Annotated in this window: 108 protein-coding genes and 2 tRNA genes (2 of these 110 only partly in view); 55 read left to right on the forward strand and 55 right to left on the reverse strand. The window is 64.9% G+C overall.

Annotated elements, in window-relative coordinates; translation table 11 throughout:
• The 4 genes from secB to FHS69_RS08035 all read left to right on the forward strand — a co-directional run.
• Nucleotides 1-83 carry the final stretch of a protein-export chaperone SecB gene (secB, locus tag FHS69_RS08020; RefSeq protein WP_067502776.1) on the forward strand. 448 nt of this gene lie to the left of the window's left edge, so only the last 83 of its 531 coding nucleotides appear in the window; its start codon lies off the left edge, out of view; its stop codon occupies nt 81-83.
• Nucleotides 84-113: 30 nt separating this feature from the next.
• The gene (gene murJ, locus FHS69_RS08025; RefSeq protein ID WP_166777288.1) at nt 114-1679 is read left to right on the forward strand and encodes a murein biosynthesis integral membrane protein MurJ; all 1566 of its coding nucleotides are present in this window, start codon (nt 114-116) and stop codon (nt 1677-1679) included.
• A 19-nt stretch (nt 1680-1698) separates the two neighbouring features.
• Nucleotides 1699-2715: a tryptophan--tRNA ligase gene (trpS, locus tag FHS69_RS08030; protein WP_166777289.1), complete on the forward strand. Its 1017-nt coding sequence runs from the start codon at nt 1699-1701 to the stop codon at nt 2713-2715.
• 162 nt (nt 2716-2877) lie between these two features.
• Nucleotides 2878-3564 carry a DUF4136 domain-containing protein gene (locus FHS69_RS08035; RefSeq protein ID WP_166777290.1) on the forward strand — a complete coding sequence of 229 codons (687 nt, stop codon included), beginning with the start codon at nt 2878-2880 and terminating at the stop codon, nt 3562-3564.
• Between the two features lie 69 nt (nt 3565-3633).
• Here the strand turns inward: FHS69_RS08035 and dut are convergent, their stop codons facing one another.
• Together dut and FHS69_RS08045 are read right to left on the reverse strand one after the other, a co-directional pair.
• Entirely contained in the window at nt 3634-4095 is a 462-nt protein-coding gene (dut, locus tag FHS69_RS08040) for a dUTP diphosphatase (protein WP_166777291.1), read from the reverse strand.
• Entirely contained in the window at nt 4088-5839 is a 1752-nt protein-coding gene (locus FHS69_RS08045; RefSeq protein ID WP_208380290.1) for a bifunctional phosphopantothenoylcysteine decarboxylase/phosphopantothenate synthase, read from the reverse strand. Before FHS69_RS08045 ends, dut begins: the two co-directional genes overlap by 8 nt.
• A gap of 125 nt (nt 5840-5964) precedes the next feature.
• Between FHS69_RS08045 and FHS69_RS08050 the strand changes: the two genes are divergently transcribed.
• Nucleotides 5965-6354 carry a hypothetical protein gene (locus tag FHS69_RS08050; protein WP_166777292.1) on the forward strand — a complete coding sequence of 130 codons (390 nt, stop codon included), beginning with the start codon at nt 5965-5967 and terminating at the stop codon, nt 6352-6354.
• On the opposite strand, the gene FHS69_RS08055 is transcribed toward FHS69_RS08050, so the two are convergent.
• The 4 genes from FHS69_RS08055 to FHS69_RS08070 are packed head-to-tail and all read right to left on the reverse strand — an operon-like array spanning nt 6311 to nt 10809.
• On the reverse strand, nt 6311-7402 hold the full coding sequence (locus FHS69_RS08055) for a hypothetical protein (protein ID WP_166777293.1): 1092 nt from the start codon (nt 7400-7402) through the stop codon (nt 6311-6313). The genes FHS69_RS08050 and FHS69_RS08055 overlap by 44 nt on opposite strands.
• Nucleotides 7399-8544 (reverse strand): hypothetical protein, encoded by a 1146-nt coding sequence (locus FHS69_RS08060; RefSeq protein ID WP_243844595.1) that lies wholly within the window; start codon nt 8542-8544, stop codon nt 7399-7401. The genes FHS69_RS08055 and FHS69_RS08060 overlap by 4 nt, the downstream gene beginning before the upstream one ends.
• Complete coding sequence (gene ubiB / locus FHS69_RS08065) at nt 8511-10073, reverse strand: 2-polyprenylphenol 6-hydroxylase (RefSeq protein WP_166777294.1); 1563 nt, start codon at nt 10071-10073, stop codon at nt 8511-8513. The genes FHS69_RS08060 and ubiB overlap by 34 nt, the downstream gene beginning before the upstream one ends.
• 4 nt (nt 10074-10077) lie before the next feature.
• Nucleotides 10078-10809 carry a class I SAM-dependent methyltransferase gene (locus FHS69_RS08070; RefSeq protein WP_166777295.1) on the reverse strand — a complete coding sequence of 244 codons (732 nt, stop codon included), beginning with the start codon at nt 10807-10809 and terminating at the stop codon, nt 10078-10080.
• Between the two features lie 221 nt (nt 10810-11030).
• On the opposite strand from FHS69_RS08070, the gene mutM reads away from it, so the two are divergent.
• Entirely contained in the window at nt 11031-11846 is an 816-nt protein-coding gene (gene mutM, locus FHS69_RS08075; RefSeq protein ID WP_166777296.1) for a bifunctional DNA-formamidopyrimidine glycosylase/DNA-(apurinic or apyrimidinic site) lyase, read from the forward strand.
• 4 nt (nt 11847-11850) lie between these two features.
• On the opposite strand, the gene FHS69_RS08080 is transcribed toward mutM, so the two are convergent.
• The 3 genes from FHS69_RS08080 to FHS69_RS08090 all read right to left on the reverse strand — a co-directional run bounded on the left by FHS69_RS08080 (nt 11851) and on the right by FHS69_RS08090 (nt 13447).
• Nucleotides 11851-12522 (reverse strand): glutathione S-transferase family protein, encoded by a 672-nt coding sequence (locus FHS69_RS08080; RefSeq protein ID WP_166777636.1) that lies wholly within the window; start codon nt 12520-12522, stop codon nt 11851-11853.
• A gap of 77 nt (nt 12523-12599) precedes the next feature.
• The gene (locus tag FHS69_RS08085) at nt 12600-12935 is read right to left on the reverse strand and encodes a hypothetical protein (protein ID WP_166777297.1); all 336 of its coding nucleotides are present in this window, start codon (nt 12933-12935) and stop codon (nt 12600-12602) included.
• Nucleotides 12936-13078: 143 nt separating this feature from the next.
• A complete protein-coding gene (locus FHS69_RS08090) occupies nt 13079-13447 on the reverse strand; it encodes a hypothetical protein (protein WP_224800641.1) in 369 nt (122 codons plus the stop codon).
• Between the two features lie 117 nt (nt 13448-13564).
• Between FHS69_RS08090 and FHS69_RS08095 the strand changes: the two genes are divergently transcribed.
• Complete coding sequence (locus FHS69_RS08095) at nt 13565-13957, forward strand: VOC family protein (RefSeq protein WP_166777298.1); 393 nt, start codon at nt 13565-13567, stop codon at nt 13955-13957.
• Between the two features lie 54 nt (nt 13958-14011).
• Here FHS69_RS08095 and metW read toward each other — a convergent pair whose 3' ends face one another.
• Both metW and metX read right to left on the reverse strand, forming a co-directional pair.
• Nucleotides 14012-14611 (reverse strand): methionine biosynthesis protein MetW, encoded by a 600-nt coding sequence (gene metW, locus FHS69_RS08100; RefSeq protein ID WP_166777299.1) that lies wholly within the window; start codon nt 14609-14611, stop codon nt 14012-14014.
• Nucleotides 14608-15696, reverse strand: coding sequence for a homoserine O-acetyltransferase MetX (gene metX / locus FHS69_RS08105; protein WP_166777300.1), 1089 nt, complete (start codon nt 15694-15696; stop codon nt 14608-14610). Before metX ends, metW begins: the two co-directional genes overlap by 4 nt.
• Before the next feature lie 94 nt (nt 15697-15790).
• On the opposite strand from metX, the gene hisC reads away from it, so the two are divergent.
• Nucleotides 15791-16909, forward strand: a complete 1119-nt coding sequence (gene hisC, locus FHS69_RS08110) for a histidinol-phosphate transaminase (protein ID WP_166777301.1) — start codon at nt 15791-15793, stop codon at nt 16907-16909.
• The gene (locus FHS69_RS08115) at nt 16906-17811 is read left to right on the forward strand and encodes a prephenate/arogenate dehydrogenase family protein (RefSeq protein WP_166777302.1); all 906 of its coding nucleotides are present in this window, start codon (nt 16906-16908) and stop codon (nt 17809-17811) included. Before hisC ends, FHS69_RS08115 begins: the two co-directional genes overlap by 4 nt.
• A 57-nt stretch (nt 17812-17868) precedes the next feature.
• On the opposite strand, the gene FHS69_RS08120 is transcribed toward FHS69_RS08115, so the two are convergent.
• From FHS69_RS08120 to ftsE, 5 genes are all read right to left on the reverse strand, one after another.
• Nucleotides 17869-18465: a hypothetical protein gene (locus FHS69_RS08120; RefSeq protein WP_243844597.1), complete on the reverse strand. Its 597-nt coding sequence runs from the start codon at nt 18463-18465 to the stop codon at nt 17869-17871.
• A gap of 124 nt (nt 18466-18589) precedes the next feature.
• Nucleotides 18590-19270: a lysophospholipid acyltransferase family protein gene (locus FHS69_RS08125; protein WP_067675629.1), complete on the reverse strand. Its 681-nt coding sequence runs from the start codon at nt 19268-19270 to the stop codon at nt 18590-18592.
• Between the two features lie 6 nt (nt 19271-19276).
• Entirely contained in the window at nt 19277-19807 is a 531-nt protein-coding gene (locus tag FHS69_RS08130) for an ElyC/SanA/YdcF family protein (RefSeq protein ID WP_166777304.1), read from the reverse strand.
• Nucleotides 19804-20736, reverse strand: a complete 933-nt coding sequence (locus FHS69_RS08135; RefSeq protein WP_166777305.1) for a cell division protein FtsX — start codon at nt 20734-20736, stop codon at nt 19804-19806. The genes FHS69_RS08130 and FHS69_RS08135 overlap by 4 nt, the downstream gene beginning before the upstream one ends.
• Entirely contained in the window at nt 20733-21458 is a 726-nt protein-coding gene (gene ftsE / locus FHS69_RS08140; protein ID WP_067506295.1) for a cell division ATP-binding protein FtsE, read from the reverse strand. Before ftsE ends, FHS69_RS08135 begins: the two co-directional genes overlap by 4 nt.
• Before the next feature lie 155 nt (nt 21459-21613).
• Between ftsE and FHS69_RS08145 the strand changes: the two genes are divergently transcribed.
• From FHS69_RS08145 to FHS69_RS08165, 5 genes are all read left to right on the forward strand, one after another.
• Nucleotides 21614-22459: an MJ0042-type zinc finger domain-containing protein gene (locus FHS69_RS08145; RefSeq protein ID WP_166777306.1), complete on the forward strand. Its 846-nt coding sequence runs from the start codon at nt 21614-21616 to the stop codon at nt 22457-22459.
• A 109-nt stretch (nt 22460-22568) separates the two neighbouring features.
• A tRNA-Leu gene (locus FHS69_RS08150) sits at nt 22569-22655 on the forward strand.
• A gap of 185 nt (nt 22656-22840) precedes the next feature.
• Entirely contained in the window at nt 22841-23227 is a 387-nt protein-coding gene (locus tag FHS69_RS08155; RefSeq protein ID WP_166777307.1) for a hypothetical protein, read from the forward strand.
• Between the two features lie 105 nt (nt 23228-23332).
• Entirely contained in the window at nt 23333-23659 is a 327-nt protein-coding gene (locus tag FHS69_RS08160) for a UrcA family protein (RefSeq protein WP_208380269.1), read from the forward strand.
• A 58-nt stretch (nt 23660-23717) separates the two neighbouring features.
• Complete coding sequence (locus FHS69_RS08165) at nt 23718-25283, forward strand: tetratricopeptide repeat-containing sulfotransferase family protein (RefSeq protein ID WP_166777309.1); 1566 nt, start codon at nt 23718-23720, stop codon at nt 25281-25283.
• A 79-nt stretch (nt 25284-25362) separates the two neighbouring features.
• Here the strand turns inward: FHS69_RS08165 and FHS69_RS08170 are convergent, their stop codons facing one another.
• The 5 genes from FHS69_RS08170 to FHS69_RS08190 form a co-directional block, all read right to left on the reverse strand.
• Entirely contained in the window at nt 25363-27768 is a 2406-nt protein-coding gene (locus tag FHS69_RS08170) for a TonB-dependent receptor (RefSeq protein WP_166777310.1), read from the reverse strand.
• 381 nt (nt 27769-28149) lie between these two features.
• Nucleotides 28150-28485, reverse strand: a complete 336-nt coding sequence (locus tag FHS69_RS08175) for a hypothetical protein (protein ID WP_166777311.1) — start codon at nt 28483-28485, stop codon at nt 28150-28152.
• Nucleotides 28486-28726: 241 nt separating this feature from the next.
• Complete coding sequence (locus tag FHS69_RS08180; RefSeq protein WP_166777312.1) at nt 28727-29650, reverse strand: Vgb family protein; 924 nt, start codon at nt 29648-29650, stop codon at nt 28727-28729.
• Nucleotides 29647-30711, reverse strand: coding sequence for an MBL fold metallo-hydrolase (locus tag FHS69_RS08185; RefSeq protein ID WP_243844598.1), 1065 nt, complete (start codon nt 30709-30711; stop codon nt 29647-29649). The genes FHS69_RS08180 and FHS69_RS08185 overlap by 4 nt, the downstream gene beginning before the upstream one ends.
• A 16-nt stretch (nt 30712-30727) precedes the next feature.
• Nucleotides 30728-31834 carry an MBL fold metallo-hydrolase gene (locus FHS69_RS08190; RefSeq protein ID WP_166777313.1) on the reverse strand — a complete coding sequence of 369 codons (1107 nt, stop codon included), beginning with the start codon at nt 31832-31834 and terminating at the stop codon, nt 30728-30730.
• 208 nt (nt 31835-32042) lie between these two features.
• On the opposite strand from FHS69_RS08190, the gene FHS69_RS08195 reads away from it, so the two are divergent.
• The 11 genes from FHS69_RS08195 (at nt 32043) to FHS69_RS08245 (ending at nt 44639) form a co-directional block, all read left to right on the forward strand.
• Nucleotides 32043-33128 carry a putative urea ABC transporter substrate-binding protein gene (locus FHS69_RS08195; RefSeq protein WP_094064182.1) on the forward strand — a complete coding sequence of 362 codons (1086 nt, stop codon included), beginning with the start codon at nt 32043-32045 and terminating at the stop codon, nt 33126-33128.
• 42 nt (nt 33129-33170) lie between these two features.
• Nucleotides 33171-33986 carry an ABC transporter permease gene (locus FHS69_RS08200; RefSeq protein WP_166777314.1) on the forward strand — a complete coding sequence of 272 codons (816 nt, stop codon included), beginning with the start codon at nt 33171-33173 and terminating at the stop codon, nt 33984-33986.
• On the forward strand, nt 33983-34801 hold the full coding sequence (locus tag FHS69_RS08205) for an ATP-binding cassette domain-containing protein (protein ID WP_166777315.1): 819 nt from the start codon (nt 33983-33985) through the stop codon (nt 34799-34801). Before FHS69_RS08200 ends, FHS69_RS08205 begins: the two co-directional genes overlap by 4 nt.
• Nucleotides 34802-34813: 12 nt before the next feature.
• Nucleotides 34814-35320, forward strand: a complete 507-nt coding sequence (locus FHS69_RS08210; protein ID WP_067465908.1) for a CopG family ribbon-helix-helix protein — start codon at nt 34814-34816, stop codon at nt 35318-35320.
• Complete coding sequence (locus tag FHS69_RS08215) at nt 35317-36144, forward strand: urea amidolyase associated protein UAAP1 (protein WP_166777316.1); 828 nt, start codon at nt 35317-35319, stop codon at nt 36142-36144. Before FHS69_RS08210 ends, FHS69_RS08215 begins: the two co-directional genes overlap by 4 nt.
• A 14-nt stretch (nt 36145-36158) precedes the next feature.
• Entirely contained in the window at nt 36159-36794 is a 636-nt protein-coding gene (locus tag FHS69_RS08220) for an urea amidolyase associated protein UAAP2 (RefSeq protein ID WP_067675598.1), read from the forward strand.
• Entirely contained in the window at nt 36791-40399 is a 3609-nt protein-coding gene (gene uca / locus FHS69_RS08225) for an urea carboxylase (protein WP_166777317.1), read from the forward strand. Before FHS69_RS08220 ends, uca begins: the two co-directional genes overlap by 4 nt.
• Nucleotides 40396-42168: an allophanate hydrolase gene (atzF, locus tag FHS69_RS08230; RefSeq protein ID WP_166777318.1), complete on the forward strand. Its 1773-nt coding sequence runs from the start codon at nt 40396-40398 to the stop codon at nt 42166-42168. The genes uca and atzF overlap by 4 nt, the downstream gene beginning before the upstream one ends.
• Before the next feature lie 251 nt (nt 42169-42419).
• Complete coding sequence (locus tag FHS69_RS08235) at nt 42420-43415, forward strand: sterol desaturase family protein (protein WP_067675589.1); 996 nt, start codon at nt 42420-42422, stop codon at nt 43413-43415.
• Between the two features lie 123 nt (nt 43416-43538).
• Nucleotides 43539-44210, forward strand: a complete 672-nt coding sequence (locus FHS69_RS08240; protein WP_166777319.1) for a hypothetical protein — start codon at nt 43539-43541, stop codon at nt 44208-44210.
• Between the two features lie 114 nt (nt 44211-44324).
• On the forward strand, nt 44325-44639 hold the full coding sequence (locus FHS69_RS08245) for a 2Fe-2S iron-sulfur cluster-binding protein (protein ID WP_166777320.1): 315 nt from the start codon (nt 44325-44327) through the stop codon (nt 44637-44639).
• A 7-nt stretch (nt 44640-44646) separates the two neighbouring features.
• Here FHS69_RS08245 and FHS69_RS08250 read toward each other — a convergent pair whose 3' ends face one another.
• Together FHS69_RS08250 and FHS69_RS08255 are read right to left on the reverse strand one after the other, a co-directional pair.
• On the reverse strand, nt 44647-45993 hold the full coding sequence (locus FHS69_RS08250; protein WP_166777321.1) for a patatin-like phospholipase family protein: 1347 nt from the start codon (nt 45991-45993) through the stop codon (nt 44647-44649).
• A 60-nt stretch (nt 45994-46053) separates the two neighbouring features.
• Nucleotides 46054-48834, reverse strand: a complete 2781-nt coding sequence (locus FHS69_RS08255; protein WP_166777322.1) for a phosphoenolpyruvate carboxylase — start codon at nt 48832-48834, stop codon at nt 46054-46056.
• A 254-nt stretch (nt 48835-49088) separates the two neighbouring features.
• Here FHS69_RS08255 and mtnP point away from each other — a divergent pair, with 254 nt between their 5' ends.
• The 6 genes from mtnP to FHS69_RS08285 all read left to right on the forward strand — a co-directional run bounded on the left by mtnP (nt 49089) and on the right by FHS69_RS08285 (nt 57316).
• A complete protein-coding gene (gene mtnP / locus FHS69_RS08260) occupies nt 49089-49961 on the forward strand; it encodes an S-methyl-5'-thioadenosine phosphorylase (protein WP_166777323.1) in 873 nt (290 codons plus the stop codon).
• Nucleotides 49958-51445, forward strand: coding sequence for a glycerol-3-phosphate dehydrogenase (gene glpD, locus FHS69_RS08265; protein WP_166777324.1), 1488 nt, complete (start codon nt 49958-49960; stop codon nt 51443-51445). Before mtnP ends, glpD begins: the two co-directional genes overlap by 4 nt.
• 96 nt (nt 51446-51541) lie before the next feature.
• The gene (putA, locus tag FHS69_RS08270) at nt 51542-54679 is read left to right on the forward strand and encodes a bifunctional proline dehydrogenase/L-glutamate gamma-semialdehyde dehydrogenase PutA (protein WP_166777325.1); all 3138 of its coding nucleotides are present in this window, start codon (nt 51542-51544) and stop codon (nt 54677-54679) included.
• A gap of 60 nt (nt 54680-54739) precedes the next feature.
• On the forward strand, nt 54740-55294 hold the full coding sequence (gene dcd, locus FHS69_RS08275; protein ID WP_067465872.1) for a dCTP deaminase: 555 nt from the start codon (nt 54740-54742) through the stop codon (nt 55292-55294).
• Nucleotides 55295-55304: 10 nt separating this feature from the next.
• Nucleotides 55305-56087, forward strand: a complete 783-nt coding sequence (locus FHS69_RS08280; RefSeq protein WP_166777326.1) for an acyl-CoA thioesterase domain-containing protein — start codon at nt 55305-55307, stop codon at nt 56085-56087.
• Nucleotides 56088-56140: 53 nt separating this feature from the next.
• Entirely contained in the window at nt 56141-57316 is a 1176-nt protein-coding gene (locus FHS69_RS08285) for a saccharopine dehydrogenase family protein (protein ID WP_166777327.1), read from the forward strand.
• A gap of 96 nt (nt 57317-57412) precedes the next feature.
• Here the strand turns inward: FHS69_RS08285 and FHS69_RS08290 are convergent, their stop codons facing one another.
• Together FHS69_RS08290 and FHS69_RS08295 are read right to left on the reverse strand one after the other, a co-directional pair.
• A complete protein-coding gene (locus tag FHS69_RS08290) occupies nt 57413-59644 on the reverse strand; it encodes a TonB-dependent receptor (RefSeq protein WP_243844599.1) in 2232 nt (743 codons plus the stop codon).
• 183 nt (nt 59645-59827) lie between these two features.
• Nucleotides 59828-59902, reverse strand: a tRNA-Gly gene (locus FHS69_RS08295).
• 196 nt (nt 59903-60098) lie between these two features.
• Here FHS69_RS08295 and FHS69_RS08300 point away from each other — a divergent pair.
• Both FHS69_RS08300 and FHS69_RS08305 read left to right on the forward strand, forming a co-directional pair.
• Nucleotides 60099-61016, forward strand: coding sequence for a tetratricopeptide repeat protein (locus tag FHS69_RS08300; RefSeq protein WP_166777638.1), 918 nt, complete (start codon nt 60099-60101; stop codon nt 61014-61016).
• An 8-nt stretch (nt 61017-61024) separates the two neighbouring features.
• Nucleotides 61025-61636, forward strand: a complete 612-nt coding sequence (locus FHS69_RS08305) for an LON peptidase substrate-binding domain-containing protein (protein WP_243844600.1) — start codon at nt 61025-61027, stop codon at nt 61634-61636.
• Nucleotides 61637-61684: 48 nt separating this feature from the next.
• Here the strand turns inward: FHS69_RS08305 and FHS69_RS08310 are convergent, their stop codons facing one another.
• The 5 genes from FHS69_RS08310 to argB form a co-directional block, all read right to left on the reverse strand.
• On the reverse strand, nt 61685-62308 hold the full coding sequence (locus FHS69_RS08310; protein WP_067499489.1) for a MarC family protein: 624 nt from the start codon (nt 62306-62308) through the stop codon (nt 61685-61687).
• Nucleotide 62309: 1 nt separating this feature from the next.
• The gene (locus FHS69_RS08315) at nt 62310-63011 is read right to left on the reverse strand and encodes a Cif family virulence factor (protein WP_166777330.1); all 702 of its coding nucleotides are present in this window, start codon (nt 63009-63011) and stop codon (nt 62310-62312) included.
• The gene (gene folD / locus FHS69_RS08320; protein WP_166777331.1) at nt 63008-63904 is read right to left on the reverse strand and encodes a bifunctional methylenetetrahydrofolate dehydrogenase/methenyltetrahydrofolate cyclohydrolase FolD; all 897 of its coding nucleotides are present in this window, start codon (nt 63902-63904) and stop codon (nt 63008-63010) included. Before folD ends, FHS69_RS08315 begins: the two co-directional genes overlap by 4 nt.
• Nucleotides 63904-64194, reverse strand: coding sequence for a YggT family protein (locus FHS69_RS08325; protein ID WP_094063946.1), 291 nt, complete (start codon nt 64192-64194; stop codon nt 63904-63906). The genes folD and FHS69_RS08325 overlap by 1 nt, the downstream gene beginning before the upstream one ends.
• Nucleotides 64195-64274: 80 nt before the next feature.
• On the reverse strand, nt 64275-65171 hold the full coding sequence (argB, locus tag FHS69_RS08330) for an acetylglutamate kinase (RefSeq protein WP_166777332.1): 897 nt from the start codon (nt 65169-65171) through the stop codon (nt 64275-64277).
• Nucleotides 65172-65384: 213 nt separating this feature from the next.
• Between argB and FHS69_RS08335 the strand changes: the two genes are divergently transcribed.
• Together FHS69_RS08335 and FHS69_RS13785 are read left to right on the forward strand one after the other, a co-directional pair.
• Nucleotides 65385-65756, forward strand: a complete 372-nt coding sequence (locus FHS69_RS08335; protein ID WP_166777333.1) for a prolipoprotein diacylglyceryl transferase — start codon at nt 65385-65387, stop codon at nt 65754-65756.
• Between the two features lie 385 nt (nt 65757-66141).
• Nucleotides 66142-66936, forward strand: a complete 795-nt coding sequence (locus FHS69_RS13785; protein WP_208380271.1) for a hypothetical protein — start codon at nt 66142-66144, stop codon at nt 66934-66936.
• A gap of 56 nt (nt 66937-66992) precedes the next feature.
• On the opposite strand, the gene FHS69_RS08345 is transcribed toward FHS69_RS13785, so the two are convergent.
• Nucleotides 66993-67304, reverse strand: coding sequence for a hypothetical protein (locus FHS69_RS08345; protein WP_166777334.1), 312 nt, complete (start codon nt 67302-67304; stop codon nt 66993-66995).
• A 135-nt stretch (nt 67305-67439) separates the two neighbouring features.
• Nucleotides 67440-67679: a hypothetical protein gene (locus tag FHS69_RS08350; protein WP_166777335.1), complete on the reverse strand. Its 240-nt coding sequence runs from the start codon at nt 67677-67679 to the stop codon at nt 67440-67442.
• A gap of 141 nt (nt 67680-67820) precedes the next feature.
• Between FHS69_RS08350 and FHS69_RS08355 the strand changes: the two genes are divergently transcribed.
• Complete coding sequence (locus FHS69_RS08355) at nt 67821-68405, forward strand: thermonuclease family protein (protein WP_166777336.1); 585 nt, start codon at nt 67821-67823, stop codon at nt 68403-68405.
• 131 nt (nt 68406-68536) lie between these two features.
• On the opposite strand, the gene FHS69_RS08360 is transcribed toward FHS69_RS08355, so the two are convergent.
• Nucleotides 68537-69688, reverse strand: coding sequence for an SIR2 family protein (locus FHS69_RS08360; protein ID WP_166777337.1), 1152 nt, complete (start codon nt 69686-69688; stop codon nt 68537-68539).
• A gap of 15 nt (nt 69689-69703) precedes the next feature.
• On the reverse strand, nt 69704-70765 hold the full coding sequence (locus FHS69_RS08365) for a ribonucleotide-diphosphate reductase subunit beta (protein ID WP_067505655.1): 1062 nt from the start codon (nt 70763-70765) through the stop codon (nt 69704-69706).
• A gap of 202 nt (nt 70766-70967) precedes the next feature.
• On the opposite strand from FHS69_RS08365, the gene FHS69_RS08370 reads away from it, so the two are divergent.
• On the forward strand, nt 70968-71246 hold the full coding sequence (locus FHS69_RS08370; protein ID WP_166777338.1) for a hypothetical protein: 279 nt from the start codon (nt 70968-70970) through the stop codon (nt 71244-71246).
• Nucleotides 71247-71428: 182 nt separating this feature from the next.
• On the forward strand, nt 71429-71776 hold the full coding sequence (locus FHS69_RS08375; protein WP_151885099.1) for a hypothetical protein: 348 nt from the start codon (nt 71429-71431) through the stop codon (nt 71774-71776).
• Between the two features lie 6 nt (nt 71777-71782).
• Here FHS69_RS08375 and FHS69_RS08380 read toward each other — a convergent pair whose 3' ends face one another.
• Nucleotides 71783-72148, reverse strand: a complete 366-nt coding sequence (locus FHS69_RS08380; RefSeq protein WP_166777339.1) for a response regulator transcription factor — start codon at nt 72146-72148, stop codon at nt 71783-71785.
• A 21-nt stretch (nt 72149-72169) separates the two neighbouring features.
• Between FHS69_RS08380 and FHS69_RS08385 the strand changes: the two genes are divergently transcribed.
• Nucleotides 72170-72430 (forward strand): hypothetical protein, encoded by a 261-nt coding sequence (locus FHS69_RS08385; protein WP_166777340.1) that lies wholly within the window; start codon nt 72170-72172, stop codon nt 72428-72430.
• 328 nt (nt 72431-72758) lie between these two features.
• Nucleotides 72759-73004 carry a DUF2171 domain-containing protein gene (locus tag FHS69_RS08390; RefSeq protein ID WP_166777341.1) on the forward strand — a complete coding sequence of 82 codons (246 nt, stop codon included), beginning with the start codon at nt 72759-72761 and terminating at the stop codon, nt 73002-73004.
• 87 nt (nt 73005-73091) lie between these two features.
• Here the strand turns inward: FHS69_RS08390 and FHS69_RS08395 are convergent, their stop codons facing one another.
• A complete protein-coding gene (locus tag FHS69_RS08395) occupies nt 73092-75116 on the reverse strand; it encodes a ribonucleoside-diphosphate reductase subunit alpha (RefSeq protein WP_166777342.1) in 2025 nt (674 codons plus the stop codon).
• 473 nt (nt 75117-75589) lie between these two features.
• Nucleotides 75590-76489 carry an alpha/beta fold hydrolase gene (locus tag FHS69_RS08400; RefSeq protein WP_166777343.1) on the reverse strand — a complete coding sequence of 300 codons (900 nt, stop codon included), beginning with the start codon at nt 76487-76489 and terminating at the stop codon, nt 75590-75592.
• 269 nt (nt 76490-76758) lie between these two features.
• Between FHS69_RS08400 and FHS69_RS08405 the strand changes: the two genes are divergently transcribed.
• A complete protein-coding gene (locus FHS69_RS08405) occupies nt 76759-77091 on the forward strand; it encodes a PilZ domain-containing protein (protein ID WP_067465784.1) in 333 nt (110 codons plus the stop codon).
• Between the two features lie 16 nt (nt 77092-77107).
• Here FHS69_RS08405 and FHS69_RS08410 read toward each other — a convergent pair whose 3' ends face one another.
• Together FHS69_RS08410 and nadB are read right to left on the reverse strand one after the other, a co-directional pair.
• A complete protein-coding gene (locus FHS69_RS08410; RefSeq protein WP_166777344.1) occupies nt 77108-77893 on the reverse strand; it encodes a GGDEF domain-containing protein in 786 nt (261 codons plus the stop codon).
• Between the two features lie 141 nt (nt 77894-78034).
• Entirely contained in the window at nt 78035-79621 is a 1587-nt protein-coding gene (gene nadB, locus FHS69_RS08415) for an L-aspartate oxidase (RefSeq protein ID WP_166777345.1), read from the reverse strand.
• Nucleotides 79622-79759: 138 nt separating this feature from the next.
• Between nadB and FHS69_RS08420 the strand changes: the two genes are divergently transcribed.
• Nucleotides 79760-79948 carry a hypothetical protein gene (locus FHS69_RS08420; protein ID WP_067465775.1) on the forward strand — a complete coding sequence of 63 codons (189 nt, stop codon included), beginning with the start codon at nt 79760-79762 and terminating at the stop codon, nt 79946-79948.
• A gap of 9 nt (nt 79949-79957) precedes the next feature.
• Here the strand turns inward: FHS69_RS08420 and FHS69_RS08425 are convergent, their stop codons facing one another.
• Nucleotides 79958-80896 (reverse strand): ABC transporter ATP-binding protein, encoded by a 939-nt coding sequence (locus tag FHS69_RS08425; RefSeq protein WP_166777346.1) that lies wholly within the window; start codon nt 80894-80896, stop codon nt 79958-79960.
• Between the two features lie 85 nt (nt 80897-80981).
• On the opposite strand from FHS69_RS08425, the gene FHS69_RS08430 reads away from it, so the two are divergent.
• The 4 genes from FHS69_RS08430 to FHS69_RS08445 all read left to right on the forward strand — a co-directional run bounded on the left by FHS69_RS08430 (nt 80982) and on the right by FHS69_RS08445 (nt 84288).
• On the forward strand, nt 80982-81242 hold the full coding sequence (locus FHS69_RS08430; protein ID WP_067466167.1) for a zinc-finger domain-containing protein: 261 nt from the start codon (nt 80982-80984) through the stop codon (nt 81240-81242).
• 98 nt (nt 81243-81340) lie between these two features.
• Entirely contained in the window at nt 81341-82762 is a 1422-nt protein-coding gene (gene tldD, locus FHS69_RS08435) for a metalloprotease TldD (RefSeq protein WP_166777347.1), read from the forward strand.
• 58 nt (nt 82763-82820) lie between these two features.
• Nucleotides 82821-83252, forward strand: a complete 432-nt coding sequence (locus tag FHS69_RS08440; RefSeq protein ID WP_166777348.1) for a hypothetical protein — start codon at nt 82821-82823, stop codon at nt 83250-83252.
• Between the two features lie 70 nt (nt 83253-83322).
• Entirely contained in the window at nt 83323-84288 is a 966-nt protein-coding gene (locus FHS69_RS08445; protein ID WP_166777349.1) for an oxidoreductase, read from the forward strand.
• Here the strand turns inward: FHS69_RS08445 and FHS69_RS08450 are convergent.
• From FHS69_RS08450 to guaA, 4 genes are read right to left on the reverse strand one after another with little or no spacing between them, the layout of a single operon-like run.
• Nucleotides 84285-85577 carry an NRAMP family divalent metal transporter gene (locus tag FHS69_RS08450; RefSeq protein ID WP_166777350.1) on the reverse strand — a complete coding sequence of 431 codons (1293 nt, stop codon included), beginning with the start codon at nt 85575-85577 and terminating at the stop codon, nt 84285-84287. The two genes, FHS69_RS08445 and FHS69_RS08450, sit on opposite strands and share 4 nt — an antisense overlap.
• A gap of 37 nt (nt 85578-85614) precedes the next feature.
• Complete coding sequence (locus FHS69_RS08455; protein WP_166777351.1) at nt 85615-86319, reverse strand: endonuclease III; 705 nt, start codon at nt 86317-86319, stop codon at nt 85615-85617.
• 2 nt (nt 86320-86321) lie between these two features.
• Nucleotides 86322-87194, reverse strand: a complete 873-nt coding sequence (locus FHS69_RS13950) for an EamA family transporter (RefSeq protein WP_208380272.1) — start codon at nt 87192-87194, stop codon at nt 86322-86324.
• On the reverse strand, nt 87185-88759 hold the full coding sequence (gene guaA, locus FHS69_RS08465; protein WP_067465753.1) for a glutamine-hydrolyzing GMP synthase: 1575 nt from the start codon (nt 88757-88759) through the stop codon (nt 87185-87187). Before guaA ends, FHS69_RS13950 begins: the two co-directional genes overlap by 10 nt.
• A gap of 213 nt (nt 88760-88972) precedes the next feature.
• On the opposite strand from guaA, the gene FHS69_RS08470 reads away from it, so the two are divergent.
• Entirely contained in the window at nt 88973-89284 is a 312-nt protein-coding gene (locus tag FHS69_RS08470) for a UrcA family protein (protein WP_067465751.1), read from the forward strand.
• A gap of 453 nt (nt 89285-89737) precedes the next feature.
• Here the strand turns inward: FHS69_RS08470 and FHS69_RS08475 are convergent, their stop codons facing one another.
• Genes FHS69_RS08475 through FHS69_RS08485 form a run of 3 tightly spaced genes read right to left on the reverse strand, consistent with a single transcriptional unit; the run spans nt 89738 to nt 93407 of the window.
• A complete protein-coding gene (locus tag FHS69_RS08475) occupies nt 89738-91291 on the reverse strand; it encodes a class I adenylate-forming enzyme family protein (RefSeq protein WP_166777352.1) in 1554 nt (517 codons plus the stop codon).
• A 32-nt stretch (nt 91292-91323) separates the two neighbouring features.
• The gene (locus tag FHS69_RS08480; protein WP_166777353.1) at nt 91324-92028 is read right to left on the reverse strand and encodes a ZIP family metal transporter; all 705 of its coding nucleotides are present in this window, start codon (nt 92026-92028) and stop codon (nt 91324-91326) included.
• Nucleotides 92022-93407, reverse strand: coding sequence for an L-serine ammonia-lyase (locus FHS69_RS08485; RefSeq protein ID WP_166777354.1), 1386 nt, complete (start codon nt 93405-93407; stop codon nt 92022-92024). Before FHS69_RS08485 ends, FHS69_RS08480 begins: the two co-directional genes overlap by 7 nt.
• Before the next feature lie 128 nt (nt 93408-93535).
• Here FHS69_RS08485 and gyrB point away from each other — a divergent pair, with 128 nt between their 5' ends.
• Nucleotides 93536-96061: a DNA topoisomerase (ATP-hydrolyzing) subunit B gene (gene gyrB / locus FHS69_RS08490; protein WP_425128218.1), complete on the forward strand. Its 2526-nt coding sequence runs from the start codon at nt 93536-93538 to the stop codon at nt 96059-96061.
• 4 nt (nt 96062-96065) lie between these two features.
• Nucleotides 96066-97133 carry an AI-2E family transporter gene (locus FHS69_RS08495; RefSeq protein ID WP_166777356.1) on the forward strand — a complete coding sequence of 356 codons (1068 nt, stop codon included), beginning with the start codon at nt 96066-96068 and terminating at the stop codon, nt 97131-97133.
• Nucleotides 97134-97136: 3 nt separating this feature from the next.
• Here FHS69_RS08495 and FHS69_RS08500 read toward each other — a convergent pair whose 3' ends face one another.
• From FHS69_RS08500 to FHS69_RS08520, 5 genes are all read right to left on the reverse strand, one after another.
• Nucleotides 97137-97763, reverse strand: a complete 627-nt coding sequence (locus tag FHS69_RS08500; protein WP_067466152.1) for a hypothetical protein — start codon at nt 97761-97763, stop codon at nt 97137-97139.
• A 72-nt stretch (nt 97764-97835) separates the two neighbouring features.
• Nucleotides 97836-98639, reverse strand: coding sequence for a DUF1295 domain-containing protein (locus FHS69_RS08505; RefSeq protein ID WP_166777357.1), 804 nt, complete (start codon nt 98637-98639; stop codon nt 97836-97838).
• Nucleotides 98636-99262 carry a 1-acyl-sn-glycerol-3-phosphate acyltransferase gene (locus FHS69_RS08510; protein WP_067500019.1) on the reverse strand — a complete coding sequence of 209 codons (627 nt, stop codon included), beginning with the start codon at nt 99260-99262 and terminating at the stop codon, nt 98636-98638. The genes FHS69_RS08505 and FHS69_RS08510 overlap by 4 nt, the downstream gene beginning before the upstream one ends.
• 68 nt (nt 99263-99330) lie before the next feature.
• The gene (locus FHS69_RS08515; protein WP_166777358.1) at nt 99331-100941 is read right to left on the reverse strand and encodes a carboxyl transferase domain-containing protein; all 1611 of its coding nucleotides are present in this window, start codon (nt 100939-100941) and stop codon (nt 99331-99333) included.
• A 1-nt stretch (nt 100942) separates the two neighbouring features.
• Entirely contained in the window at nt 100943-102124 is a 1182-nt protein-coding gene (locus FHS69_RS08520) for an acyl-CoA dehydrogenase family protein (RefSeq protein ID WP_067501801.1), read from the reverse strand.
• A gap of 154 nt (nt 102125-102278) precedes the next feature.
• On the opposite strand from FHS69_RS08520, the gene FHS69_RS08525 reads away from it, so the two are divergent.
• From FHS69_RS08525 to FHS69_RS08540, 4 genes are read left to right on the forward strand one after another with little or no spacing between them, the layout of a single operon-like run.
• A complete protein-coding gene (locus FHS69_RS08525; protein ID WP_166777359.1) occupies nt 102279-103811 on the forward strand; it encodes a sensor histidine kinase in 1533 nt (510 codons plus the stop codon).
• 50 nt (nt 103812-103861) lie between these two features.
• A complete protein-coding gene (locus FHS69_RS08530; protein ID WP_166777360.1) occupies nt 103862-104356 on the forward strand; it encodes a hypothetical protein in 495 nt (164 codons plus the stop codon).
• Nucleotides 104353-105120, forward strand: coding sequence for an ATP-binding cassette domain-containing protein (locus FHS69_RS08535; RefSeq protein WP_166777361.1), 768 nt, complete (start codon nt 104353-104355; stop codon nt 105118-105120). Before FHS69_RS08530 ends, FHS69_RS08535 begins: the two co-directional genes overlap by 4 nt.
• Nucleotides 105117-106652 carry a glycine betaine ABC transporter substrate-binding protein gene (locus FHS69_RS08540; RefSeq protein WP_166777362.1) on the forward strand — a complete coding sequence of 512 codons (1536 nt, stop codon included), beginning with the start codon at nt 105117-105119 and terminating at the stop codon, nt 106650-106652. The genes FHS69_RS08535 and FHS69_RS08540 overlap by 4 nt, the downstream gene beginning before the upstream one ends.
• An 18-nt stretch (nt 106653-106670) precedes the next feature.
• Here the strand turns inward: FHS69_RS08540 and FHS69_RS08545 are convergent, their stop codons facing one another.
• Both FHS69_RS08545 and lgt read right to left on the reverse strand, forming a co-directional pair.
• Nucleotides 106671-107759 carry a class I SAM-dependent methyltransferase gene (locus FHS69_RS08545; RefSeq protein WP_166777363.1) on the reverse strand — a complete coding sequence of 363 codons (1089 nt, stop codon included), beginning with the start codon at nt 107757-107759 and terminating at the stop codon, nt 106671-106673.
• On the reverse strand, nt 107756-108631 hold the full coding sequence (gene lgt, locus FHS69_RS08550) for a prolipoprotein diacylglyceryl transferase (RefSeq protein ID WP_094062167.1): 876 nt from the start codon (nt 108629-108631) through the stop codon (nt 107756-107758). The genes FHS69_RS08545 and lgt overlap by 4 nt, the downstream gene beginning before the upstream one ends.
• Before the next feature lie 163 nt (nt 108632-108794).
• Between lgt and FHS69_RS08555 the strand changes: the two genes are divergently transcribed.
• Both FHS69_RS08555 and FHS69_RS08560 read left to right on the forward strand, forming a co-directional pair.
• Nucleotides 108795-110489, forward strand: a complete 1695-nt coding sequence (locus FHS69_RS08555; protein WP_067465717.1) for a class I adenylate-forming enzyme family protein — start codon at nt 108795-108797, stop codon at nt 110487-110489.
• Nucleotides 110486-113245, forward strand: coding sequence for a [protein-PII] uridylyltransferase (locus FHS69_RS08560; protein WP_166777364.1), 2760 nt, complete (start codon nt 110486-110488; stop codon nt 113243-113245). Before FHS69_RS08555 ends, FHS69_RS08560 begins: the two co-directional genes overlap by 4 nt.
• Nucleotides 113246-113275: 30 nt before the next feature.
• On the opposite strand, the gene FHS69_RS08565 is transcribed toward FHS69_RS08560, so the two are convergent.
• Nucleotides 113276-113344, reverse strand: the end of a protein-coding gene (locus tag FHS69_RS08565) for a YggS family pyridoxal phosphate-dependent enzyme (protein WP_166777365.1). It continues 603 nt past the right edge of the window; the window shows 69 of its 672 coding nt (coding positions 604-672); its start codon lies beyond the right edge, outside the window; the stop codon is at nt 113276-113278.

Below are 113344 nucleotides of genomic sequence, written 5' to 3' on the forward strand. Positions count from 1 at the left end.
TCGGTGCACTCTACCAGCAGCAGCTTGCCGCGCGGGCACAGGAACAGCAGCAGGGCGCAGGCGCGCCTGCCGGCGAAGCCTGAGCCGCTGACGCGTACGGGAGGCTCTGAGCGATGAGCCTGCTCAAGAATGTCGGGACTATCGGCGGGCTGACCGCGGTCAGCCGCGTGTTCGGTTTCGTGCGCGACATCCTCGTTGCGCGCGTGCTTGGCGCAACGCCGATGGGCGATGCCTGGCAGCTGGCTTTCATGCTGCCGAACATTTTCCGTCGGCTGTTCGCCGAGGGCGCTTTCGCCAGCGCTTTCGTCCCGCTGTTCAATCGCCGCATGGTCGAAGGCCAGAGCGAAGCACAACGCTTCGCCGAAAGCGTGCTGTCGGTGCTGCTGCCCATCCTGATCGTCTTCGGCGGGCTGGCGATGGTGGCGATGCCGTGGGTGGTCGCCTATTTCGCGCCCGAGGGGCTCGAAAGCGATCCCGAGGCGCTACCGATCGCAGTGATGATGGCGCGCATCACCTTCCCCTACCTCCTGTTCATGAGTCTCGCGACATTGGTCGCCGCAGTGCTCAATTCGCTGTCGCGCTTCGCGGCGGCGGCGGCGGCACCGATCCTGCTCAACCTGTGCCTGATCGTCGCCCTCATTTACGGTGCCTCGCTCGGCGAAGGCGTGATGGCGCGGCGCGAAAGCGCCTTCTGGCAGTCGGTCGCGCTGAGCCTGTCTGGCCTGCTGCAACTGGTGTGGCTGGCCTTCTGGATGCACCGCGCGGGCTTTCGTATCCGCATGGTGCTGCCGCGCATCTCGCCCGGGGTGAAGGAACTGGGCATATTGATCGTGCCCGCCGTATTCGGCGCCGGCATTTACCAGATCAGCCGCTTCGTCGACCTGTTCTTCCTCTCCACGCTAGAGGTGGGCAGCTATACCTATCTCGCCATGGCGGACCGCTGGAACCAGCTTCCGCTGGGGATCATCGGGATCGCGCTGGGCACGGCCATCCTGCCCGCGCTGTCGCGCTATCTCTCGCGCGAGGAGAACGAAGAGGCGCAGCGCCTGCAGTCGAACGCGATCGAGCTGGCGATGCTGCTGACCGTTCCCGCCGCAGCAGCTCTCTTCGTATCGGGCAGCGCCTTCACGCGCGTGTTTTTTGCCGGGGGTGCCTTCAGCCTCGAGGACGCGATGATCACGGGGACGGTGGTGAGCGGGCTGGTGATCGGGCTGCCAGCCTATGTGCTGATCAAGGTGCTGACCCCCAATTTCTTCGCACGCAAGGATACGCGCACCCCGGTCTATACCGCAGCCTTTTCGCTGGTGGTCACCGTGGGACTGAACATCGCGCTGGTTCCGCGACTGGGCGTGCTCGCACTGGCTGTCGCAGGATCGATCGGCGCATGGTGCAATGTGGCGCTGCTCTACGTCATCCTCGCCAAACGCGGTTTCTTCCGTCTGCCCGCGCGGATCGCGGGACGCATTGCAAGGATTTTCGTCGCCGCGCTGGTAATGGGCGTGGCGCTGTGGTTCCTGATGCAACCGCTCGATCCGTGGTTCGGTGGCACCACGCTGCAACGCACTGGCGGGATCGCGGCGGTGACATTGACGGGCGCGGCGGTCTACGGCATCGCGGCCATCCTTCTCGGCGTGCTCGACCGGGCCACCATCGCCCGGTTGATGCGCCGCCAGACCTAGACCCGATCGAGAGAATAGCATGCGCGTCGTTTCCGGCATCCAGCCCACCGGCAAACCCCATCTGGGCAATTACCTGGGTGCCATCGTCAATTACGTGAAGCTGCAGGACGAGGCGCAGGCCGCGGGCGGCGAATGCCTGATTTTTCTTGCCGACCTGCACGCCATCTCGATGCCGCACAAACCCGCTGTGCTGCACGCAGCGACGCTGGAAATGGTCGCCACGCTGGTGGCCTGCGGGGTCGATCCGGCCAAGGCGATCCTGTTCAACCAGGCGCAGGTGCCCGCTCATGCCGAGATGCAATGGCTGCTCAACGGCACCGCCCGGATGGGCTGGCTCAACCGCATGACCCAGTGGAAGGACAAGGCAGGCAAGAACCGCGAAGGCGCGAGCGCCGCGCTGTTCACCTATCCGGTGCTGCAGGCCGCCGACGTGTTGCTGTACCAGGCCACGCATGTCCCCGTGGGCGAGGACCAGAAGCAGCATCTTGAACTGGCGCGCGACATCGCCCAGAAGTTCAACAATGACTTCGCCACCGAAGATGCGCCGGTCTTCACGCTGCCCGATCCCTATATTCCCGAAGACGCCGCACGGATCATGTCGCTGCGCGACGGCACGAAGAAGATGAGCAAGTCGGATCCGTCGGACATGAGCCGCATCAACCTGACCGACACCACCGACGAAATGGCGCAGAAGGTCAAGAAGGCGAAGACCGACCCCGAGCCGCTGCCGAGCGAACTGGCCGGGCTCGACGGGCGCGCTGAGGCGCTCAATCTGGTGACCATTTTTGCTGCGCTGGCAGGCTCCAATCCGCAAGCGGTTCTAGCCGAATACGGCGGGCAGGGTTTCGGACAGTTCAAGCCCGCGCTGGCCGAACTGCTGGTCAGCGTGCTCGAACCGATCCGCGACCGTTTCGTCGCATTGAAAGACGATCGCGAATCGCTCGATGCGATCCTTGCGCGTGGCGCCTCGCAAGCGCGCGAACTGGCTGGCCCGACGCTCGACCACGCCTATACAGCGCTCGGCCTAGTGCGCTAAGTCGCGGTAATTGCATCATATGTGAACCCGGCTATTCAATCCGCGTTCATCGCATTTCGTCTACGCCCATGCACATTCAATGGCAGTGTGCCCCCGGCAAGCGGTAGGCTGCGTGTACAGGCGGTTCATGATAGGATCGCATCGATACGAAAGGGATTGAGCATGACCGACCCGACGAAGGGTTGGGGGCGCAAAATCAAGCTCGCCTCCGTTCCCGTCCTCCTGCTGGGCCTCGCCGCCTGCGCCACTCCGTTCCGCGCGGATGTCTCGCGCTTCCAGTCGCAACTGCCCGCGCCGCAGGGCGAAAGCTATTTCGTGGTCGCCGACGATCCTGCGCTCGCCGGTGGGCTGGAGTTCGCGCAATATGCCGATCTGGTCGAAGCCCAGATGGCCAGCCTCGGCTATGCGCAGGCCGCTTCGGCGGAAGACGCTTCCTTGCTCGTGCGTTTCGACTATGACGTCGACAAAGGCCGTGAGCGCGTACGTTCGACCGGGTTCAGCGACCCCTTCTATTCGCCGTGGTACCGCTATCGTGCGCGCACCGGCTTCTATCGCCCGCGCTATTACAGCAGCCGCTGGGGCTATGGCTATTACGATCCGTGGTTCGGTGGCCCCGAAGTGCGCAGCTACACGGTCTACACCAGCGGTATCGACATGAAGATCGACCGCGCGGCGACCGGCGAGCGCCTGTTCGAAGGCAAAGCCGAAGCGATTTCGACTTCGAACCGACTGCAGTACCTCGTGCCCAATCTGGTCGAGGCGATGTTCACCGATTTCCCCGGCAATTCGGGCGAGACGCTGCGTATCTCGATCGCGCCGGAAAAGACGACGGTACGCAGGGTCGACTGACCCGCAAGCTGTCGCGGTAAACGAGCGAAGGGGCGGTCCGCACAAGCGGGCCGCCTTTTTCGTTAGCGATCAGCCGAGCTTGGCGTGGCCGCCGGTCGAACCGAAGCCGCCTGCGCCGCGTGCGGTATCATCGAGCTCGTCGACTTCGTCCCACGTCGCCTGCGTGACCGGCGCGAGCACCAATTGCGCTATGCGATCGCCGCGCGCGATAGCGAAGTCCTCCGCGCCGTGGTTGATCAGGATGACCTTGAGCTCGCCGCGATAGTCGCTGTCGATAGTGCCCGGTGTATTGGGCACGGTAATGCCATGCTTGAGAGCGAGACCCGAACGGGGGCGGACCTGTATCTCGTAGCCTGCGGGGATCGCGACGGACAGGCCGGTCGCGACCGCGTGTCGCTGTCCGGGGCGGATGGTCACATCCTCTGCGGCGAGCACATCCATCCCCGCGGCGCCATGGGTTGCATAGGCGGGCAGTGCCAACCCTTCACCATGCGGCAGACGCTTGAGCTGCACCGCAATGCGATCAGTCATCGCTTTCCTCCACCGGGGCCAGCGCTTCGGCGGCGCGCAACACCAGTTCGCGCGCGACATCTTCCTTCGCCATTTCGGGCAGACTTTCGACTCCACCTGCGGTGACAATATGCACCTGGTTGAGATCGCCCCCCATCACGCTTTCACCGACATCGCCTGCCACATTGTTGGCGACGATCCAGTCGGCGCCCTTGCGCTTGCGCTTCGACTTGGCGTTCTCGACCACATTTTCCGTTTCGGCGGCGAAGCCGATCAACAGCGTCGGGCGTTTGCGGCCCGCCGCCGTGCTGGCGAGGATGTCGGGGTTCTCGGCAAGAATCAGCGCCGGCGGGGCGCTGCCGCGCTTCTTCATCTTCTCGCCCGCAACGTGGCGGCTCTTCCAGTCGGCGACGGCAGCGACCATGAAGGCGATATCGACCGGCAAGGCGCGGCGCACTTCCTCTGCCATGTCCTCGGCGGTTTCGACATCGACGCGGTCGACACCCACCGGCGTGGGCAAATGGACCGGACCTGCGATCAGCGTGACCCGCGCGCCCGCGGCGGCGGCCATGGCGGCGATGGCGAAGCCCTGCTTCCCGCTCGACCGGTTGGCGATGTAGCGCACCGGGTCGATCGGTTCGCGTGTCGGTCCCGCGGTAATCAACACGTGCTTGCCGTAAAGCGGGCGATGTTCGGGATCGGGATCGAACGCCCCCTGTCCGGCGAGCGGAGAATTCTCGAAGGTAACGCTCTGCGTCTGGACCGACTGAAGCCCCGCGCCGTGGTCATAGGCCAGGGCGCTGGGATCGGTCGGCGGCGCAGCCGCCGCCTTGCCTTTGGTCGCCAGAATGGGCCCGGCTGCCGGGTCCGGCACGGGCAGATCAAGCGGTTCTTCGGCCGCGGCCTCCTCTTCCGCCTCGGGCAGAGCTTCGAGCTCCGCCTCGATCTCGTCATGCGTGCGCGTCTCGGTGGTGCGCGGGATGATCATCGACAGCAACCCGCCGAGCCCGCCGTTGGAAGGCGCCGCGTCCTCCGCTTCTCCGCCCGTTTCGGGCTCTTCCGCCCAGTCTTCGGACAAGGGCCCTTCATCCGGCGACATGTCCCCGGCCAGCGGCGCGGCCAGTTGCGCCGGTGCCGGCGCAGCCAGTTCGGGCAAGTCGAGATCGAGGTCGAGTTCCTGCGCGATCCTCGCCAGGATCGACGGCGGCTCTGGCATCCGCCCCGCGCCGAATTCGCCGCACGCCATCGGCCCCTCGTCGGGATCCATCACCGCAACGCCTGCCTGGCGCAGCCAATCGGCATTGCGCTGGGTCGCCGAATGCTCCCACATCCGAACATTCATTGCGGGCACGGTCAACACCGGCTTGTCGGTCGCAAGGATCAGCGTGGTCGCCAGATCGTCGGCGATGCCCGCGGCCATCTTCGCCAGCAGGTCGGCAGTGGCGGGGCACACCACGACGAGGTCCGCTTCGCGGCTGAGCTGGATATGCCCCATCTCGACCTCGTCCTTGAGATCGAACAGCGAGGTATAGACCTTGTTCTCGCTCAGAGCGGCAAGCGCCATCGGGGTAACGAACTGCTGGCCGCCATCGGTCAGCACACAGGTTACCTCCCCACCCGCCTTGCGGATCAGGCGCACGAGCTCGCACGATTTGTAGGCGGCGATGCCCCCGCCGATAACGAGCAGGATCTTCGGGCCGCTCACGCTGCGCTTTCGCCCCGCGGTTTCGGCCCCGCGCGCCCCGGCGCGGATCGGCAAGTGCATACCCATTGTCTCATCGCTGCGTTTGCTAGCGCCCCCAGTCCCGTATTGCCAGCGCGTAGCACTGGCAGTTTGTACCTATCCGCCTAACCTGACATGGTGAAGGAAAGGGTAACGGGGAGGCTTTCATGCATGTGATTCTGAGCGCGATACTGCTCGCACTGGCGATACTGGACCTGGTCCTTGGTACCAGCTTCCTCGTCGATCCGGCCAGCGCGGCCGCCGATTTCGGCCTCTCGATCGAGACCACGCATGGCGAATCGACCCTGCGCGGCGATATGACCGCATTCTTCTACGTGACCGCATTCTCGCTCGCATTCGGGGCGTGGAAACGTCGCGCCGAACTGTTGCTGCCCGCGTTGGGTCTGTTCGGGATCGCGCTGACCGGCCGCTTCATCAATTTGGTGGCGCAGGGCCCCTACGACGGCTGGCTGGTTCCTATGGGGGTGGAGGCGTTCCACTGCCTCGTCATCCTTATCGCGATGCGCAATTGGGGTCCACGCGCGAAGGCCGTCTGAGCGCGCACAGCAGGTCGCGCAGCGCCTGCGGGACAAACACCAGCCCAATGCCGAAGGCGGGCACGAACAAGCCCATCCAGTAGAAGTTCTCCTGCCGCGCGAACAGCGCCACAGCGGTGAGAAAGCCGGTGAACCACAAGGCTGCAAACAGGCCGCGAGGCTTGCCTGCGCCCAGCCACCCCAGCAGCGCGAGTACGGCGAGCGGTCCCGCAATCAGCGTCGGCAACAGGTGCAGCAGCGTGGTGACGTGAATTCCATAAAGCGGCAGCGCAGGGCCCATAAACCCGCTCCAACCGGGTGAAACGAGATCGCCTGGCAGCCGCACGGCCGCGACGGCCCAAGCGTGCCCGGCCAGAGCCAGTGCCACCACAAGCAGCGCTGCACCGATCGCGAGCGCCTTGTGCCGCTCTCGCGCCGCCAGCGCGATTGCCCCCCAGGCAAGCAGGAACGGAAGCGCCAGTTCACGCAGCAGGATTGCCAAAACCGCCAGCAGAAGCGCGAGCGGCCAAGCCCGACCCGCCGACAGCGCGAGCGCAAGCGAGAGCATCAGCCCGGCGAGGATGTCGTGGCTGAACGCGATATCGGGAATGAAGGCAACCATGCCAAACACTCCCGCCAACGCGCCGCCGGCCAGCGCGCGTCCCATTCCGTCAGCGCGCAACGCGTTGAACCACGCCAGCATATTGGCACCCCAAAGCAGGGCAGCGATGGTACGCCAGCCATCGGCGCCCCACCATGCGCTGGTCCATGCCAGCACGGGGGTCCGCACCGTCACGAAGGGACTCGTCGGCATAGCGAATTCGCGATGTTCTGCCGCGGCTGCGGCATGATAGGATTCCCCTGCAGCGACGCGCGCGTTGATGGCGCGATATAGGTCCATGTCGGGGCGCTCGCCACGCGCGGTACGTTCGGCGATGTCGCTACGTTGCGCCTGATCGCGCGTGTCGAGCGCGAGAACATTCCAGGCGCTGCCCAGCAATGTGAGTGCAAGCAGCGCCAGCGCTGCCCAGCGCGGCACGTGTGCAAGCGGGTGAGAGGGTAGTTTCATTTCGGCCCTCGTGCCGCGCGAAGCAACGAGATGCAGGCCCGCGGGGCAAATGCGAGACCGATGAAGAAGGCTGGCGCGATGACTGCGCCCCAATAGTAATTGTTCGAGCGCCCCACGAGCATGAAAGCCAGTGCATATCCGCCATACAGCAGAAAACCGGTGGTCCCGGCAGGCGTTCTCCAGCCACTCCATCCCAACAGGGCCAGCACCACCAGCGGGCCGGCCAGTTCATGTGGCAGCAGCCGCAGGTTCGAACTGAGGACCACGTTCGCGAGCCAGCCCGACAGTCCACGCAGCGCGAGCCAGCCCGGCCCCTGTGGGTCGCTTGGCAAGACCTGCGGGTGAATCTGCGCGATATGCCAGGCCAGTCCGGCGGCGAAGGCCAGCACGAGGGCCGCCCATGCAGCCGCCTCCTTCCAGTCGCGACGCCAGGCGGCCATCGTGCACAGCAGCAGTACGAAGGGCAGCGCGTGTTCGCGGATCGCCAATGCCAGTGCAGCAACCGCCAGCGAAGCGCCCCAGCGTCCCGGACGATGCAAGCCGAAGGCCAGAGCGAGCAACATTCCCGCCCACAATTCGTGCAATACGAAGAAATCGCGGTTGAGCCCCAGCGCCGCACCACCTGCGAGCAATGCCATTGCCAGCAGTCGGTGCTCCTGCCCGCCCGGCTCTTCCCCAAGCCTGCGCCACCACGCAAGCAGCACGGCGAGCGCGAGCACAAGCGCTGCCAGCGCCATTCCCGTGCCCCCCAAGGCGGCATGAAGATAGGCCAATGTGGGCAAGCGAACAGCGACGGCAGGTCGCACAGGGTAATCGCGCGCGCGCTGTTCCGCGACGATGAAAGCGTAGTAGCTCTCGCCTTTCGCGATGCGTTCGATCACGCGATCATAGAGGCGCAGATCGTCGTCACGCTGGGTTGCGGACACGGCGGCGGAACGTGCCGCTGAAGGGGGCTCGCTTCCGTTCGGTGCTGCGACTTTCTGTACTGTGAGCGACGCAAGCGCGGCCAGCACCAGAAGGGTAGCCAGCACTGCCAGCAGGAACCGTGCAGGCCACACCTCCCAATGCGCGAAACGATCCCAGCCCGGACTGTTGGCGGTCGGTTCGGCTAGCCGATCAGCCCCTGCATCATTGCTGCCCATGCGGCGAGCCCCCCTGCCCCTGCGGCGACGACATAGCCCAGCACGCCGCGACTGCGCGCCTTGCGTCGGCGCCTTTCCCACATCAATTCGACCTTGGGCAAGGGCGGCGGTTCGGGCGCGCCGCCCTTGGCGGGAAAGCGGTCCTCTATCCGGCGGACGAGTTCGGGAATGCGCAGCAGCGTCTCGGTGTCCTCGCGGATGCGGTCGGCGATTGCCGCCTCGGGGCCGAGTTCGTCGCGGATCCAGCTGCGCACGTACGGGGCCGAGGTATCCCACATGTTGATGCTCGGATTGAGCTGTGTCGCGATGCCTTCGACCATGACCATCGTCTTCTGCAGCAGCAGCAGGTGCGGTTGCGTCTGCATGTCGAAATCGCGGGTGATCGCGAACAGCCCGTCGAGCATCTGTCCGACACTGAGTTCGCTCACCGGCTTGCCCCGCATCGGCTCGCCGACGGCTCTCAGCGCGGTCGCGAACTCATCGACATTGTGGTAGCTCGGCACATATTGCGCCTCGAAATGGATTTCCGCGACGCGCCGGTAATTGCCCGTGGTCAGACCGTAGAGAATTTCCGCCAGCCACATGCGCGCGCGGCGGTCGATCCGGCCCATGATCCCGAAGTCGATCGCGGCGATCGTGCCGTCCGCTTTCACGAACAGATTGCCCTGGTGCATGTCGGCATGGAAAAAGCCCGAAGCGATCGCCTGCTTGAGGAAAGCCAGCACCAGCCGGTTGGCGAGCTCGGCTGTATCGTGCCCGGCCGCGCGGATCGCTTCTGTGTTGCTGATCTTGATCCCGTCGATCCAGTCGACGGTCATCACACGGCCATTGGTGCGGTCCCAGTCGATTCCGGGCACTTCGTAGCCCTCGGTGCCGACCATGTGCTCGGCCAGTTCCGACGCGCTCGCCGCCTCGCGGCGCAGGTCGAGCTCGCGATTGGTCCAGCGCTTGAAATTGGCAATCACCAGCCGCGGGCGCAGGCGCATGGCTTCGCCGCCCATCGCCTCGACATGCGCTGCAGCCCACTCGTAGGTTTCGATATCGCGCGCGAACTGTTCGCGCACACCGGGGCGCAGCACCTTGACCGCGACCTGCCGGCCATCGGTCGTGACGGCGCGGTGAACCTGCGCGATCGAGGCCGCGCCGACGGGCACCGGGTCGAATTCGCTATAGAGGTTTTCCAGCCGCTGCTCGAAGCTCGCTTCGATGCTGGCGCGGATCTTGTCGAAGCTTACCGGGGGCAGGTCGTCCTGCAAGGTCAGCAAATTGCGGACCGCATCCTCGCCGACGAGGTCGGGCCGCGTGGCCAGCGTCTGACCCAGCTTGATCGCGGCGGGACCGATGTCGCGAAAGGCGCCCGCGTAGTCGGGCTCCTTCGGTTGCACCGTGCCGAAGCGGGCAATCCGGGCAAGCCGTTTGACCGGCGCGGGCGTATTGGGGTCGCGCTCGATCCCGCGCAGCGCGCCGTGTCTCGCCAGTGTGCGGCCCCATTTGAGAAGCCGCCAGATATGCGTCGCCGGACGAGCCAAGTTGCTAGACCTTCCACCCCGAATGGATGTTGACCGCACCGCCGAGGATCGACTCCACCCTCGTGTTCTCGAAACCGGCATCGCGGATCATCGCCTCGAATTCGGGCGGTTTGGGAAAGCGGCGGATCGATTCGGCGAGGTAACGATAGCTGTCCTCGTCATTGGCGATCACCTTGCCGATCTGTGGCATGATCCTGTGCGAATAGAGGTCGTAGACCTCCTTGAAACCCGGCCAGTCGGTTGAGCTGAATTCCATGCAATAGAACCGCCCGCCGAATTTGAGCACGCGGTGCGCCTCGCGCAGCGTCTTGTCTATGAAGGTGACATTCCGGATGCCGAAGACGATGGTGTAGGCATCGAAAATGCGGCTCGAGAAGTCGAGCTCTTCCGCGTTCTGACGGCTCCACACCAGCCCGTCGATCCCGCGTTCCATCGCGCGCTCGATGCCGACATCGAGCATGTCCTGGTTGATGTCCGACACCGTCACGCTGGCGCCGCGGTCCGCCATGCGGAAAGCGATGTCGCCGGTGCCGCCAGCCATGTCGAGGATTGCCTCGCCCGGCTGTGGGCGGACGCGCTTGACGAAGCGGTCCTTCCACAGGCGGTGCATGCCGCCCGACATCGCATCGTTCATGATATCGTATTTGGCGGCGACGTTCGAGAAGACCTCGCCGACCCGGCCGGTTTTCTCGGTCGCGTCGATGTCTTCATAGCCGAAGGAAACGGTTTCGCTCATGGGAATGGGCGTTAGGGAATGTTTTCAGCGCAGTCCATGAGTCCTTGTGGCGTGCGTCAAGCGCATCCGCGTTTCTCCTGCCATGCCATCGCACGCCCCTCCCGACCCCCTAGATACAGCGTGCCGTGGCACGTCGCGAAGGGGCCCGCGACAGCCCGGACGCAGCGACAGAAGGGAGCGAATAGACGCCAGCACGACTCCCTGTTACCCGCCCCGTGATCATGCCCGAGCTTCCCGAAGTCGAAACCACCGTTCGCGGCCTCGCCCGGTTCCTCGAGGGCGAGCGGATCGTCAGCGTACGGGTCAACCGACCCGACATGCGCCGCCCATTCCCGCCCGATCTGGTGCAAGCAATGACCGGCGCGACGGTTTCGAGCCTGTCGCGCCGCGCAAAATACGGACTGATCCATACCGACCGCGACCACGCGCTGGTGTTCCACCTGGGCATGAGCGGACGCTGGCGGATCGATCCCGAGGATGCCGACAAGCATGACCATCTGGTACTCGCGACCCGGGAACACGTCTTCGCGTTGAACGACCCGCGGCGCTTCGGTTCGGTCGACCTGCTGCTGGCACCCGAACTCGATGCGTGGCCGCCTTTCGCCGCGCTTGGTCCCGAGCCGCTGGGCGATGCGCTGACGGCAGAGCATTTGCGCGAAGCCACGCAGGGACGGAAGCAGGCGATCAAGCTGTTGCTGCTCGACCAGCGGATCGTCGCCGGGCTCGGCAACATCTATGTCTGCGAGGCGCTGTGGCAGGCGGGGATCAACCCGCGCAAGGCGGGTGGCAGAGTGACGATGCCCCAATTGCGCCGCCTCGTCCCCGCGATCAAGGATGTGCTCACCCGTTCAATCCGCGATGGCGGTTCGACGCTGCGCGATTTCGCACAACCCGATGGCAATCTCGGCTATTTCGCCACCCGCTTCCACGTTTACGGCCGCGAAGGCGAAGCCTGCCATCACGAGGATGGCGGGACTGTCAGGCGGATCGTGCAAAGCGGGCGCAGCACATGGTTCTGCCCGGTCTGTCAGAAGTGAAAGGTCAGGCGTCGACCAGCGCGTAATGCGGCGGCGGGAACAGGCCTTCCATTTTTTCGCTCAGCAACGGACGGAAGCTCGGGCGGCTCTTCATCACCGAGTACCAGTGCCGCGTCTGGTCGTGGCCCTTCCAGTCGATCCCGCCGAGGTAGTCGGCCACCGATAGCTGCGCTGCGCAGGCGAGATCGGCGAGGCTCAGCGTCGGACCGGCGATCCACTGGCGCGTGTCTATCAGCCAGTCGATGTAATCGAGATGCGCATGCGCGTTCTTCATCGCTTCGCGCAGCATGCGCGAATCGGGTGGCTGGCGCAGCACGAGCCGCTTCTTCATCCGTTCATGCAGCAACGGACCGGTCACGTCGGCATAGAGATTTTCGTCGAACAGCGCGACCAGCCGGCGAATTTCTGCGCGTTGCAGCGCGGCACCGTTGATCATCGGATTGCGGTCGACCGTTTCCTCGAGGAATTCGCAGATCGCCTGGCTGTCGGACAGGCTTGTATTGCGCGCCCGATCATGGAGGACAGGGGTGCGGCCTGCGGGGTTGAGATGCCAGAATTCATCGCGCCCCTCCCACGGATGCTCACGCACCAGTTCATAGGCGATGTTCTTCTCGCCCATCAGCAGGCGCAGCTTGCGGCTGAAGGGGCACAGGGGGAATTGGTAGAGCTGCCACATGGATTCTCTCGCCTTGCCACAGACGGTAGCCATGCGTCCACTGCAGCGCGCCAGTCCGCGCAGCAATTAGCGGTGGATCAGTCGGCTTGCGGAGCGATGGCCCGCATCCGGGTGGCCATGTCGCGCAACAGCGGGGTCATTGCGGCCAGACCTTCTGCCATGCTGCCTGCGGCTTGCATGGCGCGCGGGACGACGCGGGCGACCTCTTCCCCTGCGCGGTCCGATTGCGGAACCATGCGGCGCAGCGTCAGGTCGGGATCGATGTCGCGCGTCTCTTTGTCCGCCATCTCGGCAGCCGCTTGCGCCAGCGGCGCAACCGGCATGTCGAGCAGCACCTCGGTCATTGCTTGCAGCATCAGTGCCATGTCGCGCTGGTAGGCGGGATCGCGCATCTGCTCGCCCAGATCGCTCAAGCCTTCCCTATCGGTGGCTTGAGCAGACACCGCGGCCGGAAGGGCAAGCGAAAGGAAGAAAGCGGGCAGGACAAAGCGAAGCATGACGGAACCCCGGCAATTTGCGGAGGCGCGACGATGCCCGTTCGCGACTGAACGCAGGCTTACAGCCCCGACGCGTCGAGCATCAGCAGGCAGGCGGGCATCACGTCATCCACCCGGCCGGGGGTCTCGCCCAGCGCTGCATGCTCGCGCATGACGAGCGCCATGACCGTTTCGCGGTCGGCGCCGGTTTCGTCCATCAGCCGCGCAGTGGTGCGGACAAAGAATTCCTGCCCCCGCTGCGCCATCACCGGATAGTCGCTGGCGGATCCATCACCTGCACGCTGCGCCTGATGGACCAGCCCGAATGCGACCGAACAGCGCAGCGCGCTGGCCTGTTCGAGAGTGAGGTCGGGCAGGGGCGAAGCCGCAGGGGCGGGGGCCGCTGCCTGTGCAAGGGCCAGTACGAGCGGAGTGAAAAGCATGGTCATGGGTCGCTTCTACGCCCGCCCCGATGAACCGCAAGCGACCAGACCGCTTTCGCCGCTTGCCAGCCCGACACGCGCCCTTAAGGTAGCGAATCGAAACTCAAAGGAGAGAGATCGCCCATGTTCAATCACATCATGATCGGCACCAACGACATCGAGAAATCCAAGGCATTCTACGAAAAGGTGCTCAAGGTAATCGGCGTCCAGGGGGCGGTCGACAACACGCTAGACAGCGGGATCAAGCGCGCCTTCTTCATCCATGACGGCAACGTTCTGGCGCTGTCGCAACCGATCGACGGTGAAGCCGCGACCTGCGCCAATGGGATGACGATCGGCTTCAAGTGCGATTCGCCCGAACAGGTCAGGGAATTGCACGACGCCGCGATCGCGGCGGGTGGGACCAGCATCGAAGACCCGCCGGGCCTGCGCGAAAGCGCGATGGGGTCGATGCACCTGTGCTATTTCCGCGATCTCGATGGCCACAAGATCTGCGGCCTGCATCGGGTGAGCTGAATTCGGTAGGGGGGTGTGCGACAGGCCTCGCCATCCCCTGCCCCCCAAGGCGCTTCAGCGCGACAGCTCGAACACCGCGAATTCGGCGCGCGCATTGGCCCCCAACCGCGCAATCGGCCGCTCGTTGGCGAAATACCAGTCGCGCTCGATCCGGGCGGCTTTCTCGCGCGCAAGATCGCGGAAATCGGCGATGGTTACGTGGTGGATGTTCTGCGTCGCGTACCAGCTTACCGGGATGCTGCGCGTGACCGGCATGCGCCCCCCGAACATCAGCGCCGCGCGCGTACGCCAGTGCGCGAAGTTGGGGAAGCTGACGAATGCGCGCGAACCCACGCGCAGCAATTCGTCGAGCATGCGATCGGGGCGCACCGCGGTTTGCAGCGTCTGGCTGAGCACCGCGTAGTCGAATCCCTTGTCGGGATATTCCGAAAGATCGCGATCGGCATCGCCCTGCACCACTGAAAGCCCCTGCGCGACGCACCGTTCGACACTGGCGCCATCGATCTCGACCCCGCGTACGTCGCATTGCTTGTCGCGCAGCGCGCGCATCAGCGCGCCGTCACCGCAACCGATGTCGAGCACGCGGCTACCTGGCGTCACCTGTTCGGCAATGACCGCGAGATCGGGCCGCAATTGGGAGGGGGCTGGGTTCATTTCAGGAACCCCTCGACCACCCGGTCGAGCGCGGGCACATCGAGCAGGAAGCTGTCGTGCCCGTGCGGAGCCGAAAGTTCGACGAAGCTTACCGGCGCACCCGCGGCATTGAGCGCATGGACCACGTGGCGGCTCTCTGCGGTGGGATACAGCCAGTCGCTGTCGAAACTGACGAGGCAGAAGCGGGCGGCGCTGTTGGCGAAAGCATCGGCCAGCCGTCCGCCATGTTCTTCCGCAAGATCGAAATAATCCATCGCGCGCGTGATATAGAGATAGCTGTTCGCATCGAAGCGCTGGGTGAACCCGCTGCCTTGATAGCGCAGATAGCTCTCGACCTGGAAATCGGCCTCGAAACCGAAGGTCTTGGCCTCGCGATCCTGCAGGTTGCGCCCGAATTTCGCGGTCAGCGCTTCTTCCGAAAGATAGGTGATATGCGCCGCCATGCGCGCCACGGCGAGGCCACTGTCAGGCGCCTCGCCCGCATAATAATCGCCCCCCTGCCAGCGCGGGTCGGCCATGATTGCCTGCCGTCCCAGCTCGTGAAAGCCGATATTCTGCGCCGAGTGGCGGCTGGTCGAAGCGATGACGAGCACCCGCTCGGCGCGTTCGGGCCAGTTCGCCGCCAGGCTCAGCGCCTGCATCCCGCCCATCGATCCCCCGACCACCGCGTGCAGCCGGTCGACGCCGAGCGCATCGAGCAGTCCCACATGCGCGCGCACCATGTCGCGAATGGTGATGACCGGGAAACGCATGGCATAAGGTTGCCCGTCGTCGGCGAGGCTGGCGGGCCCGGTCGACCCCATGCAGCTGCCGATCACATTGGCGCAGATTACGTGGAAACGGTCGGTGTCGATCGGCTTGCCCGGGCCCACCATACGTTCCCACCAGCCGGGCTTGCCGGTCAGTGGATGCGCGCTGGCGACATATTGGTCGCCGGTCAGCGCATGGCACAGCAGGATCGCGTTCGACCCGTCTTCGGCCAGCGTCCCGTAGGTCTCATAGGCGATCTCGACACGCGGCAATACGCCCCCGCCATCGAGCGGCAGCGCAGCGGGCAGGACCAGCGATGGCGAGCTTGTATTCAAATCGGACCTTGCAGCGAAACAATCAAACCCTGTCTCTATCCGCTCGCCTGCCGCTTGTCGAAGGGCGGGTTTTCTTTCATGCGACGAAGCTGAAATGGCTCAGAACGACACCCGCCCCGGCGCCCCAACCATGAAACCCTGGATTGCAGGCATCCATGCCTATGTTCCGGGCAAGTCCACCGGTGCCGACGGCCGCAAGCTGGTAAAGCTGTCGGCGAACGAAAACCCGCTGGGATGCAGCGCACAGGCGCTCGCGGCGCTGGCGTGCGATCATGCCCCGGCCGCCTATCCCGATCCCGACGCCACGGCGTTGCGCGCCGCGCTGGGGCGCGAACACCGGATCGATCCCGCGCGGATTGTCTGCGGAACCGGTTCGGACGAACTGCTGAACCTTGCTGCGCAGGGCTTCGCCGGGCCTGGCGATGAAGTGCTGTTCAGCCGCTACAGCTTCGCAGTGTACGATATTGCGGCGCGGCGCTGCGGCGCGACCCCGGTCGAGGCGCCCGATACGAATTACGGTGCCGATGTCGACGCGCTGCTGGCTGCCGTGACCGAGCGCACGCGAGTGGTGTTCCTCGCCAATCCGAACAATCCCACCGGGACCTATCTCCCGCGCACCGAGATCGCGCGGTTGCACGCTGGCCTGCCCGGCGATGTGCTGCTGGTGCTCGACCATGCCTATGCCGAATATCTCGAGCCCGAAGAGGTCGATGGGGGCTTCGAACTCGCCGCGCGCGCCGAGAACGTGCTGGTGACGCGGACATTTTCGAAGATTTTCGGGCTTGCGGGCGAGCGGATCGGCTGGGCGACGGGTGCGCCGGGGCTGATCGACGTTCTCAACCGCATCCGCGGGCCGTTCAACGTGACCGCCAGCGGGCAGCGGGCGGCACAGGCCGCGCTGGGCGACCATGCCTTCCTGACACGCTCGCGCGAAGCCAATCGGATCGAACGCGCGCGTTTCGTTCAGGCGATCGAGGCGCTGGGCAATCACGGAATGCATGCAGTCCCCAGCAAGGCGAACTTCGTGCTCGTCCTGTTCGAAGGTGCGGTACAGGCCGAGACGGCCCTGCAGGCGATCGGCGCGGCGGGATATGCGGTGCGCCACCTGCCCGGGCAGGGCCTGCCGCAGGCGCTGCGCATTACCATCGGCACGCCGCAGCAGATGGACGATATCGCCGCGGTCCTGCGGCGCCTGTGCGGGGAAGCGTCGTGAAGATTTCACGCGTCGCCATCATCGGTCTCGGACTGATCGGCGGTTCGGTCGGGCTTTCGGTGCGCGAAATGCTGCCCGATGTCGCGACCACTGGCTGGGATGCCGATGCCGATGTGCGCGCCCGGGCCGCCGAGCGCGGCCTTGCGGGGACGGTCTGCGACACAGTGGCCGAAGCGGTGCGCGAGGCGGATCTGGTGATCCTGTGCGTACCGGTCGGCGCGATGGGCTATGCCGCCGAGGCGATTGCCCCGCATATTCGCCCCGGCACCATCGTCAGCGACGTCGGCTCGTCGAAGCGCAGCGTCGGCGAGGCATTGGCAGCCGCATTGCCTGAGGCAGTGGTGATCCCCGCGCATCCCGTGGCAGGGACCGAGAACAGCGGCCCCGAGGCGGGCTTCGCCACGCTCTTCCGCCACCGCTGGTGTATCGTCACGCCAAGGGACGACACGCCGCCCGACGCACTCGCTGCGCTCACCGGTTTTTGGGAGGGGCTTGGCGCGACGGTCGAGATCATGGACCCGCGCCATCACGATCTCGTGCTGGCGGTGACCAGCCACATACCGCATTTGATCGCCTATACGATCGTCGGGACCGCCAGCGATCTCGAGGAAGTCACGCGCGGCGAAGTAATCAAGTATTCGGCCGGCGGTTTCCGCGACTTTACGCGCATCGCCGCAAGCAACCCGACGATGTGGCGCGACGTTTTCCTTTCCAACCGCGACGCAGTGCTCGAGGTATTGGGGCGCTTCACCGAAGATCTCAGCCTGCTGCAACGCGCAATCCGCAATGGCGATGGCGACACGCTTTACGACCTGTTCGACCGCACCCGGACGATCCGCCGATCGATCATCGAACAGGGCCAGGACGACGCGCGCCCGGATTTCGGTCGCAAGGACCACTGAAGGCGGATCGGTGGCGTAGAGATCCCAGCGTGGATAAGCGCATTGCCAGCGCCGATGTCACAGAACCGCGAAGTCGAGGACGGTAAGGCGCGCGGGGCCGGTGGCAAACACGCCATGGCCGCGGCCACCCGCGCTGCCGAGAGTGAAGCCCATGCGCGCCGCATTCGTCAGCGTATCGGCAAAGGCGCGCGGGCTGCGCTCGCGGTCCGAGCCCATCACGCTGATCCAGTTCTCCTCGAACCAGATCGTTATGTCGTGCGTGCCCGGTTCGAGTGGAACGACCCGATCGGCGGGCGAATACCAGCGATGGAACTGTGTGCCGTTGCGTGCCAGCCAGTCGTCCCCCGCGCGCTGGATGAAGAGCGACAGCGTCGCCTCTCGGTCGGGAAATTCCTGCGGGACGAAGCGCGTATGGGGCGCCGCATCGATCCGGTAGCGCAGTCGCAGGCCACATGCCGTGTCGAGCGGTGCCGTACGGCGCGTCAGATAGTGGACATGCCCGTCAGCCCGGCGTGGCCACGGAAAATCGAAGAACCACCCTTCGTCCGCGGCCTTGGGATGGGAGGGCATGCCCAGCGAATAATTGCGCCCGCGGATCCGTGGGCCGATTTCCCATTCGCGCACTGGTCCACGCGCGGCCTGCAGCGGGGACATCCCAGCCAGACAAGCGACTGCGGCAGTGGAAACGAGAAACCGGCGGCGATCCATGCACGACATCTGGCATATGACGTTTGGCCACAGGCTGAACGGTCGGTTCGGGCAGCGGCAAGCCCTGCAGTCAGTCGTTGAGTGCGTTGATGGCCTCGCGCACACGCGCCTCGACCTCGTCGCGCGGCAGGCCCGGCGGGATCGGTTCGGCGAAGCGATAGGTAATCCGGCCCGGACGCTTGTACAGCCGGTGATAGACCTCGCCGCTGTCGACAGCCACCGGCACGACGGGCAGGCCGAGCATCTTGTAGAGGCCCGCGAAACCCGATTGCAGCGCGCGGTTCTCGCCATGCGGTACCCGCGTCCCCTCGGGGAATATCACCAGCGGCCGCCCGTCGGCCACCAGCGCCTTGGCCGAGCGGATCATCTTCATCAGGGCCTTGGCCCCGGCCTCGCGTTCGACCGGCACCAGCCCGAAGGCCGCCGCGGCGCGCCCCCACAGGGGAATGGCGAACAATTCCTGCTTGGCAAAGACGCTGGGCGTATCGAACAGCGCTGGCGCATCGATAGCCTCGAAGAAGCTCTCGTGCTTGATCGCGTAGAGCACGGGTTCGGCCAGCGGTGCACCCTCCAGCACGATCTCGCAGCCGAGCAAATGCGTGAGGCACCAGCGCTGCCACTGGGCCCAGTTGCGCACGAGCCCGCGAAAGGCCTCTACGCTGAATGGCAGCGCAACCAGCGAGGCCGCCGTGATCAGCAGGCTGCCGCTGTAGAACGCCACATAGAAGGCTATGTTGCGCAACAACCGCATGACGGATCAGCCCGGCAGGCCCTGCGAGATCGCAGCGGCCAGCAGTTTGTTGTATTCGAGGAACAGCGTGGCGAGCCTGGGATGCGAGGCCACCGCGTCTTCCACCACCGTGGTGCTCGCGGGGAGCGTTTCGGCGAATTCCGACGACGCGCGTGCCATGTGCCAGTCGGTGGTCACCAGTCGCACGCTGGAAAATTCGTTCTCCTGCAGCCATTGCGCGGCTTCGCCCGCATTGCTGCGCGTATCGACCGCGAGATAGCCGAGCTTGACGCAGCACTCCATGGTCCGGCGCGAAACGTCGAACTCCGCGGCGAATTCGGCGGGCCGAACTTCGGGATCGACACCCGAGACGAACATCTCCTTCGCCAACCCTTCTTCGACCACTTCAAGCCCGCGCGCGATCCGGCCGGGCCCGCCCGTTAGCACGATCACCGCATCTGTCTGCTGGCCCGACAGGGGCTTGGGCAGCGACACGGCAAAGCCGAGAAACCCGAACGCATAGATGAGCAAGGCTGCAGCGAAGAGGCGGAGTATCACAGCATTTTCCTGAGCGAGGCGAGCACGGTGAAGCGCGCCGTCAGCACAGCTAGAGCAACCGCCCCTAGCGGGACAAGGGCCAAGGCCAGCCAGTCTCCGGTTTCGAGTCCTCCCCCCGCGACCAACCCCGAATCCAGCGCAGCGAACTGCATACCCAGCAACCAGACTGCCAGCAGACCGAGCACCAGCCCGAGCGCCCCGCCAATCGCGGCATCGGCAAGGATCGAACGCTGGAAGATGCGCGCGATCTGTGCGTCGTTTCCGCCAAGCAGATGGACGATCTCGATCGTGTCGCGATTGCTGCCCAAGGCATTGCGCGCGGCGAGCCAGACCGCCGCTGCACCCGTGAAAGCGAGCAGGCCGATCAGTGCGAGCGCCATCCAGCCCAACGCGGATAGCGCCGACAGCACCGGCGAGAGCCATTGTGCCTGTGCATCGATCCGCGCGGCGGGCGCTTCGTCGGCAACGAGTGTTTGCAGGCGCGCAAGGGTCGCCTCATCGGCGTCCTCGCGCAGCCGCAGGTCGATCAACGCGGGAATCGGGACCGCGTCCTCTGCATTGCCCGCACCAAGCCACGGTTCGAGCAAGCGTGCGACATTCTCGGGCGGCACGATCGCCAGCCCGGCAACCGCAGGATCGCCGACCAGCAGGGCGGCGGCGGCTTCCGCCTGTGCAGTGCGCAATTCGGGATCCGCCTCGACAATCTGCACCGTCGCGCTACCCGCCAGCTCGCCGCGAGCGCGATCGGCGAGATTGGCGAGCGCCAGCCCGCCCCCCGCGGCAAGCACGGTCAGCGCGACCATGATTGCAATTACCCAGGGCATCGGCCCGCCCAGCCGCGCCTGCGGCAGCAGATGTGCCGCGCGGCGACCCTTGAGTGGCGCCAGCCCGCGTTCGGCCGCACGATCGAGAACGGGAGGCCGCTTCATTCGCCCGCCCCCACGCGCCGCGGCGGATAACGCAGCGCCCCGGTGGGATCGGACAGGAGGCCCTTGTCGAGCCGCATTATCAGTGAATCGGGCACCTTGCGCAGCAGGTGGACGTCATGCGTCGCCACCACCACGGTGGTGCCCAGCCGGTTGAGCGCTTCGAACAGGCGGATCAGCTTGAGCGCCATTTCCGGATCGACATTGCCCGTCGGTTCGTCCGCTACGAGCATGTCGGGGCGGCCGATGACCGCGCGCGCAATGGCCACGCGTTGCTGTTCGCCGCCCGATAGCGTTGCGGGCCGTGCATCGGCGCGATGCGCCAAGCCGACCCAGTCGAGCATGTCCGTCACCGGCCCGCGGAGATCGGCTTCGCGTACACCCGAAACGCGCAGCGGCAGGGCGATGTTGTCGAAGGCCGACAGGTGATCGACCAGACGGAAATCCTGGAACACCACGCCCATCCGGCGGCGATAGGCGGGCAGCCGCTCGCGCGGCAGCGTGATCACATCGGTGCCGAACATGCGGATCGCGCCCCGCGACGGGCGCTGCGCGAGATATAGCAATCGCAGCAAGGAGGTCTTGCCCGCGCCGCTTGCACCCGTGAGAAAGTAAAAGCGGCCCGGAAACAGCGCGAAGGACACGTTGGACAGGATTTCGCGATCGGTGCCGTAGCGCAGCCCGACATTGTCGAAGCGGACGATTTCGTCCTCGGCCGCGCTCATCGCACCGCTCTGTCGGTGGTATGGAAATGGACACCCGTCATAGTCGCGGACAGCCTATAACCGCGCTTGCATGTGGAAAAAAGCGTCTCCGGGGGTTTGCGAACAGGGCTGTCGCTTGTCGTGATTCGCCCGGCAGCCTAAGGCCTCGGGTCACCATGATTATCGCCTGCCCAGCTTGCGCCACGCGCTATGTCGTCCCCGACAGCGCCATCGGGATCGACGGCCGCACCGTGCGCTGCGCGAAATGCAAGCACAGCTGGTTCCAGGACGGCCCCGATGTCGAGCGCCTCGTCTCGGCCGAGAACGTGACAACCGCACCCCCTCCGCCGGTGCCCCCTGCCGCGCCTGCACTCTCCGAAACGCCAAGAGTTCCCGCCAGCGAACCCGATCCGCAGGCCCGACCTGGCTTCACTTACGACGACACGGCCGCCGAACCGGCGAAAAGCGATGGCCCTGACTTCGACGAGGCTGCACCGCCCTATGGCGAGGTGCAGGACGAACTTGCCCCGCCCCCGGTAACAGCAGAGCCCGAAGGCCCCTCGCGTTTCGATCACGCTCCGCCATTCCGTCCACGCCGCAACCTCAATCGGCTGTGGACCTGGGCGGCGGCGATTTTCGCAGCGATTGCCCTGGCGACGATTGCCGCGGTCAACACCGTCGGCCTGCCCGATTGGGTCCCGGTCAGCCGTCCGCTGTTCGGCGTGGGGCAACCCGATCTGGAACTGGCCTTCCCGGTGGAAGAGCAGGAGCGCCGGACGCTGCCCAACGGCACCGAGTTCTTCGGCGCGCGGATCGTGGTAACCAACACCGCGCGGGAGACGCGGCCCATTCCGCCGATCCTGATCGTCCTGCGCGATCAGCGCGAACGGCAGGTCTACAGCTGGGTGGTCCAACCACCGCAGTCGAGCCTGGCGCCGGGGGAAGTTCTGACCATCAACGAGGCAGTCACCGACGTGCCCAAATCGGCCGTCTTCGCGGATATTGGCTGGGCTCCACGCTAGCTTTCACAGACGCGCAATAAAGGTGCTTGCGGGGAACCACACCCGCTGCTAGTGGCGCGCTCCTACCGGCGGGAGCCCCTAGCGGATTCGCTCCCGATCCTGACTGTGTGCGGTCGTGGCGGAACTGGTAGACGCGCAACGTTGAGGTCGTTGTGGCCGCAAGGCCGTGGAAGTTCGAGTCTTCTCGACCGCACCATTCGCTTGCCCCGGGGCGAGCGCCGATTCCGACATTTGCCGGCCACCGGGCCTGCCTCGTTTCCTGTGTGGACGGGATGCTTGACCTGTCACGCGTTTTGCGGAAACCTGCGTAACCAGAGAGCACTTTCGAGGAGAGTTTCACGCACTCGCATCGGCTGACGATGCGCTGCAAGGAGACTCTTCATGCGGACAATAGCGACGGCCGCGACTGCGATATTCCTGATGGCCGGCGGTTCCGCGCCACTGGGGGCCGAACCCTCCTCCGCGCCCCGCGCCAAACTCGTGCATTGCGGCGCGCAGGACTGCCTCAAGATTTCGGGCCGGCGCGACAGCACGTCCGTGATCGTCCGCGTGAATGGCGAGCCGGTCCTTGTCGAAGGCGGCACGCGATGGCGCACTAAGCTGCCCGTGGTCCGGTTGCAACGAATGTCCCCCCGTTTCGCGCGCACCGCGTCGGTTACTCTCGACAACCCGCTTTCCCGCTCGGAGATCACGCACGAGATCGACCTCCCGATCGGATTGCTCGGCGGAACGACACCGCTTGCTGCCCTTGAGGTGACCGCGTGGTAGCCGCAAACTCGCCTAATCGCATGCCTTGCAAGCGTTCGCTTGCTGACATACTTCTCCCTGCAACCGCCGCAGAGCGGTATTCGAGTAATGCAGGAGACGATGATGATGAAAGCAGGATTTGCGGCGATTGCCGCAGCCGCATTGGCGACCCCGGCCATGGCCACGACCCCGACCGATCCCTTCGTGCAGCCTTCCGCCACGCTGAGCCTCGAGGGGCTCGATCTCGCCAGCGTCGAAGGCCAACGCCGCCTCGCCATCCGGATGGACAACGCAGCCCGCGCGGTCTGCGGGGATGGCCTCGATACGGTGCATCTACACGCCCACGCACGGGTGCAGGAATGCCGTGTCGCAGTGCTGGACCAGATCCGCGACCAGATCGAAACGCGCATGGCAGCGAAGACCGCGCCTGTCAGGCTCGCGGCGAACCGCTAGGCACCATCGCCGCAGTCGGGGGCTTATCACCGTTCGCGTCCGGCAGGGACCGCGCGGCATGAGCCTCGCCCTGCGCGCACGGGCCGCGATCGACAACGGCGATCTGCTGACCGCCACACAGGCGGCGAAGGCGCTGGTGCTCGAACGGCGCGACGCTCCGGAAGGTTATTTCCTGCTTGCTCTCGCCGCAGAACAGGCGGGGCAGGTCGACAATGCCTTGCGGCTGTTTCAAGCCGCGGTGGAGCGTGGCCGGGATCCAGAGCATCTGGCGCAATGGGCACGGCTGCTCAGCCTGGTGCGCCGCGATGGCGATGCGGCACGCGCGGCGCGCGAGGCCTTGGCCCAGGCACCGCGCAATGCCCAAACGCTCGACACGATTGGTTGCGTGCTGACGAGGCTGGGCGACCACGAGAGTGCGATCGCCCCGTTCTCGCAAGCGGTGGCGCGCGATCCCGGCAATCCGGACTTTCGCTACAATCTGGCGGCGGCGAGCAGTTTTACCGGACGCATAGACGCCGCGCGCACGCAATACGAAGCCATTCTGGAGGCTGATCCTGGGCATGCGCGCGCGCATTACGCGCTGGCGATCCTGTCGCGCCAGACCCCGCAGGCAAACCATGTCGCGCGGCTCGAGACTGCCCTGGCGAATGCCAGCACCGACGACGCCAGGCTGCGGATCCGCTATGCTCTCGCGAAGGAGCTCGAGGACCTCGGAGACAGAGCGGCCTTCGGCCATCTGGCGGTCGCCAATGCCCACCAGAAGCGGGTGTCGGGGTACGACTTCGCACAGGACGAAGAGATCTTCGACGCGCTCGAGTTGCTGTTTCGCCAGCCCTCGGGCGAATCCTACGATGGTCCCGACCATTCCGATGCTGCACCGATCTTCGTCGTGGGCATGCCGCGAACCGGCACCACGCTGATCGATCGCATCCTGTCATCGCATCGCGACGTTGCATCTGCTGGAGAACTCCAGGCCATGCCGGTAGCGCTCAAGCGCCTTGCCGGTACGCCGTCGAGAACCGTCATCGATGCTGCAACGATCGCCGCCAGCGGCGTCATCGAACCGGCGCAGTTGGGCCTCGCCTATCTCGAGCAGGCGGGCCCTCACTTGCCCGAGACAGCGCCGCGCTTCATCGACAAGCTGCCCGCAAATTTCCTTTATATCGGTCATATCGCGCGTGCGCTGCCGAAGGCGCGGATCGTGTGCCTGCGCCGCAATCCGATGGATACGGTATGGAGCAACTACAAGAACCTGTTCGCCAGCCAGTCGGCCTACTACGCCTATTCCTACGACTTGCTCGACACGGCGCGCTATTATGCGCGGTTCGACCGGCTGATGCGCCGATGGAGCACGTTGTTCCCCGACCGGGTCCTGCAGTTGAGCTATGAAGGCCTTGTCGCCGACCAGGAGACGCAGACCCGACGGCTGATCGAGTTTTGCGGGCTGGAATGGGACGACAACTGCCTCGACTTCCACGTAAACAGTTCTGCCGTGGCCACGCCCAGCGCTGCGCAGGTGCGCCGTCCGATCAACGCCGACGCAGTCGGCCGCTGGCGCAGACATGCGGAAGCGCTCGAACCGGCCCGCGCCTGGTTCGAAGCGCAAGGTATCGACACAGCCTGACTCCGGTATCGACTTGCCAAAAGGAGTAGGGGCCCCCGCCGATGCCGGCGGGAGCCCCGACTTTCTAATCCCGCTCGGGTCAGAAAGAGAAGCGCGCTTCCAGTCCGACGGTCCGCGGATTGACCACCGCCTGGCGATAGTATCGCACGGCGATGCCGTCGTTGACGCCGATCCGAGACCTGTCATTGGCTACCGAAACCACTGCGTACTTGTCGAAGATGTTATTCGCGAACAGGCTCACGCTGTAGCTGTCCATTTCATAGGTCAGCGATGCGCGGTGCAGCGTGTATCCGGGGATCAGATCCCCGAAAGCGCGATCCCAGCCGATCCGGGAAACCACATTGCCGCGGTAGGTTGCCGTCCAGTTGGCGACGAGGTCGGCATCGCCCATCGGCGCGACATAGGTCACACCCAGACTGCCCGAGTTCTTCGCCGAACCCGGCAGACGATCGCCATCGAGCGCGTCGAGCTGGACGAAGCGGTTCGAATAATCGCCCGGTGTCTCGCGGATCGTGATGATCCCGGGCACGTCGTCGGTCAGGTAGGCATCGGTATAGGAGTAGGTCCCCTGGATCGTAAGCGCCGGCGTCGGCCGAAGCTGGAACGAAGTTTCGAAGCCGCGCGATTTGGCCGAGCCGCCATTCACGGTGATCCCGGTCGCGCCATAAAGAGTGGCCGAGTTCACCTGGATGCCCTGCCATTTCACGTCGAACACGTTGAAGTTGAACGACAGCACATCGTTGAACAGCTGGGTGCGGATGCCCAGCTCGATGTTCTTGGTGGTATCGGGGCCGTATTGCAGTTCGTCGGGCAGGGCACAGATGATCTGCTGACCCGGTTGGATGTCGGCCGGGCACGGCGCAACCCGGTTCGGTCCACCGAGACGATAGCCCTTGCTGTAGGTCGCATAGACCATCACATCGGGGCTGAATTCGTAGGAGGTGTTGAACTTCCACACCCAGCCATCGTCGCCCGCATTACCGCCGTTGACGGGAAGATCGTAAGGGCTCAGCGGATCGCCGAGCACCGGCAGTGCAGCGGCGCCGGCGATGCTCGAAGTGTAATCGAAATAGCGTGCGCCCGCGGTGATCTGCCATTCGGGCACGATCTCCCAGGTAACTTCGCCGAACACCGCTTTCTCCTTCACTTCGGAAGTGATGTAGCTGACGTATTCGAGCGCCTCGGGATTGGTCGTCGGATCGACCCACGGGTGGTTGGGGATGCGTTCGGCGTAGTCGCTCTGGTAGTCGTTCTCGTTGTAGAACCCGCCGAGAACCCAGCTGAACGGGCCCCCGTGGCTGGATACCAGCCGCAGTTCGAAATTCTTCTGCTTGCGCTTGCGATCGGACGCGTAATTGCCCGCGAAGGAGGGGAAGAGTTCGTAGCCGTAATCGAGGTCGAGCAGCAGGTCGGTAACATCGCCCGCATCGCTGTAGCTCATTTCGGTATAGGCGCCCGTCGCCACGATATCGACGATATCGGCGATATTGGCGTTGACCTCGGCGCTGACGAGATGCGCGTGGCGATCGACGGGTTCCTTGAACCTGCTGGCGTTCTCGTAGCGCCCGGTACCGAGCACGCCCGCGCTGTTCGACTGCGCGCCCTCGGTCTCCGTGCGCTGATAGGCATAGGTCAGCAGCAGCTTGAGATCATCGTCGGCCTGGAACAGCAGCTGGTTGCGCGACGTGAAGGTGCGCTCGAAATTGAGGTCCTCTTCCTCGTAGAGATTGGCATCGTACCCGGCCTGCGAGATGCTGTCCGGACCATCGGGCTGCGGCAGCGAGACACCGGGCTCCTGCACCAGCAGCGAATAGTCGATGAAGCCGGGATCGAAATAGTATCCCGTCGCGCTGCGGAAGGCGATATGATCCCGCAGGATCGGCAAATTGATCACGCCCGAAATCTGGTAGCCGAGATCGTCGCTATGTGCCTTGGCATAGCCGCGCACATGCAGGCCGCCTTCGACCACGCCGGGATCGGGCCGGTTGGGAATATACCGGATCGCGCCGGCCAGCGTGCCGAGGCCGTAGAGCGTCCCTTGCGGGCCGAGAAGCGTTTCGACCCGCTCGATGTCGTTCAGTTTGAAATCGTAATAGAGCGGCACTTCGCCCAGGTAGATGCCCAGAGCATCGTCGTATATTGCGCCGCCATCTCCCACGCCCGAAGCGTTGAGGCCACGCAGGACGATCGAGCCGGTCGATCCCGGGCCGGTATCGGATATGGTCATGCCCGGCGTGAAATCGGCGATATCGCGAATGTCGTCGATCCGCTGCCGCGCAAGTTCCTCGGCGCCTACCGCGGTGATGTTGATCGGCGTATCCATAAGCGTGGTGGCACGGCGCGTGGCGGTAACCACGATCGTATCGGGCGTGACGGTGTCCTCGTCGCTGCCGGCGTCCTGCGCGAAGCCCGGCGTGGCCAGTGTCGCACCGGAGATGATCGTTGCCGACAGCAGGCCAAACTTGATTCTTGCGCTGTTTCTCATGGTCTTTCTTCCCGTCTCTATTGGTTGAGCTCGTCCGCACCGCGACACGCGTGTCGCAGCAGACCAGCTTCCTGAGGACCTGAGGCGGCGCCTGATTCCGCTATTCGGATTTCAGGACTTCACCCTTGCGATTCGACGAAACCATCCCGTCTTTTCATACGATCCCGTGTACTTGCGTTGTTTTCGAGGCATCGGCGCTGCCGATGGTCCCGCCTGCGTAAAGCGAAATGCACCGCCGAGACTGCCTGACCGGCGTCGGCGATGGCTGGAACCAGTGCGAGGAGAGGGGGCCTGGGACCGGGAGAATCTGCGCACCGGGATCGGCAAACGGCGGTGAACCCTCCGGACCGTCGGTGACAGGGAAACAGATGGTTGCGCACGTCATGCGCAGCCCCGCGCCGCGTTCGCGTTGGAATTCGCGGGAAGGGCGATCTGGCCCACCGCAAGGCGGAACGGTGCGTCCGGACCGAGTGCCCCTGCCAGTTCGTTGCCACGCGTTTCAGCAACGCGCATCAGCGAGAGCGTGAACCAGGCCGCAGTCAGCATACCGAACAGGGCAAGCGTGTTCGCGCGGAGAGCGAGCACAACCAGCCCGAGAACTGCCGCTGCGAGAACAGGCAGGAAAAACGGTGGGAGAATCGCAGGGCTGAGAGCGGGGAAACCGGCAGCAGCGCGATTGTCCCTCGAGAAGGTCCGGGCAGCCGATATTCGGTCCATAGACAATCTCCCTTCCGGGTCGCCAATCGACCCAAACCCGCAGATTCCCTTCCCAGTCATGACCGTTCTTAACGACGGTATGTCATACGCTACCGATATTACGGAATGCGTCAAGAGTATTATTGTGCAGTGCCGCACGGGATCTAAACATCAATAATTCAGGGTCTTACAGAGCCGCCCGAACCCGTCGCGCGCGAGTTCGGGAGCCGGCGTACTGCACTGCAACGACGATTCGCGTGAGCTATTCCCCTGACGGCGCCCACCAGTTGATCGAGTCCACATCGTGCGCACTCGTCCAGATCCCTTCGGGCGTATAGCGGATCGCCCCGCTCCCCTCGGGTCGCCCGACCCGGGCGAGGATTTCTCCGTTCGCCGCTTCGATGACGACGAAAGTCTGCTCGTCGGTCGTGCGCAGCCAGATCTTGCCCTCGCCCGTGTCGATATCGCCCCATTTGAGATTGTCGCCGACCTTCGTCCTGCCGGTTACCGCGAGGGTTTCCGGATCGATCCGCGCCACCGTGCCGTCACCCTGCTCTTGCACCCACACCGCCCCCTCGCCCGCAGCTAGGAAGCCGGGCGTATCGCCGAGCTCGACCGTTCCGGTGACCGTATTGCTCGCCGGGTCGATCCGTTGCAGCGTTCCGCCCGCGCTGCTCACCGCCCATAGCGCGTCGAAGCCATAGGCGAGGAAAGTCGTCCCCGGGGCGACCGCAATCTCCGCAGTTACGGAGTTGGTGGCGGGATCGATGCGCGTGATCGTACCCGCGGCCTGGTTCGGCGCCCAGACCGCCCCTGCCCCGCCGACCACATTCTGCTCTCCACTGGGGCCGATGCCCGCGGGGATGCGCGCCAGGACCTGCCCGGTATCGGGACCGATGCGGTAGATTTCACCGCCTTCGCAATTGCCCACCCACAGCGAACCCGCCTCCATCGCCATCGTACCGCAGGGGCGGGGCATTTCGACGGTGGCAATTTTGCCTTCGCGCGACCATTGTTCGACCCGGCCTTCGTTCGTCGACCAGACAGTATCACCATCGACCTGCAGGAAGTCGACGAAGCCCGGCACCTCGACGACCGTTTCGGCGAAAGCGAGCGAGGCCTCTTCATCGACTGCGGTGGTGCAGGAAGCGGCCAGGAGGGGAAGAAAAAGCAGGGATCGGTTCATCGGGATGCTCCTTTTCGCATGCGCACGCCGCCCGATATCCGGGCGACGAAGGCATCAGTCGTATCGGTAGGGATTGGCGTCGATCGTGGTGAAGCTGCGGGTCTGATTGCAGAGGAACACGGTGCCGGTGAAATAGATGCCCGGTTCGGTGATCGTCTTCGCGAATTCGAGGTCTGCCTCAGGTCCTCGACGGTCATTTGCACCGGCGCCTCGTCCGGTTGCCAGGTCGTGCCGTAGGGATAGTCGGTCCCGTCTCGGCTGATCTCGATATGACAACCCATCACATGCGAGACCGGAAATTCGTCACAGAACGCGATCAACCGCGCCATGCTGTCAAACCATGGCTGCCAATAGGTGATATAGCAGCGTCCGCGGTAGAACATGTCGCCGGTGTAGAGAATCTGCGTGTAGCTGTCGTAATAGGCGAATTCGGACACGACGTGCCCGGGCGAACCCCAGATCAGGATATCGCGCCCGCCAAGATCGAGCGTGATGCGTTGCTCGGGGAAATCGGTCATGCCCCAGAAGCCGAGCATCTCTTCGTGCGTCAGCCCCATATAGCGCGTGTTCGGTCGGTCGGCGAACTGGTTGACCGCGGCATAATGGTCGGCATGCAGATGGCTGAAGGCGACCAGCAGCTCGAGGCTGGCCGGATCGCGGACGTGGCGCTTGCACCAATCGGCGATGCACTCGTCGACGACGCCACGCAGGTCCCAGTTCGTGCGCAACTGGGTGAATCCTTCGTCGAGCAGCAGGACCCGGTCGTTGCCGAAATACAGCGGGGCGAAGGGCGCTTCGAAACTGTAGGCCTTGTTCTGCCTGAGAATGGCGGTGTGCGAATTGTACCAATGCACGTGAACCGGAGGGTCGGTGTTGTCCATCAGCGATTCCGACCCGCAAATCCAGCGGTCGGGAAAGCTGCCCGGGGCCGGTCCGTCGCCGCTGAAATCGATCGGCGCCGGGCGAAGCCCGCTGGCAGCGGCGGCTTCGGCATAGGTGGTCAGCGCCGCCGGGACGGCAAGAGCGGCGGCATTGTAGGACAGGAAAGTGCGGCGATCCATGATGACTCTCCTGCCGTCAGAAGGGATAGGGAGGGGTGATTTGCGGGACGCCTTCGGGCCAGACCGAGGTGCGTTGGTCGGGGCTGACCCCGTTGAACAGAACGAAGTCCGGCCGGATCAGCATCATGTCCCGGCCCTGCACTTCGCGCGCGTGACGGAGCGCGTCGTCAATCACCTCGGGCAAGAGCTGGAGGATCCGTTCGTAGGGCTTGTTCGTGGCGAAGCGCGGATAGAAGCGTCCGGGCGCGAACATCATGTCGATGTGCCCGCCAAGCACGAACAGAATCGGATTTCGCGCGGCGAAGTCGCGCAGGCGGATCAGCGAAGCGACGTAGTCGCGGTCGTTGCCGATATTTATGCGCCCGGGGAACAGCAGATCGCCCGTGAACAGCAAGTCGCAATAGGGATCGTAGAAGCTTACCCCGTCGCGATGCGTCCCCGGCGTCGGGATGACTTCTATTATCCGATCGCCGAGATCGATCATGCCCGTCGCGCCGGGCCATGCTCCAGCAAAACCGTAATGCGCTTTCATCGCCGCGATCGGCGGCGGCACGATAGTGGTGCGGGGGCGACCGATGAATTGCTTCAATCCTTGGTTCTGCGCGATATCCTCACCTGAAGTCAGCGCGATTGTGAGCGGGGTGGAAGGGCGCCCACGCATCTGGCACCACCGCGCAACGATCGCATCGACGGTCTCGCGCAAGGGGAAATGCTGGGGGTTGGCCGTGGCGCCGCTATCGATCAGCAGCGCGCCCTCATTGCCGAACAGGAGATAGACGAATGGCGCTTCCCAATGAACGCAGACATTCTGCCGCAGCACGAATGTGTCCTCATTATATTGCACCACCTGGACGCGCGGATCGGTATTCGTCGCAGCCACTATCGAACCGTTGATCCAGCGAAAGCCCAACCGCCCTGGAGCCGGTCCCGTGGCCGCATAATCGTGGCGCACCGGGCCGCCCGGAGCCGTCGGAACCGCGGAATCCGTATGGCGCACTCCATCGGGATTGTAGCCGGTCGCAAGATTGCCATTGCCCGCGAAGGTGGGCGGAAGCGACGGCGTGGGCGTCGGGCTGGGGGCAGGCTCCTGCGTGGAACCGGGGGCGGATCTGGTATGCGGCATCGAGCGCTCCGGACAGGCCGCCAGATAGCGGCGAATGACTGCCTTGAACGCATGCCTCTCCAGGCCTTGTGCGCGCGTGAGTGGCATTCAGCCCCTGCGCTTGGTCGGCGAGCCTATCGATATTACCAATAATCGCAATAGTAATAAATTAGTGATGGACAACGCCCCGGTTTGGCGCAATGCTGCACCTGCGAAAGGAGTCACCTTTATGTTGAACGGGATCCGCAAAGCAGGCGCTGCAGTTTTGTTCGCCTGCGCCTTCGTCATTGCCTCATGCTCGCCATCGGGCGAAGAACCGGCAGCGCCCAAGACACAGTTCTCCATCGGCTGGTCGATCTACGCCGGATGGATGCCCTGGCCCTACGCCGAACAGGCGGGGATCGTGAAGAAGTGGGCGGACAAATACGGCATCGAAATCGATATCGTTCAGGTCAACGACTACGTCGAATCGGTTAACCAGTACACTGCTGGGCAGTTCGACGGGGTGACTGTCGCGAACATGGACGCCCTGACGATCCCCGCCGCGAGCGGCAAGGACACCACCGCGCTGATCATCGGCGATTATTCGAACGGCAATGATGGCGTGCTGCTCAAGAATGCCGGCGGGCTAGCCGATATTGCCGGGCGGCAGGTCAATCTGGTCGAGCTTTCGGTGTCGCATTATTTGCTCGCCCGCGCACTGGAATCGGGCGATCTCGCGATGACCGACGTTCGCACGGTCAACACGGCCGATGCCGATATCGCCGCGGCCTATACCTCGCCCGACGTGACCGCTGCGGTAGCCTGGAACCCGCAGTTGCTGACTATGAAGCAAGAGCCGGGTACGCTTCAGGTGTTCAGCTCAGCAGATATTCCGGGGGAGATTCTCGACCTGCTGGTGGTCGATACAGCAACGCTCGAGGCCAATCCCGACCTCGGCAAGGCTCTGGTCGGGATCTGGTACGAAACGCTGGCGCTGATGCAGCAGGACGACGAAGCGGGCGCAGCCGCCCGCGCCGCCATGGCACAGCTTGCCGGAACGACACCCGAAATGTTCGAAGCGCAGCTCGCAACGACGCATCTCTATGTCGAGCCCGGACAGGCGGTCGCTGCGGCCACCGCCGACGCCTTGGTCGAAACGATGACCCGGGTACGCGATTTCAGCTTTGCCCAAGGTCTGTTCGGGCAGGGTGCGAGTTCGGCCGATGTGATCGGCATGGCCTTTCCCGGCGGCAAGACGCTGGGCAATCCCGACAACATCACCCTGCGTTTCGACGATAGCTACATGCGGATGGCCGCCGAGGGTGGGGTTTAGCGCGGTGGCCGGCGGGGGATGCAGGATCGGGGGCGCAGCGTAGTGCGTTGGGTCGATCGCCGGATCGGCAGGACCAACGGGTTGCTCATGGGCGCGGTGCCGATCCTGCTGCTCGTGCTGCTTTACCTGTTCTTCGCTGCCGAGCGGCACGCGATCAATCCGGCCGACAAGATCCTTCCGCTGCCCGGCGCCATGGTCGATGCCATGCGCGCGCTGGTGCTCGAGCGCGATCCGCTCTCGGGGCGCTATCTCTTCTGGGCCGATACGCTTGCCAGCCTGCAACGGCTGGGGCTTGGTTTGGCAATTTCGACGGCCAGCGCGCTGCTTGTGGGATTGGTGCTGGGATTGCTCCCACCCGTACGCGCGACCTTCGGCATGCTGGTGACCGGGATAGCGGTCATTCCGCCGATCGCGTTGCTGCCAATCCTGTTCATCGCCTTCGGCCTCGGCGAAACCGCCAAGGTCGCTCTGATCGTTATCGGCATTGCCCCCTTCATGATCCGCGACATCGCTGCGCACACCGCCGAGCTCCCGCGCGAGCAGATCGTCAAGGCGCAGACGCTGGGCGCGAGCACCTGGCAGTTGATGCTTCGTGTCGTGCTTCCACAGGCCATGCCGCGGCTGTTCCAGGCTGTCCGGCTGGCACTCGGCCCGGCGTGGGTTTTCCTGATCTCGGCCGAAGCGATCGCCGCCGACATCGGGCTGGGCTACCGGATTTTCCTCGTGCGGCGCTATCTCGCGATGGATGTGATCCTGCCCTATGTCGCGTGGATCGCGATCCTTGCCGCGCTCACCGATATCCTGCTTGCCTGGTCCAGCCGCCGGCTGTTCGGCTGGGCGCACCGGTCCGCAGCATGAGCAGCTTTCTTTCCCTGCGCGACGTCTGGGTCGAATATGGCGACAAGATCGTGCTCGAACGCGTCAATCTCGAGATCGATGAAGGTGCGTTCGTCTCGATCATCGGGCCTTCGGGCGCAGGCAAGAGCAGCCTGTTGCGCGTGGTGCTGGGTCAGGATGCCCCGTCACGCGGCAGGATTGAGTTGGACGGCATGCCGCTGGAACCGCAATGCGACAGCAACCGCGGGGTGGTATTCCAGCGCTATTCCGTGTTCCCGCACATGACCGTGCTCGAAAATACGCTGTTCGGCCTCGAATGCGCGCAAGCCCCCTTCACCGCACGGTTGTTCGGCGCCGCGCGCAGGGCTGCCGTGGCGGAGGCGAAGGACATGCTTCACGCGGTTGGGCTCGGCGACAATGGCTCGCTCTACCCCGCACAGATGTCGGGCGGCATGCAGCAGCGCCTCGCGCTGGCGCAGGCGCTGGTCAAGCGGCCCCGCATCCTGCTGCTCGACGAACCGTTCGGTGCGCTCGATCCGGGCATCCGCTCCGACATGCACCGGCTGATCACCGATCTGTGGAACGCCTATTCGCTTACCGTGATCATGGTGACGCACGACATCGGCGAAGCCTTCTCGTTGGGCAATCGTGTGCTCACGCTGGATAAACTGCGGCATGACCCGCACGCCCCGAACCGGTATGGTGCCTCGGTCGTTTACGATCTTCCCCTGACGCGGAAGGACCCGCCGCGCGGCGCAGCCGAGCTACCCGCTGCGAGGTCGACGCGAAAGGGCAAGAATAACAGTATTACGATTGACAAAATAGATAATACTTGAGAGGAATCACCCATGGCATCCGAACCAACCAGCCTTGCCCGCCTCAGTATGAGCCTCCCGGCGGATCTGTTCCGCCAGCTCGACATGATGGTCGAGGAACGCGGGCTGCCCTCGCGCTCGCAGCTTATCGCCGAGCTGATTCGCCATGCGCTGGCCGAACATGAAGCGATGACCCGGCCGGAGGAGATGCTCGCGGGCACCATAACGCTGGTCTATCGCGGCGATCGTGGCAGCATCCGGCAACAATTGGCCACCACGCAGGTCGATTATCTGAAGGAGGTCATCTCCTCGCAGCATGTCTTCCTCGAGGACGACCAGTCGCTCGAAGTCCTGCTCGTCCAGGGTCCGGCCGTCCGGCTCGAGGCGCTCTGCGATGCGCTGCGTTCGATCCGCGGCGTCAACCAGCTTCAGCTCGTCACCACCACCGCCCTGCTGCCGCCGTTGCACAAGGGCGAGCCCGGTGCCGGAGGCGATGCCGCGCGCGGCAAGCCCAAACCCACCGATACGGAGGCCGCGTGACCGCAGACCTGGCAAATCCACTCGCCGCACGCGACCACGCCCGGGCCATGACCGGCACAGTGGTCGACAGCATGCCGGTGCTTCCGCCGGTCGCCGACGACTTGCCGGGTGACGTCGATCCTGCGGACCTTCTGTGGGAAGAAACCGTCGCGCCGGGCGGATACACGATCCGGCGGCTCAACCGCGGTGCCCGGCTGCGCCTGATCGACCTGCAAGGGGATGCCTGCGCATCCTTCCAGATCTTCAACGCCGAAATGCCGACCGAGCGGCTCAATGTCGCCGATACGGTCAAGGTGCAGTGGAACGCCTATCTGGGCGCCGGCAAGCTGTTGTTGTCCGACATGGGCCGCGTGCTGATGAGCTTCCTCGAAGACGAAGCCGGAACGCATGACTGCTTCTGCGGCACATCGAACGAGGAATTGAGTGCAGCGAAATACGGCAAGGGTGAACAGCCCCCGCGCTACTTCCTCAATGGCCGCGATCGGTTCCTCCTCGGCGTCGGCAAGCACGGGCTCGCGCGCAAGGATGTCCACCCCTGCGTCAATCTGTTCAAGGGGGCCACGGTCGGCGACGATGGCGCGATCACGCCCGATATCGGGCCGTTCGAACCGGGACGGACCGTGGTGCTGCGCGCCGAGATGGATCTGATGCTGGTCATCGCCAATTGCCCGCATGTGCTGGATCCGCGGCCCGACTGGACCGTCGCCCCGCTGCGCGTGACCGCCTGGCGCGGTCCGGTGACCCCCGAGGACGATCCGATCCGCAACAGCGCCCCCGAAGCGCTGCGCGCCTACCTCAATGTCGAAGACTATTATCGCCGCTGAAAGGGCTGCCTACCGTGTCCACCGATCCGCATGTGGCCGACCTTCCCGGCGCCATAGTCCATGACGAAGTGGTCGCCGCGCGGCACTTCTGGGTGCACCCCGTCGATGCCGGCCAGACGCTGCGCATCGTCGATCTCAAGGGCAATCAGGCGGTCGACCTGTTGATCTATTCGGCCGCCGACGATGCCGAACGCTACAGCGCGCAGGACACGGTGGCGGCGCAGGGCAACCTTTTCCTGCGCGAGGGGTCGGTGTTGCGCTCGAACGAAGGCCGCCCGCTGATGACCATCACCGGGACTTCGGTGGCCTATCACGACACGATCGGGGGCGCGTGCTCCGTGGAATCGAACACGCTGCGCTACGGTCACCACACCAAGTCGCAGCATGCCTGCGTCGAGAATTATCTCAAGGCCAGCCTGCCCGAAGGGCGCAGCAAGCGCGACCTCGTTTCCAACATCAACTTCTTCATGAACGTCCCGGTGGAAGATGATGGGGCTCTGGGTATCGTCGACGGCATCTCGGCCCCCGGCCTGTCGGTCGACGTGCGGGCCGAAATGGATGTCGTGGTGCTGGTCTCGAACTGTCCGCAGATCAACAACCCCTGCAACGGGTTCGACCCGACCCCCGTCCGGATGATCGTCGCGGCATGAGCGATGCCACGGTACTGATCGCCAATCGCGGGGCGATCGCGACCAGGATCATCCGCACGTTGCGCCGTATGGGTCTGCGCTCGGTCGCGGTCTATTCAGAAGCCGACGCGGATTCGCTGCATGTCGCCCAGGCCGACGAGGCCGTCTGCATCGGCCCGGCGCCCGCAGCGGAAAGCTATCTCGACGGTGCTGCCATTATCGCCGCGGCGAAAGCGACCGGCGCAGGCTATATCCACCCGGGCTACGGGTTCCTTGCCGAGAATGCCGAGTTCGCCGAAGCCTGCGAGGCCGCCGGGATCGTCTTCATCGGCCCGCGCCCGGAACACATTCGGACATTCGGACTCAAGCACAGCGCGCGTGCGCTGGCCGAAGCGCAGGGCGTTCCGCTCGCGCCGGGCACCGGACTGCTGACCGATGAAGAGGAGGCGGCCACAGCCGCCGAAGCTATCGGCTATCCGGTAATGCTCAAGGCCACCGCGGGCGGTGGCGGTATCGGCATGCGCATCTGCTCGAGCGAATCGGAATTGCGCGATGGGTTTGCCGGCGTGGTTCGGCAGGGGGCCAGCAGTTTCGGCGACTCGGGCGTCTTCCTCGAGCGCTACATCGCGCGTGCGCGGCATATCGAGGTACAGGTCTTCGGCGATGGCGAAGGCCATGTCATGCCGCTGGGCGAACGCGACTGTTCGCTCCAGCGTCGCAACCAGAAGGTGGTCGAGGAAGCCCCTGCCCCCTGCCTTTCGGAGGTGTTGCGCCGCGACCTCATCGCTGCCGCAGTCGACCTCGCGCAGGCGGCGCGATACCGCTCGGCGGGAACGGTGGAATTTCTCTTCGACGCCGAACGGGAGGAATTCTTCTTCCTCGAAATGAACACGCGCCTGCAGGTCGAACACGGCGTCACCGAGGAAGTGATGGGCGTTGATCTGGTCGAGTGGATGGTGCGCGGCGGGATGGGCGATTTCGCCTTCATGGATCGCACGCCGCCGGTCGCGAATGGCCACGCGATCCAGGTGCGGCTCTATGCCGAGGATCCTGCGCTCGACTACCGGCCGACGACGGGCACGCTCTCGGCACTGTCCTTTCCCGACGACATCCGCGCCGAAACCTGGTGCGAGGCGGGCAGCACGGTCAGCCCGTGGTACGACCCGATGATCGCCAAGCTGATCACGCATGCCGATAGCCGCGATGGCGCCATCGCATCGATGCAGGCAGCGTTGCGCGAGAGTCGGATCGAAGGGCTCGAGACGAATCTTCGCTGGCTGCGCGACGTCCTGCGCGACGACAATTTTGCTGCGGGCACGGTCTCGACCCGTCTGCTCGATACGGTCCCCTATGCCCCACGCAGCCTGCAGATCGTTTCGGGCGGAACGGCGACCACGGTGCAAGACTGGCCCGGTCGTGAAGGGCTTTGGTCGATCGGCGTGCCGCCTTCGGGCCCGATGGACGACCGTTCGTTCCGGCTCGGCAATCTGCGGCTCGGCAACCCGGAAGGCACCGCCGGTCTCGAGATCACCTTTACCGGCCCGACGATCCGGTTCAATACCTCCGCGCGGCTGTGCCTGACCGGTGCCGATTTCGGCGCGAAGCTCGATGGCGAACCCGTTACGCTGCATACGCCTTTCGACGTCGCTGCCGGGCAGATGCTGGCCATGGGCCGCGTCGCGGGCGGAGGCATGCGTGGTTACCTGCTCTTCGCCGGCGGGCTCGATATCCCACCCTATCTCGACAGTCAGAGCACCTTCGAATTGGGCCAGTTCGGTGGACATGCCGCACGGAGACTGGTCGCGGGCGACACATTGCATCTCGCCGCGGCAGCGACCGACCCCGTGACTGCGCCCGCCGGAGGCGAGCAGGCATTGGGCAATTGCTGGACCCTGCGCGTGCTGTACGGTCCGCACGGTGCGCCCGACTTCTTCACTCCGGAGGATGTCGAAACCATCGCGGCGGCCGAATGGAAGGTCCACTACAACAGCAACCGCACCGGTGTGCGGCTGGTGGGCCCCAAGCCCGAATGGGCCCGCACGGATGGCGGCGAAGCCGGGCTGCATCCCTCGAACATCCATGACAATCCCTATGCGATCGGGGCAGTCGATTTCACCGGCGATATGCCGATCATTCTCGGGCCGGACGGCCCTTCGCTGGGTGGCTTCGTCTGTCCCTTCGTGGTCATCGCTGCCGATCGCTGGAAGATCGGCCAGCTCGCTCCGGGAAACCGCGTGCGGTTCCAGCCGGTGAATATCGACGAGGCGGAGCAGGCGAACCGCGCCGCTCCGCTGGCGGGGGCAAGCGCCGGCGTGGCCGATGCGACGCCCCGCTCCGAACTGGCCGAGCTGTCGCCCCTCCTCGCCGAGATCCCTGCCGAGGGGAACCGGCCGCGGACGGTCTATCGCCAGCAGGGCGATCGCAACATCCTCGTCGAGTACGGCCCGATCGTGCTCGATCTCGAATTGCGGATCCGCGTCCATGCCCTAATGACCGTGCTCGAAGCCAAGGGCCTCGCCGGAGTGATCGATATCACCCCGGGAATCCGCTCGCTGCAGCTGCATTTCGATGGTCGGCAACTCGATCAGGCCCGGGCGCTGGCCGCGCTGATCCAGTGCGAGGACGAATTGGGCGACCTCGAAGATTTCGTCATTCCGTCGCGGATCGTGCATCTCCCGCTCAGTTGGCGGGATCCGGCGATCAACGCGACGGTCGAGAAATACATGGCAACGGTGCGCGAGGATGCCCCGTGGTGTCCCGACAACATCGAGTTCATCCGGCGCATCAATGGACTGAGCGATGCCGATGCGGTCGAGCGCGTGGTCTTCGATGCCAGCTATCTGGTGATGGGTCTGGGCGATGTCTATCTCGGCGCGCCGGTGGCGACGCCGGTCGATCCGCGCCACCGCCTCGTTACCACGAAATACAATCCCGCGCGCACCTGGACCCCGCCCAATGTGGTAGGCATCGGCGGCGCCTACATGTGCATCTACGGGATGGAGGGGCCGGGCGGCTACCAGCTGTTCGGTCGCACTATCCAGGTCTGGAACACGCATCGCCAGACCGATGCCTTCGTCGACGGCAAGCCGTGGCTGCTGCGCTTCTTCGATCAGATCCGCTTCTTCGAGGTCAGCGCAGCAGAACTCGAAGAATGGCGCCGCGACTTTCCCGCCGGGCGCCGCACCATCGAGGTCGAGCATTCGGAATTCCGGCTGGCCGACTACCGCGCCTTCCTGGCTGACAATGCCGATTCGATCGCCGAATTCGAGACCCGGCGCCAGGCCGCTTTCGACGCCGAGCGGGCCGAATGGGAGCGTACCGGGGAATTCGACCGCGTGTCCGAATTGATCGAGGACGGCGGGTCGGGCGGGCCCGACGTTCCCGCGATCGAGGTTCCGGACGGTGCAGACGTGATCGAATCGCCCTTCGGCGGATACATCTGGAAATTGCTCGTCGCCGAAGGCGATGAAGTGGAGGCCGGGGCAACCGTGGCCGTGATCGAGGCGATGAAAATGGAAACCCCGCTCGAAAGCCCGGCTGCGGGCACAATCAGCGCGCTTTACATCGAGGAACGCCAGCCAATCGAGCCGGGCGCTCCGCTCATGGCGCTATCGAGGCGCGCATGAGCCAGCCCGAAAGCAAGGGTGCCGCGCAAATCTCGGCGGCAGTGAACGGCGGCGAAACCACCGCGCTTGCCGTGCTGGACGAAACGCTTGCGCGGATCGAGGCTTACGACGCGGTCCAGCCGCAAATCTGGATCACTCGCGCACCGGCAGAACGGCTTCGCGCGCAGGCCAAGGGCATCGACGCGCGGATCGCCGCCGGTGACACACTCCCGCTGGCGGGCGTTCCCTTCGCGGTGAAGGACAATATCGACGTCGACGGGTTCGAAACCACCGCCGGCTGCTCCGCCTTTGCCTATACTCCGGCTCATTCGGCACATGTCGTGGCGCAACTCGAAGCCGCCGGGGCCCTGTGCGTGGGCAAGACCAATCTCGACCAGTTTGCCACCGGCCTCGTCGGCACGCGCAGCCCCTTCGGCATTCCCGGCAACGCCTATAACCGCGCCTATGTCAGCGGTGGCTCGAGTTCGGGATCGGCGATCGCGGTTGCAGCGGGACTTGTTCCCTTCGCGCTGGGCACAGACACGGCGGGGTCGGGGCGGGTCCCGGCGGCGTTCAACCATTTGATCGGCTACAAACCGAGCAAGGGCCGCTGGAGCACGCGCGGACTGGTGCCTGCCTGTCGCACGCTCGATTGCATCAGCGTGTTTACGCACGACACGACCGATGCCCGGCTGGTCGATGGCGTCGTCGCGGGTTTCGATCCCAATGATCCCTACTCGCGCGCGCTGCCCGTGAGGCTGTTGGAGCCGCATCGTATCGGCGTGCCCATGCCCGCGCAGCGCAACTGGTTCGGCGATGCAGCATCGCAACGGCTCTACGAAAAGGCGCTCGCAGTGCTGGCCGAACGGGCCACGCTCATCGAACTCGACATCGGCTATCTGCAGGAAGCCGCGGCGCTGCTCTACAATGGTCCCTGGGTTGCCGAACGGACGGCTGCCCTGCGGGACCTGCTGGAACGTGACCCCGACGCGATCGATCCGACCGTCCGCAAGGTGGTCGAACCAGGCGCGGAAATTTCCGCGGTCGCAGCATTCGAAGGCCATTACCAGCTGGCCGCGTTGCAGCGGGAAGCGGAGGCGATGTGGGAGGGGGTCGATATGCTCGCCTTCCCGACCACCGGCACCATCTATCGCATTGCCGAACTGCTTGCCGAACCCGTCGCGCTTAACAGCAACCTCGGGTTCTACACCAACTTCGTGAACCTGCTCGACATGGCCGCCGTCGCGGTGCCGGCGGGCCAGCGCGACAACGGTACGGGCTTCGGGATCACGTTGATCGGGCCGGCCGGAAGCGATTCTGGTTTGCTCGAAGCGGCCGAAGATTATTGCACGGCGGCAGGATTGCCCGCGACACCCGCGCTCGATCAGGAGGGAAAGATGGAAACGGTCAAACTCGCGGTCGTCGGTGCGCATCTGAAGGACATGCCACTGCACTGGCAACTGACCTCGCGTCACGCGACCTTCGTGGGCAGCTTCCAAACCGCTGCCACCTACCGGCTCTACGCGATGGCCGACAGCATACCACCCAAGCCCGCGCTCGTTCACAGCGATGACGGCGGTGCAATTGCAGTCGAGGTCTACGAACTCGACGTGGGCGCATTCGGCAGTTTCGTGTCCGAGGTCCCGGCCCCATTGGCGATCGGAACGGTCACCCTCGAAGACGGCAGCACGGTCAAGGGTTTCGTCGCCGAGCCTCGGGCGACGCTGTGCGCGGAAGATATCACAGCGCTGGGCGGCTGGCGGGCCTATATTGCCCGCGAGGCGGAATGACCTTCGCAAAAATATCAAACCGGGCCCGTTATTACTCTTGACCAATTATTTAATATCGATAGCGTGATCGCATAGCCAAAAGATAGCACGTTCGCTGGGAGAAATTCTGAAACTAACCGGGCCGATCGGTCCGGGTGAGGGAGTCCGCCGGTGTATCGCATACGCAACCGCACGAGCCCGAAGGCAGGTCGCCGAGCGATCCTGCAAGAGGCCTGGCCCGTCTCCCACAGCTCGAAAGCGAGGTAGCAGACATGGCCGGAACGCGCGTAGGCAACAGGATCATAGGGGCCGATTCACCCATCATCGTCGGCTGGGACAATATTCCCAAGGTGGAAGGCGGCCCGGTGAAGCGCTTCATCTTCACCTATTTCCAGCCATTCTTCCTCTTCGCGTTGATCGCCTTCTGGTATTACGCGCCCAACTCGATAGCCACCGCCACCACGGCGATCGCCATCGCGATTTCCTTCAAGGTGCTGCTGATTGCGATCGAGCTGATCAATCCGCGACACAAGAGCTGGCAGCTCACATGGAAGGAACTGTGCACCGACCTGTTCTATGTCGCACTCGGCTATACGGTCCTGCGCATGGTCGACGTCTATATCGGAGACGGTGTCATCATCGAGGCGATCCAGGGCGCATACGACTGGGACAAGCTCAACTGGTTCACAGGCCTGCCCCTGCTGGTCCAGGCGCTGATGATCTCGCTCATCTTCGATTTCGGCCAGTACTGGATGCATCGCGGGATGCACAATTGGTACCCGCTGTGGCTGACCCACGCGCCGCATCACTACATTACCCAGTTGAACATCAACAAGGGCGCGGTCGGCAATCCGATCGAGCTGTTCCTGATCGGTCTGGGCATCGGAGGCTTCTTCGACTTCCTGCCCCGCGCGGCACTGCTGGCCGGTACCTTCGGCCTCGCCATCGGGACCTACCAGCACATCAACGTGCGCTTTAACACGCCGCGCTGGTGGCGCTTCCTGTTCAACACCACCGAACACCACAGCGTCCATCATTCGCAGGACTACGAGGCCAGCCGCAGCAATTACGGCGCGACCTGGATCATTTTCGACCGGATCTTCGGCACCTGCATCGATGGCGAAGCGGAAAAGCTCGGCATGGAAGGCGGCCGCCGGATGCAGATCAAGGAAACGATGGTCTATCCCTTCACCGAAGGGTTCAAGACGTCGCGCGATTGGCTGCAGGCGAAATTCCGTCGCTCACCCGACAGCGTACCCGCCGAATAGCCAATATCGCCCGGGCCGGGTCCTGTCCCGGCCCGCAGTCCCCCGCAAGCGCATCCCGCCATCGGTCTTTCGGGGACCGGGTGAGATCGTGCGCGCGCTTGCGACCTGCCGGAGAGCCACTACGTGCCGAAGCTGCCCTATATCGATCTAATTTGGCGCGCCCGCGGGTCCATCGAACTGATCCCGCCGCGCACTTCACAAAGTGCCTTTGCAAGGCTGGACGGATTGCTCGACGATGGCGGCACGAGCCACGAGGTGCACGGCGATACGCTGCATTATGTCAAGGACAATCCGGCAGCTCAGGACAAGCTCGCGACCTTCAGTCGCGGCACCTTGCGCGTCGAGGACAGCGCAGGCCGTGCGCGGCTCCATTACGAACTGACCAGCCCGGCACTCCTGCTGTGTTTCCTCGCTCCCCTGCTGTTCCTCGCCATCGCCCAAGCGACCATCTTTATCAGCGAACTTGAAGGCCCCACCACCGAGGAAACTTCCGAGACGGAGAAGGACGAGGAAGAAGAGGAAGAGGCACGCCCGCTGAACGTCATCGACCAGATGCTCGGCGCGCCGCAGCCGGAAACCCTTGAAGAGAAAAAACAGCGGATGGAGGAGGAAGGCGAAGAGGAGAAAGGACGGCATTCGCCCACGCCCGCCTATGTCTTCGCCGGCCTGTTCTTTGCGCTTTACCTTGTCGGCCGCGTTCTCGAACCCTGGCTGGTACGGCGGACCTTCCGGCAAACGCTGAACGAGCCGCGGGACCGGTCCCACCTCGAAAGCGCCGCACAGGCAGACAGCTGATCCCCATGGCAAAACCTGTCCTGCCGGCGGGCTTCATCCACGACCTCATCTCCTTCCCCACGGCCAGACCTCGGCTGCGCCTGTCGCAGCGCGGAATTGCACGGAGTATTTCGCTTGATCCAATTGCATATCACCGACCTTTCCGGGACCGAACGCACCATCACCGTCGCACCTACCGGCACCCTGATGGAAGCAATTCGCGACAACGGATTTTCCGATCTTCTGGCGGCCTGCGGCGGGTGCTGCTCCTGCGCCACCTGCCATGTCGCCCTCGCGCCATCCGACATCGTCCTGGCGCCCGCATCGGATGAGGAAGATGAACTTCTCGACGCGTCGGACGAACGCTCCTCGGGCTCGCGCCTGGCTTGTCAGCTGCCGCTAATGCCTGCGATGGACGGATTGAAAGTGCGGATCGTAGAGGCCGCGTGACGCGCGGCTAGCCCGGTTCGATCCTGCTCAGCGGCCACCATGCGCCACCGTCCCGCTCGGCCTTGTGCCGCCCGAGGTCGCGCAGCCGCGCCATGAAGGCCGGCTTGAACATTTCGCCCTTCTTGAAGTTCTCGCCCACGTCGCTCGGGAAAGTGTCGTACTGGTCCGCGCTGGTCAGCAGGATACGGCCATAAGGGTTGTTCAACCGCAGGCCGGCGATCGCACCGATCTCGCTCTCATTGACCAGCAGGTCGTAGCCGCGCTGCCCGTTCTTGAGCGGACCCGAGCTCGTGTTGAGTGCCTCTTCGCGCTTGCGTACGGTCGGGCCGTTGCGCACGACATAGACGGTTGGCGCGGTCTCTTCATAGTCCTGCGCGATGGCCGCCTGCGTTGCGCCGCCCGCCATCCTGGCGACCGGATGGCCCTGCATCTGCTTGCGCACCTCGCGGTCGACCGCCGCCATCGCGCGATCGAAGAACACCGACCGGCGTACGCCGCCATCGTAGAGCGTGAGCGCGCGCTCGTCCGACCCGGCGACGCGCAACTGCTGGTGGAACACGGGCATGGCGGAAGAGGCCATGGTCGCGGCTGCGAGCGCTTCGGCCGCCGCTTTTGCGCTGGGCGCCGATTGGACCAGTTCCTTGATATCGGCATAGCGGAACACCCCGCGTTCAGCCTCGACGAAGCCGACGAAGCCCTCGATGCTCGATGTGCCAATTGCGGCGATCAACCTTTCGTCGCCCCCGGGCATGAGCGCTTCGATCACCCGGCGACGAAGGCGGCTGGTACCCGCAGCAGAGCCGAACAGCGGGACGCCGATCAATCCCGTATGGGTCACGACATCGCTCTCGCGCTGCGGAGAATAGCCCCAGACCAGCCGGTCGAGCGCATATCGGCGCATGTCGGGCGTCTGCTTCGGATCGAGTGCCACCATCAGCATCAGCGCCTGCAACGAACCGGTGGAAATGCCGGTGATCACGCCGATACCCGGCAGGGCGAGTTCGTTGCCGCTGTTGCGACTGAGCGTATCGAACAGTCCCGCGCCAAACGCGCCCCATTGTCCCCCGCCCGAGAGCAGCAGCACGTCGCAGTCGGGCCGGTCCACCGCGTTGTGGCACTGCACCGCGTCGCGGATCGAACAGGACATGCGATCGTCGAGAGCGCAGGTCGGCGCATCAGGTACATCGGCCTGCACGTCGCGGATGAACGGACCGACATCGCCGTCGACGACATGGCTGTAGAAGCCATCGATCTTGAAGGTCAGCGCTCCCCGTTTGAACAGGGTGACAGCGAAGAAAACGAGCGCAGCGGTGCCGAAAACGCCGGCGACCACACCCCACAGGAAATTGTCCATCGACTCGTCCCCCTCCGGTCGAACCGGCGCGAGGATGCGCGCAAAATCGAACGAATTCAATCAGCCGTGTGCGCCGAACTCGTTCGCGATCGCGGTCGATATCCGCAGGCACAGCGCATAGGCCTGCTCGATCGGGTCGATATGGTCACGCCGGATTGCGGCATAGCCCTCGCCCGCGCCGCGCGGATAATCCCCCGCCTCCTCCAGTGCGAAGTCTTCCTTGCGCGGGAAGCTGGTGGGAAATGCGCGGCGCAATTGCGCCAGCGCATCGTCGATCCGCAGCGTGAAGACCATTTCCAGCACGTCGGTCCGGCTGATGTCGTTGGCTCGGCTGAAAGCCGGGACCGATACCACCTTGAGGAACATGTGCTGCAACAGCGCCAGGCGGACGGCCTGCAGCACGCCGATTGCGCGGCGGACGCTTTCGCGCTCGGGATGCGGATCATCGTCGGGCACCAGTTCGAACAGGCGATGCAGCTTGAGCGCATCGACGCGCAGGCGCGAAGCCAGCCGCCGGAAGACGCCGTTGCGATCATCCTTGATAAGGTACTCCGCCAATGCCTCGCAGGCGGGCGCAAGATGCTGCTCGGTGCCGCGGTAGGGACGGCTGGCCCAGTAGGCCGAATTGAACAATTCGCCGAAAGCAGCGACCGTCTTGATGCTCGCCAGCGCGTTAGAAGCGCGCACGAGGCGCATGATCTGCCGCCCGCGCGGGCTCTCGGCGAGCAGTGCGCCGATCTCCTCTATCTGGCTTTCCGCCGCGCTCCCGATCCCGGCGATGATGTTCACCGGATAGCCCAGTTGCTGGAGGATCGCATTGTGCGGAATCGCGCGAATCTGCCGCAGGCTCATTTCGCGATCGGCGGAGAGATCGCTCTGCCTTCGCGATTTCCGGCTGCCGGTCTCGTTGAGCAATCCCAATCCGAAAGCCGTGATCGCACGGCTGTAAGTGCGGCTCTCGAGGTGGTCGCGCTGGTGCTCCTTGATCGCGCGGTAGAAATCCAGGCTCAGGTCGGTCCGGCGATAGAAGGGGTCGGTTGGCACATCGGGATCGGTATGCGCCGGGCTATGGGCGACGATCTGCGTCAGCGTGGCCAGTGCGATATCGGGGGTGGCGAACAGCAGATAGCCATCGCCGCCCTGGAAACTGGCCTCGGGTTCGAGCGTGATCCCGGCGCGCGCAAACCGACGCTGCGCCCAAGCGCTGAGCGCCCATTCGATGCGATCCTCGAAGCTCGACGGATGCGCTCCGCGGCCCATGCCTTCACCGTGCGTGTCGAAGATGAGCGCGGCGACATCGTTGAGACCGTTGGCATCCATCGCCTCGGCCAGTCGGCCCTGAAGGCGTTCGATCGCGAGGCTGGCCGGGATTTGCCCGACGAACCGCCCCGCATCGGAAAAGCCCGTCTGGATCGCGATGCGGCCCCGTTTGCGCGCATAATCGCGATAATCGGGCTCGGCGAGCAAGAGGTCGAGGAAACGCCCGCCATGCTCGAGCGCGGTTTCGGTCTCGAACAAGGGCGATACGTCGACCTTGTCGGCGATCCCGAACAGCCTCGCAAAGTAAAGGGCGGCGAGCACCGTCGACGGCTGTTCGCATTCGGCAACCAGCATGCGGATCGGCGCGTCGGCGTCGATATGCTTGAGGATTTGCGCCATCGCGAGGAATTGACGCACCGCGGTCGAGCTTTCCACTGCGAGGCTGGCAAAGTTCGCGCTTTGCGGTTCCACCCCGGCCAGCAATTCGCGCAGGGCGGCGATGGCCCCGCGGCTCGACAGGTCGATATCCGCCGCTTCGCCGAGGCGTGTGCGAATTGCATTGTGCAGTTGCTTGGCGTTCACGCGGAAATGGATCCAGCCCATGCCGAGACCGTCGGCGCGCATCGCGGCCGCGAGCGTCCTCAGCGCGACTGCGCGTTCACCCTCTGCACTCCGCGCCTCGCTCTCGAGCTGGTCGATCAGTGGTTGCAGCGACAGCAGCTTGTCGTCGTGGTCCGCGGTCAGCCGGTTGGCGGCTGCCGAGAGATCCGCCGGATCGGACAGGTCCCCTGCGAACTCCGCCGCGCTGGCATGCGCCCGTGCCGCGGCACCACGCAATTGCTCGAGCATGGCATGTCTCGGGTCGACCGCTTCGAGGGAGGCCGCATAGCGGTCGAGCCGCTGCGCCTTCTCTGCCAGACGGAAGGCGATCGAAGTGTACCATTTGATGTCGGTCCGACCATCCATGTCGTAGCCGACCCAACTGGCGAAGCGGAATGGCAGCGGGCGCGCCTCGTGCCACCGGTCGGGAAAGGCCTGCTGCGCGCTCGCAAGCACGGTTTCGACGATGCGGTCGCGCGCATCCTGCGCATTGGCCATCGCGGCCATTGCCCGATCATGTTCGTAGCCGAGCGTGATCTCGGGGCGCTCGTGCGAATCGCTCACGCTGGCCGCTTCGCCGTTGCCGACCGCCGCCGCAACGGCATCGGACTGCTGGGGCGAAAGCAGGAAGGTCGGATGCGCAGTAAACACCGCATGCATGTGCGGCTGCTCCCAGAACGCGCGGAATGCGTCGAAATCGTCCGTCGGGCCCGTCATCCCTGCGAGCCGTTCGGCCGCGTTCTGCGGCGCCAGCAGATCGCGCAGCCGATCCGCACGCGCATCGAGCGACTGCGCTTCCAGTTCGTCGACCAGTCCCGCCAGCGCGTCGATGCTCAACTCGCCGCTCTCGAGCTTGCGCGAAATGTCCAGCGAGAGTTGAAACACCGGATTGAACAGCGGAGTTTCCTGCGTCTGGCGGTGGAGCACGCGCAAGCGTTCGCTCAAACTCGCGAGGGTCGGTTCGATTGTCGTATCAGCCATCATATTCCCTATGCCCCGAATGGTCGTGGGTTCCGCGGCAATCCGGCGCGCAAGTCAAGCTGCACCCGCACTGCAGCCGCGATGAATACGGTTGCGAATGCCCGTAACCGGCCTTGCACCTGTTCGACCGGGGAATTCCGGGCTGGACTTGCAACGTGGCAGCCGCCACCCCTCGCATTCGCGTTAACCGCTTGCGGAAACGCTATCTTGAAACGCTGCGCCCGACACCGGCAAAGGGGGCGCAAGAGGGGTTTATGAGCGACTGGACGATCGGGATTATCGGCGGATCGGGTCTTTACGCCATCGATGCGCTGGAAGACGCGCAATGGATTCCCGTCCAATCCCCCTGGGGTGTCCCGTCCGACGAGATACTCTGCGGCACGATCGGCCATGTCCGAGTACGGTTCCTGCCACGGCATGGGCGCGGTCACCGGCTCGCTCCCTCGACGCTCGATGCGCGCGCCAATATCGACGCGCTCAAGCGCGCCGGCTGCACCGATATCCTCGCGATCAGCGCAGTCGGGTCGCTGTCGGAAGATCTGGCACCGGGGCGTTTCGTGACCGTCGATCAATTTATCGACAATACGAAAGGTCGGCCGGCCAGCTTCTTCGGTGACGGTTTCGTCGCGCATGTCTCGATGGCCGATCCGGTGTGCGAACGCCTGTCCAAACATGCCGCCAAAGCTGTGCTCGCCTCGGGCGGCGATTGCACCGAAGGCGCGACTTATCTGGCGATGGAAGGCCCGCAATTTTCCACCCGCGCCGAAAGCCGGCTGTACCGCCACTGGGGAGCAGAGGTGATCGGCATGACGGCCATGCCCGAAGCGCGGCTCGCGCGAGAGGCCGAACTGCCCTATGCATTGTTGGCGATGGTCACCGACTACGATTGCTGGCGCGAAGACGGCGACGCGGTCGATGTTGCGCAGGTCGTCGCGCAAATGCAGGACAATGCCGAACTCGCGCGCAAGGCGGTCGAGCTGTTCTGCCGCAGCCTGCCGCGCCAGCGCACGCCATCGCCGATCGACCGCGCGCTCGACAATGCCGTCATCACCGCCCCCGACAGCCGCGACAGGGGAGCGATGGCCAGGCTCGATGCCATCGCCGGACGGGTGATCTCACAAGGATGAGCGATACTTACGATCTGCTCGTCATCGGCGGCGGTATCAATGGCGCGGGCATTGCGCGCGATGCCGCCGGGCGGGGCTTGCGGGTCCTGCTGGTCGAGAAGGACGATCTCGCCTCGCACACCTCCTCGGCGAGCACCAAGCTGGTGCACGGGGGGTTGCGCTATCTCGAACATTACGAGTTCCGCCTGGTCGCGGAGAGCCTGCGCGAACGCGAAGTCCTGTTGCGCAACGCGCCACACATCATCTGGCCGCTGCGTTTCGTGATGCCGCACGAGCCGAGCATGCGTCCAAAGTGGATGCTGCGGCTCGGTCTCGCGCTGTACGACCACATCGGCGGCCGAATGAGCCTGCCCAAGAGCAAATCGGTCGACCTGCGTATCGCGCCGCATCGCACCATCCTGCAGGATCGGCTCAAGGCTGGGTTCGAATATTCGGATTGCTGGGTCGAAGATGCCCGACTGGTAGTGCTGAGCGCCCGAGATGCCGAGGAGCGGGGTGCGGAAATCCGCGTGGGCACAGAGTGCATCGCGCTCGAACGCGGAAGCGAGCGGTGGACCGCGAGCTTGCGCGACGAGACCGGCGAACGGGAGGTGAGCGCGCGCGCGGTCGTCAATGCCGCGGGTCCGTTCGTCGATCGGGTGGCGCAGATCGCACTCGGGGCAGGCACGCCCGCCCACCTGAGGCTGGTCAAGGGCAGTCATATCATAGCATCGCGGCGCTTTCCGGGCGAGCATGCCTATATCTTCCAGCAGCCCGACGGACGCATCGTCTTCGCCATTCCCTACGAACGCGACTATACGCTGATCGGTACCACCGACCTTCTTTACGGGGGCGATCTGGACGCGGTCGACATCGCACCCGAAGAGGTGACCTATCTGTGCGAGGCGGCGTCGCGCTTTTTCGCCAGCCCGGTCACCGAAGACGAAATCGTATCGAGCTATGCCGGCGTCCGACCGCTTTACGAAGACAATGCCGCGAGCAATTCGACCGTGACGCGCGATTACGTCTTCGAACTCGAGGCCGATGGCGGTGCGCCGATATTGTCGGTCTATGGTGGGAAAATCACCACCTATCGCAAGCTCGCCGAACATGCGCTTGAAAAGCTTGGCGACGTCATGCCGGTCGAAGGCAAGCCATGGACCGCCAATGCATCGCTGCCCGGTGGCGACATAAAGGATGCCGATTTCGCCGCCTTCCTGTGGCAGGCTAGCGAAACCTATCCCTGGCTTCCGCCCGAAATGCTGATGCGGCTCGGGCGCGCCTATGGCACGCGCCTCGCCAAGCTGCTTGGCGAGGCCGCATCACTGGCGGATCTGGGCGAACATTTCGGCGGGACGCTTTACGCTGCCGAGCTGCGTTACCTTGTCGATCACGAATATGCGCGCAGCGCGCATGACGTGCTGTGGCGGCGCAGCAAGCTGGGCCTGCACTTGCCTGAGGACGCGCAACAGGCAGTGGCCGAATGGTTCGCGGCGCAGAAGTGAACAGACGCTACGGAACAAGCGCGTTCCACAAAGCTTGAAAGGGATACACCGCAGGTCCAAGGGGCCTGCTTCATCCCTTTTTCTGTTCGGAGTCGTATGGCCCTGCACGATCCTGCCCGCCTGTCCCCCATCTCCCGCCAAGCCCTCCGCGAAGCCTATCGCGCGGAAGAGAACGCCTGCGTCGCCGAACGCATGACACAAGCCGGTGGGGCAAGCGCCAAACATGAAGAAGCCAAGGCGATCGCGGTCCACCTGATCGAGGAAGCTCGCAAGCGCAAGGCGAGCGGGATCGACGCCTTCCTGCACCAATACGGCCTCGCTACCGAGGAGGGTGTGGCGCTGATGTGCCTTGCCGAGGCACTGCTTCGCGTACCCGATGCGGCGACTGCCGATGCGCTTATCCGCGACAAGATCGGCGATATCGACTGGGCCGAGCACATGGGCGAGAGTTCCTCGACCTTCGTCAATGCGGCGACCTTCTCGCTGATGCTGACCGGCGAAGTGCTAGAGCGGCCCGAGGAAGCGCAGAAGGGCATGGGCAAGACGCTCAAGCGCGCGGTGAACCGGCTGGGCGAGCCTGTCATTCGCCGCGCCACGCTGCAGGCCATGCGTATTCTGGGCGGGCAGTTCGTTTACGGCCGCACGATCAACGAATCGCTCAAGCGGGCAGCCCCCGAACGCGCGCGGGGCCTGACGCACAGCTTCGACATGCTTGGCGAAGCAGCAATGACCTTCGACGATGCCGAACGCTATCGCGTCAATTATCACGAAGCCATCGCACGGCTGGTGCGCGAGTCCACCGGTGATGTGCGCACCGCGCCGGGCATCTCCGTAAAGCTGTCCGCGCTGCACCCGAAATACACCTTTATGCATGCCGACATCGCGATTGCGGACCTGCTGCCGATCGTACGCGACCTCGCCACCGCGGCGCGCGATGCGAACATCCATTTCACCATCGACGCCGAAGAAGCCGACCGGCTCGAGCTGTCGATGGATCTGATCGAGGCGCTGGCGCGCGACGACAGCCTGTTTACCCGCCCCGACGGGAGCCGCTGGGAGGGTTTCGGCCTCGCCATCCAGGCCTATCAGAAGCGCGGCGTCCCGATGGTCGACTGGGTCGCGCGTCTCGCGCGTAAATACGATCGCAAGTTCTTCGTCCGGCTGGTCAAGGGCGCCTATTGGGATACCGAGATCAAGCTCAGCCATGTCGGCGGGTTCAAGGACTTTCCCGTCTTCACGCGCAAGCTGGCCACCGATGTGAGCTATCTCGCCTGTGCGGAAAAGATGCTTGCCGCCGACGATGCGATCTATCCCGCCTTCGCCACGCACAACGCCTATACGATCGGCGCAATCAAGGCGATGGCAGGCGCCAAGCCGCTCGAGTTCCAGCGGCTGCACGGCATGGGCGAGGACATCTACGGTGCGCTGGCCCAGATGGAGGGCAACAACCGCACCAACGTGCGCATCTACGCCCCAACGGGCACGCACAAGGACTTGCTGGCCTATCTGGTACGACGCCTGCTCGAGAACGGCGCCAACAGTTCGTTCGTCAATCGCATGGCCGATGCCGAGGTGCCTGCTTCCGCGCTGGCAACCGACCCGGTTGCCGACATGGCGCAGGTAGAGCCCTATCGCAATCCGACCATACCGCTGCCTGCGGACATCTTCCCCGGGCGCAAGAATTCTGCCGGGATCGACCTCTCGGATCCGCTGGTGCTCGAACCGTTGCAGGAGCGCCTCGCAGCGCTCGATGATCGCCACTGGACCGCCGAGCCGACCTTCATGTCCGGCGCCGAGGCCGAGATCGCGCCGATCAACAAGCCGCACGATCTATCGGCCGAAGTCGGCACGCGCCGCGATACGCTCGATTTCGAGGTCGAGGAGGCGATCACCCGCGCCGAAGCCATCCAACCCGGCTGGGATAGGCTGGGCGGCGAAAAGCGCGCGATGCTGCTCGAAGCGGCGGCCGATCTGTTCGAGGAACACACCGACGAATTCCTGAGCCTGTGCCAGCGTGAAGCGGGCAAGACGCTTCTGGACGCGGTGCTCGAACTGCGCGAAGCGGTCGACTTCCTGCGCTTCTACGCCAATGAAGCGCGTCGCCAGTTCACCCGTCCGATCCCGCTTCCGGGCCCGACGGGCGAGGAAAATCGCCTGAGCCTGCATGGCCGTGGGGTGTTCGCCTGTATCAGCCCATGGAATTTCCCGCTGGCGATCTTCATCGGAACACCTGCCGCGGCGCTTGCCGCGGGCAATACAGTGGTCGCCAAGCCTGCCGAACAGACCCCCCTGATCGCCGCGCTGGCGGTGCGCCTGTGCCACCAGGCGGGAATCCCCGAAGAAGCGTTCCAGCTCCTGCCCGGCGCGGGCGAGGTCGGCGAAATGATCACCTCCGATCCGCGCATCGCTGGGGTTGCTTTCACCGGTTCGACGCAGACCGCACAGGCCATCAACCGCGGTCTGGCCGCACGCGAGGGGCCGATCGCCACGCTGATCGCAGAGACCGGCGGCCAGAACGCAATGATCGTCGATTCCACCGCGTTGCCCGAACAGGTCACGCGCGACGTCGTTTCCAGCGCCTTCCAGAGCGCGGGACAGCGCTGCTCGGCGCTCCGCGTCCTCTATATCCAAGACGACGTCTACGACGAGATGCTGCAAATGATTCGCGGCGGGTTCGAGGCGCTGTCCATCGGCAATCCCGAACATCTGGCGACCGATGTCGGCCCGGTGATCGACCCCGACGCCAAGTCCTCGCTCGAACGTCACGTCGCGCGCCGGAAGAAAGGCGGTCTGCCCGTATGGCGGCGGCGGCTCCATCGCGGTGCCAATGTGGGCTGCTTCGTCGCGCCGACTATTATCGAGATGGATTCGATACTCGACCTGAAGCGCGAGAACTTCGGCCCGATCCTGCACGTGGTGCGCTACAAGGCCGCCGATCTCGAACGCGTGATCGAAGACATCAACGCCACCGGCTTCGGCCTGACGATGGGCCTGCACAGCCGCAATGACGACACGCGTGCCTTCGTGGAATCGCGGATCAAGGTCGGCAATTTCTACGTCAATCGCAACCAGATCGGAGCGGTGGTGGAAAGCCAGCCGTTCGGCGGCGAGGGCCTATCGGGTACCGGCCCCAAGGCAGGCGGACCACATTACGTCCAGCGATTTGCCACCGAACGCGTAGTGAGTATCGACACGACCGCGGCAGGCGGCAACGCGACGCTGCTGGCGAGCTAAAGAGCGGATAAGATTCCCGGGCCGCTTGCTCCCGTGGCGCGGCTCGGGAATCGTTGCCGCATGGCGATTCTTTCCGACAAGTGGATCCGCGACAAGGCGCAGAACGAAGGCATGATCGAGCCTTTCGTCGAGGCGCAGCGTCGCGAAGGGGTAATCAGCTACGGGCTGTCGAGCTACGGCTACGACGCGCGGGTGGCACCCGAGTTCAAGATCTTCACCAATGTGAACAGCGCGGTGGTCGATCCGAAGGATTTCGACGGGGACAGCCTCGTCGACCGCGAGACCGATGTCTGCGTGATCCCGCCCAACAGCTTTGCACTTGCCCGCACGGTCGAATATTTCCGCGTCCCCGAAGACGTACTTGTGATCTGCCTTGGCAAGAGCACTTACGCACGCTGTGGGATCATTGTGAACGTCACCCCGCTCGAGCCGGGCTGGGAAGGGCATGTCACGCTGGAGTTCTCCAACACCACGCCACTTCCGGCCAAGATTTATGCCAATGAGGGCGCGTGCCAGTTCCTGTTCCTGCAGGGCAACGAACGTTGCGAGACGAGCTACAAGGACCGCGCGGGTAAATACATGGGGCAGCGGGGCGTGACCCTGCCGCGCTTGTGAGCGTAGCGAAGTGAGCGTCTCGCGCTTTCCCTTCTGGCGCGTCGCGCCGGGTGAGCGCGAGGGTGAATTCATCCTGCCGGTCATGCCGCCGGCCACGGTCGGTCCCGAAGGCGCACCGCATGTCATGGGCGGGGTTGCGCTGGCCGCAGCGGTCGACGCGCTCGAACTGGCCAGTGGTCAAACGCTGCTGTGGTCGAACATCCAGTTCCTTGCGCCGACGACGCATGCGGAGGAGTTGCTCGTTTCCTGCGAACAATGCGGAGGCGGGCAGTCGGTCGGCCAATGGCTGGCCGAAATCCGGAGCAACGGCAGGGTGACGCATCGGGTCAGTGCCGCGCTGGGCGCGCGCGAACCGAGCGAGCAGCGGGTCTTCAGCGCCATGCCGGACGTCCCGGCGCCCGACGATTGTGCCCCCGGCGATCGCGGCTGGGGTGTGCCCGGTACACTGGGCGACCAGTTCGACATTCGGATTGCGATGGAGGACGAGGAGCGCGGCATGCAAGCCTTGTGGTCGCGCTCGCAGGCGGGGTTCAAGGCGGATTCGGGGTGGCTGGCGATCGTTTCGGACTTTTTTCTCGGGGCGCATCCCGCCACGCGCGGCGGATCGAGCCTCGATGATACCTTCCGCTTCATCCAGGGCTGCGATGACTGCTGGGTGTTGTCGGTGACCGAGTTCGCTGCCTTCGATCGCGGGGTGGTGCACGGCAGCGCGAAACACTTCTCGCAGGACGGCCGTCTGCTGGCGATTTCGAGCCAGTGCGGGGTCCTGCCGCGCATCCCCCGCACGCCGTAACGTCTTTGACTCTCCTGCCCGCCACGCGCATTCAGGCGGCAAAGGAGAGACACATGGCCGATACCGAATTCGACATCATCGTCTACGGCGCCACCGGGTACACCGGGCGCCTCGTCGCGGAACATTTCGTGCGCGAGTATGGCAATGCCGCCGACGCCCCCAAATGGGCGATGGCCGGCCGCAGCATGGACAAGCTCGAGGCGGTCCGCGACGAAATCGACGCGCCCGCCGACACCCCGCTGGTGGTGGCCGATGCGGACGATGCCGCCAGCCTCGAAGCGATGTGCGCGCGCACCAGGGTCGTGCTCACGACGGTCGGACCGTACCAGCTTTATGGGGATGCACTGGTCGCAGCCTGTGTGAAGACCGGGACCGACTATGCCGATCTGTGCGGCGAACCCGCGTGGATGCGCGAGCAGATTGACGTGCACCACGACAAGGCCAAGGCGAGCGGCGCGCGCATCTGCTTCTCCAGCGGATTCGATTCGATCCCCTTCGATCTCGGTGTCCTGATGCTGCAGGAAGAGGCGATCACCCGCCACGGCAGCCCCGCCCCGCGCGTCAAGGGCCGGGTCCGCGCGATGCAGGGCACCTTCTCGGGCGGCACCGCAGCCAGCCTAACCGCTACGATGAAGAACGCCGCGAAGAATCCCGGCATCATCAAGGTGCTGAACAACCCGTTCGGCCTGACCCCGGGTTTCGAAGGGCCCGATCAGCCTGCCGGCCTCGTGCCGCATTACGAGGAGAAGCTGGGCAAGTGGGCCGCCCCCTTCATCATGGCGACGATCAACACCAAGAACGTCCACCGCACCAATTTTCTGCGCGGCCATCCCTATGGCGAGAACTTCCGGTACGACGAGATGATGCTCACCAGCCCCGGCGAGGCAGGCAAGGCGGCGGCCAACGCCGTGGCGGAAATGCTCAAGAACCCCTTCGGAGCCAAGCCGCCCAAACCGGGCGAGGGCCCGAGCGCAGACGAACGCGAGAACGGCTTTTACGATGTGCTTTTCGTCGGCGAGTGGGAAGACGGCAAGCGGCTGCATTACGGCGTCAAGGGCCGGTACGATCCGGGTTACGGTTCGACCAGCCGGATGCTTGCCGAAACCGGCATGGCACTGCTCGCAAGCGATAGCGAGGGCGGCGTCGGCACCCCCGGCTCGTTCCTCGGCAAGGCGCTGGTTGAACGCTTGCGCGACCATGCCGAACTGACCTTCGCGGTCGAAGAATAAGCTCGGCTGAAGCGGGTCGGAACGGCCCGCCGGCTGGTAACGAGAAAGGGGCGCCACAACCGAACGTGGCGCCCCTTTTCGTGACTACCCGAAAGTCTAGAAGCTTGCGCGCAGGCTGGCGCTGATGTTGCGGCCTGCCAGCGGGACGTAGTCCTTGGTAAAGCTGGTGTGACGGCGGCCGGTGACATCGAAGATGTTGTCCGCCTTGAGCAGCAGCGTGATCGAATTGTCGCCGCGCTCCGGTCGCCACGCGATCGAGGCGTTGACGAAAGTGTAGCCGTCGGTCGCGGTTTCGAACGGCGCGATGTCGTTCTGCTCATCATACCATTCGACTTCGCCGCGCAGGTCGAAAGCGCCCGTCGACGCGGTCAACGCTCCGGCGAGATGCAAGGGCGGGATGCGCGGGACGAAGGTATCGTCGTCGAGTTCGGCATGGACGTATTCACCCAGCAGTTCGGTACCGAGGGTGAAGCTGCCGGTGTCGATAAGGTCGAAGGCCAGCTCGCCCTCGATCCCGGTATAGGTCGCATCCTGCTGCAGGAAGACATAGACCGGAAGCTCGTCCTCTTCCTCGCCATTCTGCGCGAGATAGATGAAATTGTCGAACCAGTTGCGATAGGCCGCGATGCTGAAGCTGGCACCGGCAAAGCTGCCGCGCGCGAAGATTTCCGCCCCCCAGGCCTTTTCTTCCTCAAGGTCGGGATCGCCGATCTCGAACGCCTGCGTGGCGATGTGCGGGCCGTTGGAGAACAGCTCTTCCGCCGCCGGCGCACGCGCCACGCGCGACAGGTTGATCCCGGTGCGAACCGCGGGGCTGACATCGTAGGCGAAGCCGAGCGCACCCGAGAAGGTATCGAAATCGCGTTCGATGCCGAGCGTGTTCGATTCCACATTGGTGTTTTCGTAACGCACCGAACCTTCGACCTGGAACGGACCGGTCGCATATTCCTGCAACGCGAAGAAGGCGATCTGGTCGGTCCGGTTGGGGGCTACGAACGCCTCGGCGCCGACCGCTTCGAAATCGCGATAGTAATATTGCGTCCCGATCGACCCGCGCCACGGGCCCGAGGAATTCTGCACCAGTTCGGCGCGCGCTTCGATGCCCTGCACGTCGAAGACCGTGCCGACCTCGTCGCCTTCGAATTCGGTGTGGGTGTAGTCCGAATAGCCCGCGCGGAAGCGCAGCCGTTCGAAGAAGCCTTCGCCCAGGAAGATGTCGCCGCGCAGGTCGGCACGATACTGGCGCAGGCCGATGCTGACCGGCACGTCGCCATGTTCGTGCCCTTCTTCCTCGTCGTGATGGTCCTCGTCGTGATCTTCGTCGTCGTGATCCTCGTCGTGATCCTCGTGCTCTTCCTCGTCATGGTGATGGCCGCCCCCCGGCCGCCCCGGAATGCCATATTCGGAATCGTATACGCCAAAGGAGACACCAAGACTGCTTTCGCCCGCAAAGAAAGCGAGGCCGGCATTCGCGGTCCAGGTTTCGGTGCCGGTGTTGGGTACGAAGCCGCGCTGGTCAGCCGCCTCGCGCAGTTCCTCGGCCTCCTCGAGATGGCCTTCCTCTTCTTCTTCGGCTGCATCGGCCAACAGGTCGGCGCGCAGTTCGGGCGCCACGGTGAAGCCGGGGACCTCGAGGTCGTCGGTCTCGCGCCACGAACCGTCGGCGTGGAAAACGAAGCCACTGTTGCCCAGACGCGCATCGAGCGAGCCGCCGAATTCACGCAGGTCGGTAGCGGTATCCGAACGGGCCAGGACATCCACGTGGACCGATTCGTTCGGCAGACGCAGCGGAATTCGCTTGTCGATGACATTGACCGCGCCGCCGATCGCCTGGCTGCCGAACAGCAGCACGGCGGGGCCGCGCAGAACCTCGATGCGCTCGGCGGTGAGAGCATCGATCGAAACGGCGTGGTCATCCGAAGTGTTCGATGCGTCGATCGCACCGATGCCGTCGATCAGCACTTTGACGCGTTCGCCCGAGAACCCGCGCAGGATCGGGCGCGAGGCGCCGGGCGCGAAGCCGCTTGCCGAGACGCCGGGCTGGCTGTCGAGGACTTCGCCGATCTGGCCATCGAGATTGCGCTGCAATTCCTCGCCTTCGACCACGTCGGTCCCTGCGAGCAGATCGAAGTCGCGGATCCCCTGCGCGCTGACGACGATCCGCCCCTGATAGTCGACGCGGCGATCGTGAAGATCGTCAGTCAGCGTGGGGTCGGTCGTGGCTTCGGCAGTGTCTTCCTGCGCAGCATCCTGTGCATGAACATGATTGCCGGCAGCGAGTGCGGCGAGCGACACGGTGGAACCGATCAGGCGGAGCGAAGTTCTCATACGATACAACATATCGTGGCCCATTAACGCCGCAGCATGCTGGCGCAAGCAATTTCTGCGTATGACCCGGGCTGGTTCGATGAACATGCGCGCTATGCGGACGAGCGTCATGCGTGCGGCATAGCTACAGCGCGCGCTGTCGGCAGGGCCGTTCGGCCGCAGGAATAACGAAGATCGGGAAAATGGAGCGGGCGAGGCGATTCGAACGCCCGACCCCAACCTTGGCAAGGTTGTGCTCTACCCCTGAGCTACGCCCGCTCACTGGCGCTACCGGAACTGGGTGGTCCCGGTGGGGAGGCGGCCAACTAGCAGCGGGTTCTGAGTCCCGCAAGCCGAAAATTGCAGTTTTTTTGCTGGCCTTGCGAGCGTGCCTGCGCTCCTTCACATTGGCGCAGGAATGCCCACATGAGGCAGACGCGATTACACGAAGGAAAGGTACGTTTACGTGGCGAGCATGGGCCTGAACATGGACGAGCAGAAGGCGGTCGAACGCTTCAAGAGCGAGGTCGTCGAACCGTCGATGTCGAAGCTCGTCATCCTCGATTTCTATGCCGACTGGTGCGGCCCCTGCAAGGCGCTCGCTCCGATGCTGGAAAAGGTCGCAGCCGAATATGCCGACAAGGGCGTGGTGCTGAAGAAGGTCGATGTCGATGCGGAGAAATTCATCGCCGCGCAATTCCAGGTGCAATCGATCCCGACCGTCTATGCCATGTTTCAGGGGCAGCCCGTCGCCGACCTGACCAATGCGCGCAGCGAATCGCAGCTGAAGCAGACGCTCGACCAGATCCTTGCGCAGCTTCCGATCCAGCCCGGGGCCGAAGGCGATGCCGCTGCCCAGCAGCAGCAGGACGTGACACAATTCGTTGCCATGGCCGAACAGGTGCTTGCCGAAGGCGATCCCGAACGTGCTGCAGGCGTTTTCGGCCAGGTGGTCCAGATGGCGCCCGACAATGCCGCGGCACATGCCGGACTGGTGCGCGCGCTGGTGCAGGCCGGCCATGTCGAACAGGCGCAGGCCGCCCTCGCCGCTGCCGAAACCAATCCCGCGCTGGCGGGCGACGCACAGATCGAGCAGGCCAAGAGCGCGCTCGAACTGGCGGGCAACAAGGTCGATGATGGCGAACTAGCTGCGTTGAGGGACAGGGCCGCAAGCGGAGACATGCAGGCCCGCTACGACTATGCCGAGGCGGCCTTTGCCGCAGGCGATCGCGATGCGGCAGCCGACGAACTGCTGGCGATGTTCGAGAGCGATCGCGAATGGAACGAAGGCGCGGCCAAGACCAAGTTGCTGCAGATTTTCGAAGCGGTCGGACTGGAAGACCCGTGGGTCGTATCCACCCGGCGCCGCCTCTCGCGGCTCCTGTTCGGATAGGCCCCGCCTTGAGCAAACGCCTTTCCATTTTTCCGCTTCCCGGCGCGATCCTGTTTCCCGGCCTGCAATTGCCGCTGCACATCTTCGAGCGGCGCTATCGCGATCTGGTCGGCAGTGCGCTGGCAAAGGACCGGCTGATCGGGATGATCCAGCCGCAGAAGACGAAGGACGGCGCGCCGCTCTACTCGATCGGTTGTGTCGGGCGGATCGGTGATGTCGAAGCGCTCGAAGATGGTCGCTACAACATCGTGCTCGATGGCGAGGCGCGCTTCCGCGTGCTCCGCGAAATCGACAGCACCACCAGCTTCCGCCAGGTCGAGGCCGAGATGATCGAGGACCCGGCTGGCCAGTTCCTCTCAAGCGTAGAGCGCGCTGGCTTCGAGTTCGAAGCACGACGCTTCGCCGACATGCAAGGCTATTCGGTCGATTGGGATTCGGTCGCCCAGCTCGACGACGAGACGCTAATCAACGGCGTCGCGCAGATCGCACCCTTCGACCCGGCTTCCAAGCAGGCCCTGCTCGAAGCACCCGACCTCAAGCAGCGCTGCGAGCTGATGATCCAGCTGATGCAGTTCTTCGCGCTGCGCGACGACGGCGACGAGATCGTCACTCTCCAGTAGCGCCAGGGTGCGAGGCCGGTGAAACCGGCGATGTGCCGGGCACGCGGGTCAGCCGAGGAAGGCGCCGCGCAGGCCGTCGATCACATATTGCGCGGCCAGCGCGGCCAGCAGCACCCCCAGCACGCGCGTTATCGCGGCCTCGACCTTGTCGCCGAACAGCCGCATGATCGGGCCCGCAGCGATCAGCGCCACCATGGTGATCGCCAGCGCCGCCGCCAGCGCGCCGAGCACCACGAGGCTTTCCTCGATACTGTTGGCTTCGTTCATCAGCAGCATGATGGCCGCGATCGCTCCGGGACCGGCCAGCATGGGGATCGCCATGGGGAAGACCGAAACGTCCTCGACCTCGGGTGTGGCGGCGACTTTCTCCGCTCGCTCCTCGCGCCGCTGCGTGCGTTTCTCGAACACCATTTCGAAGGCGATCCAGAACAGCATCAAACCGCCCGCAATGCGGAAACTGTCGAGTTCGATATGCAGCGCACCGAGCAAGTCCTCGCCGAACAGCGCAAATACCAGCAGGATGACCAGCGCGATGCCGCAGGCACGGATCGCCATATTGCGTCGCTGTGCGGCGGTGGCACCCTTGGTCAGCCCGGCATAAATCGGAGCACAGCCGGGCGGATCGATGACCACGAACAGCGTGATGAAGGCGGAGAGGAACAGCGCGGTCATGTTAATCCTCCTGCGGCACGGCAGCGCTGCCTGCCATCGCATCGACGATATGCCCATCGCGATACAGCATCAGCTTCCAGTGGCGCGACAGATCGGGTGAGACGACGAAGGTCAGGAACAGGCTGCTGTCGCTGCTGACCTGGTCGAAATAGGTCCCGCCGGTGACCGGGCGCGATTGCTCGGCCTGCGTACGCAATTGACCGGCAAGTCCGCGCGCGGGGCACTCGGCGACATCGGTGCGGACGAATTCGGGAGCCTCGACCGGCGTGTCGAGCGCTTCACCCTGATTAAGCGTCCAGCGATAATCGCCATCCCGGTCGCGTTGCCAGACATTGGTGTAATAACCCTGCGAACCATCGGCACTTTGCCAGGCGCCGCGCGTCACCGCCAGCGATCCGTCGCAGCTCGACCAGACATGATGCGGCTGCCAGCGTACCGCTTCGGACGGATCCGCGCGGTTCGCCAGCCAGTCGCGCGCGGCAACCGGCTCGGGCACGAACATGACGGCCTCGTCGCGTGCCAGTTCGCGAAAGGCAGTCCACTGCCCGTCTTCCCGTGCGGCGCGGGCGAAACCCAGTTCAGCCGCCACCACCTTGGAGGGGTTGGCAGTCGGGGTAAGCATGCGCGCATAGCGATCGCGCGGGCCGGGCCCCGCTGCGCAGGCGGACAGTGCCAGCGCGGCCAGGACGACCGCGAGCCTCACAGCGCTCCTTCGGGAAGTTCCAGACCCTCGTTGCGATAGGCCGCAACCAGAGTGTTGCGCAGCAGCACCGCGATGGTCATCGGGCCGACGCCGCCGGGGACGGGCGTGATGGCACCCGCAACGCCCTGCGCGGCGCCGTAGTCGACATCGCCGACCAACCGGCCTTTTTCCGCCCCCGGTTCGGGGGGCAGGCGATTGATGCCGACGTCGATCACCGTCGCTTGCGGCTTGAGCCATTCGGCCTTGACCATTTCGGCCCGCCCCACTGCGGCGACCACGATATCGGCGCGCTTCACCACGCCGGGCAGGTCCTTGGTGCGGCTGTGCGCGATGGTCACCGTCGCATTGGCGTTGAGCAGCAGTTGCGCCATCGGCTTGCCGACGATGTTCGACCGGCCGATCACCACCGCCTCGAGCCCCGACAGATCGCCCAAGCGATCGGTCAGCAGCATCATGCAGCCCAGCGGCGTGCAAGGGACGAAGCCGCTCTGCCCGACCGCAAGACGCCCCGCATTGGTCACGTGAAAGCCGTCGACGTCCTTGTCGGGGCTGATCGCGGCGATCACCGCCTGTTCGTCGAGATGGTCGGGCAGCGGCAGCTGGACGAGGATGCCGTCCACCGCAGGATCGGCATTCAGCCGCTCGACCAGCGCGAGCAGTTCGGCCTCGCCCGTATCGGCGGGCAGGCGATGCTCGAAACTTTCCATGTTCGCCGCGACAGTCGCCTTGTGCTTGCTGCGCACATAGACCTGGCTCGCGGGGTCTTCGCCCACCAGCACCACCGCGAGCCCGGCCTTGCGCCCGGCCGCCTGCGCGAACTTCTCCGCCTGCGCGCCGACGCGTTCGCGCAGCGTGGCGGCGAAACCCTTCCCGTCGATGACCTGCGCACCCATCAACCGTAGATCACATTGCCGAGAACGATCAGCACGATGTTGAGCAGGATGATCAGCACCAGCGGCGAGAAGTCGATCTGGCCCGTATTGGGCAGCACGTTGCGGATCGGCCTCAGGACGGGTTCGAGGAAGCGGTTGATCGCCATGTAGAAGCTGGCGAGAAAGTCGTTCGAGCGGTTCACCACGTTGAAGGCGAACAGCAGCCCGATGATGAACTGGATGATGATCAGCATCACCAGCACGTTGGTCAGCATTTCGATGATCTGGTAGATGGTGCCGAGCGCTTGCATGTCTACGTGCGTTCCCTTCGAACTTATCCGACGCGCGTCCTACAAGCGCGCCGCGCTGTGCGCCACCCCCATACGACCGCTTACCCGCGCTGGCTGACGAGCGTACCCGCGCCGCGGGCGGTGAAGAATTCGAGCAGCATCGCGTGCGGGACGCGTCCATCGAGCACCACCGCCGCCTCGCAACCAGACTCCACCGCCTGCACACAGGTTTCGAGCTTGGGGATCATCCCGCCCGAGATGGTGCCGTCGTCGCGCAGCCGGCGGATGTCCGCGGGGGTCAGGTCGGTCAGCAGCCCGCCCTGCTTGTCGAGCACGCCCGCGACATCGGTCAACAGCAGCAGCCGCGCCGCGCCCAGCGCCGCGGCCAGCGCGCCCGCCATGGTGTCGGCGTTGATGTTGTAGGTGTGGCCGTCCTCGCCCACCCCGATCGGTGCGACCACGGGGATCATTCCCGCGCCGGTGACCGTCTCGATGATGGTCGTGTCGACGCGCGAGGGTTCGCCGACGAAGCCCAGGTCGAGCGCCTTCTCGATATGGCTGTCGGGGTCTTTCTGCGTGCGCTGCAGCTTGGCCGCAGTGACCAGTCCGCCATCCTTGCCCGAGATGCCGATCGCCTTGCCCCCGGCGCGCGCGATCGAGCCGACGATCGCCTTGTTGATCGCACCCGACAGCACCATTTCGGCGACATCGGCCGTCTGCTTGTCGGTCACGCGCAGGCCGTCGACGAAGGTCGTCTCCACGCCGAGCTTCTCGAGCATCGCGCCGATCTGCGGACCGCCGCCATGCACAACCACCGGGTTGATCCCCACCGCCTTCAGCAGCACCACGTCTTCGGCGAATTCGCGCGCGGCGCGTTCGTCGCCCATGGCGTTGCCGCCGTATTTCACGACGAAGCTGCGGCCCGCATAGCGCTGGAAGTAGGGCAGCGCCTCGATCAGCGTTTCGGCCTTGGCGTGGATATCGGGTGTCTGGCTCATCGGCGGCGGAGTAGCGCCCCCCTGCGGCGGAGGCAAAGGTTTGTGCATGGCACCCGCCCGTCCGCTTTGCTGAACGCCAGCTAAACCCCTGATAAACCGTCGATGAACGGCATCGCTTGGCCAATCGCAGCGCACGGCTGGGCGCATTTGCGGGAGCCGGCTGCGCGGCTGCGGCGTATCCACGGTCCCGATAGAGACAATGGGACACGCAACATGACCAAGTTCACTGCAATCGCCGCCACCCTCCTTGCCACCGCCGGCGCGAGCGTCGCCAGCGCGCAGGTCGCCGATCCGGTGACCGGCACGGTCGATGCCACCGCCGAAACGCGGGTCGACACCGGCCCCGTGATCGACGGCACCACCGACACCGCCGACCGCGCACTGATGACCGCCGAAGAGCGCGCGCAGGCGGTCGAGGACCGGCTCGACAGCACCACCGACACCACGATGGAGCGCGCCGACGAGGCGAGCGACGTCGACGCCGACCTCGAGACCGATACCGGCGCCGAGTTCGACACGCCCGCCGCCGATGCGGAAGTGGATGTCGAGACCGACGCCGAGCTCGACACGCAGCCCGAGCGGTAAGCCACGAGCGACACCGGCCGCGCCGGGGGATTTCCCTCCCTGCCCCGCGCGACGGCCCCGAGGGCGGCAGGCGATCCTGCCGCCCTCTTTCGATTCGCAGCTTGCCCGCACCGGCCTCCGCATCCGCCGCGCTGTTGGACCGGTGTAGGATCGCCCCGCGGCGAGTCTGATGACATGGACCGCATGGACCACGGTCCAGACGCAAAACCCGCGCCGAGCCGCAGCTGGCCATCGCGCGGCGGGATCGGGCGAGGCGAAGGGGCGGGATTCATCGCGCCACGGTAGCCGCAGCGCGCCCGCGTAGGAAAGCGCCGCCCCTGCCCGCGCCGCGCACGCACAAGCCAGCGGTGCTTCCCTTTCGCCGCGCGCGCTCTAGGGTCGTGCGATGACCCGCAGCCACACCATGCCCGCCCCGATCGCACTCGCCCTGTTGGCGGGGTGCACCACGCCCGCCCCGCCAGGCGATACGCCCGCCGCCGCCAGCCCGCAGCAAGCCTTCTGGCAGGCGCTGTCGAGCCATTGCGGCAAGGCCTATGCGGGTGCGCTGGCGAGCGAGGATGCGCGCGATGCGAACTGGGCGGGCAAGGCGATGGTGGCGCATTGGGCCGCGTGCGAGGAAAACCGCGTGGCGATCGCCTTCCATGTCGAGGAAGCGCCCCCGTCCTCAGGCAGCGAAGCGGTAGGACGGACAGAAACGTCCTCAAGCAGTGAAGCGGTAGGAGAGACAGAAACGTCCTCAAGCAGCGGAGCGGTAGGACGGACAGAAACCTCCTCGAGCAGCGAAGCGGTAGGACGAGAAAACCCCTGGAACCGCAGCCGGACCTGGATCGTGACGCGCCACGGCGCGGGCGCGGAGACGCGCTTCACGCTCAAGCATGACCACCGCCATGCCGACGGCGAAGCCGATGCGGTGACCTTCTATGGCGGGACCAGCGCGGAGGCGGGCAGCGCACGGGCGCAGGATTTCCCGGTCGACGCGGAAAGCGTGGCGCTGTTCACGCGCGAGGGGCTCGACGCCTCGCTGACCAATGTCTGGCATGTCGCGGTCGATCCGGCGGGCAGCAAGGATGCGCGTTTCGCCTATCAGCTTACACGGCGCAACGACCCCACCCGGCGTTTCCGCGTGGAGTTCGACACGACGAAGGCCGTGGCGCCCCCGCCCCCGGCCTGGGGATGGTGAGCGCCACGGCCTTGCGCCCGCGCCGCGGCTGACCGCGCGCGATCGTGCGGGCCGGATTACTCGGCGGGCGGAGTGGCCGCTTCGCCGGGTTCGAAGCCGACATCGTCTTCCACGATGATCGGGCCGGTGCCGTCGGGATTGGTGTCGAGCAGCACGTCGGTGTCGGTTTCACCGGGTTCGTTGATGTCGATCGGCTGGTTGATCCGCTCTTCCTGCGTGGTGATCGCTTGGTCGGGGATCGTCTCGAGGCTCTCATCGCCATCGGGGTTGATGAACATGATCACCGCGACCACGGCGAGCAGGGCGATCACCCCCACCCACATCCAGCGGGTGCGCGGCGTCTTGGTATCGGGAACGGGGTCGGTCATGGCGTTTCCTCCTTGGAGTACGCCCGACCAATGGACGGGCCGGGGCAGGTGTTCCGACATGCGGCAACGCGGCCGCCCCGGCGAACCGACCGGTTTGCGGCGCCCCCGCCACCGCAGCGGCGGGGGCGTGACCGCTTATTCGGCGCCGGTGTCGGCGGCGTCAGCGGTGTCGGCGCGTTCTTCGGGGACATTGGTCATCGGCGTGTCGGGCGTATCGACTTCGACCGCGTCGGCCTGGTCCTCGGCCACGATCAGCTCGCCGCCGCCTTCGTCGGTGGCATCGACTTCATAGGCGGGCTCCTCGGCCTCGCCGCAGGCGGACAACGCCAGCGCGGCGGCCAGCGGCAGGGCGAGATGTGCGAAACGATTGGTCATCGGCAGGTCTCCTGTGATGCGCCTTGATGCGCGCGGGCGATGCTTGCACCCGACAGCGTGCGAGGCAAGGCCCGTGCCCGGTGCCGCGACGGGCGGTGCGGACGATTGCAGTTGCGCGGGACGGAGCTATCCTCTTGAGCGATGGGCAAAAAGCTTCGTTTCAACCCCAGGCGGCGCCGGCGCGGCAAGACGCGCAGTGTCCCGCCCGCGCGCTTCAAGCCGCGTCCGCCGGGCTGGCGCGACGCCTTCGTCTCGCTGCGCCCGTGGCTGCTGCTGATCGGCTTCGTGACGATGGCTTATATCTTCACGCTGCCCGGGGCCTTTTCCGCGCCCGGCTGGCTGTCGAGCGAGCCGCAGGTGATCGAGGGGCGCTTCACCCGCTGCGGGCGGGGACGCGGCTATTACTGCGTGGTGGATGGCGACACGTTCAAGCTGGGCGATACCAGCGTGCGCGTGGTCGGGATCGACACGGCGGAGCGCGAGGCCGAATGCCCGGCGGAGGCGGTACAGGCCGAAGCCTCGACCAAGGCACTGCAAGGCTGGCTCAACCGCGGCCCCTTCCGCATGACACACCGGCTGGACGAGCCAATCGACCGCTACGGCCGGTTCTTGCGAACCGTCTATCGCCTGCGCCCCGACGGCAGCGAGGACCGGCTGGCGGACTTCATGCGCCGCGAAGGCGGCGCGCGGGGCTATTGGGGTGGGGGAAGAGGGGAGTGGTGTTGACGGAAAAAGGCCAGGCTGCCCCCACATAATTCAGACTAGACTGCTGAGTTCCTCGAGTTCCCCCCCCCCGTCCACCACCCTCCGTCGACTACGAATCGCAGGAAGGCGCACGCCTTATTGCGATGCAGTCTCTAATTTGAGAGGAACCTGCCAATCTCGGGCAAGGCATCTGAGAGAGGCTTGGCCACAACTTCCAAGGACACAGAAGGATTCGTTGCGACAGGGCTCCTCCGGTCTTTGGAATACGCCATCACAGGGTGATTAGGATCAAAGCCCGATGGATTTACAACCATCATGTGAGATTTGTGACGGGTGGCTACCCACGACCGAATGATTGCATTCAAGTGTGCGTCACCGAAAGAGTACCCGACTACCAAGAGCTTGTTTTCCTGTCGAAGGAAGCGCTGGAACTCATGTCTCAAGTGCAGAAATGGCCCATGGGGCACCAGTTTCGAATCTTGGCCACCGAAGATCATCGCTCTAGGTAGCCAAAGACCAGTGCTCCCATCATTGATGACTATCTCATCTTGGTTCGAGATATGCCAATCAACCGATCCGTGAAGCTTGATGAGACGCTGAGATTTGCCATGGAATCGGACGAAGCGTTTCTCATTCCATTGCGATAGCCCGAGGTCGAACTTCGACCCAATAGCTTCCAGAGACTGCTCGACCACACGGTCATAATTGAGAGTGGCAATACATGAAATTTGGTGAGCGTGGCTCTCCAAAAGGCGCTTCATGTAGCCAATCCGGCCTTCGTCGACTTCAAGGAGTGACGTCAATGTCGCTAGAAATGGTTCGAGCGACGCTCCGCGAAACCGGTAAAATTCGCCGCCGAAGGCTCGCTGTAGCGCTTCTGTTGCTTCAACAAGCTGGCGCTTATTTACCTGAAAACTAGCTCCTCTATCGAGTCCTCGATCATTTCTTAGAACGAACGCGTTCGCTAAGTTGTCGAAAAACTTCTTTGCATCGAATTCAGAACTGCCAGATAAGTTCAGGTCATCCCAACTTTGAACAAACTCCGCCAGAATATCGTGGTCTCTCCCGATGAATTTTTTCAGTGCATCGTACACTTCTTCAACATTGACGTCGTCGAATGGCGCCCCGCCCCGCCTGACATTTCGAAGCTGAAGCTTAGCGATGATAATCCCAAATAGGCGCGCATCGTCGCTTTTTACATCTACTAGCTTTTGATAGACAGCATTAGTGAGTCTGTACGCACTCGGAAGACCTGCATCGATAGAAGCTCCCGCACCAAACAAGACCACAGCTTGTTTGGGCATCGCCTTCTACCTAACCTACTCCGCCGCCTGCGCTCCCGCCTCGTCGCCGAACAGTCCCGGACCATTGTCCTCGGCTTCGGCGCCTTCGTTCGCGGCCTTGGCCTTGTTGCGCTTGTCGAAGCTCGACCACACGTCGTTCCATTCGCCGCGGGTGGCGCCCTTCGAATATTCGGTCGCGCGCTGTTCGAAGAAGTTGGCGTGCTCCACGCCGTTGAGCAGCGGGGCGAGCCAGGGCAGCGGGTGTTCCTCGATCATGTAGATCGGCTGCAGGCCGAGCTGGCCCAGCCGCCAGTCGGCGATGTAGCGGATGTACTTCTTGATTTCCTTGGGCGTCATGCCGCTGACCGGGCCCATTTCGAAGGCGAGGTCGATGAAATTGTCTTCCAGCCGCACCGACTTCTGGCAGATGTCGATGATGTCTTCCTTGACCGCCTTGGTCAGGCAATCGCGTTCGCGCACGAATTCGTGGAACATGCGGATGATGCCTTCGCAGTGCAGCGATTCGTCGCGCACCGACCACGACACGATCTGGCCCATGCCCTTCATCTTGTTGAAGCGCGGGAAGTTCATCAGCATGGCGAAGCTGGCGAACAGCTGCATGCCTTCGGTGAAAGCGCCGAACATCGCCAGCGTGCGCGCGATGTCCTCGTCATTGTCGACGCCGAACTGCTGCATGTAATTGTGCTTGTCGGCCATTTCCTCATATTCGAGGAAAGCGGAATATTCGCTCTCGGGCATGCCGATCGTGTCGAGCAGGTGCGAATAGGCGGCGATGTGCACCGTCTCCATGTTGGAGAAGGCGGTCAGCATCATCTTGACCTCGGTCGGCTTGAACACGCGGCCGTATTTGTCGTGGTAGCAATCCTGCACCTCGACATCGGCCTGCGTGAAGAAGCGGAAGATCTGCGTGAGCAGATTGCGCTCGTGCTCGGTGAGCTTCTGCGCCCAGTCGCGGCAGTCCTCGCCCAGCGGCACTTCCTCGGGCATCCAGTGGATCTGCTGCTGGCGCTTCCAGAAGTCGTAGGCCCAGGGGTACTCGAAGGGCTTGTAGGTCTTGCGGGCTTCGAGCAACGACATCTGGTGGTTCTCCGGTTTCTGCGTGAGCGACTCATATAGTGAATCAGAGCCCGGATTCGAAGGCAAGCGGGAATGATTCGGCGGGGATAAGATGCGCTTGACCGCATCACCGCGGGCTGGCGCGGCTCGGCGCGCCGCGCTTGCGGCGAATTGCGGAACGTGCGCCGCGTGCCGCCCGTTGATCGAGTGAAGGAGAACGACCATGGGTGAATATGCCCCCGACGACCAGCGCGACGTCCACAGCAGCGAAACCGCCGAGTGGCGCGAGACCGAACAGCAGCAGCAACAGCGCCAGCCGCAGGACGGCGATACGCCCGCCAACATGGGCTATAGCAATGCGCATGATGCGGCGGGCGTGAGCGAACAGCAAAAGGCGCAGGCCGAAGGTTCCACCGGCGAAGCTGCAACGGATCGCGCGGACGATGCGCGCCCCGACATCCGCGCCCGCGCCGATGCCGCGAGGCCGCTCGGCAGCGACTGACACGACACTTCGAATACGGGGATAGCGACATCGTTCGGTTTCCCCTTTTGCGGGCGATGTCCGCAACCCCCCGGCGCCCCGCTCCTCCTCGTGAGGGGTGGGGCGTCATCTTTCGGCCCGGCGCGGTCAAGCTCAAGCTTCCGTGGGATTGCACGTGAATATACCTAGGCGCACACTGCCCCATGGCGGGGGTGGCGATGGGTTTCGAACTGACCGGGCTGGAAGATCGCGAGCTGCTGGCGCTGACCGGCGCCTATCTGCTGGCGAGTTTCGTGCTGGCGGCGCTGCTCGTCAGGCTGGCGGCACGGGCCTGGCCCGCACGGGTGGCGCGGCACAATCCCTGGCTCTTCCCGCTGATCCCGCCGCTCGCCACGCTGGCCTTGGCACGCATGGTGCTGCTGGGATGCGCCACCGTGTCGGACCGGGTGCTGCGCACCGCCTTCCGCGTGATTTCGGGCAAGCACAGCTACCGCCGCGTGCCGATCGACCGTTACGGCCGTTATCGCGAGCGGCGGCATATCCGCCGCTGAGCGCGTTCAGCGCGGGGTGAGCAGCCCCGCGAGATAGGCGGCGGCGACGATCTCGTTCGAATGGCTGCATTCGAGCCGGCGGCGCAATTGCGCGACGTGATAGGCGACGGTGTTCTCGCTGATCTGCAGATTGTAGGCGATCTGCTTCTGCCGCTGGCCCTGCGCCAGCCCTTCGAGCACGTCGCGCTGGCGCTCGCTCAGCTCGGGGCGCTGGCGCGGGATCGCGGCGGGGCCGGACTGCGCCAGATGCGCCTGCGTGCAATGCATGATCGCGGAAAGGTAGATCCAGCGCCCCTCGTCGACCGTCGCCCCCGCCGCCTCGCGCTGCGCCCTCTGCCGCGCCGCATCGTTGCCGGTTTGCATCAACGCCATGCCCTCCACCGGCGCGCGGGCATGCGGGGGTACCTGGTTTTCGAAGGGGTGCGCAGGGTTGCTGGCGGGCGTGAGCGGCAGGATCGCGTCCTCGACCGCCGCATCGCGATAGAACACGCGGATCGCGCCGGCGAGCGGGACCTTGCCCGCCGCATCGAGAGCCGCGGCCCAGATCTCCTCGTCGCTGCGCGCATGATCGAGCGCGACGAGGAAGTCCTCGAAGTGACTGCGCAGTCCTGCGGCACCCCCGTGCTGCGCGCCCCATCCGCGATTGCCCGCTGAAATGATCCCGTCTCCTGTCTGCGTGGGAATGGTAAATATACGTGGGCCTGCTGAACAAGCCCCGCGCAGAACTGCTTAAGGATGCGCCACTCCGGATGGTAAATTTCGTCCTAGAGCCCGTGCGCCGGCATCCGGGTGCCGCGCAGGCACCGCATGCCGTAGCGTCAACGCACTCGGCCCGGAAGCTTGCCGGGTGAACGCCAGATCGGGCTCCACCCCAAGAATCCTTGGCCCCCGCCCTGCCGTGCCTCAGCTTCGACGAAGCGTGGACCGATCCCTCCGGCGGCCCGTTGGTAGGGTGTAAGCAACGCAAAACAAAAGGGAATTTATGCTCGAGAAGATTCGCATCAAGGAACACATGGAAATCGCCGACGCACAGGGCCAGCATGTCGGGACCGTCGATGAAGTCGATGGCGACAATATCAAGCTGACCAAGTCCGACAGCGCGGACGATATTCATCACTTCATGCCGCTCGATTCGGTCGAGAAGATCGACGACAACCGCATCTACTTGAAGGAAGGCGCACGCATTCCCGAAGGACTCGGTAACAAGTCGACAATGGCCAGCGCCTGACCCGGCCATTTTGCGGACCATGTCCGCATGACAAAAGGCCCCGCGTTCCATCAGGGAGCGCGGGGCCTTTGGTTTGTCAGGCTTGCCTTACTGGCAGGCGAGGCATTCCTCGTAATCGGTCTGCTCGCCGCCCGCGGCCAGTTCATACTTGGCCGCATCGGCGGTGTTGTCCGCTTCCACGCCGCCAGCGAAGCCCGCGCGCTGCACGCTCTTCGAACGCAGGTAGTAGAGCGACTTGATGCCCTTCTCCCATGCCTGGAAGTGCAGCATCATCAGGTCCCACTTGTCGACGTCGGCGGGGATGAACAGGTTGAGCGACTGCGCCTGATCGATGAAGGGCGCGCGATCGGCGGCGAATTCGAGCAGCCAGCGCTGGTCGATTTCGAAGCTGGTCTTGAACGCGGCCTTCTCTTCCTCGGTCAGGAAATCGAGGTGCTGGACGCTGCCGCCCTTCTCGAGGATCGAGTTCCAGACATTGGTCGAGTTCTTGCTCTTCTTGTCGAGGATCTTCTCGAGATAGGGGTTCTTGACGATGAACGACCCGGACAGCGTCTTGTGCGTGTAGATGTTGGCCGGGATCGGTTCGATGCAGGCGCTGGTGCCGCCGCAGATGATGCTGATCGACGCGGTGGGCGCGATCGCCATCTTGCAGCTGAAGCGTTCCATCGCGCCGGTTTCGGCCGCGTCGGGGCACGGCCCGCGTTCCTGCGCCAGCACCAGCGAGGCCTCTTCCGCCTTGGCGCTGACATGCTTGAACATCTTGAGATTCCACACCTTGGCCATCGGGCTTTCGAAGCCGATGCCCTTGCTCTGCAGGAAGGAGTGGAAGCCCATCACGCCCATGCCGACGCTGCGTTCGCGCATGGCCGAATATTTCGCCCGCGCCATCTCGTCGGGTGCGCGGTCGATATAGTCCTGCAGGACGTTGTCGAGAAAGCGCATCACGTCCTCGATGAACTGCTTGTCGCCATTCCACTCGTCCCACTTCTCGAGGTTGAGCGAGGAGAGGCAGCAGACCGCGGTGCGATCGTTGCCGAGATGGTCCACGCCGGTCGGCAGGGTGATTTCGGCGCACAGGTTCGAGGTCGACACCTTGAGGCCCAGTTCGCGGTGATGCTTGGGCATCATCCGGTTCACCGTGTCCGAGAAAACGATATAGGGCTCGCCCGTCGCCAGCCGGGTTTCGACCAGCTTCTGGAACAGGCTGCGCGCGTCGACCGTCTTGCGCACGCTGCCGTCGCGCGGCGAAACGAGATCAAACTCCTCGCCCGCGCGCACCGCTTCCATGAAGGCGTCGGTCAGCAGCACGCCGTGGTGCAGGTTGAGCGCCTTGCGGTTGAAGTCGCCACTCGGCTTGCGGATTTCGAGGAATTCCTCGATTTCCGGGTGCGACACGTCGATGTAGCAGGCGGCCGAACCCCGACGTAGGCTGCCCTGGCTGATCGCCAGCGTCAGGCTGTCCATCACGCGCACGAAGGGAATGATCCCGCTGGTCTTGCCGTTCAGGCCGACCGGCTCGCCAATACCGCGGACGTTGCCCCAATAGGTGCCGATGCCGCCGCCCTTCGACGCCAGCCAGACATTCTCATTCCAGGTGTTGACGATGCCGTCGAGGCTGTCCGACACGCTGTTGAGGTAGCACGAAATCGGCAGGCCGCGCGTGGTGCCGCCATTCGACAACACCGGCGTAGCGGGCATGAACCACAGGTTCGAAATGTAATCGTACAGCCGCTGCGCATGGTCGGCATCGTCGGCGAAATAATCGGCCACGCGCGCGAACAGGTCCTGGTACTTCTCGCCCGGGAGCAGGTAACGATCGGTCAGCGTTTCCTTGCCGAATTCGGTCAGCAGCGCATCGCGGCTTTCGTCGATCTTCACGTCGAAACGGCGATCGAGCACCTTCTTGCTGTCTTCCTTGGCGGAAGCGGCCGCGGCGCTGGCGACCGCGCCAGCCAGTGCCTGGCCTGCCGCATCCTGCACCAGTTCGTCGCTGCCCTTGTCCGTCTTGTCCATTGCGACTGCCTTCGTCTGTGTGGCCGGTTCGGCGGCAATGTCGTCCTGCGTGTCGATATCCAATGCCATCGCCGTGTCGTCCCCGCTCTTGAAATCCATCGTCAGCCCCACCGTCCTAAATGCCTGACAGGGTCGCCAGCGACCCTGCGCGTTCCGCTTGTGTTCGAGTCGGCGAGGCCTGTGCCCTGCCTAGCAATTTCGAGCCGCCGCGGGGTGGGAATATATCCACATTCTCCCCACAATCCTGCGCTGGCGAAGGGCGTTCCCGATATGGGGAGCATGCCTTCGAAAGCTAGGTCTTGTGGGTCCCCCTGGCAGTCCGACCACTAGATAGTGAATCAGCGCCGAGTCCGACGCAAGGGGGGCAATCGCTTATTCGGGTCGCACCGGGTAGCTGGAGGCAGGTGCCTTAGATCGCTGCAACGCCGCGACGCGTGGACCAAGCTGGACTCGCCGGACGCGCAAGGGGCAAAATGAATCCGGGAAAAAAATTTTGCGGGCAAAAATGATCGGTCCGGCTTGCGATTCAATCGAATCCGCCCGCGCAATTTTGGAATCGGGAAATCGAGGCGTTAACCCTTGCCGCCGCCGCTTTGCCGCGCATGTTCGCCGATCGCGCCAGCGAGTTCGTCCACCAGTTCGAGCGGCAGGTCGTGCCCCCAGCCGGGGATCGTCTTGAGCTTTGCGCCAGGAATCGAGGCCGCCGTATCGCGGCCGCCTTCACAGGGCACCAGCGGGTCGTCCTCGCCATGCAGCACCAGCGTCGGCACGGCGATGTCGCGCAGCATCGCGCGCCGGTCTCCATCGGCCACGATCGCGGAGAGATGCCGCGTGGGCCCTTCGGGATAGAAACTGCGCCGCACGCTGGCCAGCGTGCGTTCGCGGAGCCGGTCCTCGGGATCCGGATAGCCGGGCGAACCGATCGTGCGCGCCAGCATCATCCCGTGCTCGACCAGCACGCCCTCTTCGGTGCTGTCGGGCCGGGTGATCAGCGCTTTCATCGCCTCGGGCCGCGCGGGCGGCAACTTCGGGTTGCCCGTGGTCGAGAAAACAGTGGTCAGCGAAAGGCAGCGGTCGGGGTGTCGCGCCGCGACGTGCTGCGCAATCATCCCGCCCATGCTCGCCCCGACGATGTGCGCTCGCTCGATACCGAGCGCGTCGAGCAAGCCGACGCCATCGTCGGCCATGTCGGCCAGCGTATAGGGCACCTTGGGCGTGAAGCCGATCTTCGACAGCAGCGTCATCTTGACGAGGCCGGGGGCTTTCACCCCGTCGAACTTCTGGCTCAACCCGACATCGCGATTGTCGTAACGGATCACGCGGAAACCCTGCGCAGCCAGCGCCTCGACCAGTTCGTCGGGCCACAGCGTCAGCTGCGCCCCGAAGCCCATGATCAGCAGCATCGCGGGCGCAGCCGGATCGCCCTGTTCCTCGTAATGGATTTCGATCCCGTTGGCCGTCGTCTTGGGCATTCGCCTTTTCCTCCCCGAATTTCCGCTCGACCGACCTCAACCGATTGCGCGAATCTTGTCCAGCGCGAATCGCGCCGCGGGCGGCGTGCGGCGGCATGACGCGACCATACAATTGCGTTTCGCGCGGTGGTGCCATGATCCGGCCAAGCACACCGGGGAGGGCACCGGGCGATTCGCGGCTTCATCCGGGGGAAAGCCGGCACCGCCTATCCTCAACCGGTCTGATCCGCGCCGGCGCCCTGCCGGACCGGGCTAGCGAGGGAAAGACGATGGAACGACGCAGCGAGCGACGCAGCCTGGCGCTGGACGACCTGCGCATCACCATTGGCGGTGTCGGGCTGCGTTGCTCGATGCGCAATCTTTCGCCCTCGGGCTGCATGGTCGAATGCCACGACATCGTTGCCGAAGTCGGCACGCCCGCCGAAGTCGCGCTGCTGCCGGGTCATGTCGCGCTGGGCGAAGTCGCCTGGCAGCTGGGCGAAAGCATCGGGATTTTCTTTCTCGAGCCGATCAGCCCGAAGGTGGTGGCGCATTACGCGCTCGACGACTGGATGCTGCGCAACGACTGGACACTTGCCAGCCTGGGCACCCCGCGCGGCTGACGGGTCGGTCGCGCCGTCAGGACGGCTGCAAAGTGTCCCCGCGCTTGGTCGCATACATTTCCGCATCGGCGGCTTTGACCGCTTCGGTCACCGCTTCCATCGTTTCCCCCGACAGCGGCGCGAAGCCGACGCTGAAATTGACCGGGCGCCCGTCGAGCCGCGCGATCGGACGGCGTCGCAGCGACAGCTGGACCCGCTTCACGATGGCGCGCGCTTCCTGCTCGTCGGTATCGCGCAGCAGGATGACGAATTCGTCGCCGCCCCAGCGTGCGGCCATGTCCTGCTTGCGCAGGCGATCGCGCAGCCGGTCGGCCAGTGCGCGCAGCACCCGGTCGCCCTCGGCGTGACCGAGGCGGTCGTTGACCTGCTTGAACCGGTCGCCATCAAGCAGCGCCAGCGTCCCCGCGCCGGTGGGCAATTGCTCGAGCTGTTCGACGAATCCACGGCGGTTGAGCAGGCCGGTCAGCGGATCGGTCAGCGCGAGCCCCTTGAGCTCGTCGAGCCGCGCACTGGTCGAACGCAGCGCATGCGCGACCGATTCGAGCAATTCGCCCGCCATGTCGGGCCCGCCCGCGGGGATGTCTTGCATCTGCTGCCCGTCGCGCAGCGCACGCAAACCGCGCGTCGCCACCGCTACCGGGACCAGCAGGCCGGCCAGCGCGGCGATGGCGAAGGCGCTGCCCACGACGGTGGCCCCGAGCAGCACGGCGAAGGTCTGCCAATGCCAAGCGCCGCGCGTAACTTCGAAGCCGAGGAAGGCGAGCAACGGCATATGCACCGCCAGGAAGCAGAGCAGGAACATCCGGACGGTGTAATGCCGCGGGAAAAGGAAAGCGGTTGCCCGGTAAAGTCGCATTGAGACCCTTTTGCGATGCGTATGCGGGTCACAATTGCCGAGCGCGCAACTTGTTTCCGGCCGTTTCCGGGCAGCGGACGCGAAACGCTAGGGCACCAGCACCGTATCGCGCGCTTCCGTAGCGGTTTCGGGAAAATCGGTAATGTAATGGAGCCCGCGGCTTTCGTGCCGCCGCAGTGCGCTCTGCACGATCAGGTCGGCGCATTCGAGCAGGTTGCGCAATTCGATCAGGTCGGTGGTCACGCGGAAATGGCCGTAATAATCCTCCACCTCTTCGCGCAGCAGGCGGATGCGATGCGCTGCGCGTTCGAGCCGCTTGGTGGTGCGCACGATCCCGACATAGTTCCACATGAAGCGACGGATCTCGGTCCAGTTCTGCTTGATGACGACTTCCTCGTCCGAATCGGTCACGCGGCTCTCGTCCCACGGCAGGATCGCGGGGGGATCGTCGAGCCGATCCCAGCATTCGAGGATGTCCTTGGCCGCCGCTTCGCCGAAGACGAAGCATTCGAGCAGCGAGTTGGACGCGAGGCGGTTGGCGCCGTGCAGACCGCTTTCGGTGCATTCGCCCGCCGCCCACAGCCCGGGCAGGTCGGTTTTCGCATCAAGCCCGATCTTCACCCCCCCGCAAGTATAATGCTGCGCGGGCACCACGGGGATCGGCCCCCTGGTCATGTCGATCCCGAGCCCGAGCAGCTTTTCGTGAATGGTCGGAAAATGCTCTGCCACGAATTCGGGTGGCTGGTGGCTGATGTCGAGATGGACATAGTCGAGGCCGTGCCGCTTGATCTGGTCGTCATTCGCACGCGCGACGATATCGCGCGGGGCGAGTTCCATCCGCTCGGGGTCGTACTGCTCCATGTAGCGTTCGCCCGTCGCCGGGTTGTACAACCGCCCGCCCTCGCCACGCACCGCCTCGGTGATGAGGAAGTTCTTGACCTCGAGATTGTAGAGGCAGGTCGGGTGGAACTGCATCATTTCCATATTGGAGACGCGCGCACCCGCACGCCATGCCATCGCGATGCCGTCGCCCGTCGCGCCGCGCGGCGCGGTCGAGAACAGATAGACGCGCCCCGCGCCCCCCGCGGCGAGCACGGTGGCCCGCGCGACATGCGCCACGACCTTGCCGCTCGCCTCGTCGAGCGCGTAGGCGCCCCATACACGGCCCGATCCCGAGTAATCGACCTGGTTGCGCCCGGTGATCAAATCGACACAGCTCTGTCCCGGGAGCAGCGTGATGTTGGGATTTTCTTCCGCCGCCTTGAGCAGCGCGGCCTGCACCGCCCAGCCGGTGGCATCGTTCACATGCACGATGCGGCGATGCGAATGCCCTCCTTCGCGCGTCAGGTGGAGATCCCCCTCGGTGCGGTTGAAGGGGACGCCCAATTCGCACAACCGGTCGATCGAGGCAGGCGCGCGCTCGATCACGAATTCGACCGTCTCGCGATCGTTGAGCCCCGCACCCGCGACCATGGTGTCGCGAATATGGTTGTCGAACGTGTCGCCCGCGTCGAGCACGGCGGCGATCCCGCCCTGCGCCCAGGCGGTGGATCCGCTGTCGAGCCGGCCCTTCGCCAGCACCAGCACCTTCTTCGTTTCGGCCAGCGCCAGCGCGGCGGTCAGACCGGCGGCGCCCGAACCGATGACGAGGACGTCGTGAGGGGTGTCTGTCATGGGCGCGTCATGCCGACGCAATCACTACGCGGCAAGCAAGGAACGATTCGGCGCAGCAAGGTTATTGTCAGCCACCAGTCGCACTAGGGCGCGAATCGGCAGGGGACAAAACAACGGGTTTGGAAGGGTCGCGAGATCATGAATATGGGACGTATCGCCTGCGCCATCGGCCGGCACAGCGTGGACAGCGCGAATGTAACGCGCGTGAGCGGGCAACGGGTCGGCCGGTGCCGCAATTGCAAGGCGCCGATGGAAGAGGTCGAACCGCATAGCTGGGCAGTGCAGAAAGTCCGCGATGCGGGCCTCGGGCCGCGCGCCTTCCTTTAAACCGCTGGCTTAGCCCGCGCCGGTCAGCTGGACGAAGACGTCTTCCAGATCCGCTTCGCGCGTGGTGACATCCTCGATCGCATAGCCGCGCGACTGGACGAGCGCGAGCACCTGTCCAGCGCTCGCCTTGTCGCGGTCATAGGTGATCTCCAGACGGCGCGGTTCGATGACCTCGGCCTTGGTGAAAACGGGCTCCTCGATCGGGCCCGTCAGATCCTTGTCGACCGTCACTGCTACGATTTTCTCGCGCGCCATGCCGACCAGTTCGCGGGTCGGCTTGTCGGCGATCAGTTCGCCATGGTTGATGATTGCGATACGGTCGCACAATTGCTCGGCTTCCTCGAGATAGTGCGTGGTGAGCACCACGGTGACGCCCTCGCGGTTGAGCTCGGTCACCAGTTCCCACAGCTGGCGGCGCAGTTCCACGTCGACCCCCGCCGTAGGCTCGTCGAGCACGAGAATCGGCGGTGAATGGACCATCGCCTTGGCGATCAGCAGGCGGCGCTTCATGCCGCCCGAAAGCGTGCGCGCATAGGCATCGCGCTTGTCCCACAGATGCACCGCCTTGAGCAGTTCCTCGCTGCGCCGCTCGCCCTTGGGAATGCCGTAGAACCCCGCCTGGTTCTCCAGCACCTCGAAGGGGGTGAAGAAGGGATCGAAGACGATTTCCTGCGGGACGATCCCGATCGAGCGCTTGGCATTGCGCGGGTTCGCATCGGTATCGAAGCCCCAGATCTCGGCATTGCCGCCCGACTTGCGCACCAGCCCGGCGAGGATGTTGATCAGCGTCGACTTGCCCGCGCCATTCGGGCCCAGCAGTCCGAAAATCCCGCCCTGCGGCACGTCGAAGCTGACGCCCTTCAGCGCCAGCTTGGGCGGTTCGCCGGGGCCGGGCGAGGCATATTCCTTGACCAGATTGTCGATACGGATCGCGGGTGGGGTGTTCATGGCTGGTGACCTAGGGGGCCAGCTGCAGGGCGACAAGCTGCGAATCCTTGCGCAGCGGCATCGCACCCATTATCGGACCTCTCCCATGAGCCTGCCTCCTCCCGAAATCTCCAAGGTCACCACCCGGCGCGTGTGGTGCGATGGCGCGACCGATATCCGCACCGGCAAGAACTACCGTGCCGCGGCGCTCGGCCATCCCAAGGTCTATCTCGAGATCGACGAGCACGGCTATGTCGATTGCGGTTATTGCGACCGTCGTTTCGTTCTCGAGGGCGGGCCTGCGGACGGCGTCGACCAGTCGCAGCTGATGGACATTTCCGAAGGCGCGGATCCGGGTCACCCGTGACCGTCTTCCCGGCGGAGGTCGGGGTCTCCGGGCAACATCGCGACCGGATTGGCGAACCCGGCTTTCGCTGGGACGACGCAATCCCTACATAGCTGTGCATGACGCCAGCAAACGATCCGCACGCCCTGCTCTACACCCAGCTCGATCCCGAGGAAGCCAAGGCGCTGACGACGCGCTTGCTGGGCGCCTGCGACGATGGCGAACTGTACCTGCAATTCATGGCGAGCGAGAGCTTCGCCTTTGACGACGGACGGCTCAAGACCGCCGATTACAGCCGCGATTCGGGCTTCGGCCTGCGCGGTGTCTCCGGCGAGACCACCGGCTTTGCCCATGCCAATGAAATCAGCGCCGGGGCCATCGCGCGCGCGGGCGAGACGCTGCAATTGCTCGATGCGACCACGTCACCGCATGCGGCCCCGCCCGAGCGTACAAACCGGCATCTCTACACCGATGCGAGCCCGCTCGACCTCGTGCCCTTCGCCGAAAAGGTCGCGCTGCTCGAGAAAATCGACGCGGTGGCACGCGCCAAGGACCCGCGCGTCGCGCAGGTCAGCGCCAGTCTTTCTGGCAGCTGGAGCGCGATCGACATCATCCGTGCCGACGGCTTTACCGCCCGCGACATCCGCCCGCTGGTGCGGCTCAACGTCAGCATCGTGGCCGAAGTCAACGGCCGCCGCGAAACCGGCAGCTTCGGCTTCGGCGGCCGCTATCTCTACGACGACCTGTTCGACGAGGGGCACTGGATGCGCGCAGTCGACGAGGCCGTCCGGCAGGCAATGGTCAATCTGGAAAGCGTGGAGGCCCCCGCGGGCGAAAAGACCGTATTGCTTGGGCCGGGTTGGCCCGGCGTGCTGTTGCACGAAGCGGTCGGCCACGGGCTCGAGGGCGATTTCAACCGCAAGGGCACCAGCGCCTTTTCGGGCCGCATCGGCGAACGGGTCGCCGCTCCGGGTGTCACGGTGGTCGATGACGGAAGCATCGTCGACCGGCGTGGTTCGCTCAGCATCGACGACGAAGGCACGCCGACGCGCGAGACGGTGCTGATCGAGGACGGCATTCTGAAGGGTTACATGCAGGATCGCCTCAACGCCCGGCTGATGGGCGTCGAACCGACCGGCAACGGCCGCCGTCAGTCCTACGAACATGCGCCTATGCCGCGCATGACCAACACCTTCATGCAGAACGGAAGCGACGATCCCGAAGAATTGCTCAGCCGGGTCGACGACGGCATCTATGCGACCAGCTTCGGCGGGGGCCAGGTCGATATCGTCAGCGGCAAGTTCGTCTTCGCCTGCACCGAGGCCTACAAGGTCGAGAAGGGCAAGGTCGTTGCACCGATCAAGGGTGCGACACTGATCGGCGACGGGCCGACCGTGCTGACAAAGGTACGCGGCATCGGCAACGACATGGCGCTGGATGAAGGCGTGGGCATGTGCGGCAAGGGCGGGCAGAGCGTGCCTGCTGGCGTCGGCCAGCCCACCTTGCTGGTCGACGGGATCACCGTGGGGGGCACCGCCTGACTCATCGCAGGTTCAGCCAATGTGATGTAGTATCCGCTTTCTCATCAGGAGACTCGCCATGATCAAGCCCCTTGCCCTAGCCACCGCCGCATTCGGATTGCTGGCCGCGCCCGTACAGGCGCAGGAAAAGACCGAGGCAGTCGAGCTGACGCGCGGGGAAGCCGAACTCGCCGAACTGCTCGAAGGCCGCGTCGCGGGAGAACCGCGTAGCTGTATTCGCACCATCGGCAGCCGCAATCTGAACCAGATCGACGGCACCGCGCTGACCTATCGCGATGGCGACACCGTGTGGGTCAACTACACGCGCAACCCGGCCGATATCGACGACAGCGAGATCATGGTGATCAAGCGCTTCAGCTCCACCAGCCTGTGCCGCAGCGACCAGATCCGTCTGGTCGACCGGACCGCCGGTTTCCTCAGCGGTCTGATCTTTCTCGACGACTTCGTTCCCTATACCAAGGTCGACAGCGAAGTCGCCGTCGAAGGCTGATTCACCACCGCCAGGGCTGGTCACGCACAACAATGCCATGCATGTCGGCAATCCGGAGAAGGAGAGCCGCATGCCCAGCCCGCAAACACCCGTGAATTCGCCTTTCGGCTATCGTTCGACCGCGTCCGAAGTGGCCGAACAGGTCGATCTGGCAGGTCGATACGTGGTCGTGACAGGCGGCTATTCGGGTATCGGAACCGAGACCGTGCGCGCGCTGGCAGGGGCGGGTGCCAAGGTCATCGTCGGCGCGAGGCGCGAAGCACAGGCACGCGAGGTTCTGGACTCATTCGAGGGCGACATCGCCATTCTGCCGCTCGATCTCTCCGATCCGCAATCAATCGACAGTTTCGCAAACTCCGTTGCCGAGCGCACAGCGAGCGTGGGCATCCTCGTGAACAATGCCGCGATCATGGCCAGCCCGCTGGCGCGCGACGCGCGTGGCTATGAAATGCAATTTGCGACCAACCACCTCGGCCATTTTCAGCTTGCCGCGCGGCTCTGGCCGCTACTGGTTGCCGATGGCGGAGCGCGCGTGGTGGCGCTGAGTTCGATCGGGCACCGGCTGCCGGGGCTGGATCTCGACGATCCGCATTTCGAGCGGCGCGACTATGACAAATGGCTCGCCTACGGACAGGCCAAGTCGGCCAATGCATTGTTCGCCCTGCAGCTCGACAAGCTGGGCGAAGCGCATGGCGTGCGTGCCTTCGCCGTGCATCCCGGCGGCATCGCCACGCCGCTTCAGCGCCACCTGACGATGGACGAGCAACGCGCAATGGGCTGGTACGACGAAGACGGCAATGTCCACGAGGCGTTCAAATCGACCGAGGAAGGTGCCGCCACCAGCGTCTGGTGCGCCACCTCGCCGCTGCTCGAAGGTATGGGCGGGGTCTATTGCGAGGATTGCGACATCGCGGTCGCGGCGGACCAGGACAACCCGCGCAGCGGTGGCTATTGGCCGCATATCCGCGACGAGGCGCTGGCCGAGCGGCTGTGGGCGGATTCCGAACGGATGGTAGGCGTCGAGTTCCGCCCCTAGCGCAGCGCGCGCCGCGTCACCGCGCGCCCGGCGAAAACGCCGATCAGTGCGAATGCCGGCAGCATCAGCCCCGGTGCGGGCAGCGCCGTGCCAGAGACGGTGGCGATCACGCGCGCCAGCGCGGTAAGGCCGAGCATGCTGGCGACGCCCATCACGAGCAGTCCGAAAGCATTCGCGACGAGCCCGTTGGCGCGTGTGCCCAAGCGCTCGACGTCGTTCATCGCCGCCAGCAGGAACAAGGCGACCAACGGCAGCAATGCCCCGTTGAACGCCTGCGCGGCGAGGATCGCCGGTGCGGGACGGATATCGGCAAGACCGAAACCCAGTCCGATCAGCAGGATGCCGCCCCATACGCCGCGGAAGCGCCAGCCCCGCGCGTGCCAGGCAGGGGCTTCGGCATCGCCGAAGAGCCCGCGCGCGGTCAGTGCCGCTGCGAGGGGCGCGGTCACCGCCGAAGAGATACCCGCCGCCAACAGTCCGATCCCGGCGCCGGTGCGTGCCCAGACACCGACCTCTGCCGCGAGCACAGTGCCGAGCGCGTCGAACGAGAACGCGCCATCGAGCGCTGTGCCGACCACGAGGATCGCGGCGGTAATAAGGACTCCGATCCCGACCGATACGGCCAGGCCGAAGCGCATGTCGTCCAGCCCCTGGCCACGCCCGAGGGCCGCGCCGAGGAACAGATTGTAGGGCACCACGGTGGTGCCCACGAGCGCGAGCACCGCCAGCAATGAAGTCGGATCGTCGGCGAAACCGGGTTTGGGCACCAGCCCCGTCAGCAATTCGCCTATCGAGGGTGCGAGCGAGACCGCGACGAGCAGGAAGCCCACGCCCATCAGCGCAACGAAGCCCGCCATCAGCCGCGCAATGAATTGCGGCGACCCGGCCATCAGCAGCGTGCCCGCCGCCAGCGCGACGATCACGGTCACGGCTTCGCGCGAGAGATCGAGCGCAAGCATGGCCCCCGCGGCACCGCCGAGAATATTGCCCGCCTCATAGGCCGCACAGCCCAGCAGGATCGCTCCCCCGACCAGCAGAACGCTGGCGATGCGCGCGAAACCGATCGGGTAGCGCGTGCGCAACACGCTGGCGAGATCTTCTCCGGTGGTGACGGCCAGTCGACCGGCGAATTCCTGCAGAGTGAAAGTCGCCACGCCTGAGAACAGAATCGCCCACAGCAGCGCGGTCCCGGCAGATGCACCCGCGCTGGCCGCTGCAGTGACCGTGCCCGGTCCGATGAATGCCGCGGCAATGGCGGACCACAGGAGGATCGAACCGATGCGTTTCATGGGCCGCCCTTGTGGCGCAAGCTGGCGCGCGCCGCAATCAGGCGCGACGACGGCCGGTTTCGCAGAGCGAAAGCGCCACGCAATCGGCGCACAACGGCCGGGCGGGGCGACACCAGGTCTGCCCCAGTTTCTTCATCAGCAGGTGGTGCTCGTCGTAATCGGCCCCCGACCATTCTTCGGGCATGGCAGGCATGATCGCGGCGAAAGCGCGCGCGGTGTTCGCCTTGGGCGGGATCAGTCCCATGCGTTGCAGGATGCGCGTGTGGTGCCCGTCGAGCACGATCGCGCGGCGATCGAGCGTGCTCGCATTCATCACCCCCGCGGCAATCTTGCGCCCCACGCCGGGCAGCTGCTCGAGCCAGTCCATCGCCGCGCCGGTCTCGATCCTTGCCAAATGAGCCAGATCCACCGCACCGCGCATGCTGACGAGCTCGGTCAGGCAGGCCTTCAGCCGCTCCGCTGCGATGTTCGGATAGGTCTGCGTCGCCAGTTCGGCCTGCAGCGCTTCCACCGGCGCCTCGGCGACCGCCTCCCAACTGCCCCATTTGCGCAAGAGCCGGTCGGCCGCCGCGTTGGAGACTTCGGATTTGGTCCGCGCACCGATGACGCCCTGCACCAGCACCCATTCGGGCTGGCGCCAAGCGGCGGCTGCGCGCTCGATATGACCGAAACGCTGGACCAGCAGTGCCTGGAGGCGGCGCAGTATCGCGGTGCGCGGATCTGCGCCAAGCGGCAATTCCACCGTCAGCGCCGCAAGGTCATGGCGATCCCTGCGACGATCAGCGCGCCCGATACCACCAGTTCGCGGGTGACCGCTTCGTCGAGCAGCGCAACCCCGCCGAGCGCTGCGACCAGCGGGGTGGCGAGTTGCACCGTCGCCAGCGTGGCCAGTCCCAGGGCCGGCGACACACGGTTCCACACGACATAGCCAAGCCCCGAGGTCACCGCGCCGGATAGCCCCGCGAGGATGAGCCCGTGAACGCCCGGCATACGATCGGACAGCGCGAGGAGCGGCAGCGCCAGCAGCGCGCCGATGGCAAAACTGCGCGCGGTGTGCGCGCTAGGTGCCGCCGCGCGACGGCCGATCATCGTATAGGCGCCCCAGGCGATCCCCGAGGCGGCCATGAACAGCGCAGGCCCCAAGCGTCCGCTTTCGACCTGCGGCACCAGCAGGACAGCGAGGCCCGTGAGCGACACCACCAGCCCGATCCAGCCGAGCAGACGGACGCGTTCGCCGCGCGCGATCCCGGTGAGCAGGATGGTTGCCTGCACGACCGCGAACAGGATCAGCGCGCCTGTCGCGGTGGGCAGTTCAACATAGGCCCAGGAAAACATAGCGACATATACGAACAGGCTGGCGCCGCCGGACAGGCTCCAGCGCCCCTCGCTTCGAACCAGCAGCGGCACCAGCACGAGTGCGCCTGCCGCGAGACGGACCAGCGAGAAGCTGGCGGCATCGATCGCGCCATCCACAAGAGCCGCGCGGGCGATGATCGAGTTGCCGGCAAAGGCGAGTATGGCCAGCGCAGCGAGCAGCGCGACTTGCCCCGCCCCGAAACGGGGTGCGGCTTCGGGCGTGCTGGGTGACGGGGACGAAGTCGCGGGTCCTATTCCCACTCGATCGTGCCCGGCGGCTTCGACGTATAGTCGTAGACCACGCGGTTGATGCCCTGCACTTCGTTGATGATGCGCGTCGCGACCCGGCTGAGGAAAGCGCTGTCGAAGGGATAGACGTCCGCCGTCATCCCGTCGGTGCTGGTGACCGCACGCAATCCGCAGACGCTGTCATAGGTGCGTCCGTCGCCCATCACGCCGACGGTCTTGACCGGCAGCAGCACGGCGAAGGCCTGCCAGATCGCATCGTAGAGACCTGCGTTGCGAATCTCTTCGAGATAGATCGCATCGGCCTTGCGCAGGATGTCGCAGCGTTCCTTGGTGACCTCGCCCGGAATGCGGATGGCGAGACCCGGCCCGGGGAAGGGATGCCGCCCGACGAAGATTTCGGGGAGGCCCAGCTCGCGCCCCAGTTCGCGCACCTCGTCCTTGAACAGTTCGCGCAAGGGTTCGACCAGCTTCATGTTCATGCGTTCGGGCAGGCCGCCGACATTGTGATGGCTCTTGATCGTGACCGAGGGCCCGCCGGTGAAGCTGACGCTTTCGATCACGTCGGGATAGAGCGTGCCCTGCGCGAGGAAATCGGCACCGCCGATCTTTTTCGCTTCGGCCTCGAACAGGTCGATGAAGGCGCCGCCGATGAACTTGCGCTTCTTCTCCGGGTCGGTCTGACCGGCCAGCCCGCCGAGGAACTGTTCCTCGGCATTCACATGGACGAGCGGGATATTGTAATGGTCGCGGAACAGCGTGACGACCTGCTCCGCCTCGTTCATCCGCATCAGCCCGTGGTCGACGAACACGCAGGTCAACTGGTCGCCAATCGCCTCGTGGATAAGCACGGCCGCAACCGCGCTGTCGACTCCGCCCGAAAGGCCGCAGATAACCTTGCCGTCCCCGACCTGCGCGCGGATCTCTTCGATCTTGGTCTTGCGGAATTCGGCCATGGTCCAGTCGCCCGCGAGCCCGCAGACATGGCGTACGAAATTTGCCAGCAGCTTGCCGCCGTCGGGCGTGTGCACGACTTCCGGATGGAACTGCGTGCCGTAATATTTGCGCTCCTCGTCGGCGATGACCGCGAAGGGCGCACCGTCGCTGGTGGCGACGATCTTGAAACCGGGCGCGAATTCGGTGACCTTGTCACCATGGCTCATCCACACCTGGTGGCGCTCGCCGGTCTGCCACAGCCCGTCGAACAGCGCGCAGGGTTCGGTCACGGTCAGATAGGCGCGCCCGAACTCGCCGCCCTCACCCGTTTCATGCCCTGGCCGCACCTGTCCGCCGAGCTGCTGTGTCATGACCTGCTGACCGTAGCAGATACCGAGGATCGGCAGGCCGCTGTCGAACAGCACCTGTGGCGCACGCGGGCTGCCCTCGTCGCACACGCTTGCCGGTGAGCCCGACAGGATGATGCCCTTGGGCCGGAGCCGGTGAAAGGCTTCCTCGGCCTGGGTAAAGGGCGCGATCTCGGAATAGACCCCGGCCTCGCGCACGCGGCGCGCGATGAGCTGGGTGACCTGGCTGCCGAAATCGACGATCAGGATGGAGTCGGGGAGGTGTTCTGGCTGCATGGTGGTCCCGTTAAGGCCAGCGTGCCGCTTCTGTCCAGCATTCGCACATGCCTCGACTGACGTAAGGCCGTTCGATCCGCCTTTGGTGCATGGCGCTCAACATCACCGCGCATATTTTGCACTTGCGAAGAACAATGGTGCAGCGCACAATCGGTCCCGAGAACAACACAATGGATGTTTGAAGAGCGACAACACCTTCCCCAGGAGACGCTCATGAAGTTCCACCACATTCTCGCCGCCGGCCTCGCTGCAACCGCCCTGCTGGGTGCTCCCGCACAGGCGATGTCGAAGCGCACCGAAGTCAGCATCGCGGTCGACTTCAACGACCTCGACCTGCGCGACCCTTCGCAGGTTGCCGAACTGCGCGAACGTGTCGATGCCGCAGCGGAAGCTGCGTGCACGCATCCCGACGCGCTGTCGGTCAACGCTTTCTCCTACGATCGTCGCTGCAAGGCGTCGCTGGTTGCTTCGGCCCAGCAGATGATCCGCCAGAAGGCCACCGCCACGCTCGCCAGCGCGCGCTGAGCAGACCGGTCAAAGAAGACCCGGCATCGCCCTCGGGGCGGTGCCGGGTTTTGCATGTCTGGAAGACGCGACGAATCGCGGTTGCGAGCCGGTTCAGTATTTTTGCAATGATCCGGTTGGCGAAACGCGTTGCGCAATTCGCAACATGTTTCAAAGTTTTCTCACTTTCGTTCGCGACGAGGTAAGATTATTACAAGTCTCACAGCCGGACGGTGAACCCTGACACTCCCGTTTCGGATCAGTTACAGAAGCGACGGCCCCCCAAGCAGCCGTTACTTCTGGCCTTCCTCGCCACCAGCGGCCGGCCTTCGAGCCCCCCGCACCGGCGAGGCGATATGGCAGCGAGTAGAGACGCGGCCGCCGACATTCCTCTCCCTCCCCCCAAGAAGTCGGTGCCGCGTCTCGAAACGCTGCGCCATCCCGTCTCTGGCATCGGGGTAATCGTCGGCGTTTTCAGGCAGGCACGCCGCGGCGCGCCGCTTCTTCGCGAAGATCGGTCTTCAGCAACTTGCCGATATGGCTGCGGGGCATCTCCGTTATCGGATGCAGTTGCGCGAGCCGCTGGGTCTTGCCTAGCCGCGCATTGACCGCTGCCCGGATATCTTCGCAATCGCGCGCGCCTTCCGCCAGCGTGACGAAGCCGACCGGGGTTTCCCCCCAGCGCTCGCTGGGCATGCCGATGACCGCGGCCTCGATCACGTCATCCTCCTTCGCGAGCTCCTCTTCCAGATCGACCGGGAAGATATTGAAGCCGCCCGAGATGATCATATCCTTCGCACGTCCGACGAGTTCGACGAAGCCTTCCGCATCGACGCGGCCGATGTCCCCCATGCGTTGCCAGACCTCGCCGGTTTCGGGATCGGTCCAGTAGCCTTCGCGGGTCTTGTCGGGCTGGTTCTTGTATCCCGCCATCATCGTCTGGCTGCGCCCGATCAGATTGCCTGCCTCGCCGGGAGCGACGGGGCGATCCCCGTCGTCGAGCACCTTCAGTTCGCTGCCGGGGGCCGGACGACCGACGGTGTGCAGCTTGTCGGGAAATTTGTGCGCTTCAAGCAGGCACACCACGCCCCCTTCGGTCATCGAGTAGATCTCGATCAAGGCGCCCGGCATCCGCGCGAGCACCTCGCGCTTGAGCTCGGCGGGGAAAGGCGCCGAAGTGCAATATTTCAGCTGCAGCGAGGACAGGTCGAATTCGTCGAAGCGCGGTTCCTGCATCAGTCGCCGATACTGGACCGGGACCAGCATGGTGATCGTCCCCGCATCCGCCTGCGCCCATTCGAGCCAGCGCAGGACATCGAATTTGCGCATCACGCGCACCGTACCGCCTGCCAGCAGCGCCGGGAGGAAGGCGACCATGGTGGTGTTCGAATAGAGTGGCGTCGAAGCCAGCGTGCGCACGGGCAAGCCGTTTTCGAGCCAGCTCGCTGCGGTCGCCGCGAACTGTCGCCAGCGCATCTGGTGCGAATGGACGATGCCCTTGGGTGTGCCAGTGGTGCCCGATGAATAGATGATGTTGAACGGATCGCCCGGCCGCGGCTCGAACGCAGGTGCCGTGCTGCCAGCAGGTGCCATCCATTGCTCGAGCTCTTCATCGAGCACGATGCAACTCATGTCGCTGAAGCAATGCGCGCCCAATTCCTCGCGCTTGACGCGATCGATGAAGATATGCGCCGCGCCCGAATCGCGCGCCATGCCGGCAAGCTGTTCGGCGCTGGCGCTGGTGGTCAGCGGCGCTGCCACCCCACCTGCGCGCACCGCGGCGAGGAAAACCAGCGCATAGGCCAGTGACGAATAGCCGAGAATGGCGACCGATTGGCCGCGCTCGAGCCCGTCGGCGCTGAGCCGCGCGGCGATCCGCTCGACCCGCTCGCCAAATTCTGCCCATGTGATGGAAACATCGTCGTCGCGCAATGCGATCCGGTCACCCAGTCGCGCTGCATTGTCGGCGATGATCTGCGAAAAGCTGCCGAATGGCTCGGTCAGAGCGGCACTGTGTATCTCTCCCATGTGCGGCACCCTATCGCGGCGTGCGCGCCTGTCTAGCCGCCAGCGAGGCTGCCCAGCCAGAATGCGAGGATCACACCCAGTGCGGTGGCGATTCCCGCCCAGTGCCTGTCTTCGCGAAAAGCTTGCGGAAAGACCTCGGTCGCAAGGCTTGCTACCACCGCCCCGGCTGCGAAACAGCGAATGACCGCCAGCGCGTCCTCACCCACGCCGGCAAGCGCGAGATTGCCGACGATCGCGGCGAGCGAGAGGATTGCTGCGGTCGCCAGCCACAGCAGCATCACCCGCGCCTTTGAGCGCCCGTCCGCTGTCATCGCCCGCGCCCCCCCTGCGGCCTCGGGCAGGTTGGAAAGCAGGATCGATCCCGCCAGCGCCGCCACTTCCATTCCGCCCGCGCCGATCAATGCCACGCCGAGCGCGAGGTTTTCGGGGACCCCGTCGAGCGTGATTGCCGCGAGCAGCCCGCCCCCACCGGTCGAGCCCCATTTCTCGTCGATCAGGTAATCGCAGATAGCGAAGGTCACCGCGCCCGCGGCGACTCCGGCAATGGCATGGTACACGCTGGCCTTGGCGATAGACGGTTCGATCAGTTCGCTGGTTACCGAAACGAGCAGTGCCCCACCCGCCAGCGCGACGAGGAAGCCTTCGACACGTTCGGGCAGCCGGCCGTAGATGCCCCATGCGGCGCCGACGACCAAGGCCCCCGACACCACCAGCACCACGGCCAGCAGCATCAGCATTCGATCACGTTGACCGCCAGTCCGCCCTGGCTGGTTTCCTTGTACTTGCTCGACATGTCGAGCCCGGTCTGGCGCATAGTCTCGATCACCTGGTCGAGGCTGACCCGCGCATCGGTATCGGGACGGTGCAGCGCCAGCCGTGCGGCATTGACCGCCTTCACCGCACCGATCGCATTGCGTTCGATGCAGGGGACCTGGACCAGCCCCCCGACGGGGTCGCAGGTCAGCCCGAGATTGTGCTCCATGCCGATCTCCGCCGCGCTGGCGACTTGCGCAGGCGAGGCGCCCCACAATGCAGCGAGCCCGCCCGCCGCCATCGAGCAGGCCACGCCGACTTCGCCCTGACAGCCCATTTCCGCGCCCGAAATGCTCGCGCGCTGCTTGTAGAGCAGGCCGATCGCCCCCGCGGTCAAAAGGAAGGTGCGCCGGCTCTCGCGGCAGGCCTGTTCCTCGGCGGTGACGCAATAGAAGCGAATCACTGCGGGGATGATCCCCGCCGCGCCATTGGTCGGCGCAGTGACCACGCGCCCACCCGCGGCGTTCTCCTCGTTCACCGCCATGGCGTAACAATTGAGCCAGTCGAACAATTGCTCGCGCTCGTTCGATTGCGGATTGGCGGACAGCTTGTCCCACAAATCGGGTGCCCGGCGCGCGACCTTGAGGCCCCCGGGCAGGATGCCGCGCTGGTCGAGCCCGCGGTCGATGCATTGGTCCATCGCCGCCGCGATCCGGTCGATCCCCGCCAGCGTGTCTGCCCGCTGGCGGAAGGAATCCTCATTGGCGAGAATCAGCTCGGCGATCGACAGGCCGGTTTCCGCGCAGGTAGCCAGCAGTTCGGCCGCCGATCCGAAATCATGCGGCACCTGCGTGCCCGTGTTGATCCGGTCGCCCTTGGGCTTGCGCGTGAGCTGCGCCTCCGAAGCCACAAAGCCGCCACCGGTCGAATAATAGGTCCGCCGCGACAGTCGGGCCCCTGCGCCATCGAATGCGGAAAGCTGCATGCCATTGGGATGCAGTTCGGGAATGATGTGCCCGGCGAGATCGATGTCCGCGCCCGGATCGAAGGCGATCTCGCGCTCGCCCCAGAGCGCCAGCCGGTGGCTGGAGCGGACGGTGGCGAGCGCCGCCGCAGCCTCGTCCGGGCAGGTCGAATCGGGCGCGAAGCCCATCAGCCCGAGCATGCTCGCATCCACCGTGCCATGCCCCACACCGGTCAATGCAAGCGAACCCTGCAGTTCGACGGTGATCCGCGCCGTGCGATCGAGCTTGCCGGCCTTGCGCAGCGCGCGCACGAAGGTCCGCGCAATCCGCATCGGCCCGACTGTGTGCGAGGAGGACGGGCCGATCCCGATGCGGAAGATGTCGAGCACCGATAGCATGGCTGCGGAATGCGCCTTCGCCGCCGTGAAATCAACCGGTTGCAAAAGAAACCGGCAGGCCTGCTAGCTGTGGGTAAGACGGGCAGCGAAACTTTGGCATTCCGCCCGCGAACGCCTATATGCTGGGCATGGACGATACCCCTGAGAACACGGGCGCAGCGGCGCCGAAAAAACCCGGTTACGGCGCGGATTCGATCAAGGTCCTCAAGGGCCTCGACGCGGTACGCAAGCGGCCGGGCATGTATATCGGCGATACCGATGACGGATCGGGCCTCCACCACATGGTGTTCGAAGTCTCTGACAACGCGATCGACGAGGCTCTGGCGGGCCATTGCGACCTCGTGCTGATCGAGCTCAACCCCGACGGATCGGTCTCGGTCGAAGACAATGGCCGCGGCATCCCGGTCGACATGCACAAGGAAGAGGGTGTTTCGGCGGCCGAGGTCATCATGACGCAGCTGCATGCAGGAGGGAAGTTCGAGAACACCAGCGACGACAACGCCTACAAGGTCTCCGGCGGCCTGCACGGCGTCGGCGTCTCGGTGGTCAACGCGCTGTCCGAATGGCTCGAACTGACGATCTGGCGTGACGGCAAGGAGCACTGGATGCGTTTCGAGCATGGCGACGCGGTGGAAAGTCTGCGCGTCGTCGGCGATGCTCCAAAGGTCGAACAGAACCCCGATGAGGACGGCTTCAAGAAGGGCACGCGCGTCACCTTCAAGGCCAGCGAAGACACCTTCAAGAACGTCATCGAGTTCGATTTCGAAAAGCTCGAGCATCGTTATCGCGAGCTCGCCTTCCTCAATTCGGGCGTTCGCATCCTGCTGCGCGACAAGCGCCACGAGGAACCGCTCGAACACGACCTGTTCTACGAGGGCGGGATCGCCGCCTTCGTGAAATATCTCGATCGCAACAAGCAGGCGCTGGTTGCCGAGCCCATCGCCGTGTCGGCGGAGAAGGACGGGATCGGGATCGATGTCGCGCTCGAGTGGAACGACAGCTATTACGAGAACGTCCTCACCTTTACCAACAACATCCCGCAGCGCGACGGCGGCACCCACCTCGCCGCTTTCCGTACCGCGCTGACTCGCACGCTGAACAATTACGCCAGCGCAAGCGGGCTGCTGAAGAAGGAAAAGGTTTCGCTCTCGGGCGAGGACATGCGTGAAGGACTGACCGCGATCGTTTCGGTCAAGCTGCCCGACCCCAAGTTCTCTTCGCAAACCAAGGACAAGCTGGTCAGTTCCGAAGTGCGTTCGCCGCTCGAAAGCCTGATGGGCGAGAAAATGGGCGAATGGCTGGAGGAAAACCCGAACGAGGCCAAGGCGATCATCCAGAAGGTGATCGACGCCGCCGCGGCCCGCGAAGCCGCCCGCCGGGCGCGCGAGATGAGCCGCAAGGGCGCGATGAGCATCGCCTCGCTGCCGGGCAAGCTGGCAGATTGCCAGGATCGCAACCCTGCCAATTGCGAACTCTTCCTGGTCGAGGGTGATTCCGCAGGCGGCTCGGCCAAGCAGGGCCGCGATCGCAAGACGCAGGCGATCCTTCCGCTCAAGGGCAAGATCCTCAATGTCGAGCGCGCGCGGTTCGACCGGATCATCAGTTCGAAGGAGGTGGGCACGCTGATCCAGGCGATGGGCACCGGCCTGCGCGACGAATTCGATCTCGAGAAGCTGCGCTATCACAAGATCGTGATCATGACCGACGCCGACGTCGACGGCGCACATATCCGCACGCTGTTGCTGACCTTCTTCCACCGCCAGATGCCCGAGATCGTCAAGGCGGGGCACCTCTTCATCGCGCAGCCCCCGCTGTACAAGGTCGCGCGCGGGAAAAGCGAGGTCTATCTCAAGGACCAGCCCGCCTACGATCGCTATCTCATCGCGCAGGGGCTCGATTCCCGCGTACTCGAGACGCAGGGTTCGGGTGTGGTGCGCGCAGGTGGTGAACTCGAGGCAATGGTCGCGCACGGCCTGCGAATGCGCAATCTGCTTGGCTTCGTGCCGCGCAAGTACAACAGCGAACTGATCGAGGCGATGGCGCTCGCGGGTGCGCTCGATCCGGTCGGCGATCGCCCAGCCGCGCTCGAGCGCGCGGCAGCGCACTTGCAGATGGGCGATCCCGAAGCGCGCTGGACTGCCGAGACCGGCAGCGACGGCAAGGTCCGCCTCAGCCGGTTGTGGCGCGGGGTAACCGATGTCCACGAGATCGATCCCGCCTTCCTCGACAGTGCGGAAGCGCGCAAGTTGCACCGCATTGCGCAGGAATTCGCCGATGCCTATGCCGCCCCCATGCGGCTGGTCCGCAGCGGTGCCGCCGAAGCGGTCGACGATGCCGATGCGGATAGCGGCGAAGACGATACGCCGATCCTGGCCGATGATGCGATCACCCTGCCGACCCAGTTGCTCGACGCGGTGCTGGCCGCGGGCCGCAAGGGCCAGAAAATCCAGCGCTACAAGGGATTGGGCGAAATGAACGCGGAACAGCTGTGGGAGACCACGCTCGACCCGGACAATCGTGCGCTGTTGCAGGTCAAGGTCGAGGACGCGGACGTCACCGACGAGATCTTTACTCGCCTGATGGGCGATGTCGTCGAACCGCGCCGCGAATTCATCCAGGACAATGCGCTGAACGTGGCGAATCTGGACGTCTGACGCGGTGAGCGGGCGGCAACCGGCATCGGCCACCGAGCGGGGCGGCTTCCTGCTCTTCCTTGGCCTGGTCTCGCTGGCGCTGCTGGCAGTGGTGCTGCCGTTCCTCACCCCGATGCTGTGGGCGGCGCTGGCGGCGATCATGTTCCAGCCGCTGTACCGCTGGTTCCTGGTGCGGCGGCCGGGGAAGGAAACGCAGGCGGCACTGGCGAGTCTCGTGGTGATCCTGTTCGCGGTGGTGCTTCCGGCGTTGTGGATCGGCAGTGCGGTGGTCGAGGAGGCGGCAGGCCTCTACGTCGCCTTCCGTGAAGGCAATGTCGACGTGTCGATGTATTTCGCACGGATTTTCGCCGCGCTGCCGGCCAACATCCAGGCCTCGCTCGACAGCGCGGGCTTCGGCGATTTCGGCGAAGTCCAGGCACGCGCGAGCGCTTTCGTGCAGGCGAGTCTCGGGATCATCGCGACGCAGGCGATCGCACTGGGGGGCAGCGTGTTCGGCTTCGTGCTGTCCTTCGGGATCGCGCTGTATGTCGGCTTCTTTCTGCTCCGCGACGGACGCGCGATCGGCCGCGCGATCGTCGCTGCGCTCCCCATGCAGCGCGCCGTCGCCGACCGGCTGGCCGAGCGCTTCCTGATCATCGTTCGCGCCACGATCAAGGGCTCTGTGGTGGTCGGGCTGGTGCAGGGCGCGCTGGGGGCGCTGACCTTCTGGATCGTCGGCATTCCGTCGGTGCTGCTGCTCGGCGTGATCATGGCAATCGCCTCGCTCTTGCCCGCGCTGGGTCCCGCGATCGTCTGGGTCCCCGCCGCAATCTACCTCCTCGCCACAGGCGCGATCTGGCAGGGCGTGGTGGTGGTCATTTCGGGTGTCGCGCTTATCGGCATGGCGGACAATGTCCTGCGCCCGATCCTGGTGGGCCGCGACACGGGCATCCCCGACTGGCTGATCCTCGTCACCACGCTGGGCGGCATTGCGCTGATGGGACTGTCGGGGATCGTGGTCGGGCCACTGGTCTGCGGGCTGTTCCTCGCCGCATGGGGCATTTTTGCCGAGCAGCGCGCGGGGGCCGCCTGACGGTCAGGCCGCGCGGATATCCTCGGTCCCGCGCGCACCGCCATCCTTCGCATCAAGCCCGGAGAAGATCGCCCCCACGATCAGCGCCAGCTTTTCTTCGCTCAGCTTATCCTCGATCATCGCGATCATGTAGGGCTGGAGATAGCAGCTCACCATCTGGTTGATCATCGACATCGCCATGTCGACCTCGAGCCCCTCGAGATAGCCATCCGCCTGCGCCTCGGCGATCAGCTCGCACAGGTAATGGTCGGCGAGGTCGATATAGCTGCGGGCATAATCGAAATAGCGTTCGCCCATCTCGACATAGAGGTTGAAAGTCGCGGGATCGTCGCGGAAATTCTGCCGCAGCAGGATGAACCGACGCGCGAAGAACTCGTACATCTTGCGCGGCGGCGGCAGGTCGGAAGCCATGACTTCGTCCATCACCGCCAGCTTGGGCGCGAACCACTCGGCAGTGACCGCCTCGAGCAGGTCGCTTTCTTCGGGGAAGACAGCGTCGATCCGCGCACGCGCGATGCCCAGTTCGGCGGCGAGTCGGGTGCGCGAGACCTCTTCGCCCTTGCGCTCCATCAGCGCCATCGCCTCGCGCGCAAAGCGGCGACGCAATTCGTCGATCTCGTTCTCGCTCATGCGATGCGCGCTCCCCATTCGTCCTGCGCGTAAATTAGGCGAGGACGCGCGCGGGTTAAACCCCCTAGCGGTTCAGTCGGCCGAATTCTTCGGCGGACGCGGGAAGAATGCAGAAGTGCGCGCCTTGTAATCGGCATAGCCCGGCCGCGATTTCTTCATCCCGCCTTCGAGCAGCGGCGCGCCCGACCAGCGGGTCAGGGTGAAGGTCAGGAACAGCGGCCCGATCACCGTCGCCGCAGCGACCCACCAGCCGGCCGAAGCCGAAGCGATCCATATGCCCCACCACACGCAGGCATCGCCGAAATAATTGGGATGGCGGGTGTACCGCCACAGCCCGCGGTCCATCACCTGTCCTTCGTTGGCCGGGTCGGACTTGAACCGCGCGAGCTGCCAGTCGCCCACCCATTCGAAGAAAATCCCCACCAGCCAGAGGGCAAGACCGATGAGGGCGAGCCCGCTGACAGGGGTGAGCGAGGCGGCTTCGAGAATGCCATATTGCGCGGGGCTGGAGACAAGGAACAGCAACACCGACTGGCCGAGAAATACCTTGGTCAGGGCTGCCCAGCCGAATCGCCCGCGTTCGCGGTCCTTGGCAAGCATGCGCGCATAGCGCTTGTCTTCGCCTTCGCGCCGCCAGCGGATCAGCAGGTGGATTGCGAGCCGCAAGCCCCAGATCGCCGCCATCGCCATCAACAAAGTGGCCAGCGGCCCCGGTTCGGCGAGGCGCAGCCAGCTGACCACGGCCATGATCGCCATGCCGCCGCCCCAATAGGCATCGACGAAACTGACATCGTCGATCTGCACCGCGATCACCCACAGCACCAGCGCAAGACCCAGCAGGATCACGATATTGGCAAGCAGGGCTTCGACGATCATTCCGCATTCTCCGCAACCAGGCGCAGCGCCTGCTGTTCAAGGACCTTGTAGCGCTCGTAATCGGGCAGGCTCGCCCGCATGAAGCGCGCGATCTCGAGCAATGTCTCTCCGTAATTCGCACCCGGTTCGATCGGCGGCCCGAAGCCGAGCACGCGGCGTTCGTTGCATACCCAGGTCGGCACGATCGGCACTCCGGCTGCACGGGCGATGTTGTAGAAACCCGATTTCCACTCGCCATCCGAACTGCGCGTCCCCTCCGCCGCAATGACCAGCGCAAGCTGGTCGCGACGCGCGAATTCGGCGGCTACCTGCTCGACGACATTGCTGCGCCGCGACCGGTCGATGGGAATGCCGCCCATGTCGAGCATGAAGTTGCGCATGATCCCGCGAAACAGCGTGTGCTTGCCCATGAAATTGGGTTCGATTCCCTCCGCCGCGGTGGCACCGGTGAAGAATACGAAATCCCAATTCGACGTATGCGGCGCGCCGGCGATGACATATTTGTCGATCGCGGGCAGATGGCCTTCAAGCCGCCAGCCCCGCCAGCGATAGATCGCAAGGATGATCCGCCGCACGATGCGCGACAGTACCGACCGCTGGCGACGCGTTCCACTCGACGACACTTCACTCTCCCCTGGGGATCGGACCTAGCAGTTGCGCAGGGGATTGCGATAGGGCGGTTTCGCGCCATTTACATCCGGAACACCCCGAATTGCGGACGCTCCGCAATCGGCGCTTCGAGCGTGGCGGAAAGCGCAAGGCCGAGCACGTCGCGCGTTTGCACGGGGTCGATCACGCCATCGTCCCACAACCGCGCGGTCGCGTAATAGGGATTGCCTTCGTCTTCGTATTTTTGGCGGATCGGAGCCTTGAATTCTTCCGCCTGTTCGTCGGTCCAGCTGTCGGCATCGCGGTGGACGGTGGCGAGCACGCTCGCCGCCTGTTCGCCGCCCATCACCGAAATGCGCGCATTGGGCCAGGTAAACAGGAAACGGGGGCTGTAGGCACGGCCGCACATGCCGTAATTGCCCGCGCCGAAACTGCCCCCGATCACCACGGTGAGCTTGGGCACGGTCGCGGTGGCGACCGCGGTAACCAGCTTGGCGCCATGCTTGGCGATTCCCTCGGCCTCGTATTTCCCGCCGACCATGAAGCCCGAGATGTTCTGCAGGAACAGCAGCGGGATACGCCGCTGACAGGCCAGTTCGATGAAATGCGCGCCCTTCTGCGCGCTTTCGGAAAACAGCACGCCGTTGTTGGCGAGAATTGCCACCGGCATGCCCCAGATATGCGCGAAACCGCAGACCAGTGTGCTGCCGTAATGCTGCTTGAACTCGTGGAACTCGCTGCCGTCGACAATCCGCGCAATCACTTCATGCACGTCATAAGGCGCGCGCACGTCTTCGGGCACCAGCGCATAGAGATCTTCGGCATCGAATTTGGGCGCGCGCGGCTCCTTCAGCTCGATGCCCTCGGCCGCGGCGTGGTTTTCGCCGAGGTGGCTGACGATATCGCGCACGATGGTGAGCGCGTGCTCGTCATTCTCCGCCAGATGGTCGACCACGCCGCTCTTTTTCGCGTGCAAATCGCCGCCGCCCAGATCCTCGGCGCTGATCTCCTCGCCCGTCGCGGCCTTCACCAGGGGCGGGCCGGCCAGGAAAATCGTGCCCTGGTTGCGCACGATCACGGTTTCGTCGGACATGGCGGGGACATAGGCGCCGCCCGCAGTGCAACTGCCCATCACGCAGGCGATCTGCGGGATGCCGAGCGCGCTCATATTGGCCTGGTTGAAAAAGATGCGGCCGAAATGGTCGCGATCGGGGAAGACCTCGGCCTGGTGCGGAAGGTTCGCCCCGCCGCTGTCGACGAGATAGATGCACGGCAGGCGGTTTTCCTGCGCGATTTCCTGTGCGCGCAGATGCTTCTTGACCGTCATCGGGTAATAGGTGCCGCCTTTTACGGTGGCATCGTTGCACACGATCATCACCTGCCGGCCCGATACGCGGCCGATACCGGCAATCAGCCCCGCGCCATTGATCGCGTCCTTGCCATACATGCCATTGGCAGCAAGCTGGCCGATCTCGAGGAAGGGTGAGCCCGGATCGAGCAGCCGCTCCACCCGTTCGCGCGGCAATAGCTTGCCCCGCCCGACATGCCGTTCGCGGCTGCCTTCAGACCCGCCGAGCGCGGCCTCCGCAACGGCGGATCGCAATTCGGCGGCGAGCGACTTGTTCTGCGCGAACCGCGCCTTGGCGTCGGGCGCTTCGCGGTCGAGCGTGGAAGTGAGAACGGGTGCGGTCATCTCACCCCGCCGCCCCGATCAGTTCGCGGCCGATCAGCATGCGGCGAATCTCGTTGGTGCCGGCGCCGATGTCGAGCAGCTTGGCATCGCGCATGTAGCGTTCGACCGGCCAGTCGAGCGTATAGCCCGCGCCGCCCAGCGCCTGGACGCTCTCCGCGGCCACGCGGAAGGCATTTTCGGATGCCAGCAAGATCGCCCCCGCGGCATCGAAGCGCGTCGTCTGGTCGGCATCGCAGGCCTTGGCCACCGCATAGGTGTAGGCCCGCGCCGACTGCAGCGCGACATACATGTCCGCGACCTTGGCCTGCATCAGCTGGAAGCTGCCGATCGGCTTGCCGAACTGAGTGCGCTCGCGAAGATAGGGGATGACCGTGTCGAGGCAGGCCTGCATGATCCCGAGCTGAAGCCCGGCAAGCACCACGCGTTCGTAATCGAGCCCGCTCATCAACACGCCGACGCCGCCGTTCAGCGGGCCCATGACGCGGTCTTCGGGCACGAAGCAATCGTCGAACACCAGTTCGGCGGTGGGCGAACCGCGCATACCGACCTTCTCGATCTTCTGGCCGATAGAGAAACCTTCATCGTCCTTCTCGATCAGGAAGGCGGTGATCCCGCGCGATCCCGCGCTGCCGTCGGTCTTGGCATAGACCACCAGCGTATCAGCATAGGGCGCGTTGGTGATCCAGAATTTGGTGCCGTTGAGAATGTAGCCGTCCACGCCGTCGCGCGATGCGGCTTCCGCCTTAAGCTTCATCGAGACGACATCCGAGCCCGCCGAAGCTTCGGACATGGCGAGCGAACCGACATGTTCGCCGCTGATCAGCGGGGCGAGATACTTCGCTTTCTGCGCGTCATTGCCCCAGCGGCGGATCTGGTTGACGCACAGGTTCGAATGCGCGCCGTATGACAAGCCGAGCGAAGCCGAGGCGCGGCTGACTTCCTCGACCGCGATGACGTGTTCGAGATAGCCGAGGCCGAGCCCACCATCCGCTTCGTCGACGGTCAGACCATGCAGGCCGAGCTCGCCCATCTGGCGCCACAGCTCGTCGCGCGGGAAATGGTCTTCGCGGTCGATCTTCTCGGCCAGCGGGGCGATCTGTTCGTCGGCGAAGCGGGCCACGGTCTCGCGGATCATCTCTGCGCTCTCGCCGAGCTGGAAATCGAAATGGGGGGTCGCGCGCATGCTCTCTCCTTGGGGCTCGCGAAGATTCTCTTTGTCGGGCGGGCCGATAGCGGAGCGCGCCAGATGGGGCAAACGCAATAGGCCGTCTTGATGTGATCCAGCGCGGAATTGCTTTACCTGCGAGACGCTTGCTTCTAGTCGGCAAGTTTCGGCCATGTATCGCAAACCCAGCATACTGTGGCCCGAGGGCGTACTGCCTTCGGATGCCTATTGCGACGAGGACAAGCGCCTCGCGGTGCTCGCTGCGCACGGTACGCAGGGAATGGTCGACGATCCCGAATTGCAGGAGCTGGTCGACCTCGTTGCCAAGCTGTGCGACGTGCCGATGGCGATGGTGACGGTGGTCGAGGAAGGCCGTCAGCTGTTCCTTACGCGAACCGGGATCGACGCGCGCGAAACCCCGCGCCCCACCAGCTTCTGCGCGCACGCCATGCTCGGCGCCGAGCCGATGGTCGTGCCCGACGCGCGCGAAGATGCGCGCTTCGCCGACAACCCGCTGGTCACCGACGAACCGCATATCCGATTCTACGCCGGCCACCCGCTGATTTCGGTCGAGGGGGCGCCGCTCGGCGCGCTCTGCGTGATCGATACCAAGCCGCGGCCGGGAGGGCTGAGCGACATCCAGCGCGAGTCGCTTTCGGTGCTTGCCAAGTCGGCGATGCGGCGCATTTCGCAGCGCCGCCTGGGCGAAACCGCACAGGAAGCGGTCAACATGCGCGAAAGCTATCTCCAGCGCATGATCGACAGCGTGCCGGGAATCGCCTGGTCGGCCGACGGGGCGGGCAATTTCGACTATGTCAGCGCGCAATGGAGCGAACTGACCGCCACCACGCAGCCGCGCCGGCTGGATGACTGGAAGAACGCCGTCCATCCCGAGGATTGGGTACAGGCTGCAGGCGCCTTCCAGGCATCGCTCGATAGCGGCAAGCCGTTCGAATACGAATGGCGGCTCAAACTGTCCGACGGCAATTACCGCTGGATGCTGGCGCGCGCGGTGCAGACGCCCACCGACGAGGGCCAGAACCGCTGGTTCGGCACCGTCATCGACGTCGACCGCCAGCACCGCCTGTCCGAAGCGCGCGACCTGCTGGCACACGAACTCTCCCACCGGATCAAGAACATCTTTGCGGTCGTTTCCGGGCTCGTGGCGATCCGCGCGCGCAACCGCCCCGAGGTCGCCGAATTTGCGGCCGAATTGAACGAGACCATTCGCGCGCTCGGCGCGGCGCACAATTACGTGCGTCCGCATGAGGGCCAGCGTGCCAGCACGCTCTCGGGCCTGCTGGCCGACCTTCTGGCGCCCTATGGCAGCGCCGAGGAAGGCCGCTTCAGCGTCACCGGTCCCGGGATCGAGATCGGCGCCCGCGCCGCGACCCCGCTGGCGCTGATCTTCCACGAGCTGGCGACCAATTCGGCCAAATATGGGGCGCTGTCCTGTCCCGAAGGGCACCTGACCGTGACGGTCGAGGAAGAATGCGAAAGCGGAGGCGAGGGCAGCGTGTGCGTGAGCTGGGAAGAGCAGGCCAGCAGCTGCGCCGACCCCGACAAGTCGGAACACGAGGGCTTCGGCTCGCGATTGCTGCGCATGGCGGTCGAAGGCCAGCTTGGCGGCACTTTCGAGCGGACCTTCTCTGCCGACGGGCTCGACGTGCGTATCGTCTTTCCGCGCAAGTCGATCGAGAACTGATCCCCCGCCTCGCCTTGCACCGGTCGCGCGGCTGTGCTTTGCCTCCGCCCATGCGATCCATCGTCACTTCCGCACAGGCGCTCGCGCTGCCGCTGTGCGCGCTCGCCGCGTTGCCGGGATGCAGTCCGAGCGAGGAGGAGGGCGAAGCGATAGCGACCGCGCAGCAGGTCGCCGAGGGGCAGGCCGCGGCATCGCCCTCGTCCGCACCCGCGCCGGACGGCTTTGCAGCCACCGCGTGGCGCGCGCTGGCTGCCGATGGCGCGCGCTACACCACCTATCTCGACCAGGACGGCACTTACCGCGACCTGCGCAATGGCGATCCGTGGCAGACCGGTGAGTGGACCTATGCCGACGGCGAGGATGGCAAGCGGTTGTGCTTGCGGCCCGATGCCGACACCGCAATCGAGCGCTGCTGGGAGCCTGACCGGATGCGCGGCGACATGATGCGTCTCGAAGGCGAGACCGGAACGCTTATCGAACTCGAGAGCGTAGAATACGTTCTGCCGTCCGCTCAGCCGTCCGACGCGAGTGACGATCCCGCGTGACCAGCCCGGCCCAGCCTTTGGTCGAGTTTCGCGAAGTCCGCAAAAGCTATGAGACGACCGAAGCCGTGGCGGGAGTGTCGCTGACGATCGCACCGGGAGAATTCGTGGCCTTGGTCGGGGCCTCGGGTTCGGGCAAATCCACATTGCTCAAGACCGTCAACCGCCTCGTCGATCCAAACGGGGGTACCGTCCTGTTCGAGGGCGAGCGCGTCGAAAGCCTGCCGCTCGCAGCCCTGCGGCGCAGGATCGGCTATGTCTTCCAGTCGATCGGCCTGTTCCCGCACATGACGGTGGGCGAGAACATCGCGATCGGCCCGCGGCTGGTGGGCGAGCGCCTGCCCGAAGGCCGGATTGCGCGCCTGCTCGAACTGGTCGAACTCGACCCGGCGATGGCTGTCCGCCTGCCCGACGAACTGTCGGGCGGACAACGCCAACGTGTCGGCGTGGCGCGCGCTCTCGCCAACGATCCGCATTTGCTGCTGATGGACGAACCCTTCGGTGCGCTCGACCCGATCACGCGCGATGCGCTGGGCGAGCGTGTTCGCGCGCTGCATGCCGATCTCGGCCTGACCACGGTCATGGTGACGCATGACATGGCGGAGGCGCTGCTACTGGCCGACCGCGTGCTGGTGATGGACGGCGGGTCGATCGTCGCCGACGAAAATCCGCAGGCGCTGCTTCACGGCGCTGGCGGCACGATCGCACAGGACCTCGTCGCCGTTCCCCGCGCGCAGGCCGACCGGCTGGCAGAGCGCGCACGGTGAGCGAAATCGGCACTGCCCTGCTCGGCCTTGGCGACAAACTCGCCGCGCATGTCCTGCTTTCGGCAGCGGCAATCGCACTCGGCATCGCGGTGGCGCTGCCGCTGGCGATCTGGGCCAGTCGCTCGCCCGCCATCGCGCGTGCCACGCTGGGTTTCGCAAGTCTCGTCCAGACCATCCCCGCGCTGGCGCTGCTGGCGCTGTTCTTCCCTATCCTGCTGAGCCTGCGCGCAGTGTTCGGCGAAGGACTGCCGACGCTTGGTTTCCTCCCCGCACTGCTCGCGCTTTCGCTCTACGCGCTGCTGCCGATCCTGCGCAATGCGGTGACCGCACAGGCCAATCTCGATCCCGGCATTCTCGAAGCGGCGGATGGTGTGGGCATGAGCTTCTGGCAGCGATTGCGGCTGGTCGAGGCCCCCTTGGCCGCACCCTATGTCATGGCGGGCATCCGCACCGCCGCGGTGTGGACCATCGGCGCCGCGACGCTTTCGACCACCATCGGCCAGCCAAGCCTCGGCGATCCGATCTTCGCGGGACTGCAGACGCAGAACTGGGTGCTGGTGCTGGCAGGGTGCATCGCGAGCGCCGGGCTTGCCCTGGTCGCGGACGCGCTGCTCGGCACGATCGAAAAGGGGCTGGCGACCCGCCGCCGACGGCTCAGCCTCGCGGGACTGGTCGCAGTGCTACTGGGGATCGTCGCCGCGCTTGCGGTACAGTTCGGCAACCGCGCGGAGGATCGCATCGTGATCGGGGCCAAGGGCTTCTCCGAACAGTATATCCTCGCGCGACTGATCGGGCAGCAGCTCGAAGCAGCCGGCTATACGGTCGATTATCGCAACGGGCTCGGTTCGGCAGTCGCACACGAGGCAGTCGCCAACGGCGCGATCGACGTGCTGGTCGATTACACCGGCACGATCTGGACCAACCAGATGGAGCGGCGCGACACGCCCGATCGCGACACCATGCTGGCCGAGATCGAAGAATGGGAAACGCGCACCACCGGAACGCACGTGCTGGGCCGGCTGGGGTTCGAGAATGCCTATGGACTGGCCATGCCCCGCGCCCGTGCCGAAGCGGGTGGCTTCGCCGCCATTGGCGATCTCGCCGCGCGCGGACAAGGCATGACCATTGGCGGCGATCCCGAATTCTTCGAACGCCCCGAATGGATCGCGGTGCGCGACGCCTATGGGCTGCGCTTCGCCGCCCAGCGCAATTTCTCGCCCACCTTCATGTACAATGCGCTGCAATCGGGCGAAGCGGACGTAATCGGCGCTTACACCTCCGACGGCCGGATCGCGGCGGACGATCTGGTCTTCCTGGACGATCCCGAAGGCGCCTTTCCCAATTACGACGCCATCATCCTGCTGAGCCCCGAAACGGGCGCCGATCCCGACATCGTCGCCGCCCTCCAGCCGCTGGTGGGCGCGATCGATGTCGAGGCGATGCGCGCCGCCAATCTCTCGGTCGATCGCGACAACGACAAGTTGTCCTTCACCGAGGCCGCGCGCGAGCTCGCCGCGCGCATCGGTCTCTAGCCCAGCATCCCGTACTTCTTACGCGGCGTCGGGGGCCTGCCTTCGTTCGCCTTCGGGAAAACCCGCCCCGCGCGGCCAGTCGCGCGCGCTCAGCGCCATGCATTTGAACAGCTCGCCCATTGCCTCGCGACCGACCAGCCGCTCGTGCGCCACGCGCAATTCTTCCGCACGTGCCGGAGACGCCTTGGCCAGTGCCTGTGCGCGCAGGCCGATGCCCATCGCCGTCAGCCAGGCCCCCTGCGTGGTCAGCGAACTGGCTATGCCCTCCCGCCGCGCCACGAGATCGAGCGTGGCGAAATCGACATGCGCGGTGAGGTCCATCTCGCCCGGCGCGACAAACACGTCGACCTTTTGGTGCCCACGCACCGCCTGGAGGGTGGAGCCAGTCCGCGGCTCCAGGTGGCCGTAATCGACCAGCAGCCCCGCACCGCCCTGCACATCGAACCGCTGTGCAAGCGCTTCGACCAGTGCAGCGGCAGCGGGACCGGTCTCGATCACCGTGTCAACGGGGGCGGCACGCTGCGCTTCGGGGACCGCCTCGTCGAGCGGGCTGGGTCCCGATACGAAAGCGAAGCCGTCGTCCTCGATCCCGACCATCCGTTCGCGCCAGCCCGTGGCGGTCCGGACGAGTTGCCGGATCGGCAGCGCATCGAGAAATTCATTGGCGAGCAGCAGCATCGGGCGATCCCCGGGGACCGTGTCGAGCGAATCGTGGAACCGTGCACCCGCCAGCGCTTCAGACTGGACCTGCCGGAGCGCGTCTGAGCCTTCGACCAGATGGACTTCGGGACGCAGTCCCTGGCTGGCCATCGCACGCAGCGCATCGCGCGCCAGCGTTCCGCGGCCCGGGCCGAGCTCGACATAGAGCACGTCGGCGGGGCGCCCCGCGCGCGCCCAGATGTCCGCCAGCCACAGCCCCGCCATCTCGCCGAACATCTGGCTGATTTCGGGCGCGGTGGTGAAATCCCCCGCAGCGCCCAGCGGATCGCGCGTGGTGTAATAACGCGCGTTGCTTTCACCCATGTAGCGCGACACGGGCATCGGCCCGTGCCGTTCGATCAGCCGGCGGAAGCTGGCCGCCAGCGCAGTCTGTTCCGCTTCGCTCATGCAGCGGGTGCGGCTCCCGCCCGGGTGCTGCCGATCGCCGGACGCAGCAGGGCATAGGCCAGCACCGCCAGCCCGATGGCGATCATCGGCAGGCTCAGCCACTGGCCGCGCGAAAGACCGGTCTCGGCAACGACATAGGCGAGATGCGCGTCGGGCTCGCGGAAGAACTCCATCAGGAAGCGCCCCAGTCCCATGCCGATGGTGAACACTGCGACCAGCAGGCCCGGGCGCCAGCGCGCGCGGGTCTGCCAGAACAGCAGCAGCAGCAGCAGGCCCAGCATGAGGCCTTCGAAACCCGCCTGGTAGAGCTGGCTAGGGTGGCGGGGAAGCAGGTCGGGATCGGTCGGAAAGACCATCGCCAGCGGGAAATCGCTTTCGACCGGCCGGCCGTAGAGCTCGGCATTGACGAAGTTCGCCAGCCGTCCGAGCATGTAGCCCACGGGCACGTTGACCGCGATGTAATCGCACACGCGCAGCCAGTTGAGACCGCCACGCCAGGCGACCCAGCTGATCGCCACCAGCACGCCGATCACGCCGCCGTGGAAGCTCATCCCGCCTTCCCACAGCTTGAACACATCCGCGCTGGCGAACAGTTCGGGCTTGTAGAAGGCAGCATAGCCGATCCGGCCGCCAAGAATGACGCCCAGCGTACAGTAGAAGAACAGGTCGTCGGCATGGCGCTGCGCCATCGGTGCGCCGGGCGCCTTGATCATCTTCGACAGGTGCCAATAGGCGAACAGGATGCCGAGCAGATAGGCCAGCGAATAGAACCGCAGCTGGAAGCCGCCGATCTCGAACAGGTAGGGACGCAGCCCGAGATTTTCCCAGTAGATCGGTTCTGCAACGCCCGATGCAGCCAGTAGTGACAGCAAGTGCTTATCCCCTTAGAGGTGAGTCAAAGGCCGCGTCCGGCGACCCATCGGGGCGGCTTTTGGCATAGCAGGGGTTTTGGGGAAAGCCTGCGTCGAGCCGCAATTACTGCGCGAGCCTCGAAGATGAGGTCGTGCGCCGTTTTGGAGAGGATACTACACACCCATGCCGACACAACTCGATCAAGACATCCACCGGATCACCCAGGCGGTCACCGCACCGGGACAGATGTTCGAGCTGACCGAAGTGACCCGTCGCGGCGTCACCATGCCCGCCTTCAAGAACGCGCCGCCCAGCGTGGTCCATTACTTCGCCCACTTCTGCAACGAGAAGAAGGACGAACTCTTCATCGTCGACGGCGAGATGCGGCTGACCTTCGGCGAAATCTGGCATGCCGCGACCCACGTCGCGCACGGGCTGGCGACCGAGCACGGGATCGAGAAGGGCGATCGCGTGGGCATCGCCGCACGCAATTCGACCAACTGGATCGTCGCTTATATGGGCATCCTGATGGCAGGCGGCTGCGCCACCCTGCTCAATGGCTGGTGGACGGGCGAGGAGCTCGCCTATGGCATCGACCTGTGCGAGTGCAAGCTGGTGCTGGCCGACGAGCAGCGCGCGCAGCGGCTGGACGGGATCGAGCATGGAGCAAAGGTCGTCGTGTTCGGTCACGGCGCCCCGTCCGAAGGTCTCGCACCGGTATGGGCAGCGGGTGACACCGCCATGCAGATGCTGGGCCAGATCGGGCCCGACGATCTTGCCACCATCCTCTACACCTCGGGTTCGACCGGCCATCCGAAGGGCGCCTATTCGGATCACCGCGGCGTCGTATCGGGGACGATGAACTACGTCTGCCAGACGGCGATGATGCTGCAGCTGCTGACCGAGCGCGGCGATGCGCCGACCGTCCAGCCCAGCGCGCTGGTCGCGGTGCCGCTGTTCCACGTCACCGGTGAAGTGCCGCTGTTCCTGCAGAGCTTCGCCATGGGCCGCAAGCTGGTGCTGATGCCCAAGTGGGATGCCACCAACGCGCTCGAACTGCTCGAGAAGGAACAGATCACCTATTTCGTCGGCGTGCCTCTCATGAGTTACGAGATCGCGGTCCATCCCGAGCGCGAGAAATACGATCTCTCGCAGTGCAAGACCTTCGCCGGCGGCGGTGCCGCGCGGCCGATCGAACACGTCAAGAAGATCAAGGACGCCTTCAAGGACGGCTTCCCCGCGCTGGGCTACGGCCTCACCGAAACCAATGGCGTGGGTGCCGGCAATCTCAACGAGAACTATCTCGCCAAACCCAACAGCACCGGCATGCCGTCGCTGCCGCTGGTCGACATGGCGATCCTCGATGACGATGGCGAACCCTTGCCGCAGGGCCAGATCGGCGAGGTTTCGATCCGGTCGGTGTGCAACTTCCTCGGCTATTGGAAGAACGAGGATGCAACCAAGGCAGCCTTCTCGAAGGACGGTTATTTCCGCACCGGCGACCTCGGATATCTCGATGAAGACAATTACCTCTTCATCGTCGACCGCAAGAAGGACATCATCATCCGCGGTGGCGAGAACATCAGCTGCATCGAGGTCGAAGAAGCGATCTATGCGCATCCCAAGGTAGCCGAATGTTCGGTCTTCGGCCTCCCCGACGAGCGCTTCGGCGAAATCCCAGCAGCGGTCTATTTCCCGCATCCGGGGCAGAGCCTGTCGGTCGATGAACTGCAGGAGTTCCTGCGTGAGCATATCGCCGCCTTCAAGGTGCCTTCGGTCATGTGGCAGAGCGAGGAACAGCTTCCCCGCCTCGGCACGCAGAAGGTCGACAAGCGGACGGTGAAGGCCACCTTCGCCAAGGAGCATCTCGCAGCTTGAGCGCCACACCCGTCCCCCGCCAGCGCGCGATTATCGACAGGCGCAAGCTTGCCTCCGGAATCGATTCGCTGGTCGGGGAGCACGGCGACAAGGCGCGCCCGCATGTCGTCGGCCTGCTCAAGGATGCGCTCGACAAGGGCCGCGCCGAGCTGGCGCAGCGGCTCGAGGCCAAGCCGTCGGCCGGGCATGAAAATGCGGGGGGCTTCGCGTTCCTGATCGACCAGCTGATCAGGGTCATCCACGATCACGCGGTCACGCATCTCTACCCCAGCGCCAACCGGTCGCAGGCGGAGCGCCTCGCGATCATGGCGGTAGGCGGATACGGCCGCGCCGAGATGTCGCCGCATTCGGATGTCGACATCGCCTTCCTCGTCGGCGGCAAGAAGACCGCCTGGTGCGAGCAGGTAGTCGAGGCGATGCTCTATCTGCTGTGGGATCTGGGCCTGAAGGTCGGCCATTCGACCCGCACGCTCGACGAAGCCATGCGGCTGTCGAAGACCGATCTGACGATCCGCACAGCCTTGCTCGAAGGGCGTTACGTATGGGGCGATCAGGAGCTCTACGATGAAGGCTCGCGGCGCTATTCGTCCGAGGTCGTTCGCGGCAACGAACGCAATTTCGTCAGCGAGAAACTGGCCGAACGCAATGCGCGGCACAAGCGCATGGGCGACAGCCGCTATGTCGTCGAACCCAATGTGAAGGACGGCAAGGGCGGACTGCGCGACCTGCACACGCTCTACTGGATCGGCAAGTTCATCCACCGCGTGCGGACCGCTTCGGAACTGGTCGATGTCGGGCTGTTCACGCAGGCCGAATACCGCAGCTTCCGCCGCGCGGAAAACTTCCTGCTGGCGGTGCGCAGCCACATGCATGTGCTCACCGGTCGCGCCGAGGACCGGCTGACCTTCGATCTCCAGCGCCGGATCGCCGAGCGGATGAATTTCGCCGAGCGTCCGGGCAAGAGCGCGGTCGAGCGGTTCATGCAGTACTACTTCCTGCAGGCCAAGCGGGTCGGATCGCTGACCGGCGTCTTCCTCGCGCATATCGACGAGCAATTCGAGGCCAAGACCGCGCGCCGCGGTTTCTTCGCGGGATGGAAGCAGAAGCCGCGCCAGCTGAAGGGCTACCGCGTGTTTGGCGGGCGCATCGCCGCGCCCTCGGACGACTGGTTCAAGAAGGACCCGGTGCGGTTGATCGAGATATTCCAGCTGGCCGAAGCCGAAGAGCTCGAGATCCACCCCGAGACGATGCGGCAGGCGGATCGCGACAGCGGACTGATCGATAATGCCATCCGCGAAGCCAAGCGCGCCAATGCGCTGTTTCTCGATCTGCTGTGCGGGCGCAACGACCCCGAAATGGTGCTGCGCTGGATGAACGAGGCGGGCGTGTTCGGGAAGTTCGTACCCGATTTCGGCAAGGTCAACGCGCAGATGCAGTTCGACATGTACCACCATTACACGGTGGACGAGCATACCATCCGCGCGATCGGCCTGCTCAACAAGATCGAGAAGGGCGAACTGGCCGACGACCACCCGCGCGCCACGCGGCTGATCCACAAGGTCGGTTCGCGCCGCACGGCCTATGTCGCGGCCTTGCTGCACGATATCGCCAAGGGCCGCGGCGGCGATCACTCGGTGCTTGGGGCCGAAGTGGCGGAAGAGTTGTGTCCGCGCTTCGGGCTCAGCGAGAGCGAGACCGAAATGGTCGCCTGGCTGGTGCTCAACCACTTGCTGATGAGCCATGTCGCGCAGAAACGCGATCTGACCGACCCCAAGACGATCGAGGATTTCGTCGGCCAGGTGCAGAGCCAGGAACGGCTGCGCCATCTCGCCATCCTCACCGCAGTCGATATCCGCGCGGTCGGCCCCGGCACGTGGAACAGCTGGAAAGGCCAGCTGCTGGGCGAACTCTACGACGTCTCGAGCGAACGCCTGCGGCTTGGGCACATGCGGCACGGGCGCGAACAGAAGATCGCGCACAAGCAGGCCGAAGTGGCCGACATGCTGGACGAGAAATCGGCGCTGGTCGAAGAACTCGCCGCGACGATGGGCGACGCCTACTGGATCGCCGAGCCGACCGACATCATCGCGCTCAATCTCGTGCATTACGCCGCCGCGCGCGAGCAGGAGCACGAGTTGTCGATCCACTGCGAATATTACGAGGCGCGCGGCGCGACGCTGGTCACGGTGATCGCCGCCGACCATCCCGGCTTGTTCTATCGCATCGCAGGCGGGATTCACCTCGCGGGCGGCAACATCATCGACGCGCGCATCCACACCACGCGCATGGGCTGGGCACTCGACAATTTCCTCGTCCAGGATCCGCATGGCGAACCCTTCGCGGAGGCGGAGCAGCTCGAGCGCCTGAAAACGAGCATCGCCGATGCACTGGCGAATAAGGTCGACCTCGCCCCACGCCTCGCCCAGCGCCCGCTGGCGCACAGCCGTGCGCGGGCCTTCGACGTCGCACCGCGAGTCCTGTTCGACAACAAGGCTTCGAACAAGTTCACCGTGATCGAGGTCAATGCGCGCGATCGCCCGGCGCTGCTCAACCGGCTAGCCCGCGCATTGTTCGAGAGTCGGCTGGTGATCCATTCGGCGCATGTGACCAATTACGGCGAACGCGCGGCGGACACGTTCTACATCACCGATCTGACCGGCGGAAAACTCGAACCGGGCGAGCGGATGAACCGCATCGAGGCGCGGCTGATGGAAGCTGCCAGCGACGCGATGCAGGACCGGTTGGAAAACGCGTAAGGTACTCGGCCCTTCGCCCCTGTTGTTGCGCTACTTGGGGGCGGGCCGCGCGCCGAACAGCGCGGTGCCCACGCGCACATGCGTCGCACCGAGCCTGAC

Source organism: Qipengyuania flava (assembly GCF_011762005.1).
Lineage (GTDB): Bacteria > Pseudomonadota > Alphaproteobacteria > Sphingomonadales > Sphingomonadaceae > Qipengyuania > Qipengyuania flava.

Bases quoted from the DNA above. Each gene is read 5' to 3' on its own strand.
- murJ (WP_166777288.1), top strand. From the start codon at position 114: ATGAGCCTGCTCAAGAATGTCGGGACTATCGGCGGGCTGACCGCGGTC.
- trpS (WP_166777289.1), top strand. From the start codon at position 1,699: ATGCGCGTCGTTTCCGGCATCCAGCCCACCGGCAAACCCCATCTGGGC.
- FHS69_RS08035 (WP_166777290.1), top strand. From the start codon at position 2,878: ATGACCGACCCGACGAAGGGTTGGGGGCGCAAAATCAAGCTCGCCTCC.
- dut (WP_166777291.1), bottom strand. From the start codon at position 4,095: ATGACTGATCGCATTGCGGTGCAGCTCAAGCGTCTGCCGCATGGTGAA.
- FHS69_RS08045 (WP_208380290.1), bottom strand. From the start codon at position 5,839: ATGCACTTGCCGATCCGCGCCGGGGCGCGCGGGGCCGAAACCGCGGGG.
- FHS69_RS08050 (WP_166777292.1), top strand. From the start codon at position 5,965: ATGCATGTGATTCTGAGCGCGATACTGCTCGCACTGGCGATACTGGAC.
- FHS69_RS08055 (WP_166777293.1), bottom strand. From the start codon at position 7,402: ATGAAACTACCCTCTCACCCGCTTGCACACGTGCCGCGCTGGGCAGCG.
- FHS69_RS08060 (WP_243844595.1), bottom strand. From the start codon at position 8,544: ATGGGCAGCAATGATGCAGGGGCTGATCGGCTAGCCGAACCGACCGCC.
- FHS69_RS08070 (WP_166777295.1), bottom strand. From the start codon at position 10,809: ATGAGCGAAACCGTTTCCTTCGGCTATGAAGACATCGACGCGACCGAG.
- mutM (WP_166777296.1), top strand. From the start codon at position 11,031: ATGCCCGAGCTTCCCGAAGTCGAAACCACCGTTCGCGGCCTCGCCCGG.
- FHS69_RS08080 (WP_166777636.1), bottom strand. From the start codon at position 12,522: ATGTGGCAGCTCTACCAATTCCCCCTGTGCCCCTTCAGCCGCAAGCTG.
- FHS69_RS08090 (WP_224800641.1), bottom strand. From the start codon at position 13,447: ATGACCATGCTTTTCACTCCGCTCGTACTGGCCCTTGCACAGGCAGCG.
- FHS69_RS08095 (WP_166777298.1), top strand. From the start codon at position 13,565: ATGTTCAATCACATCATGATCGGCACCAACGACATCGAGAAATCCAAG.
- metW (WP_166777299.1), bottom strand. From the start codon at position 14,611: ATGAACCCAGCCCCCTCCCAATTGCGGCCCGATCTCGCGGTCATTGCC.
- hisC (WP_166777301.1), top strand. From the start codon at position 15,791: ATGGCTCAGAACGACACCCGCCCCGGCGCCCCAACCATGAAACCCTGG.
- FHS69_RS08120 (WP_243844597.1), bottom strand. From the start codon at position 18,465: ATGTCCCCGCTGCAGGCCGCGCGTGGACCAGTGCGCGAATGGGAAATC.
- FHS69_RS08125 (WP_067675629.1), bottom strand. From the start codon at position 19,270: ATGCGGTTGTTGCGCAACATAGCCTTCTATGTGGCGTTCTACAGCGGC.
- FHS69_RS08135 (WP_166777305.1), bottom strand. From the start codon at position 20,736: ATGAAGCGGCCTCCCGTTCTCGATCGTGCGGCCGAACGCGGGCTGGCG.
- ftsE (WP_067506295.1), bottom strand. From the start codon at position 21,458: ATGAGCGCGGCCGAGGACGAAATCGTCCGCTTCGACAATGTCGGGCTG.
- FHS69_RS08145 (WP_166777306.1), top strand. From the start codon at position 21,614: ATGATTATCGCCTGCCCAGCTTGCGCCACGCGCTATGTCGTCCCCGAC.
- FHS69_RS08155 (WP_166777307.1), top strand. From the start codon at position 22,841: ATGCGGACAATAGCGACGGCCGCGACTGCGATATTCCTGATGGCCGGC.
- FHS69_RS08160 (WP_208380269.1), top strand. From the start codon at position 23,333: ATGAAAGCAGGATTTGCGGCGATTGCCGCAGCCGCATTGGCGACCCCG.
- FHS69_RS08165 (WP_166777309.1), top strand. From the start codon at position 23,718: ATGAGCCTCGCCCTGCGCGCACGGGCCGCGATCGACAACGGCGATCTG.
- FHS69_RS08170 (WP_166777310.1), bottom strand. From the start codon at position 27,768: ATGAGAAACAGCGCAAGAATCAAGTTTGGCCTGCTGTCGGCAACGATC.
- FHS69_RS08175 (WP_166777311.1), bottom strand. From the start codon at position 28,485: ATGGACCGAATATCGGCTGCCCGGACCTTCTCGAGGGACAATCGCGCT.
- FHS69_RS08180 (WP_166777312.1), bottom strand. From the start codon at position 29,650: ATGAACCGATCCCTGCTTTTTCTTCCCCTCCTGGCCGCTTCCTGCACC.
- FHS69_RS08185 (WP_243844598.1), bottom strand. From the start codon at position 30,711: ATGGATCGCCGCACTTTCCTGTCCTACAATGCCGCCGCTCTTGCCGTC.
- FHS69_RS08190 (WP_166777313.1), bottom strand. From the start codon at position 31,834: ATGCCGCATACCAGATCCGCCCCCGGTTCCACGCAGGAGCCTGCCCCC.
- FHS69_RS08195 (WP_094064182.1), top strand. From the start codon at position 32,043: ATGTTGAACGGGATCCGCAAAGCAGGCGCTGCAGTTTTGTTCGCCTGC.
- FHS69_RS08205 (WP_166777315.1), top strand. From the start codon at position 33,983: ATGAGCAGCTTTCTTTCCCTGCGCGACGTCTGGGTCGAATATGGCGAC.
- FHS69_RS08210 (WP_067465908.1), top strand. From the start codon at position 34,814: ATGGCATCCGAACCAACCAGCCTTGCCCGCCTCAGTATGAGCCTCCCG.
- uca (WP_166777317.1), top strand. From the start codon at position 36,791: ATGAGCGATGCCACGGTACTGATCGCCAATCGCGGGGCGATCGCGACC.
- atzF (WP_166777318.1), top strand. From the start codon at position 40,396: ATGAGCCAGCCCGAAAGCAAGGGTGCCGCGCAAATCTCGGCGGCAGTG.
- FHS69_RS08235 (WP_067675589.1), top strand. From the start codon at position 42,420: ATGGCCGGAACGCGCGTAGGCAACAGGATCATAGGGGCCGATTCACCC.
- FHS69_RS08250 (WP_166777321.1), bottom strand. From the start codon at position 45,993: ATGGACAATTTCCTGTGGGGTGTGGTCGCCGGCGTTTTCGGCACCGCT.
- FHS69_RS08255 (WP_166777322.1), bottom strand. From the start codon at position 48,834: ATGGCTGATACGACAATCGAACCGACCCTCGCGAGTTTGAGCGAACGC.
- mtnP (WP_166777323.1), top strand. From the start codon at position 49,089: ATGAGCGACTGGACGATCGGGATTATCGGCGGATCGGGTCTTTACGCC.
- glpD (WP_166777324.1), top strand. From the start codon at position 49,958: ATGAGCGATACTTACGATCTGCTCGTCATCGGCGGCGGTATCAATGGC.
- putA (WP_166777325.1), top strand. From the start codon at position 51,542: ATGGCCCTGCACGATCCTGCCCGCCTGTCCCCCATCTCCCGCCAAGCC.
- dcd (WP_067465872.1), top strand. From the start codon at position 54,740: ATGGCGATTCTTTCCGACAAGTGGATCCGCGACAAGGCGCAGAACGAA.
- FHS69_RS08285 (WP_166777327.1), top strand. From the start codon at position 56,141: ATGGCCGATACCGAATTCGACATCATCGTCTACGGCGCCACCGGGTAC.
- FHS69_RS08290 (WP_243844599.1), bottom strand. From the start codon at position 59,644: ATGAGAACTTCGCTCCGCCTGATCGGTTCCACCGTGTCGCTCGCCGCA.
- FHS69_RS08300 (WP_166777638.1), top strand. From the start codon at position 60,099: ATGGGCCTGAACATGGACGAGCAGAAGGCGGTCGAACGCTTCAAGAGC.
- FHS69_RS08310 (WP_067499489.1), bottom strand. From the start codon at position 62,308: ATGACCGCGCTGTTCCTCTCCGCCTTCATCACGCTGTTCGTGGTCATC.
- folD (WP_166777331.1), bottom strand. From the start codon at position 63,904: ATGGGTGCGCAGGTCATCGACGGGAAGGGTTTCGCCGCCACGCTGCGC.
- FHS69_RS08325 (WP_094063946.1), bottom strand. From the start codon at position 64,194: ATGCAAGCGCTCGGCACCATCTACCAGATCATCGAAATGCTGACCAAC.
- argB (WP_166777332.1), bottom strand. From the start codon at position 65,171: ATGAGCCAGACACCCGATATCCACGCCAAGGCCGAAACGCTGATCGAG.
- FHS69_RS08335 (WP_166777333.1), top strand. From the start codon at position 65,385: ATGACCAAGTTCACTGCAATCGCCGCCACCCTCCTTGCCACCGCCGGC.
- FHS69_RS13785 (WP_208380271.1), top strand. From the start codon at position 66,142: ATGACCCGCAGCCACACCATGCCCGCCCCGATCGCACTCGCCCTGTTG.
- FHS69_RS08345 (WP_166777334.1), bottom strand. From the start codon at position 67,304: ATGACCGACCCCGTTCCCGATACCAAGACGCCGCGCACCCGCTGGATG.
- FHS69_RS08350 (WP_166777335.1), bottom strand. From the start codon at position 67,679: ATGACCAATCGTTTCGCACATCTCGCCCTGCCGCTGGCCGCCGCGCTG.
- FHS69_RS08355 (WP_166777336.1), top strand. From the start codon at position 67,821: ATGGGCAAAAAGCTTCGTTTCAACCCCAGGCGGCGCCGGCGCGGCAAG.
- FHS69_RS08360 (WP_166777337.1), bottom strand. From the start codon at position 69,688: ATGCCCAAACAAGCTGTGGTCTTGTTTGGTGCGGGAGCTTCTATCGAT.
- FHS69_RS08365 (WP_067505655.1), bottom strand. From the start codon at position 70,765: ATGTCGTTGCTCGAAGCCCGCAAGACCTACAAGCCCTTCGAGTACCCC.
- FHS69_RS08370 (WP_166777338.1), top strand. From the start codon at position 70,968: ATGGGTGAATATGCCCCCGACGACCAGCGCGACGTCCACAGCAGCGAA.
- FHS69_RS08375 (WP_151885099.1), top strand. From the start codon at position 71,429: ATGGCGGGGGTGGCGATGGGTTTCGAACTGACCGGGCTGGAAGATCGC.
- FHS69_RS08380 (WP_166777339.1), bottom strand. From the start codon at position 72,148: ATGGCGTTGATGCAAACCGGCAACGATGCGGCGCGGCAGAGGGCGCAG.
- FHS69_RS08385 (WP_166777340.1), top strand. From the start codon at position 72,170: ATGCGGGGGTACCTGGTTTTCGAAGGGGTGCGCAGGGTTGCTGGCGGG.
- FHS69_RS08390 (WP_166777341.1), top strand. From the start codon at position 72,759: ATGCTCGAGAAGATTCGCATCAAGGAACACATGGAAATCGCCGACGCA.
- FHS69_RS08395 (WP_166777342.1), bottom strand. From the start codon at position 75,116: ATGGATTTCAAGAGCGGGGACGACACGGCGATGGCATTGGATATCGAC.
- FHS69_RS08400 (WP_166777343.1), bottom strand. From the start codon at position 76,489: ATGCCCAAGACGACGGCCAACGGGATCGAAATCCATTACGAGGAACAG.
- FHS69_RS08405 (WP_067465784.1), top strand. From the start codon at position 76,759: ATGGAACGACGCAGCGAGCGACGCAGCCTGGCGCTGGACGACCTGCGC.
- FHS69_RS08410 (WP_166777344.1), bottom strand. From the start codon at position 77,893: ATGTTCCTGCTCTGCTTCCTGGCGGTGCATATGCCGTTGCTCGCCTTC.
- nadB (WP_166777345.1), bottom strand. From the start codon at position 79,621: ATGACAGACACCCCTCACGACGTCCTCGTCATCGGTTCGGGCGCCGCC.
- FHS69_RS08420 (WP_067465775.1), top strand. From the start codon at position 79,760: ATGAATATGGGACGTATCGCCTGCGCCATCGGCCGGCACAGCGTGGAC.
- FHS69_RS08425 (WP_166777346.1), bottom strand. From the start codon at position 80,896: ATGAACACCCCACCCGCGATCCGTATCGACAATCTGGTCAAGGAATAT.
- FHS69_RS08430 (WP_067466167.1), top strand. From the start codon at position 80,982: ATGAGCCTGCCTCCTCCCGAAATCTCCAAGGTCACCACCCGGCGCGTG.
- tldD (WP_166777347.1), top strand. From the start codon at position 81,341: ATGACGCCAGCAAACGATCCGCACGCCCTGCTCTACACCCAGCTCGAT.
- FHS69_RS08440 (WP_166777348.1), top strand. From the start codon at position 82,821: ATGATCAAGCCCCTTGCCCTAGCCACCGCCGCATTCGGATTGCTGGCC.
- FHS69_RS08445 (WP_166777349.1), top strand. From the start codon at position 83,323: ATGCCCAGCCCGCAAACACCCGTGAATTCGCCTTTCGGCTATCGTTCG.
- FHS69_RS08450 (WP_166777350.1), bottom strand. From the start codon at position 85,577: ATGAAACGCATCGGTTCGATCCTCCTGTGGTCCGCCATTGCCGCGGCA.
- guaA (WP_067465753.1), bottom strand. From the start codon at position 88,759: ATGCAGCCAGAACACCTCCCCGACTCCATCCTGATCGTCGATTTCGGC.
- FHS69_RS08470 (WP_067465751.1), top strand. From the start codon at position 88,973: ATGAAGTTCCACCACATTCTCGCCGCCGGCCTCGCTGCAACCGCCCTG.
- FHS69_RS08475 (WP_166777352.1), bottom strand. From the start codon at position 91,291: ATGGGAGAGATACACAGTGCCGCTCTGACCGAGCCATTCGGCAGCTTT.
- FHS69_RS08480 (WP_166777353.1), bottom strand. From the start codon at position 92,028: ATGCTGATGCTGCTGGCCGTGGTGCTGGTGGTGTCGGGGGCCTTGGTC.
- FHS69_RS08485 (WP_166777354.1), bottom strand. From the start codon at position 93,407: ATGCTATCGGTGCTCGACATCTTCCGCATCGGGATCGGCCCGTCCTCC.
- gyrB (WP_425128218.1), top strand. From the start codon at position 93,536: ATGGACGATACCCCTGAGAACACGGGCGCAGCGGCGCCGAAAAAACCC.
- FHS69_RS08500 (WP_067466152.1), bottom strand. From the start codon at position 97,763: ATGAGCGAGAACGAGATCGACGAATTGCGTCGCCGCTTTGCGCGCGAG.
- FHS69_RS08505 (WP_166777357.1), bottom strand. From the start codon at position 98,639: ATGATCGTCGAAGCCCTGCTTGCCAATATCGTGATCCTGCTGGGTCTT.
- FHS69_RS08515 (WP_166777358.1), bottom strand. From the start codon at position 100,941: ATGACCGCACCCGTTCTCACTTCCACGCTCGACCGCGAAGCGCCCGAC.
- FHS69_RS08520 (WP_067501801.1), bottom strand. From the start codon at position 102,124: ATGCGCGCGACCCCCCATTTCGATTTCCAGCTCGGCGAGAGCGCAGAG.
- FHS69_RS08525 (WP_166777359.1), top strand. From the start codon at position 102,279: ATGTATCGCAAACCCAGCATACTGTGGCCCGAGGGCGTACTGCCTTCG.
- FHS69_RS08530 (WP_166777360.1), top strand. From the start codon at position 103,862: ATGCGATCCATCGTCACTTCCGCACAGGCGCTCGCGCTGCCGCTGTGC.
- FHS69_RS08545 (WP_166777363.1), bottom strand. From the start codon at position 107,759: ATGAGCGAAGCGGAACAGACTGCGCTGGCGGCCAGCTTCCGCCGGCTG.
- FHS69_RS08555 (WP_067465717.1), top strand. From the start codon at position 108,795: ATGCCGACACAACTCGATCAAGACATCCACCGGATCACCCAGGCGGTC.